Genomic DNA, 114,938 nt, shown 5'->3' with positions numbered 1-114,938 from the left:
ACGGCGAGTACATCTGGCAGGGATCCAGCGAGGCCGAGGAGCACATCCGCATCTACGGCCTGGGTGCCGAGCCCGCGTGCTGGATGCAGATCGGCTACGCCTCCGGCTTCATCAGCCGTTTCATGGGCAAGCCCATCCTGTTCCGCGAAGTCGAGTGCAAGGCCCAGGGCCACGACCACTGCCGCATCGTCGGCAAGCCTGCGGAGGAATGGGTCGATGAAGCCGAGAGCGATCTGCGATTCCTTCGCGCCGACCCGCTCACCGGCGGAATGGCCCCCGTCGCCCGGGTGAAACCCACCGTAGCCCGGACGAAGTCCGGGACACACGCCCCCACCGGAGCCAACAAGGGACCGGACGCGAAGAACAGATCCCCAACCTCCGCATCCGACATTTCGCCGAGCCAGCTCGAGCCGCTACCCGACGCCCCCGTCCTCCCCTTCGGCGCCGAAGACGTCGTCGGCGTCTCCGCCGGCTTCAACGCCGTCTGCCACAAGATCCGGAGAGTGGCCGACACGCGCGCGACGGTCCTGTTCCTCGGCGAGAGCGGCGTCGGCAAGGAAGTGCTCGCACGCAGCCTGCATCGCATCAGCCCCCGAGGCGAAGGCGCGTTCATCGCCATCAACTGCGCCGCCATCCCCGAGAACCTCGTCGAGTCCGAACTGTTCGGTGTGGAGCGCGGCGCCTTCACCGGCGCCACGCACTCGCGCGCCGGCCGCTTCGAGCGCGCCGAGGGCGGCACCCTGTTCCTCGACGAGATCGGAATTCTCAGTAACACCGCCCAGGGCAAGCTGCTGCGTGCGCTGCAGGAACGCGAAGTCGAACGCGTCGGCGGCAGCAAGACCATCAAGGTGGACGTGCGCGTGATTGCCGCCACTAACCTCGACCTCATCGAAGAAGTGAAGCAGGGCCGTTTCCGCGAAGACCTGTTCTTCCGCTTGAACGTGTTCCCCATCAAGGTGCCCGCGCTGCGCGACCGCCTGGAAGACATCCCGGTCTTCATGAACCACTTCCTGCGCAAGTTCTGCCGCATGCACAACCGCAGCGCCGCCGGCTTCACCGGCCGCGCCATCGACCACATGCTCAGCTACCACTGGCCCGGCAACATCCGCGAGCTGGAGAACGTCGTCGAACGCGGCGTGATCCTGGCCCCGGACGGCGGCGCCATCGATTCGGTGCACCTGTTCGCCGGTGGCGAGCAGGTGGAGTCGAGTCATTTGAGCGTGGGGGCGGGAGGGATGTTGCGGCGGGCAGGGGCCGGGTCTTCGTCTTCCGCGGCCGCGAAGTCTTCAGCGGGTCGGAAGGAGAGTGCGGCGATCGCGGCCGAGGTGGACCCGGATCGAATGGGTCGAGTGCGGAGCAAGATCACGCAGCTGCTGGCGGGGGTGGGGGGCGACGAGAACGGCGTGACGTCACTTGAAGAGATCGAGGATGCGTTGGTGCAGAGTGCGGTGCGGAGTGCGAAGGGAAATCTGGCGGCGGCGGCGAGGATGTTGGGGATGACGAGGGCGCAGTTGGTGTATCGGCAGAAGGCAAGATGCAGCTGAAATGGATACCGCAGGCGACCGTCTGGGCCGGGCTCGCGAACCTGCGACTCAGATAAGCCACGCCCTCAAAGGCCGAACCTTCATAACCCGGTTCGCCGTCCACCCCCGCGGAAGCCCCCGACCTCAAGCCTCGATCAAATCGTAATCCGCCTTGCTGGCCCCACACTCCGGGCACTGCCAATCATCTGGAATGTCCTCGAACCGGGTGCCCGGCGCGATGCCGCTATCCGGATCGCCCAGGCGCTCGTCGTAGACGTGCGAGCAGTAACGGCATCGATAACGACGCATGGCGGATTCCCCTTCCGTGCAGGTGGGTCTTTTCTTTATTTTTCTACTTTAAGCCGCGCCTTCGCCGGCCGCGTAGATCACCGGGTGGATGGCGAGTCCGTGCTGGATCGCGAGGTCGCGGCGGCGCAGTTCGGGTTCGATCAGCCGCCAGACCTTGGCGTTGTTGTAGAACGGCGTGCCCGGATACAGGTGATGGATCAGGTGCACGTGGTGGTTCTGCAGCAGCGGCGCCATCAGCCATTCCATGCCGAGGCGGACGGTGGTGGCTTTCGTGAAATTGTCTTCCTGCGTCGTGTCGTGCGGCACGTGCGGCAGCCAGAAGAAGCTGAAGCCGAGCGACAGGAAGATCAGCCGCGACGGAATGAACCACAGCATCAGCACTTCCCATCCGTAACCCATCCAGGTCAGCACGCCGGCCACGGTGAACGTGAGCGCGGCCATCGCCATCGAGCTCTTCAGGTACTTGCCTGAAACCTTGTCGCTGTGACGGATGGCATGGACCAGGTACAGGGCATCGATGGCCATCCAGCGGAACGGAAGCGTCCACCAGGCGCCGTGCAGGATGTAGTCCGGATCCTTCGTGCCGCTGGTGAACCGGTGATGGAGGATGTGGCCCCATCGGAACAGGCGCAGGTCGACGTAGGGCGTGATCATGAACACGGCGCTCTGACCGATGATGTCGTTGAGCCGGATGTTCTGGCTGATGCTGCGATGCAGCGAGTCGTGAACGACGGTGAAAGTCAGGTACCCGATGGACGCGTTGATGAGCATGCCCACCCACATCGGGATATGCCCCTTCACGGCCAGGTAGATCGACGCGATGTAGATCGCCGTCATCAGCGCCGAGGTGAGCACCGTCGGCCAGGCCACCGGCGGCGCCGAGGTCAGCGTCTTCAGCTCGGCCCCGCGCGCCGGGTCCAGGCTCTGCGCGATCTGGGTGGGGACATGGATGGCCATCGGATGCTCCTCGTTCTTTTTCGTCTCGTGACCGGCTGGATCGCGCCGCTGCGGGCGCTTCTTTCTTGCTTGATGCCAGACGGGTGTTCGTTCGGGTGTTGCAGAAGATGGTGATCATGGCGGGGCGCTGGACGGTGTCTTGTCCCAACGCGCCATTGCTCCATCCATGCTGCACGTGACCCCTACTACAACCCAAGGCCCTGGCTTCCGACCCAACCTTTGGACGGGTCCGGGCCCGGGTGTGGGTGGCCGTCCTGCCGCGTGAAAAGCGGATTGGAAACGGCATCGGCGAGGGGGTGAATCCCCCATTTCAGGCGCGTCACGCCGTTCGCGTCATCGACCGGATACCCGCCACCGCGTAGCCCGGACGCAGTCCGGGGTGCTCGCTTTGGGGGTGGAGTTCCCGAGGTTCTACGCGCGTAGCCCGGGTGCAACCCGGGGCTGTCGCCGCATGCCGGGCGCCACGCGGTCCCGGACTTCGTCCGGGCTACGTCGCTACGTCGCGTAGCCCGGACGAAGTCCGGGGCTTTCCCGAGATCGGCGTGCTCTCTTCTTTGGGTGGAGGTCCCGATGTTCACGACCAAAGACCAACTCCGCCACCGTAGTCCAGGTGCAACCCGAGGTTGTTGCCGCATCCCGAGCGCACGCCGTCCCGGGTTTCACCCGGGCTACGTCAGCGCTTGCGAACGCACTTGCGCAGTTCGTCGGCCGCCTTCAGCCCTTCCTTCCACGCCATGCGAAAGACTTCCTTGTCGTCAATGGCGATCGCGAACTCCAGTTCGTCGGTCATCCCCGCAAGAGCCGCCTTCATCGTCGGCACCGCGAACACCAAGGTGCCGAACTTGTGCATCCGGGGATCGCGCGCGTAGTTGTAGACCTGCACTTTGGCGGGCGCGTCGCCGGTCTGCGTGAGCGTGGCTGTGATCTCGCGGAATTTGCGCGGCTGCGGGATCTTCTCGCCGGTGAACATCAGCAGGGCGCCGTCCCAACTCTTGTCGAATCCGCTCAGCGCGATGATGCCATCGCGGTTCTGATACATCGCGGTGCACCACTCGCCGGGTTCCGCTGGTTCACGGCTCTGGAAGAAGTCCCAGCTTCCATTGAGCCAGCGTTGGTACTTGGCGTCCTCTTCCGCCTGTTTTTTCTTCGAATAGTCTTCGAGCTCCTTCAATTCTTCCGGCGACAGCTTGCGCGGCGCCGGACGACTGCTCGAGCCGCGATCGTTGTCGTCGTATCGGCTGCTGTAGCGGGAGTGCGCGTCCGCTGCGTACTGCGCCTGGGCGCTCATGGCGGCATGGGCTTCCAACATGCCGAAGACATCCTGTGCCTGTGCGGAGCCGATGCAAAGGCCACTCATCATCAGCAGCAGCGTCGAGCCCAGTGAGGGAAGCAAGGTTCGAATCGACAGTGGACGCATGAGGGTCTCGATCATGGTGAACGCCTTGAGTCTGGATGATCGCCCGTCGAATCGCAGCAGAGCCGTGCGAGCAAGGCGAGGGTCATTGTCACATGCGTCCCATCGCGCCGCGCCTTGGCTCGAGCCTCGCGATTCATGGCGCGCCGCACGGCTTCCTATTGTGGTGTGCTGTTCTGAAATTCAGCGCGGACGGCCTTGATTTCCCTTCGGTGACGCGTCGCAAGCCGGTACGCTCCGTCTCGACAGACGTACTCCCGCATGACGCAGGCCCATGACAGACCCCGCCCCACGCTCCCTGCTGCGCGACGCATCGGCTTCCGCCATCGCCGCCGGCTTCGTCACGGTCCTCGTCGGCTTCACCAGTTCCGCCGCGATCCTGTTCCAGGGTGCACAGGCGATCGGTGCGACGCCCGCCCAGACCGCCTCGTGGATGCTCGCGCTCGGCGTCGGCCTGGCCTTCACGGCCGTCGGCCTGTCGTTGCGCTATCGCGTGCCCGTGGTCACCGCGTGGTCGACACCGGGCTCCGCGATGCTGATCGGCGCCGCGTCGGCCGGACTGCCGTTGTCGGACTTCATCGGCGCATTCGTGATCTCGGCGCTGATGATCACGGCCGCAGGATTCTCCGGCGTGTTCGAACGCATGATCGGCCGCATCCCGGTGTCACTGGCTTCGGGAATGCTCGCGGGCGTGCTGCTGCGTTTCGGCCTGGAGGCGTTCGCGGCGATGCAGACGCAGCTCGTGCTGGTGCTGGCCATGTTCGTCACCTACCTGTTGTCGCGGCGCTGGCTGCCGCGCTACGCGGTCATCGCGACCTTGGTGGCGGGCATCGTGGTGGCGGCGGGCAAGGGGCTGCTGCACACGGATGCGCTGACCTTGGAACTCGCGCATCCCGTACTCGTGGTGCCGACGTTCTCGTGGGCGGCGCTGGTCGGCGTCGCGGTGCCGCTGTTCATCGTGACCATGGCGTCGCAGAACGTGCCGGGTGTCGCGGCGATCCGCGCGTCGGGCTACTCGGTGCCGGTGTCACAGGTGATCGGCTGGACCGGGTTCGCGAACCTGCTGCTGGCGCCGTTCGGAGGCTTCGCGCTGAACCTGGCCGCGATCACGGCGGCCATCTGCATGGGGCGCGAGGCGCACGAGGATCCGGCGCGGCGCTACGTGGCGGCGATGGCGGCGGGCATCTTCTACCTGCTCGTCGGCCTGTTCGCGGCCACCGTCGTGGCCCTGTTCGCGGCGTTCCCGCAGGAGCTGGTCGTGGCGATCGCCGGCATCGCGTTGCTGGGGACCATCGGCAACAGCCTGGCGGCGGCGTTGCGGGAGGAAGGTGCGGGGCGCGAGGCAGCGCTGGTGACGTTTCTGGTGACGGCGTCGGGGGTTTCGATCGCGGGGGTGGGGTCGGCGTTTTGGGGCTTGGTGGCGGGTGTCGCGACGTTGATCGTCATGAAGCGCCCGTAGCCCGGACGAAGTCCGGGATCCTCGTCCGTATTGCGAGGGGAACCCCGGACTTCGTCCGGGCTACGGGAGCGCCAATTCCCTGAGCGTCGTGATCTCCACCGCCGGCGGCGTCGGCAAGCGCTCGGCCCGCTGCGCATACCGGTTGCACCACACCACCTGGAACCCGAACTGCGCCGCACCCGCGGCATCCCATCCGTTCGACGAGATGAACGCGATGCGTTCGGCCGCGACGCCGAGCCGATCCACCGCGAGCTGGTACACGCGCGGATGCGGCTTGTAGATGCCGACGTCTTCGACCGACAGGATCGCGTCGAACAGCGAAGCGATGCCTGCATGACGACACCCGGCGTCGATCATCTCCTGCGAGCCATTGGTGAGAATGGCGGTTCGCAGTCCCTTGCCGCGCAGCTTCGTCAGCGTGTCGACGACATCGGGAAACGGCGCGAGCTCGCGGTACAGGCCCATCAACCGGTCGCGAAGACCCGGTGTGCGAATGCCCAGCGTATCGAGCGCGAAATCCAGCGCCTCGCCGGTGACCTGCCAGAACGGTACGTAGGCGTCCATCAGCGAGCGCAGCCAGGTGTATTGCACCTGCTTGGCGCGCCACAGCTCCGACAGCGGCGCAGCCCGATCACCGAGAACATCAGCGGCCTGCGCGGCGGCGGAGTTGAAGTCGAGCAGCGTGCCGTAGGCGTCGAAGACGCAGGCGTCGATGTCGTGGAGGGGCATGGAGTGGACGTGTGTTTATTGAGTGAGGACGACCCCGTAGCCCGGACGAAGTCCGGGATTCCCGCTCGTTTTGCGAGGGGAACCCCGGACTTCGTCCGGGCTACGTGAGGAGATAAACCACGCCCGCGATCGCCGCGGCGGCCACTCCCAAAATCACATACGCCCCCATCGCCATCCCGCGCTTGATCTTCTGGAACTGCTCGCGGCTGTTGACGTTGGGGAACGGTGTCTGCGGTTCCAGAATCGCGAGGAACCGGCACAACGGACCCCAGCCCTCGGTCACCCTGAACTCCAACAGTTTGTCGGCCGGCACCTCGCGACGAATCGTCTCGATGTGCTGCTGGTAGTAGGCAACCGCCTTCGCGCGATCCGCCATCGTGCCCTGGTGTCCACGCTGCCAGATCAGCTTGCGCGCCATCTCGCCGAACTTGCGGCCGAACGGCGTCACGGCCTCGAGGACCTTGAACGCCCAGGTGTTCTCGGTGAAGTAGATCGTGTCCATCGTGCTCTCCCACCACGCGTCCGGTCCCTTCGGATGCGTGGTCAGGATCAGCTTGGCGTCGGGATACGCGGCCATCAGTTCGCGCCAGGGCACGCAGGCGGGGTTGTCGACGGCAGCGGCGTAGCGGGAGAAGACCTCGCGTTCCCAATCGAACGGGGTGCCGGGCGCCGCGCGCGCCACCTTCAACCAGAAGTCGAGGTGGGATTTGTTGGCCTTGTTATTCAGCACTTCGTACATGTGGTAGCAGGGCAGCCCCACCTGGTTGAGCGCGGTGTACAGCGACTCCGTGCCGGTGCGGCCGAAGCCGACGCCGATGACTTTGAGCGGCATGAGCGATTTCCCCGTTTCGATGGAACGCGGCGCATCTGCGTGCGCGTGGTTGCGTTGGATCCTAGCAAGAGCGGTTCGCGGAAATGAGAGAAAAGCCCCGGACTGCGTCCGGGTTACGCAGCGCCCGTAGCCCGGACGCAGTCCGGGGTTCCCCTCGCAATACGGGCGAGGGTCCCGGGTTTCACCCGGGCTACGGCCGTCTGCGAAGCTTCCCCGGCGGATGCCCGGTCCAGCGCTTGAATGCACGCTGGAAACTCGCCTCATCCGAGAAACCGAGTTCCTGCGCCAGCGCGAGCGTCGTCACCACGCTGGTCTGCAACCGGTAGATCGCCCAATCACGCCGCAGATGATCGCGAATGCTCTGGAACGAGGCCTGTTCCCTGGCCAGATGCCGCTGCAGCGAACTCGCCGAGCAGTGCAGCGCGCTCGCGGTCTGCTCCAGGTCCTGCCACTGCCCGAGCCGCGTGTGCTCGAGCTGCAGGTGCGCACGCACGCGATCGCCGTACCGCGCGGACGCGACGACGGGAATGACCATGTCGAGCACGGCCTTCTGCAGGTAGTCGGCGAGCGCACTGGTGTCGCGACGGACCGGGCCCTGCATGCGTGCGGACTGGAACCAGAGCGCAGAGTGCGCGGCGCCGAACACCAGCTCGGTCGGAAAGATGTTGAGGTAGAAGTCGCCGTGCGCCGGCTTCGCAAACGCCAGCTCCACGCGCTCGGCGCGCAGCTTGCCGGTGTCGAGCCAGCTCATCAGGCGCCACATCAGTCGCAGCAGCAGGCCGTGCACGAACGGCCGCGCAGCGACCGAGGCCGTGGCGAAGCGCAGGATCACGCGCACGTGACGGCCGTCGTCCTCCAGCATCGGCACGAGGTCGTCCTGCATCAGGCCGAGCGAGCGCAGGAACTGGTCGAGCGCATCGACGAGCGTGCCGCCGCCGTGCAACGCGGCGGATGCCATCAGCGCGAAACTGCCGCCGCGCAGCTTGCGCGAGAACAGGCCCATTGTCTCGTCGTTGAGCGCGGCCATCGCGCGGCGCAGCAGGCGCGCGTACTGCGTGGCGCTGACGTGGTGGTCACGATCCAGCGGCAGGTCCGGGTCGATGCCGGCGGCCACCAGCAGCGCCGCGGTGTCGTGGCCCTGCTCGCGCACGCCGGCCAGGGCCTCGTGCACGAACACGGCGGGGACGGCGACAGGCGCGTCGGGCGAGGGCGTGGACACCGGTCGGGATGATGGATTGTGCAAGTCGAATGAGGTCTGCCGACATGGTGCATGCCGGCCGCGGCGCGGAACATCGTCGACGTCCCCGGGCAGTCTGCCCAAACCCAGAAAAAGGTGGAATCCAGATGGCTGAGAAAGTGATCGTCGCCGGTGTTGGCCTCGTCCCGTTTTCCAAACCCGGCGCGAGCGAACCCTATCCGGTGATGGCCGCGAAGGCGGTGCATGCGGCGCTCGCCGATGCGGGCGGTCTGGCCTACGCGAAGATCGAGCAGGCCTTCGTCGGCTACGTCTACGGTGACTCCACCGCCGGCCAGCGCGCGCTGTACGAAGTGGGCATGACCGGCATCCCGGTCGTGAACGTCAACAACAACTGCTCCACCGGCTCCACGGCGCTGTATCTCGCCAACGCGGCCATCGCCAGCGGCCAGGCCGAGTGCGTGCTGGCGCTGGGCTTCGAGCAGATGAACCGCGGCGCCATCGGCAGCCAGTTCAACGATCGACCGAGCCCGTTCGATCGCTTTGACGAGGCCACGCAGGCGCTGGTCGGTCACAGCGAGGTGCCGCTGGCGCTGCGCTACTTCGGCGGCGCGGGGCAGGCGCACATGCAGCAGTACGGCACGCGGCTGGAGACCTTCGCCAAGATCCGCGCGAAGGCCAGCCGTCACGCGTCGAAGAATCCGGTCGCACTGTTCCGCGACGTGATCACCGCCGAGGACGTCATGAACTCGCCGGCCGTGTGGCCCGGCGTGATGACGCGCCTGATGGCCTGCCCGCCGACTTGTGGCGCGGGTGCGGCGATCCTGTGCACGGAGGCCTTCGCCAAGCGCCATGGCATCAACGCCGGCGTGCGCATCAAGGCGCAGGCGATGACCACCGACACCACGGCGACGTTCGAGGCGCGCGACATGCGCGAGGTCGTCGGCTTCACGATGGCCAAGAACGCCGCGAAGAAAGTCTACGAGGCCGCGGGCGTCGGCCCGAAGGACATCCAGGTGGTCGAGCTGCACGACTGCTTCGCGCAGAACGAGCTGATCAGCTACGAGTCGCTCGGCCTGTGCCCCGAGGGCGGCGCGGAGAAGTTCGTCGAGGACGGCGACAACACCTACGGCGGGCGTTACGTCGTCAATCCGTCGGGCGGCTTGCTGTCGAAGGGCCATCCGCTGGGCGCGACGGGCCTGGCGCAGTGCACCGAGCTGGTCCAGCAGTTGCGCGGGCAGGCGGGTGCACGGCAGGTCGACGGTGCGCGCTTGGCGTTGCAGCACAACCTCGGCTTGGGCGGCGCGTGCGTGGTGACCTTGTACGAAGCGGTGTGACCCGTAGCCCGGACGAAGTCCGGGGCTTTTCTCGCAGACCGGCCGGCATCCCGGACTTCGTCCGGGCTACGTTCTGCGTGCACTGGACCACGATAAGAAAGACGAGGAGCGCGACACACATGATCGATCGCAGCTGGATCGGGCAGGAACTGCCCGCCGTGAGCATGACCCTGGAGCGCGGACGCCTGCGCTTCTTCGCGAAGGCCATCGGCGAGACCGACCCGGTCTACACCGACGTCGAGGCCGCGAAGCGTGCCGGCTACGCGGACCTGCCGGCGCCGCCGACGTTCCTGTTCGGCGCCGAACTCGACGGCGGCATCCTCGACCGGCTGCTCGCCGACCTGAAAGTGCCGATCGCGAAGATCCTGCACGGCGAGCAGGGCTTCACGTACTACCGCCCGGCCTGCGCCGGCGAGACCATCACCGTGCAGTCGCGCATCGCCGACATCTTCGACAAGAAGAACGGCGCGCTGGAATTCATCGTCAAGACCAGCGAAGCGCGCAACGCGGCCGGTGAGCGCGTGGCCGAGCTGCGCAGCGTCATCGTCGTGCGCAATTGAGAGCTAAGGAACGAACGACATGACGACGACGAAGAAATCTTCCGTGAGCGTGGGCGACGCACTGCCCGAGCTGAAGCTGCCGCCGATCGATCGCGCGACGCTCGCGCTGTTCGCCGGCGCCTCCGGCGATCACAACCCGATCCACATCGATCTCGACTTCGCGCGCCGCGCCGGCATGAACGACGTGTTCGCGCACGGCATGCTCGGCATGGCCTGGGTCGGCCGCCTCGTCACCGCGTGGCAGCCGCAATCGAAGCTGCGACGTTTCGACGTGCGCTTCGGCGCCATCACGCACCTGGGCAACGCCCCGGTGCTCAACGGCAAGGTGCTCGAAGTCCTCGAGCAGGACGGCGAGACGCGTGCGCGCGTGCAGATCGAGATGCGCAACCATTACGGCGAATCGAAGATCCAGGGCGAGGCGCTGGTGGCGCTGGATTAGCGTCGGCGGGGTTCGGCCCGGTCGCGCCCAGAGGGTCATTTACCGCAAAGGCGCAAAGGGAAAAGAAAGGTCGCAAAGGTTTTTATTTCTTGTCTTTCCTCTGCGTTCTTTCTTTTCCCTTTGCGCCTTTGCGGTGAAAGCGCCCGGGAATCGAGGCCGCTTTCACACTATCAAACGAAGAAATCAGGAGAACGACATGGGCAAGCTGGACGGAAAAGTAGCGATCGTCAGCGGATCGGGACGCGGCATCGGGCAGGCGGTGGCATTGAAGCTGGTGGCGGAAGGCGCGAGCGTGGTTATCAACGATCTCGACGCCGGCCCGGCCGAAGAGACGGTGGCGCGCATCACTGCTGCGGGCGGCAAGGCGGTGGCCTGCGTCGGTAGCGTGACCGCGCCGGACTTCGCGGAGCGCTTCGTGAAGACCGCCGTCGAGCAGCTCGGCGGGCTGCACATCATCATCAACAACGCCGGCTACACCTGGGACAACGTGCTGCAGAAGATGAGCGACGAGCAGTGGTACGCGATGGTCGACGTGCACATGACGGCGCCGATGCGCATCCTGCGCGCGGCCAGCGAGTACTTCCGCATCATCACGAAGAAGGAAGCCGGTGAAGGCAAGGCCACGCATCGCAAGGTCGTCAACATCTCGTCGATCGCCGGTACCGGCGGCAACGCGGGGCAGGTGAATTATTCCGCGGCCAAGGCCGGCATCATCGGCGTGACGCGCGCGCTGTCGAAGGAATGGGGCCGCTACAAGGTCAACGTCAATTGCGTCGCGTTCGGGCTGATCAATACGCGCCTGACCAGCGCGCCGGCGGATGGCTCGTCGTCCATCGAGATCGAGGGCAACAAGATCAAGACCGGCGTGAATCCGGACCTGCTCAAGATGATGGAAGCGCAGATCCCGCTCGGTCGCGGCGGCACGCCGGAAGAGGCCGCCGGTGCGGTGGCGATGCTGTGCTATCCGGAGTCGGATTACGTGTCGGGTGAAGTGATTGTTTGCGGAGGCGGGTTCCGCGTCTGACGTGGCCCGGGTGAAACCCGGGATTTTTTCCCGGAGTCGAGCGGAACCCCGGGTTGCACCCGGGCTATGGGGGCCACAATCGGCCCGTCGTGCTCCCTCTCCCCGCGCGGCTTCATCGTGTGGGGTGAGGGGCAGGCTTTTTGAAGCCTGAGCCCGTAGCCCGGACGAAGTCCGGGACCCACGCTCGTTGTCGCGAAGCGGTTTCCGCGCGGCGAAGGCGCTGCTTTTTCCCTGGCGGGACCCCGGACTTCGTCCGGGCTACGGGTGTTACGGGGCCGGCCCGACTTCCCATGCGCGGCGTCCCGAAGAAGAATCGGGACCATAAATAGCGAGGAGATTTTGGCCATGTACCTGACGCAGTCGCTGCACCGCGCGGTGCGCATCCACCCGAAGAAGCTCGCGACGATCTTCGGCGCGCGCCGTCACGACTACGCCACGGCGACCGATCGCGTCGCGAGGCTGGCCGGCGCGCTGCGTGCGCTGGGCGTATCGACGGGCGATCGCGTCGGCATCCTGTCGCTCAACTCGGACCGCTACTTCGAGTACTACTACGCGACGTGGTGGGCGGGCGCGGTCGTCAACCCGTGCAACACGCGCTGGAGCGTGGCGGAGATCGCGTACTCGCTGCAGGACTGCGACACGCGCGTGCTGCTGGTGGACGACGCCTTCCTGCCCAGGCTCGCCGAGATCCGCGCGCAGGCGAGCTGCCTGTCGGTGCTGATCCACTGCGGCGACGAGCCGACGCCCGAGGGCCTGCTGCGCTACGACGATCTGATCTCACGCACCGCGCCCGCCGAAGAACACGTGCGCGCGGGCGAGGACCTGGCGGGCATCTTCTATACCGGCGGCACCACCGGTTTTCCGAAGGGCGTGATGCTGCCGCATCGCGCGCTGTATGCGAATGCGCTGGCGCTGAGCGCGGCCTACGTCGGCGACATAGGCCAGCTGGTGGGCCTGCACGCGGCGCCGATGTTCCATCTCGCCGACGGCATGTTCATGGGCGCGCTGGCCGTGGGCGGCGCCACGCACGTGATGCTGCCGGCGTTCAAGCCCGATGAAGTGGCCGCGGTCATCGAGAGCGAGAAAGTCAGCGCCGCGCTGCTGGTGCCCACGATGATCCAGATGCTGGTGGATTCGCCGGCCGCGCGCGAGCGCGATCTCTCCAGCCTGCAGATGCTGATGTACGGCGGCTCGCCGATCGCCGAGGCGGTGATCGATCGCGCGCTCGCGCTGATGCCCAGGCTCAACATGCTGCAGGCCTACGGCATGACCGAGATGGCGCCCGTGGTGACGATCCTGGGCGCCGAGTACCACGCGGGCGAGGGGCGCAAGCTGGGCAAGGTGCGCTCGGCCGGCAGGCCCTGTTCGATCTGCGACGCGAAGATCGTCGACGAGGACGGCCACGAGGTGGCGCGCGGCACGGTCGGCGAGATCGCGACGCGCGGGCCCGGGATGATGCTCGGCTACTGGAACAAGCCCAAGGAGACCGGGAACGCGATCCGCGACGGCTGGTATTTCACCGGTGACGGCGCCTACATGGACGACGACGGGTTCATCTTCATCGCCGATCGCCTGAAGGACATGATCGTCACCGGCGGCGAGAACGTGTACTCGGTGGAAGTCGAGAACGCGGTGGCGCAGCACCCGGCGGTGTTGCAGTGCGCCGTGATCGCGATTCCGGACGATCGCTGGGGCGAACTCGTGCACGCCTGCGTCGTGCTGCGGCCGGGCGCCGCCGTCACGCTCGAAGAGTTGCAGGCCAAGTGCAAGGAGCGCATCGCCAACTACAAGGTGCCGCGCTCGATGCAGGTGGTGGAGGCGCTGCCGATGTCGGGCGCCGGCAAGATTTTGAAGAACAAGCTGCGCGAGCCGCACTGGGCGGGGCGCGAGCGACGCGTCGGCTGAGTAGCCCGGACGAAGTCCGGGATGTCTCTGGAATGACGCGGCCACTCGCGTAGCGAGCGGGAACCCCGGACTTCGTCCGGGCTACGGGCGGGGGCCGTGAATATCGCGTGAGGCAACCGTAGCCCGGGTGAAACCCCGGGGCGCTTCTCGAACATCACGGCCGCTCGCACCCTGCGCAGGAACCCCGGGTTTCACCCGGACTACGGGGTACTGCCTCAGTCGTACGGAAATTCCAGCGGGCTGAATTCCACGGCGCTGCGCTCGGCGAGCGGCAGGTCGTTTTCGTCGAGGACCCCAACGCCCACCAGGCCCCGCGAGATCTCCATCAGCGAGAGCACCGTGGATTTGTGCGTGCCCACCGGGATCTCCGAGGGCGCACCGCGGGCGAGCTGGCGGGCCCGCTTGGATGCGATCGCGCACAGCGAAAAATGGTTGGGAATTCGCTGCAGACAATCTTCGAGGGGATAGCGTGTCATTCGGTGTCCGGTGGAGCGCCGCAAGATCACGGTGACCCACTGTAGCCTCGTCCCGAAAAGCTTGGGTCGGCGCGCTTCGCGAGCGGTAGCAGCGGACCGCGCGGATACGTCCCGATGGAATTGCGCGTATGGTGGTCCTCCGCTCCCGCTTTCGTTCGGTATCTGCCATGACCCCGACCCAGCAAGATGATGTCCCTGCGTCGGTCACCGTTCCGAAGGTGCTCAGGACGCGCAAACAGCTCCAGGCCGCTGCCGTCAGCGAGTTGGCGCTGCTCCATGCGAACTGGAAACGCGCCATTCCGGGCGCCCAGTTGCGCTGGCCGAAACTGGATCCGGTCGAACTCGCCCAGGCGCGCGGAAACATGCACCGGCTCGCGGGTCTCGTGCAGCTTCGCTACCAGCTCACCCGCGAACAGGCGGACCAGCAGGTCGCCGAATTCCTTGCCGTTCCGGTCTGAGCGCGTGCGGGCATTGGCGCTGGATCAACGCATACGGGCCCTGACGCGCCCGGTGCGCTGCATGGAAGCGTGCATTTCGCACGGCGGCTGATCCGCAGATACACCCCGACAATGTTTCACCGCCTGCAGGCAGGTGCTTGCAGGTATTTACGTTTCATTCATCAGATTCAAACTTTCGAGGAAGCAACATGTCAGACGTCTCAACCGGCACCGTGAAGTGGTTCAACGATGCCAAGGGCTTTGGATTCATCACGCCCGCCGCCGGCGGCGAAGATCTCTTCGCGCACTTCAAGGAAATCCAGGGTTCCGGTTTCAAGACCCTCGTTGAAGGCCAGCGCGTCGAGTACAAGGCCGCGCGCGGTCCGAAGGGCATGCAGGCCACGCAGATCAAGCCGCTATAAACGGCGCGGCCGAAGGTCCGCCGCACAAGGAAACGTCCATGAACCGCAGCCCTGCTTCACGGCCGCAGTCCAAGGACGCGGTCCAGCGCGTCCGGACCCGTCCGCTGGCCGTCGATCGCCGCGTACGCGGCGACGACGGTCATATGCACCCCGTCGGGTCGGTACGTGGCGATGATGGCCGCTACTACCCGCCGGGTTATTTTCTGGGTCAGGACGGCGCGTATCACCCGCCCGGTTCTTTCCTGGGCACCGACAAGTGCTATCACCGGCACGACGAGGTGCGCTGTTCCGACGGGGTTTATCGCCATCGCGACCAGTTTCTGGGCACCGACGGCAATTACCACCCGAAGTACTCGTTCCTGGGCGACGACGGTCGTTATCACCCGGCCGGCGCGTACAAGGGATTCGACGGCAAATACCATCCACGCGGCAGTTTTCGCGGCCAGGATGGCAAGTACCACCACGCCGGTTCGTTCCTGGGCGACGACGGTGCGTATCACATTGCCGAAGCACGCCGCGCTGCCAACGGCCGCTATGTCGTGCCCGCGGATTTCACGGACAAGGCAAAGAGCGACCGCAAGGGCGTGGAATGCTGAGCCGCGGCTAGCGTTGGCCCGGACGATGTCCGGGTCTTTCGCGGCAGATTGAGGGTTTCCCGGGCTTCGCCCGGGCTACGGGCGGGTGCGGGCCATCGGCTCCTCCGGCTACGGGCGATTACGGGGGCTGAGGCCTGATCCGCCTTGCGGGCGAAAGTTTCGCTAGGCTGGGGCATGGCTGCCAGCCCGTCCGATGCGTCTTCCGACTCCGGTTTCGACCCGGATGCGACGGTCGTTCTGCGTGCGCCGCGTACCTTCCTTCGCGTCGGTCCCAATCCGACGGGCCGCGATTTCGTCGTCGGCGACGTGCATGGCCAGATCTCGATGCTCGACCGCCTGCTGCGCGCAGTCGGCTTCGATCCGCATCTGGATCGCCTCTTTTCGCTGGGTGATCTGATCGACCGCGGGCCGGGAAGCGAGGAGCTGGTGCGGCGCTTTCACGACGAGCCGAGCCATTTCTGCATCCGCGGCAATCACGAGGAACTGCTGCTGGCCTCGCGCTTCAACCCGGCCTATCGCCGCGTGTGGGAACGCAACGGCGGCGACTGGGCCGACGAGCTGACGGACGAGCGTCTCGAAGAACTCGCGACGATCATCCGCGCGATGCCGCTGGTGATCGAGCTGGATCTGGGCGACGGGCGACAGGTGGGCCTGGTCCACGCCGAAGTGCCGCCGGGGGTGGATTGGGACGCCGTGCGGCGCGTGCGGCCGGGCCCGTCCGACCAGGTGGACGACCAGGACTCCAACCTCGAGTCGAGCCTGCTGTGGGGACGTCGCCGCATCAACGCGCTGATGCAGATGGCGCAGAACCCCGAGGCCGACGATCTCGACGAAGCCGATCGCGCGCGCACGATCCGCGCGGTGACGCCGGTGCAGGGCGTCGACCTGGTGCTGGTGGGTCACACGATCATCCCGGCGCGCCGGCCCGCGCGCTCCGGCAACGTGCTGTTCCTGGATACCGGCGCGTACAAGGTCGACGGCCGTCTCACGCTGGCCGATCCGCGTGCGGACCGCTACTGGCAGTGCGACCGCGAAGGCCGCATGCGCACCGAGCCCGACGGCATGCCCCTGCCCAACGCGGTGTCGCTGCGCGAGGCATATCTGCGTCCGTCGTTGGCGACGGCGTGATGGACAGGCCGGGCCTTCGGCCATTTCGCGGCGCGCTGGCGCTGTGGATCTGTCTGCTCGCGGCCTGCGCATCCAACGCGCCGCAATCCACGAGCAGCAAGAACGTGAGCCTGGCCATGGACGCATGGAAAGGCCACAAGGTCGCCGAAGCCATCGGCATGTGGGGCATGCCGGATTCGATCACGCGCGAGGGAACGCTCGGCGTGCTCGTCTGGAAGGCCGACAACGCTGCTGGGAAACCGCCTCCGACCGCGCTGCCCGCCGGCATGGCCTGGGCCGTGCGCTGCGCACGCGTGCTGTCGGTCGATCCTTCCGAAACCATCGTGCAGGCGCGTGCCTACGGCAGCGAGTGCTCGGACGATCCGGCGGATTACGCGCCGCGCTGATCGCTGCGTGGAGAGCTGATCCCGCTCGTCTCGCCGACGAGTCGTGCTTCAATGCCACGATCATGACCCACAAGAAGACCCGCCTGCGTGCCGGCGCCAGCGGCTACTCCTTCAAGGAGTGGAAGGGCACGTTCTACCCGGACAAGATCAAGCCCGAGGCCATGCTCGCGTTCTATGCGGAGCAGTTGCCGACGGTGGAGATCAACAACACGTTCTACGCGATGCCCAAGGTCACGGTGCTGGAGAACTGGGTGCAGCGCACGCCCGCGGGCTTCTGCTTCGCCATCAAGGCGCCAAAGCTCATCACGCACCAGGCGAAGCTGCGAGTGGATGCCGCGGCGGATGCGGTGACCTATCTGTACAAGACGCTCGCGACGCTCGGCGACAAGCGCGGACCGGTGCTGTTCCAGTTGCCGCCGTACGTGAAGAAGAGCGTGTCGGTGCTGTCCGAATTCCTGGCGCTGCTGCCGGCCGATCATCACGCCGCGTTCGAGTTCCGCGACGAGAGCTGGTTCGACGACGAGGTCTACGCGGTCCTGCGCGCGTCCGGCGCTTCGCTCTGCCTGTCCGAGCGCGAGGACAACGCGCCGCCACCTCTGGTCGAGACCGCGCCCTGGGGCTATGTGCGGCTGCGGCTCGAGGAATACTCGGCGCGTGATCTGCAGCGGTGGGCGGAACGCTTGCTGGAGACCGGCTGGAAGCAGATCCACGTGTACTTCATGCACGAGCCGACCGCGCCGGCCTACGCACAGACCTTGATGAAGTTCGCGAACGAGTAGCCCGGACGAAGTCCGGGGTTGCGCTCCGTATGCGAGAGGAACCCCGGACTTCGTCCGGGCTACGGGTGGGCCGATCCGAGTTCATCGCGAACCCCGCCCCTCACGCCGCTGCCGCAACAACCACCGATAGATCCGCGCATCGGCAAACGCGCGCTGCGCCGTCTCGACGTGATCCTCGCCCTGATCCAGGTGCACACGCGCAACGCCGTCCGGCGCGTCGACCGCATCGGCGGCGAGTTCGGTGGAGCCGAGGCGCTGCACGGAAGTGGAGACGACGAGACGCGCGCGCGAACCCACGGATAGCCATAGCGGCGCCGTCAGATCCGGCTCGGGAATGCGCGTGGGGTCGACCGACCACAGCGCGGACCAGAAACCGGGTTGTCGATGCGCCAGGTCGAACACGCCGTTGCCGCCGAAACTGAAACCGGCCAGGTAACGATGCGCCGGGTCGGTGCCATGGCGGGCTTCGATCTCCTGCACGAGATCGGCGATGCGATCCGCCTGCACATGCCAGTGGTCGCCGGCCACCGGCAACTGCGGCGCCACGACGACGAAGGGCAGCGCGAGACCCTCGGCATCGACGGCGGACTGCGGGTTCAGCGGCCCGTGCATCGTCATCGCACTGACCGCATCCATCGGCTGCGCCTCGCCGTGTCCGTGCAGGAAGCAGAGCAGCGCGGCGCCGGATCGCGGACCAGACGGCAGCGACAGCACACCGGACAGCGGCGCGATGTCGGTGAGTCGCTGCAGCGAAGCGGCAGGGCGATGCGGGTGTTCCATGGCCAGTGGGTTCTCGAGGATCGGGGTTGCGAATTTGGACTCGTGTTCCTGTGCGGCGTTCCCCGCGATGCCGCCGCGCTATTTCCCCTTCGCGGTCTTCGTGCCCTTCGACTTCTTCGTCCTGTTTGCGGGCTTCTTCGCGGTCATCGCCGCCGACATCTTTCCGGAAGCCGCCACGCGCACGAGCCGACGGAACTTCGGGCACTCCGTGTGGCTCGGCGCGGGACACACGGCCGCATGACGCAGGCCATCGCGCATCGCCGTCATGTGGCGGATGCGTACATCGAGTTCGGCGGCCTTGGCGGCGAGCGCATCGCGGTCGATCGCCGGGTGCCCGTTGTGCGTGGCGAACATGCGGGCCATCTCGTCCAGCGAAAATCCGGCAGCCTGCCCGAGCGCGATCAGTGCGACACGCTCCACGACGCTGGCCGGGTATTGCCGCCGCAGGCCATTGCGGCCGTTGGAGCGGATCAGCGCTTTGCGTTCGTAGAAGCGCAGCGCCGACGGATTCACGTGCGTCTGCCGCGCCACCTCGCCGATATCCAGATCGTCCATGGCTCTTGACTTGAAGTGAACTTCAAGTGGCACCTTGCCTCGCCTGACACGGGCTGGCAAGCGCAAGAGGACACACGAACATGGATCAGATCATCGAAGTTTTCGGATACGCATTACTCGTCGGCACGGTCGCGACCGGCGTCATGGATCTTGGGGGCTGGGCACTGAAGCATGCCGCCGGCCTGCCGATGCCGCGCTACGACCTGGTCGGGCGATGGGTCGCGTGGATGGTACGGGGACGTCTGGTCCACAGGCCGATCGCGGCGTCGCCAGCGATGCGCGGCGAGAAGCCACTCGGCTGGTTCGTGCACTACACCATCGGCGTCGTGTTCGCGTTCGCGCTGTTGTGGATCCAGGGCGTGGAGTGGATCGCGGCACCGACGGTGATGCCGGCCTTGATCGTGGGCATCGGGTCGGTCGCCGCGCCGTTCCTGCTGATGCAGCCGTGCATGGGTGCGGGCATCGCGTCGCATCGCGCGCCGGATCCCGCGACGGCCCGCGTGCGCAGCCTGATCAACCACGCGTTGTTCGCAGGCGGGCTCTATATCGCCGGCTGGACGGTGCGATGCCTGGCCGTCTCGCCTTGATGTCGTGCCTTCTTCGATTTTCCTCTTCCCGCTTCACTGGAGGCCATCGTCATGCGTATTCCTTCCCGTTTCGCTCCCTTGCTGTTCGGCGGACTGTTGTCGGCCATCATGGTCGCGCTGGTTTCAGCGTTCGTGCTCGCCATCAATCGCGGCCTGGATCCCGGATTCACCGAGCAGTGGATGCGCAGTTGCGCCACGACATGGCCGATCGCGTTTCCCACCGTGACCTTGGTGACGCCGTGGGTTCGGCGCGTCGTCGCCCGGGTGACGGCGTTGTAAAGATTTCGGGCGATTGGTCGTGCAGGACACTCGCGACAACGCGACGTGCGATGAATCCGGCGCCCGAAACGTAGGGTGCGCTCCGCGCACCTCGCCGATGTTCCGGCCGGGATTCGGTGCGCGGAGCGCACCCTACACGGCCGTCAGGCGCTGGGGATTGGGTAGAACGAGCCGCCCGGTGCGAAAGCCGGGCGGCTTTTTTCAATTGCGCATCGCCTGTGCTGCCGACCTCGGCGCATCGAAACTCAAGCCGAGCTGCTCGAACAACTGCAGGTTGCTGCGCAGGTCGTCGAGAAACGTCTCGGCAACCTTGTGGCTGGACGCCGGGTTCTGTCCGGTGATCAGGCCACCGTCGCGGATCACGTGGGAGGTCATCGGAATCAGTGCGGCGTCGTACTTCGCGCCGCGACGTTTGATCTCGTCCTCGAGCAGGAACGGAACCTTGCCGTGCATGCCGGTCAGGCGTTCCTCCAGGTTGCTGAAGCCGGTCAGGCGGGTGTCGCGGATCAGGTAGTGGCCGTCCGCGCCGCGCACGTTGAGCAGCGCGGCAGGGCCATGACACACGGCGCCGATCAGCTTGCCGTCGGCGTGAAAATTCGCGAGCAGTCGCTGGAGCATCGGGTTGTCCACCAGATCGACGAGCGGACCGTGACCACCGGCAATGAAGACGCCGTCGAAGGCTTCGTCGTCGACGTCGTCCAGTGGGATCGTGTCGTTGAGCGCTTGCAGTGCGCGGAACCACTTGATGCGCTGGCGGTCGTTGGGCTCGGTCTTGGGATCGAGCGGAATCGCGCCGCCGCGCGGCGAGGCAACTGTGACGGTCGCCTCTTCCTCGATGAAATGTTCGTACGGAACGGCGAACTCCTCGAGCCAAAGGCCGGTCGGATGGTCGGGCGGCATGCGCGAGGCACTGGTGGTGATCATCAGGATATTCATCTGGCGCTCCGGTTGGATCGGTACGGTTGAACGATGGATGTGTGAACGATGGATGTGGGACCTCAGCATCCGGCGTGCCCGGGGCGAACGCTGCGGGGATTCGCTGGTCACAGGTGCCCACGATCGCAGGCGAGCGAAAGCTTGCTGACAGCGAGCGCAGATCCTCGCGGCATGACGACGTCAGAGGTTCAAGCCGCTGGTGTTTCCGACCTGGAACGATTCCAGGTCCTTGCCCCTGGAAAGGGGCCGTGGCCGTTTTTTGTTCGGCGACGCAGATGGCAGGAGAAGAGAGAGAAGGTCGATGCCGATTCGCAAAGTGCTATCGCAGGGCCGTGTGCCCGTGAAGATCTACACCGACGAGGTGGCCGACAACGTGCAGGCGCAGCTCGCCAACGTGGCGACGCTGCCGTTCGTTCATCACCACGTTGCTGCGATGCCCGATGTGCACCTGGGCATCGGTGCGACGGTGGGTTCCGTGATTCCCACCCAGGGCGCCATCATTCCGGCTGCCGTGGGCGTGGATATCGGCTGCGGCATGAACGCCGTGCGCCTGTCGCTGAAGGCGCGGGATCTGCCGGACTCCCTGGGGAAACTTCGCGCGCGCATCGAGCAGGCGGTGCCGATCGGATCGGCGGGACACAAGGACACGCACACGCAGCGGCACGCGCTGGCGCGCGTCGCGCCGGGCCTGTCGGTCATCCAGTCGAAATATCCGAATCTGGACGCGAACTGGAAATTGCAGCTCGGGTCGCTGGGTGGAGGCAATCACTTCATCGAGCTGTGCCTGGATGAAAACCAGGATGTGTGGGTGATGCTGCACTCGGGCTCGCGCGGCATCGGCAACCGTATCGGGCAGTTCTTCATCGCGGCTGCACGTCGCGAGATGGAGCGTCATTGCATCCGCCTGCCGGATCGCGATCTTGCGTACTTCAACGAGGGCAGCGTGCTGTTCGACGACTACGTCGAGGCCGTGGGCTGGGCGCAGGACTACGCCATGGAGAACCGCCGGCTGATGCTGGAACTGGTCCTGCGCGTGATGCATGCGGATCTGCGGCCGTTCACGCTGACGAGCGAGGCCATCAACTGTCATCACAACTACGTCGCGCGTGAACATCACTACGGTGCGGACGTCTGGGTGACCCGCAAGGGCGCGATCCGCGCCGGCGCCGGGGATCTCGGCATCATCCCGGGCAGCATGGGTGCGCGCAGCTACATCGTGCGCGGCAAGGGCGACGCGGAATCGCTGTGTTCCTGCGCGCACGGGGCAGGACGCCGCATGTCACGCAACGAGGCCGAGAAGAACTACACGGTCGAGGACCTGCGGCGCCAGACGCTGGGCGTGGAATGCCGCAAGGACAGCGGGATCCTCGACGAGATCCCGGCGGCCTACAAGGACATCGAAGCGGTGATGAAGGACCAGTCGGACCTGGTGGAGGTGGTGCATACCTTGAAGCAGGTGCTGTGCGTGAAGGGGTGATCCGCGCTTCGACGAGCTACCCCGATGCCGCTGTCCACCCGACCTGCCACACTGCATCGCGCCCACGTCGGGCGGGCTTCGGGGACCGGACACCGTGATGCGTGTGCTGCTCACCTTCGTCTCGCTGATCGCGGCCGGCACGGCGCAGGCGCAGGTGTACAAGTGCACGGACGATGCGGGCCGCAAGCATTACCAGGACCAGCCCTGCAACGACAGCCAGCGCGCCACGCCGTACGACCCGCGCGCCGGCAACGTCACGACGATCGATTCGGAGACCTCGCGCCGCGAGACACTCGGCGCCCTCGTGACGCGGGAAGAGACCCGCCGGCAGCACATCGAGGTCACGACACCGAAGGATTCGAACGCGCAGGTGATCCTGAGCCAGCCCGGTCCGGCGTCCTATCCCTATGACGATGGCGTGGCGGCCTACCCGGTCCATCCGTACGAGCGTGGAGGCGACCGTCGCGGACATGACCGGCACGACGACCGCGGGCCGCGTGTTCCGCGACGTCCCGACGAGACGCCGATGATCGACCCGCCGCGAGGCAGCAGCAGCTACGTGCCCAAGCCGCCGACGGTCCGGCAGGTCGCTCCCCGTTCGCCGATGCCCACGCCGTCGTCTTCCTCTGGATCGCGGCGCCCCTCGACGCAGGGGGGCGCGAGCCGCAGCGACGATCGCTGAAGCTCGGCACGAGCCGGCAACTGCCTTTATCGTGCGCGACAACATTCCCCGGACCCGATGCCGATCCCGATGACCTTTCGCCACCCCAGACTGCTCGCCGCTGCTGCCCTGCTGATCGCCTCCATGCCGCTCGCTGCGGCGACGCCCCCGGCCGAACCGGCCTATGCGCCGTATCTCGACTGCGCTGCCTCGCGCGCCAACTACGCGTTCCTGTTGCGCAGTTCCAACTACAAGGACGCGGCGGACCTTCGCAAGGTGGAGGACAACGTGCAGGCCTACCTGCGCATTGCCACCGCGCTGGCCGGCCACGAGCTCCGGACCGAGTTCAAGGCCGCCGCCGAAAAGGTCGGAGCGCGGGAAGAGGAGATCATGAAGACGAAGGGCGCCGAGGCGTACCTGCAGATGTCGGCGGACACGGAGCAGCTGTGCGTGGCGCGCGTCGAGCGGAACAAGGCGGCGCTGCTCAAGGCGATGGACGCGTACGAAACCAAGCCGGCGAAGAAATAGCGCGTAGCCGACCGGAACCGCGCAGCCCGGGCGAAGCCCGGGATCACGCACCGGTCCCGCGGGACGGGTGGGCCGGGCACACCGATTGCGAGTGCGCTCGCCGCCCATCCCCGAGACCTGCAGGCCATGCGTCCCACTTCCCGCGTCCTGCTGTGTGCCCTGGCCCTGTTCGTCATCGGAACCCCCGCCTGGGCGGAGAACGATCCGCCGCTCGATTCCTCGCAGCAGCAGCGCGCGCCGACCGCGTTCGCCGACAACAAGCCGGTGCCGGTCCTCAACTGGGGTGAAGGCAGCGGCAAGAGCTGGTGGGTTCCGGCGGCCAACATCTTCCTGTTCGACTTCCTGCTCAACCAGTACAACCGGGAGTTCTCGGGCGTATCCGATTACGACTCGAACTGGGGATCGATCAAGGACAACCTGAAGGGCGACTGGGTCTACGACAGCGACCGCTTCGACATCAACCAGATCGGCCACCCGTACCAGGGCTCGATGTATCACGGCTTCTCGCGCGCGGCGGGCCTGGACTACTGGGCCGCCTCGGCCTACACCTTCGTCGCCAGCGCGGCCTGGGAGGTCATGGGAGAAACCACCGAGCCCTCGTTCAACGATCAGCTCACCACCGGATTCGGCGGCAGCTTTCTCGGCGAGCCGCTGTTTCGCATGGCCAGCCTTCTGCTCGAGAGCAACAACGGCGGGCCGCCGGGCTTCTGGCGCGAGATCGGCGCGGCCTTCATCTCGCCGTCGACCGGCTTCACTCGTGCTGCCTACGGCAAGCGCTTCGATGGCGTCTTTCGCAGTCATGATCCGGCGGTGTACACGCGCATCGACATCGGCGCGAACGTCGCGTCCGATGTCGATTCCGACGTGAGCGCGCGCGGAGAGGCCGAGGACTTCACGCCGCAGAGTTACCGCAAGGGCGAGGCGATCGCGGACTTCACGATGGCGTACGGCTTGCCAGGAAAACCCGGATACACCTACGACCGCCCGTTCGACTATTTCCACTTCCAGTTCACGGCCGCCACGAGCAACGCGCTGGAGAACGTGATGTCGCGCGGCCTGCTGATCGGCACGAACTACTCGATCGGCGATTCGTATCGCGGCATCTGGGGTCTGTACGGCACCTACGATTACATCGCACCGCAGATCTTCCGCGTGTCGACGACCTCGGCGTCGCTGGGCACGACGGCGCAATGGTGGATGTCGCGCGACGTCGCGTTGCAGGGCACGGTTCTGGGCGGCGTCGGCTACGGCTCCGCGGGCGAGGCGCGCAGCGGCGAGGAGCGCGACTATCGCGCCGGGATTTCTGCGCAAGGGCTGCTCGCCCTGCGATTCATCTTCAGCGACGTCGTGTCGCTGGACATGACGGCGCGGGACTACCGCATCTCGGACACCGCGTCGGATGACGACAACGGCAAGGAGAACATCATCCGTGCCGACGTGTCGCTGACGTGGCGTGTGTACCGGCTGCACGGCCTGACCTTGAAGTACGTGTTCTCGCGTCGCGACGCGAGCTACGACGGACTGCCGGACGCGAACCAGGAAGTGGGCGCGCTCAGCGTGGGCTACACCTATCTGGGACAGACCCGATCGGGCGCGGTCGACTGGCGTCCGCGCAGCGACGGCGGGCCGGGCGCGGGTTACTGAGCGTTCGCGGAAAAGCGCCCGGGTCCGCGATCCCCCGAGCGCCTCCAGCGAAGCCCGCAGCGACGAGCGGGGTCGCCACCTGCGGCCGGACCTGGATCACAGCCCGCGTTGGTCATCGCCCGCAGGTTCGGGCATGGTGCGGATGCAGGCAGACAGGGAGAGCGGCGATGGCGTCGGGACGCATGGATTTCGGCATGGACTTCGGACCCAAGGGCGCAGGCAGTCGCAAGCCACGTGAGCCGGATGCGCCGATGCGACTGTTGCTGCTGGGCGATTTCAGCGGTCGTCCCGCATCCGAACGCACGCCGCTGGCGACGCGCCCGACGCTTCGTGTCGATGTCGACAACTTCGACGCGACGATGGCGCGTCTCGCGCCGCGCGTGAGCACCGGGGTCGGCGATATCGCGTTTGCCAGCCTCGACGATTTCCACCCGGATGCCCTGTTCGCGAAGCTGCCGCTGTTCCAGGCGCTGCGCACGGCACGCACGCAACCGCCGCCAGCATCGACCGTGGCGCCTGCCGCGCCGGCCGGCAGCGCATCGGACGAGGCTTCTCCGCTGTCCGCGCTGCTCGGCGGCACGCCGGCAGGCGTCGCGTCCTCGCGTGCGGCTGCGAAATCCGCCGACGAGGGCTTCGACGCGATGATCCGTCGCATCGTCGCGCCGCACATCGTTCCGGATCGCACGGCGGAGACCAGGAGCTACGTGGCCGCCGTGGATTCGGCCATTGCCGAGCAGATGCGCCAGGTCCTGCACGACCCGGCATTCCAGTCGCGCGAGGCCGCGTGGCGCGGGGTGCAGTGGCTGGTGGCGAATCTCGAACTCGACGAGACCTTGCAGCTGCACCTGTTCGACGTGACGCGCGAAGAGCTGCTGCTCGATTACATCAACGCCGGCGCGGAAGTGGCGAAGACGGGTCTTCACGCCGCGCTGGTGGATCGCTGGCGCAACCAGCCGGGCGGCCTGGGCTGGTCGGCGGTGGTGAGCCTGTATCGGTTCGGCGCGTCGCCGGCCGACATCGGCCTGCTGGCGGAACTGGCGATGGTCGCGGCGAAGGCGCGTGGTCCGGTATTTGCGGAAGGCGATCCGGCGCTGGCGGACGCCGAGGCCCCGGGTCTCGACGACTGGAACGAACTGCGCAAGAGCGACCTCGCGCGCTGGATCGGCCTGGTGGCGCCGCGCCTGCTGATGCGGCGGCCTTACGGCGCGCGCGACGAGCGCATCGACGCCTTCGCGTTCGAGGAACTGGGCAACACCCCGGCGCACGAGCACTACCTCTGGGCTTCCGGTGCGCTGGCCTGCGCGCTGCTGCTCGGGCGCGCGTTCCGTGCGGCGGAAGGCTGGTCGTTCTCGCCCAACGACGAACGCGACATCGGCGATCTTCCCAGCGCCACGCGCATCGATCGCGACGGCGACAAGGAACTGGTGCCCTCGGCGGAGCGCTTCATGGGCGACGCGCAGGCCGAGCGCCTGCTCGGCGCCGGGTTGATGCCGCTGCTCAGCCATCGTCATCTGAATGCCGCGCAGCTGATGCGGTTCCAGTCGATCGCGGAACCGGCGGCGACGCTGGCCGGGCTGCCGGAATAACCCCGTAGCCCGGACGAAGTCCGGGGCATCGCCACGTAGTGCGAGCGCAATCCCGGACTTCGTCCGGGCTACGGTTGCTTATCGCGCTGCGCAGCTGATGCGCTTCCGGTCGATCGCGGAATCGGCGACCACGCTGGCCGGAATAACCTCACGGAGCACCGCCCCGTAGCCCGGGTGAAACCCGGGGTTGCGCTCGGTTTGCGAAAGGAATCCCGGGTTTCACCCGGGCTACGGCTTAGCGAAGCGCCCGCGTCACGCTGACCAAGCCAACCCACAACACCACCAACGAAACCGCCGCGATCAGCGCGCCCCATATCCAATACGGCAACAACAAAGCCTCCGCGATCTGCGCGGTATCCGAAGGCCCCAGGCCCTGCGCCGTCTGCGCGCTCGCCGTGAACAGGTAATCCGCGCGCGAAAACACCGAAAGCGTGAGCTGCATCGCCAGGAACGCGGTGACGAGCTGTGCCACGCGCGCGCTGCCCTTCCACAGCAACAGCACCAGCAGTGCGCACAGCGACGCGATGAAGAACAGGCCGAACAGGTTGCGCACCCACAGCAGCAGGCTGATGGACAACACCAGCGCGAACACGGCGAGCGCTCGTCGCGCACCGATCTCGCTGCGGCTGGCCAGGAACAGGAACATCGCCGCCACCGGCGGCCCGAGCAGGCCGCCGGCCGCGGTGGCGGCGCTCGCGAAGCGGCCGAAATCACCCGAGTACTGGGCCACGCCGGATCCGTCCGACCACACGTAGAGGCGATGCAGGTCGCCGCCGAGCATCAGCGCGACCAGCCCGTGCCCGAGCTCGTGGACGACGGTCGAGAGCAGGCTCAGCGGACGGGCGACGACACCGAGCTGCGGCACGAAGTACAGCGCCAGCGTGAGCGCCGCGGCGCCGCCGAGCGCGGGCAGCGAACTGGCGCGTTGCGTGATCGGCCGCGGCATGTGCTCGTCTCCTCCCCCGTGCGACGACCGCGCGCCGGAGCGTCGCGGAAGATCAAGTCGATGCCGGCGACCACGCTCCGTCCGCCGCGCCGGACCAAGCGGCGCGGCGAACGAACGAAAGGACGCCCGCCTGCTGCGAATCCTGCCCGATCAGCCCAGCGTCTTCATGTCGATGACGAAGCGGTACTTCACGTCGCCCTTCACGGTGCGGTCGAACGCCTCGTTGACCTTCTGCACCGGGACGGTCTCGATGTCCGACAGCAGGCCATGCTGCGCGCAGAAGTCGAGCATCTCCTGCGTCTCGGCGATGCCGCCGATCAGCGAGCCGGCGAGGCTGCGGCGCCGCAGCAGCAGGTTGAACACGTTGGGCGAGGGATGCGGCTGGTCGGGTGCGCCGAGCAGCACCAGCGTGCCGTCGCGACGCAGCAGCTGCAGGAACACATCGAGATCGTGCGAGGCGGCGACCGTGTCCAGGATCAGGTCGAACGTGCCGGCGTGGGGCGCGAGCTGCGCAGGATCCTTCCACAAGACCGCGGCGTCGGCGCCCAGACGCGCACCGTCCGCCACCTTCGACGGCGAGGTCGTGAACAGCACCACCTCGGCGCCCATCGCGTGCGCCAGCTTGATGCCCATGTGTCCCAGACCACCCAGGCCGACGATGCCCACCTTCTTGCCGGGACCGGCCTTCCAGTGCCGCAGCGGCGAGTACGTGGTGATGCCCGCGCACAGCAGCGGCGCGGCGCCCGCCGGGTCGAGGCCGGCGGGAATGCGCAGCACGAAGTTCTCCTTGACGACGATGTGATCGGAATACCCGCCGTAGGTCACGCCGCCGCTGATCTTGTCGGTGCCACCGTAGGTGCCGGTGAAACCGGTTTCGCAGAGCTGTTCTTCGCCGGCCTTGCAGCTCGAGCAGGTCAGGCAGGCATCGACCATGCAGCCGACGCCGACCAGATCGCCGGGGCGGAAGCGCGACACCGAACTCCCGGTCTCCACGACGCGGCCGACGATCTCGTGGCCCGGCACGAGCGGGTAGGTCGTGCCGCCCCACTCGTTGCGGGCGGCGTGCACGTCGGAATGGCAGATGCCGCAGAAGAGGATGTCGATGCGCACGTCGCCGGGGCCGACGCCGCGGCGCTCCAGCGACCAGGGAGCGAGCGGGGCGTTCAACGACGAAGCAGCGTAGGCGCGGGCGGTGGTCATGGGATCGGTCGGTCGTGGGAGCGGAGGGGAAGTCCCGCAGAATACGACTTCGATGCGTCGCTTCCGTTCCGGGCGCCGCAAACGGGATGCCCACCGTAGCCCGGGCGAAGCTCGGGATCCCGTCCGCCGACGATTCCCGCCCTATCGCGAGGCCGCCACTCCGCACCCGCCGAGCATGTCGTCGCCCTGGTGATACTCCCGCGTCTGGATCGAAAACAAACCCAGCAAGGTCGGGAACAGGTTGTCGTGCGAATAGGCGCGCATGCGCCGCGACTGCACGCACTTCAGATCGTGCGAGGGCGACCAGACGACACCCGGCACATGCGTCTGCTCGTCCGGCGCCACCGCGTACGGCAGCCCATGCAGATAGATGCCGTTCTCGCCCAGGCTCTCGCCGTGATCCGACATGTAGACCATCGTCGGCTCGATCTGGTCCTGGTGACGTTGGAGCATGCCGATCAGCTTCGCCAGCACGTGATCGGTGTAGAGCATCGTGTTGTCGTAGGCGTTGACGATGGTCTCGCGCGAGCAGCTCTGCACGTCGTCCTGCGCGCAGTCCGGAACGAATTTCCGGAACGTTGCGGGATAGCGCTTGTAGTACGAGGGTCCGTGGCTGCCGAGCAGATGCAGCACGACGATGCGATCGCCGGTCGTCGAGGCGAGCATCTCGTCCAGGCCTTCGAGCAGGATCTCGTCGTGGCAATCTTTGGCGTCGCACAGGCTAGCGTCCTTGCGCCGACGGAAATCCTCGTAGGGAAGCCGCGAGGCGACGCCCTTGGAATCCGAATTGTTGTCGCGCCACGACACCGCGACGCCGGTGCGATGCAGCACGTCGAGCACGTTCTCTTCCTTGCGCGCCTTCGAGCGGCTGAACGACGTGCGATGCAGCCGCGAGAACATGCAGGGCACCGACACTGCGGTGGCGGTGCCGCAGGACCAGAGCTGGTTGAAGCTGACGACGCCCTCGATCTTCGACAGTTCCGGATTGGTGTCGCGCTCGTAGCCGGCGAGCTGGAAGTTTGCGGCGCGGGCCGTCTCGCCCACGACCATCACGACGACCCGGGGCTTGCCCGAGACGGCCGGCAGGCGCACGGCGTCGGTGGCGATCGGCAACGGCGGTGCATCGGGCGCCTTGAGCAGATTGGCCACCTGCTGGCCGAGCGCGTGCATCGGGAACGTCGGATTCACGTACATGCGCACGTGGCGGTTGGTGCGCGCCCACAGGCTGACGCTCTTGTAGTTGGCGAGTACGCAGGCCAGCAGCACGCTCAGCGCCAGCAGCACGAGCAGGCATCGCTTGCCCAGTTCGCGCAGCCATGTACTGCCGACCCGTTCCACGCGCGCAACCAGAATCGCCGGCGCGACCCCGTACAGCAGCACGTGCAGCAGCAGCGGCAGGCTCAGCAGTTCGCCGGCCTCGCGCACATCGGTCTGCACCGCGTTGACGATCATCGATTCGTCGATCACCACGCCGAAGCTGTCCATGAAGTAGCTGCAGACGGCGGCGGTGAGCAGGAACAGCACCAGCGCCGGCTTGACGATGCGACGCGCGCTGAACGGCGCCATCGCCAGCAGCAGCAGCACGTTGAGCGCGACGAACAGCGAGCCGAGCAGCCCGTACACCGACGTGCCGTGCTCGACCGGCAGCACGCGCGACACCTGGCTCCAGAAAGAGTGGTTCTGGGTCGCCGACAGGTACAGCGCAACGATCAGCAGCAGGCTGTTGGTGCCCAGCCGGCCGCGCGGAATGCGCAGCGCGCCGATCCGCCGCGATGCTCGGGCCTGGCCGACGGACGAGGAAGAAGCCGGCCGGACGGTGCCGACATCGGTAGGGATCGTCGGCATCTCAGAACGCCAGTTCGAACAGCAGGCCGGGGATCGGACGCGGCGCATCGAACGGCGTCACCGCCAGCGGATCGTCCACGGCCAGATGCCCGCCCATGTCCGGCGTGAACGAGGCGAGGCCGATGTTCAACGTGCCGACCGGCGTCTCGATGTCGTCGAAGTCGTAGTTCGAGGCGATGCCCACCGCGGCGCCGCCGAGCACATCGCGCCAGTAGTGGTTGTGCGATTCGACGCGCGTGTAGCCCACCCAGCCGGCGGCGAGATAGGCGGGGACGCCCCAGCCGAATCCGTAGCCCTTGCGGATGAACTCGGCGCCCATGAAGGCGGCCGCCGAATGACCGGACGGAAACGACTGGCCACCGCCGTTGGGGCGCTTGGCATCGATGCTGTACTTCAGCCCGTAAGTCGCCACTTCCATGCGTGCGAACGAGACGAGAAAGTCCTGCCACGGCGAGCGCCGCAGCCGCGGGCCGGGCCAGTTCAATCCCGACCCGTCGGTCGCATCGGACAGCAGCAGGTCGAAGCTGCTTTCAACCTGGCCGGGATGCATCAGGAAGCTCAGCCCCAGGCCGAACAGCGGGATGCCCCACTGCAGCACGTCGCCGCTTTTCTCCCAGCCCGGATGTTCGTTGGCCAGTGGCCCGCCAGTGCCACCGGCCGTGGCCAGCGAAGGAGCGAACACGCAGAGCAGGCCCATCCAGACCCTGCGGATGGAGTGGCGGCGCGCACGGCGCGCCGAGCTCGTGCGTTGCGAATGGAAGCGGGACGCCGTCGCTCTTCGGCGCGCCGAGCGGAGGCGTGTGCATGCGTGTTCGATCATGCACGCAGCATGGAGAGCAGCGCGTGGAGGCGGCGTTGACGGACCGTTAGTTATTCGTCAGCGCGCGAAGAATTCATGCGCACGAAGGCCCGACCGAAGGGTTCAGGTGCTCTTGCGGCCAGTCGTTGCGGGCGATGACGGAAACAGGACTTCGAAGCGGGTGCCCTTTTCGGGAGAACTCTCCACGTTGGTTCGCCATCCAAGCCGATCGCAGATGCGCTTCACCAGATAGAGCCCGAGCCCAAGGCCGCGGCTGTGCGAGCCGCGAAAGCGCCGTTCGAAGACGCGCCCGAGCTCGTCGGGTGCGATGCCGATCCCGGTATCCACGACGACCAGCCGACCCGGTTCCAGCAGCACCTCCACGCGGCCGCGATCGGTGTAGTGGATGGCATTGATCAGCAGATTGCTGATGACGCAGGCCGCCATGCCACGCGGCGCGTTGATCACCGCGGGCGCCGAGTGGATCGACAACTCCAGGTTCTTGGCTGCGGCCATCTCGCTGTAGTTCTCGGCGACGTCCCGCAGCAGCTGGTGCAGATGCAGTTCTTCGGCCGCGTACGCCCCTTCTTCGCGCGCCAGGAACAACAGCGCTTCGATCAGCATCTGCATCTGCTGCGCGGCGCGCAGGATGCGGCGCACGCGTTCGTGCGCCGGGGCCGACAGATCGGGATCTTCCGCAAGGATCTGCGCGGAGCTGTCGATCACCGCCAGCGGCGTGCGCAGCTCGTGGCTCGCGTCCTCGGTGAAGGCCTGTTCGCGCGAGATGAACGCCTCCATGCGTTCCATGAAGCGATCGAGCGCGGTGGCGATGACGCCGATCTCGGCGTCGTCGAAGCGCGGCGCGAGCCGCAACGTCGGATCGCCGGGCTTGAGCGTGCCCACCAGGTGCGCCAGTTCCGTCACTGGCTGCAGTACACGTCGCGCCAGCCACAGCGCGAGCGCCACCGCGGCGCCCCAGGAAATCAGGGCGCAGACCCAGGCCAGGCTGACGAAATGTTCTTCGAGATCTTCGATGCGCTGCATGTCGAGTACGACGTAGAGGCGGGCGCCCTTCACGTCCTGGCGCGCGATCGCCACCTCCTTGCCGTCCATGACGATGTCCTCGTAGGCGCCCGGCGGCAGTGTTCGCAGGATCTCGGGCAAGGTCGAAGGATGTTCACCCGCGGGCAGTACGTAGCTGCTCAGACCCTGGGCGCGCGGGCCGGGGATCTGCGGGTCGTGTTCGTAGGTCCGCACGAACTCGTCGAGCTCGCCCAGCAAGGTGGTGTCGCGCAGTTCGGCTTCGAGAAATTCGATGAACTGCGACACCGCCATGTAATAGCCGGCGGTGCTGAAGCTGACGAGCAGCAGGCAGGCCGCGATGAAGCGCGCCCGCAGTCCCAGCCTAATTGTCGGCATCCGGAACCAGCCGGTAGCCGACGCCGTGCAGCGTGTGCAGCAGCTTCACGCCTTCGCCGTCGTCGATCAGCTTGCGCAGCGCGTGCACGTGACCGCGCAGGCTCGCCTCGCTGTCCGGCGGCGAGTCGCCCCAGATCGCACGCTCCGCGGCTTCGCGCGAGAGCACGCCGGGCGAGGCGCGCATCAGCGCCTCCAGCAGCTTGATGGCGGCGCGCGTGAGTTCCAGGCGGCGGCCGCCGCGCTTGGCGATCAAGCTCAGCGCGTCGAAGCTCAGGTCGGCCACGCGCAGCAGGTTGCTGTTGCCCGAGTTGCGGCGCACCAGCGCACGGATGCGCGCGTGCAACTCGGCCAGCGAGAAGGGCTTGGTGAGGTAGTCGTCGGCGCCGGCTTCGAGGCCCTGCACCTTGTCCTGCTCGGTGTCGCGCGCGGTCAGCATCAGCAGTGGCACCGTGCTGCGGCCGTCCTGGCGCAGGCGCTGGCAGATCGTCATGCCGTCCAGGCCGGGCAGGTTGAGGTCGAGGATCACGGCGTCGTAGCGGTTGACGGCGGCCAGGTGCAGGCCGGTGAGGCCGTCGGCAGCGTAATCCACGACGCTGCCCTGCGCTTGCAGGTATTCGCCGATGTTCGCGGCGAGGTCGGCGTGATCTTCAATGACGAGTAGGTGCATCGATCCTCTCCGGGTCGATACACGCTAGCAAAGGGTCCGTAAAATTTCCGTAAGAGATTTCGTAGGCCGGGTGAAACCCGGGAAGCCTGTCGATCGACGCAGCGGCCCCTGGCTCTTTCGCTTCGCGAAATTCAACGCCCGGGCGACGTTGGCCGACGCCGCGCCTCCCGCGCGGTCGCCAGCGTCTTCTGGAGATCCTTGAGCCCCACCGGCTTGACCAGGTGCAGGTCGAAACCTTCCTGCCGGGTGCGGCGCCGGTCGGCCTCTTCGCCCCAGCCCGTCACCGCGACGATGAAAGGCAGGCGTCCCTGCAGGTCTTCGGCGCCGCGAAGCAGCCGGCAGACCGCGTAGCCGTCGAGTTCGGGCATGCCGATGTCCATCAGCAACACGTCGGGCCGGTACTCGCGCAGCGTGCCGATCACCGCGGTGCTGCGCGTGACGGTGCGGCAATCGTGGCCCAGGCACTGCAAGGTCACGCCCAGGGCTTCCGCGGCATCGACGTTGTCGTCGGCCACCAGGATGCGCAGCGGATCAGCGTGCTCGGGCTCCGTCCGCTTTTGCGGGGTTTCCAGTGGGCGCACCAGCGCAGGCAGTCGCACCGTGAACACGCTGCCGTGGCCACGGCCGGCGCTGTGCACCGCGATGCTGCCGCCGTGCAGGCGGATCAGCTGCGAGCAGATCGACAGCCCGATGCCCAGCCCGCCCGGGTTGACGGACGAGGCCTTGATGCGGGTGAACGACTGGAAGATTCGCGCCTGCATGTCGGCGTCGATGCCCATGCCGGTGTCGCTCACCTCGATCACGGCATCGCCGTCCTCGCGTCTGACGCTCACTTCGATTCGGCCGCCCGGGTCGGTGTAGCTCGCCGCGTTGTTCAGCAGGTTGCAGATGACCTGCACGATGCGCGTCTCGTCGGCTTGCGCGTAGACCGGCGCCGGCGGCAGCTGCAGCACCACGCGGTGCGCGCGCGCATGGATCAGCGGCGTGCTGGCGTCGAGCGCGGATCGCACGGCGACGGCGAGATCGACCTGCCGGCGCTCGAGCGTGATGCGGCCATGGTCGATGCGGCTCAGGTCCATCAGGTCGTCGATCAGCCGCACCATGTGCTGGACCTGCCGGTCCATGCGATCACGGATGTCCAGTTGCACCGCAGGGTCGGTGCTCAGCCGCATCGCGTCGAGACTGGAGCGGATCGGCGCGAGCGGATTGCGCAGCTCGTGCGCGAGGATCGCCAGGAACTCGCTCTTGCGCCGGTCCGCGTCGCGCAACGCGGCTTCCGCCTGCCGGCGCTCGGTGACGTCGACGCAGGCGCCGGTCATGTAGACCGGCATGCCGCGCTCGACGAAGGTCTTGCCGCGCGCCTGCATCCAGCGCTCGGGTTCGCGATCGGCGCGCTGGCCGTAGCGCGCCAGTCGGAACTCCTGGTCGAAGTCGGTTCCGCGCACGCGGCTGTGACGCAGTGCCTCGGCCATCGGCGCGCGGTCGTCGACGTGGATCAGCGGCAGCAGGCTGCGGAAGGAGCGCGTACCCAGCGAGGTCTGCAGCCCGAGCAGCGTCTCCAGCGCAGCGTCGCAGCGGATCCCGTTGCTGGAGAAATCCCAGCGAAAGGTGCCGGCGGCCGCGGCTTCGAGCGCCGCGCCCAGCCGCTCGCTGTTCTCGCGCAGCGCCGATTCGGCGGCAGCGCGATGTGACAGATCGCGCCGCGCTTCGGCCTGCGCCACTTGCAGGATCTCCGCCGTGCGGCGCGCGCTGCTGCGGTCGCGCAACAGCTTGGAGAATCCGATCAGTCGCTGGTCGCCGTCGCGGATGGCGGTCGTCACGATCGACGCGAAGATGCGCTTGCCGCCGGGCGTGATCACCCAGCGATCATCGGCGACGCTGCCGGCCTGCGCCGCCTGCTCCAGGCCGGTCGGCAGGTCGAGCCCTGGATCCGACGCCTCGAAGATCCTCGAGGCGTCCAGCCCGACCAGGCTCGCCGGATCGCAGCCCAGAATCTGCCGCGCCGCGTTGTTGCAGCTGCGGATCTGCCCGCGCCGGTCCAGTCCGATGACGACGTAGTCCTTCAGCGCCGAGATCAGCATCCGGTAATGCGCCTCGGCTTCATACAGCGCGCGCTCGGCGGCGACGCGATGACGGTGCTCGCGCAGCGCGTCCAGCGCGCGGCGGACCACCATCGGCAGCCGGTCCAGACGCTGCTTCGAGACATGGTCGGTGGCGCCGTTACGCAGCAGGTCGAGGGCACTCTCTTCGCCGAGCGCGCCACAGATCAGCACGAACGGAATTCCGGGGGCCAGCTCCTTGGCGATCTCCAGCGCCGCGCGGGCGTCGAATGCCGGCAGGTCGTCGTCGGCCAGGATCAGGTCGAACGCGGTGTCAGAAAGCTGATCGCGGAACGCCTGCTCGTGATCGACGACGGTGAAGAGGCAGCCCGGCAGGGCCTGGTCGATGCGGGCCTGCGTGCGTTCGGCTTCGACCGGATCGCGCTCCAGCTGCAGGACGCGGATGTCGGTTCGGGGAGCGGCGACGTCGCGCGGGACGTCGGCGACGGGCACGCCTGGATACTCGGGCCGCTGGGCGCGCTGCATGTGCCGGAGCCGTTTCGGGAGCGCGCGGGTTTCGAGCGCGAGGGGACTCGCGATCGACGTGCAGGACGACAGGTTCTACACGCTTCGCGAGGTCGCGGGCGTCAGGTTTCGGATTGGGGTTCGAGGGCGCCCGAGGCGAAGTCGTCGGTGTCCGGGCTGTCGCGTGTCACCAGGTAGGCCGCGATGCCCAGCACCGCCAGCGCGTAGATGCCTTTCGCCAGTTGCGCGAAGTCACCGGAAACCTCGATCACGGCGAGGGCACCACCGAAGGTGCAGGCACTCAGAAGTACGGCGATCCAGATGGTGGGCATGTCGACTCTCCTTGCGTGGAGGTCTCCATGCGCCCTTCATGCCAAGTTCAGGAGAGCGATTTGTTTTATACAAATCAACATCTTGCAATTCGTAAATCCGGTGGCCCGCGGAGCGTCCGGGCTGCGGTTTGCAGGATGCAGGTTGAGGGCCGGGCAGCCTGCGAAGCGGTTCCGCCGTCCTCAGCCTGGATGGGACGGACGTCCGCCGTTGAGGTCCATCGAGTCGCGGAACGGCGGCAGTTTCTCCATCGCGTACGCGTAGCCGCGTTCGGCCAGTTCGTCGATGCGCTTCCAGTCGAACATGCCGATGCCGAGCACCGGCATGCGCAGGTACAGGTCGGCGCGCGCGGCGCGTGCCGACACGCCCGACTCGCTGGTCAGCGTCGCCGTGCGGAACAGGATCGACAGCAGGCTCGGCCGCTTCTCGCTGTGCGTCCACTTCAAGAGGCCTTCGGGATCGGGCCCTTCGATGCCGGGCGCGGCGATGCCGCCCTCGGTGCTGACATCGGAGGCGATGATCGGCCCGCGCTCGAGCGCCTGCATGACGTCGGTCGGCAGGCTGTTCACCACCGCGCCGTCGACGTACAGCTCGCCCTTGTAGGCCACCGGCGGCGCCACGCCGGGGATGCACATGCTGGTGCCCAGCCACAGGTGCAGCGGACCACGATCGTGGATGCAGGCGGTGCCGCGCGTCAGATTGGTGGAGACGCAGTAGTACGGCGTCTGCAGTTCTTCGATGCGGCGGTCGCCGAAGATGTCCTCGAGACGGCGCAGGAACTTGCGGCCGCGGATCAGCGAGACGCTGGGAAACAGATAATCGTTGAGCAGGTTGCGGGTCACGAACGTCTCGCGCGTCAGGCGCAGGATCTCCGTGCTGCTGTGGCCGCAGGCGCACAAGGCCGAGATGAAGGCGCCCATGCTCGAGCCGCCGGTGACGTCCACGTCGATCTTCAGTTCTTCGAGCGCGCGCAGGACGCCCAGGTGCGCAAAGCCGCGTGCGCCGCCGCCGCCGAGCACCAGGCCGACGGCGCGGCCGGTGAGGCTGCGCGCCAGACGTCCGATGTCGCGCGGCGTGCCCGGGCGGACGAAATAGTGCGCGCTGGCGCCGGTGGCCTCGCGCCACTCGAGCACGCGTCGCTCTGTGGCGCCCTCGGGGCGCAGCAGCACCAGGTTCACCGGCACGCGCAGGCCGCTGGCGCGCAGATCGGCGATGACGGTGCTGGTGGCCGGATCGTCGGCGGCATTGGCCAGCACCAGCACGCGATCGGCCTGGCGGATGCTGCGTCGCGACCATTGGCCGCGATCCGGCGTGCCGACGTAGACCAGGTGCGAATGCTCGAGCTCGTGCGCCTGCAGCCACTCGATCAGGCGTTCCTCGCCCTCGGCGCCCGGTGCGATCTGCGCGCTGCCGGCGCCGAGCGCCGAATCGACGGTGGCCGCATCGAGTTTCTCGACGCTGCCCGCGGGCGCGAGTTCGCGGCACAACGCGTCGGCGAAGGTCTCGACATCCACCGAGGGGCCCGCGGGCAGCAGCGCGAAGGACCGCGAACGGCGCACGGAAGCAAGCTGCGCCGCGCGCTGGTTCTGGCGCAGGCGCTGGATGATCATCCGGCTCATCGCGAGCAGCGCCGACGGGTGCTGCGCGAAGACCTCGTACAGCGCCAGCCGACTGATCTCCAGCACCGTGGTGTCGCGCACGGCGTAGACGTTGGCGGTGCGCGCTTCACCGGAAAGCAGGCTGATCTCTCCGACCGGTTCGAGCCGGCCGACGTCGTTCACGATCGCGCCGTTCTCCAGCGCCACGCGCAGCCGGCCGACGGCGACGATGTACAAGCTGTCCGCCGGAGTGCCGATGCCCAGCAGTGTTTCGCCGCTGGCCAGATGACGTACGCGGGTGGCGGCCACGAGGTGATCCAGCGCGGGGCTGGACAGCGCGACGAAGAGATGGGTCTGCGCCAGCAGTGAACGGATGTCCAGGGCAGGCGCTCCGGGCTATCGACGCGAAGGGAGCCGTGGAGCGCGCGTGACGGGCACGACCGCTGTCGCCGATATCCGCGTGATGGGCTCCCCGTCCATGCCCGGAGTCTAGCGCCCGTCCCCGTGCCGCGGTTGAGCCGCGTGCGGCACCGGGATAGCGTCTGCGGATGACCGCCGACGAACTCGAACGCTACCTGCACACGCACATCCCGCTCAGCCGCCACATGGACCTGCGGGTGCAGGGCGCCGGGCGCGAACACCTGCTGCTGCACCTGCCGCTGGCGCCCAACGTGAATCCGCATGGCACCGTCTTCGGCGGCGCGCTGGCGGCCGTCGGGCTGGTGGGCGGCTGGATGCTGCTGCACGCGGCGTTCGTGCGGGCCGGGCTGGAGACCAAGCTGGTGGGCAAGGAAGGCCGCACCGAATTCCTGGCGCCGGCGACGGCCGACTGCACGGTGGAAAGCCGGTGCGCCGGTGACGATCTGGATGCGCTGATCCAGTATTTCCGCCAACACGGACGCGCACGCCAGGCCCTGACGACGGTGATCCGCGTGGGCGACGTGGAGGTCGCGCGCCACCACGGCGTCTACACTGCACTCCTCCCCGAAACCCCTGCGACCCGGAAGCCCGCCGCATGAGCCGTCCCTATATCTACTGCCCGCAATGCGGCCAGACCCTCCAGATGGTCCACACCGGCGGCATGCAGCGAAACGCCTGCGTGACCCCGGAATGCGGCTTCGTCCAATGGGACAACCCCGTTCCCGTAGTGGCCGCCATCGTCGAGCACGAGGGCAAGGTGCTGCTGGCGCGCAACATCGCCTGGCCGAAGGACTGGTACGCGCTGATCACCGGCTTCCTGGAGCGCGGTGAGGACCCGGTGACGGGCGTCATGCGCGAGGTCAAGGAAGAGCTGGATCTGGAACCGCAGTGCGCGAACTTCGTCGGCATCTACGAGTTCCGTCGCATGAACCAGCTGATCATCGCGTACCACGTGCCGGCGACCGGCACCGTGAAGCTCAACGAAGAACTCAACGACTACAAGTACGAGACCTTCGAGGAAGCCAGGTACTGGGACGCCGGCACCGGCTACGCGCTGCGTGACTGGTTGCGCGGCAAGGGTTTCGACCCGAAGACGGTGGACTGGGTGCGCGGGGCGGGCTGAACCATCCCGTAGCCCGGACGAAGTCCGGGGTTGCGTTCCGCACTCGAGTGAAACCCGGACTTCGTCCGGGCTACGTTATCCGCCGACGGCGAGCCGGCCGGCGAGGCGCGCGGCCTCCACTTCCTGCCGCGGCGGGGCGCCGAACAGGCGCCGGTATTCGCGGGTGAACTGCGACGGGCTTTCGTAACCCACGCGATGTGCCGCCGACGCGGCCTCGATGTTCTCGATCATCATCAGGCGCCGCGCTTCCTGCAGCCGCAAGTGCTTCTGGAACTGCAGCGGCGACATCGCGGTGACGGCCTTGAAGCGGTGATGCAGCGACGAGCTGCTCATGTGCGCGGCGGCGGCGAGTTCCTCGATGCGCAGCGATTCGTGAAAGCGCCGCTTCAGAAGTTCGATGGCGCGTGCGATGCGCTGCGACTGGCTGTCGATGACGCACAGCTCGCGCAGCCGGTGACCGAGTTCGCCGGCGAGCACGCGGTAGTGGATTTCGCGCAGGGCCAGCGGCGCCAGGATCGCGGCTTCTTCCGGCGTGTCGAGCAGGCGCACGAGGCGCAGCACCGCATCGAGCAGCGGCGCGCTGGTACGGGCCAGGAAGATCGCACGGCCGCTGGCCGCGGCATCCGGTGCCGGCGTGGTGACCTGCTGCTGCAGTTCACCGATCAGCGCCGTGTCGATGTTGATGCGCAGGCACAGGTAGGGCTTTTCGGGCGTGGCCTCGATCACCTGGCCCATCACCGGCAGCGTCATCGACACGACCAGGTAGTTCAGCGGGTCGTACGTGTAGGTCTCGTCGGCGAGATGCGCGATCTTCCGGCCCTGCACGACGATGCACAGGCTCGGTTCGTAGACCGACGGCGTCGGCTGCGAGGGCGAGTTGAAACGCAGCAGGCCAACGCCGGGGATTGCACATTCGTGCATGCCCTCGCCGGGTGCGTTTCGGGCAATGCGGTCGGCGAGTTCGGCCTGCTGTGCTTCGAGACCCGCGCCGAGGCTGATCAGCCTGGAAACCTTGGTATTCATGGCGTTCGCTCCTTGGGGAGACGGATCGATGATACGCGCGGGCCTTGCACGCGGAAGGGGCGCCAGGACGATGTGCAGGATCAGGCAATCATCCGGCAGCAATGGGCTAACTGCGGTCACGGTGCCCCTTCTATTCTGCTTTCACCGCAGCAGGCATTGAAAACGAACAGGAGCTCCAGATGAACCGACAGATCCCGCAACGCACGCTCGGCCGTTCCGAGCTCAAGGTTTCCGCCATCGGCCTCGGCTGCATGGGCATGTCCGACTTCTATGGTCCGGCCGACGACGCCACCAATCTGGCGGTGCTGAACCACGCGATCGACATCGGTGTGAATTTTCTCGACACCGCCGACATGTACGGCCCGTTCACCAACGAGGTGCTGATCGGCCAGGTGCTGAAGACGCGACGCAAGGACGTGGTGATTGCGACCAAGTTCGGCAACGTGCGCGCCGCCGATGGCAGCTTCATCGGCATCAGTGGCAAGCCGGAGTACGTGCGTTCGGCCTGCGACGCGAGCCTCAAGCGGCTCGGCGTCGATCACATCGATCTGTACTACCAGCACCGCGTCGACACGAGCGTGCCGATCGAGGACACCGTGGGCGCGATGTCTCGGCTCGTCGAGGCCGGCAAGGTGCGCTACCTCGGATTGTCCGAAGCTTCCGAAGCCACGCTGCGCCGTGCGGCCAAGGTTCACCGCATCACGGCACTGCAGACCGAGTATTCGCTGTGGACGCGCGACGTCGAGGCCGACGTGCTGCCGGCCTGCCGCGAACTGGGCGTGAGCTTCGTGCCGTACAGCCCGCTCGGCCGGGGCTTTCTGACCGGTGCGATCCAGAAGGCCGGCGATCTCGACGCCAGCGACTGGCGCCTGAGCAATCCGCGATTCCAGGGCGAGGCGCTGGATCACAACCTCAAGCTGGTTCGCGCGGTGCAGGAACTCGCGCGGGCCAAGGGCTGCACGCCGGCACAGCTCGCGCTGGCCTGGCTGCTGCACCAGGCGCCGGACATCGTGCCGATTCCCGGGACGCGCAGCATCGCGCGCCTCGACGAGAACGCAGCGGCCGCGAACGTGCAGCTCACCGCCGGCGACCTCGAGAAGATCGCGGCCGTGCTGTCGTCGAGCGACGTCGTGGGAGCGCGTTATCCCGAGGCCTTCATGAGTCGCCTCAACGTCTGAGGCGTCGTCGCGCGCGCGACGGATCCTCGCCGCGCGTAGCCCGGGTGCAACCCGGGGCCGGTCCCTCATCGTCAGAGCGCGAGTCCCGGGTTGCACCCGGGCTACGCCGGCGCTCGCCCGAACAAGGCTTCATCCACCTCGCGGGAGATTTCCATGTCCAGCATCCAGAACAAGGTTGTCCTCATCACCGGCGCCAGCAGCGGCATCGGCGAAGCCACCGCCCGTCTGCTCGCACAGCGCGGTGCCCACGTCGTGCTGGGCGCGCGTCGCACGGATCGTCTCGAGAAGCTCGCCGCCGAGATCAAGGTCGCAGGTGGATCAGCGCGCTTTCGCCGGCTCGACGTGGCGAACCTCGACGACATGCAGGCCTTCGTCGACGACGCGCACGAGGCCTTCGGCAAGATCGACGTGATCATCAACAACGCCGGCCTGATGCCGCTGTCGCCGCTCGATGCGCTGAAGGTCGGCGAGTGGAACCAGATGATCGACGTCAACATCCGCGGCGTGCTGCACGGCATCGCGGCGGGCCTGCCGATCTTCAAGAAGCAGAAGAGCGGCCAGTTCATCAATGTCTCGTCGATCGGCGGACACGCCGTGTTCGCCGGCGCCGCCGTCTACTGCGCGACGAAGTTCGCCGTGCTGGCGATCTCGGAAGGCCTGCGCCAGGAAGTGGGCGCCGACGTGCGCGTCACGGTGATCTCGCCGGGTGTCACGGAATCCGAGCTCGCGAGCACGATCACGCACGAGGGCATGCAGGAAGGCATGCGCGAATTCCGCAAGATCGCGATCCCGCCCGAAGCGATCGGCCGTGCCATCGCGTTCTCGATCGAGCAGCCGGACGATGTCGATGTGAACGAGATCATCGTGCGTCCGACGGCGAGCCCTTATTGAGGAAACGCCACCGTAGCCCGGACGAAGTCCGGGGCTTTCCGTCGCTGATCGAGGGGGACCCCGGACTGCACCCGGGCTACGACAGGCCCAGATTCCGCCACAAGCGCAACGTCGGTTCGCTCTGATTCAGCGTGTAGAAGTGGATTCCCGGCGCGCCGCCCTTGATCAAGGTCTCGCACAGCCGCGTGACCACCTCGGTGCCGAAATCGAGGATCGCGGCCTTGTCGTCCTTCAGCAGTTCCAGGCGCAGCCGGATCCAGCGCGGGATCTCGGCGCCGCAGGCGGCGGAGAAGCGCGTGAGCTGCGCGTGGTTGGTGATCGGCATGATGCCGGCCACGATCGGAATCTTCAGGTTCGCGCGCGCGCATCGATTCTGGAAATCGAAATACGCATCCGCGTTGAAGAAGTACTGCGTGATCGCCGTATCCGCGCCTGCCTCGGCCTTGCGCTTGAACGCGGCGAAGTCCGCCTCGGGGCTTGCGGCTTGCGGGTGCATCTCGGGATAGGCCGCGACTTCGATCTGGAAGTCGCGGCCGTGCGTGACCCGGATGAACTCGACCAGTTCGTTGGCGTACCCGAACTCGCCCGGCGCTTCGGTTCCATGCGATGTCGCCGGCAGGTCGCCACGCAGCGCGACGATGCGCTTCACGCCCGCGGCCTTGTAGCGACCCAGCAGCTCGGCCACCTTCGCGCGCGTCGAGCCCACGCAGGTCAGATGCGGTGCCGCCTCGATGCCGGTGTCGGTCACGACGCGGCACACGGTTTCGTAGGTGCCGTCCTGGTCCGATCCGCCGGCGCCGTAGGTGACGCTGAAGAACGAGGGCTTGACCGATGCGAGCTTGGCGACGACGGCCGGCAGCTTGGCTGCGCCTTCCGGCGTGCGCGGCGGGAACAGCTCGAAGGAGTACGAAGGACCGGCGGCGCTCACAGGCGTTTCTCGTAGAAGTGACGATCGAAGCCGTCGGTGTAGTTCTGGATGCATCCGAAGCGCGTGTAGCCGAGCTTTTCGTAGAACCTTGGCGCCTGGAACTCGAAGGTGTCGAGGAAGATGCCCTTGTATTGTTTGGCTCGCGCCTCGCGCTCGGCCTCCGCCATCAGCGCCGAACCCAGGCCGCTGCGGCGATAGGGCTCGGTGACGACGAGGATGTCCACGTGCAGCCAGTAGCTGCGCCATTCGCCGAGAAGGCCGCCGATGAGGCGGCCTTCCGTGTCACGTGCTGCAAGACGGAACGTCGAGTACGGCGCGCGACCGATGAACTGCTGGTTGTAGTCCTTCAGCAGTTCGATGATCGCGTCGGCGGTCGCGGATTCTTGTTCCGCGATCGCCGCGATGGACCAGTCCCCCGCCACCCGTTCCTCAGTAGCGGTAGTGGTCAGGCTTGTACGGGCCTTCGATCGGCACGCCGAGGTAATCGGCCTGTGCCTGCGTGAGCTTGGTCAGCTTCACGCCGATCTGATCGAGGTGCAGCGCGGCGACTTCCTCGTCGAGCTTCTTGGGCAGGCGGTAGACGGTCTTCTTGTACGTGTCCTTGTTCTTCCAGAGGTCGATCGACGCGAGCGTCTGGTTGGAGAACGAGTTGGACATCACGAAGCTCGGGTGGCCGTGCGCGCAACCGAGGTTGATCAGGCGGCCTTCGGCGAGCACGTAGATGCTCTTGCCCGTGTCGTTGAACGTGTAGCGATCCGTCTGCGGCTTGATGGTGTCGCGCACCGCGCCCGAGGCGTTGAGGCGATCCATCTGGATCTCGTTGTCGAAGTGGCCGATGTTGCACACCAGGGCGTTGTTCTTCATCGCCTTCATGTGCTCGAGGGTGATGATGTCCTTGTTGCCCGTCGTCGTGACGTAGATGTCGGCGAAGCCGAGCACGTCCTCGATGGGCTTCACTTCGAAGCCTTCCATCGCCGCCTGCAGCGCGTTGATGGGGTCGATCTCGGAGACGATCACGCGAGCACCGAGACCCCGCAGCGAGTGCGACGAACCCTTGCCGACATCGCCGTAGCCGGCCACGAACGCAACCTTGCCCGCGATCATCAGGTCGGTGGCGCGCTTGATGCCGTCGGCAAGCGATTCACGGCAGCCGTAGAGGTTGTCGAACTTCGACTTGGTGACCGAGTCGTTGACGTTGATGGCGGGCACCAGCAGCTTGCCCTGCTCCATCATCTGGTAGAGGCGATGCACGCCGGTGGTGGTTTCTTCCGCCACACCGCGCCAGTCCTTGACCACGCGCGTCCAGAAGCCCGGACGCTCCTTGGCGACCTTCTTGAGCAGGTTCTTGATGACCTGCACTTCGTGGTTGTCGCTCGGCGAATCCACCCACTTGTCGCCCTGCTCCAGCTCGTAGCCCTTGTGAATGAGCAGCGTCACGTCGCCGCCGTCGTCGACCACCAGCTCGGGGCCGGTGAGCGTGCCGTCGGGCAGCGTGTGCGTGACGGCGTCCATCGTCAGGTCCCAGTACTCCTCGAGCGTCTCGCCCTTCCAGGCGAACACCGGCGTGCCGGCGGCGGCCACGGCCGCGGCCGCGTCGTCCTGCGTCGAGAAGATGTTGCACGTGGCCCAGCGCACCGAGGCGCCGATGTGGCCGAGCGTCTCGAGCAGCACGGCCGTTTCCTTGGTCATGTGCAGCGAGCCCGTGAGGCGCACGCCCTTGAGCGGCTTGAGCGGCGCGTACTTCGCGCGGATCGACATCAGGCCGGGCATCTCTTCCTCGGCCATGCGGATGCGCTTGCGGCCGAACTCGGCCAGCGACATGTCGCGAACCTTGTAGTCGGTGAACGTCTGCGGCTTGAGAACGGCATTCATGGCGTGGACTCCGGAAGATGTCGCTTACTTGAGGCCGGCGGCATCGCGCAGCAGCGCGGCCTTGTCGGTCTTTTCCCACGAGAAGGCGGTGTGGGTCGTGGACTTCTTGACCGTCTTGCCGCCAACGCTCTCTTCCCAGTGATACGTGTGCTCGAACGGCTTGCGGCCGAAGTGGCCGTAGGACGCGGTCAGCTCGTACATCGGGTGGATGAGATCCAGCATCTTGATGATGCCGTAGGGGCGCAGGTCGAAATGCTTGCGCACCAGCTTTTCGATGTGGTCGTCGCCGATCTTGCCGGTGCCGAACGTGGTCACCGAGATCGAGGTCGGTTCGGCGACGCCGATGGCGTAGCTGACCTGGATCTCGCACTTGTCGGCGAGGCCCGCGGCGACGATGTTCTTGGCGACGTAGCGGCCCGCGTACGCGGCGCTGCGGTCGACCTTCGACGGATCCTTGCCCGAGAACGCACCGCCGCCGTGACGGGCATAGCCGCCGTACGAGTCGACGATGATCTTGCGGCCGGTCAGGCCGCAGTCGCCCACCGGACCACCGATGACGAAGTTGCCGGTCGGGTTGATGTGGAACTTGGTCTTCTTGTCGATCCACTTCTTCGGCAGGACCGGCAGAATCACCTCTTCCATCACCGCTTCACGCAGCTTCTTGAGGCTGACTTCGGGGCCGTGCTGCGTGGACAGCACCACCGCGTCGATGCCGGCGATCTTGTTGCCGTCGTAACGCAGCGTGACCTGCGACTTCGCGTCCGGGCGCAGCCAGGCCAGCGGCGAATTCTTCTGCTTGCGCACCTTGCTCTGGCGCTCGACGAGGCGATGCGCGTAGTGGATCGGGGCCGGCATGAGTTCCGGCGTCTCGTTGCAGGCGAAGCCGAACATCAGGCCCTGGTCGCCAGCGCCCTGTTCCTCGGGCTTCTTGCGGTCCACGCCCATGTTGATGTCGGGCGACTGCTTGCCGATGAAGTTGAGGACGCCGCAGGTGGCGCCGTCGTAGCCGACCGAGGAATTGTCGTAGCCGATGCCGGTGATGACGCGGCGCGCGATCGTCTCGAAATCGGCCCACGCGGTGGTCGTGATCTCGCCGGCCACGACGGCGACGCCGGTCTTGACCAGGGTTTCGCAGGCCACACGTGCGCGCGGATCCTGCGCCAGGATGGCGTCGAGGATCGCGTCGGAGATCTGGTCGGCGACCTTGTCGGGGTGGCCTTCGGAGACGGATTCGGACGTGAACAGGTAAGAGGACATCGGCAACTCCCGGGAAAGCAGGGCTTTGATAGAAGGAGACTCGGCGAGCATCCGCGTATGCGGATAGGCGAATATCGTAGCTGATGACGGCGGCCACCACATCGCCGCCCATCGGCACGAACCGCAGTTTCGACGGCTGGACGTGACCGCGACGTGACGGCCACGTCGGACTGTCTGGCAGACTCCCAGACTCGCAGAAAATTCAGCTCGTGCCGCCATGACCGCTGCCGAAACTCCCGCCATTCCCCTGATCTACGTGCTGATCCTGCTCGGACTGGTCGTCGTGCTGGCCGGCGTGTTCGTCGTGATGCAGTTCCTGGCTCGCCGCAAGGTCGAAGCCAGCCTCTTGCAGGCGCAGGCGCAGGTGGCGACCGAAAGTCAGCGCGCGGTAGCGGCCGAGACCCGGATCGAGGCGCAGGAAACGCGGTTGCTCGAACTGCGCCAGCGCGCCGAAGAAGATCTCGCCGAGCGCGCTCGGCGCATCACCGAGCTCGAGCAGGGCATGTACCAGGCCCAGCAGGCCAGCGAGGAGCGGCTGCAGTCATCCGCCGCGCTGCGCGAGCGATCGCTTGCCGAAGTGGTCGAGGCCAAGTCGGCCGAGCGCGAAATGACCAAGCAGCTCGAATGGGAGCGCGCCCAGGCTTCCGAGAAGCTTCAGTTGCTGGCCGATGCGCGCGAGCAGATGTCGGCGCAGTTCAAGGAACTGGCCAACGAACTGCTGGAAGAGAAGAGCAAGCGTTTCACCGAGCAGAACCAGACCAACCTGAGCCAGATGCTCAATCCGCTGCAGGAGAAGATCCGCGCGTTCCAGGCCAAGGTCGAAGAGGTCTACGTCAACGAAACCAAGGAACGCAGCGCGCTTGGCGAGCAGGTGCGCATGCTCACGCAGCTCAACAACACGCTCAGCCAGGATGCGCAGAACCTGACGCTCGCGCTGAAGGGGGACCGCAAGGCGGTGGGCAATTTCGGCGAGATCATTCTCGACGACGTGCTGGAGAGGGCCGGCCTGATGCGCGGCCAGCACTACGAACGCCAGAGCGGTGTCGGTAACGCCGAAGGGCAGGGAAATTCGATCCCGGACGTCGTCATCAAGTTGCCGGGCGAGCGTTTTCTCGTCGTCGACTCGAAGATGACGCTCCCGGATTACCGCGCCTTCACCGAAGCTGACAGCGACGGCGAGCGCGCCGGGGCGCTCAAGCGCCATCTGATGTCGATCCGCGCGCACATCAAGGGTCTGTCGGACAAGCAATACCAGACCCTGTACGACCTGAAGTCGCTCGACTTCGTCGTGATGTTCATACCGCTGGAGCCGGCGTTCACGGTGGCCGTGACGCACGACAGCGAGCTGTTCCAGCACGCGTGGGAAAGGAACGTGCTGCTGGTGAGCCCGAGCACCTTGCTGTTCGTCGTGCGCACGGTGGCCAATCTCTGGCGCCAGGAAGACCTGAGCCGCAACGCCAAGGACATCTCCAACCAGGGCGCCAAGCTCTACGAGAAGCTGGTCGGTTTCGTCGCCGATCTCGATGAGGTCGGCAAGCGGCTCGAGCAGGCGCAGCACAGTTTCGGCGATGCACGCCGGAAGTTGCGGGACGGCAGCGGCAACCTCATCGGCCAGGCCGAGAAGCTGCGAAAGCTCGGCGTCAAACCCAGCAAGGTCTTGCCGATGACGTGGGTGGAAGGCGCCTCCGCCGACGACGCGGCGGGTCTTGCGGCGCCCGAAGACCCGCCGGGATCCGATCAGCCGAAGTGACAGACGTAGTGCAGCGGCTCCAGCACTTCGATATCGAACGAGGAGTCGCCCGCCACGCTGAAGGACTGGCCGCCGGCGTAGTCCTTGGCCGCGGATTCGCCCTTGAGCGTGACGCGGCAGCGGCCTTCGATCAGCTCCATGATCTCCGGAGCGCCGGTCGTGAACGTCAGCTTTGAAGGCAGGATCACGCCAATGCTCTTGCGCGTGCCGTCGGCCAGCAGCACGGTGTGGCTGACGCACTTGCCGTCGAAATAGACGTTGGCCTTCTTGAGGACGGAAACCTGATCGAACTGGGACATGGCGGGTGAGGACGCTGGAGAAAGGGGCGCTATTCTGAACCGGGAGAAGGCTGCGCGCCCCGTAGCCCGGACGAAGTCCGGGATCCTGCTCGATCTGCGAGGAAAGCCCCGGGTTTCACCCGGGCTACGGGCAGGGTGTTGCTGGATTGGCGGATAAACTTCTCGCATGACCTCTCCCCCCGCCGGGCGCTGCCCGCAATGCCGCAAGCCCGCCTCGCTGGCCGAGACCAATCGTTTCCGGCCGTTCTGCAGCGAGCGCTGCAAGCTGCTGGACCTCGGCGAGTGGTTCGCCGAAAAGCACACGATCCCGGTCGTGGAATCCGACGCGGACCTCGACGACGCGCCATCCAGCCCTCAGGACCCTGACCGGCTCCAGTAGGCCGAGATGCCGGCCACGCCCTGCGCGTAGGCCGCAAAAGCCCGGCCCTTGTCCGCGGGCGTGACGCCGCCGATGGCGTAGGCCGGCAGATTGGATTGCGCGGCGAGCGCCGCGAATCCGTCCCAGCCCAGAGTCGCGCCGCCCGGATGCGTTGCGGTGGGCGCCACGCTGCCGAGCACGACGCCGTCGATGCCGACGCGTTCTGCGTGACGTAGCGAGTCGACGTCGTGGCAGGAGGCGAATCGCAGCAGCGGTGCGGGCGCGGTGTCGTCCCGCGATGACGGCGCGGACGCAAGACGCGCCTGCGAGTAATGCAATCCGGCAGCGCCGATCCGCCTGGCCATGGCTTCGTCACGATCCAGCACGAGCCGCAGGCCTGCAGCGGCGGCAGGCGCGCACAGCGACGCGGCCAGCGCCTCGTAAGTGTCGTCGCCGAGCCCGGGCAACCGCAGGCGCAGCAGCGCACCACGCGGCAGCTTCGGGATGCCGGCGCGAATCCGGTCGGCATCCGCATCCGGCGGTGTGAACACGTAATCCTCGGGCAGCCGCAGGGCGCGCAGGATCGGGTCGACGGTGGGCAGCACGTCGAGCGTGTGCGGCGCATCGGGCGCCTGCCAGCTGAAGCGTTGCCCTTCGCGCGCATCGAGCTCGCCGTCCCAGCCGGTGATGAGCCAGGTGTGCAGGGTGACGATGCGCTCCTTGTACTCGTGCGTGAACAGGATCAGCGGGCGGCAGGCCTGCGCCACGATGCCGATCTCTTCCTGGAGCTCGCGCACCAGCGCCTCGCGCGGCGTCTCGCCGGGCTCGATCTTCCCGCCCGGGAATTCCCACTTCAGCGCCGCGATCTTGCCGGCCGGACGCTCGACGATCAGCACGCGACCGTCGGCATCGCGCAGTGCGCCGCAGGCGACGTGGATGTGCGGCTTGGGTTGCGCCGACGAACTCACGCGAATGCGCTTTCCATCGGCGCCGTCACATCCAACCTCTCGCTCGCATATCGAGTGACCGCATCGACGCGCCGTTCCGACCGAACAAGATTCAGGTGCGGTACTCCGCGTTGATCTTCACGTAGTCGTAGCTGAAGTCGCAGGTCCACACGCGCGCCGCGGCAGTGCCGCGGCCCAGGCCGATGCGGATGCTGAACTCTTCCTTGGCAACCACGGCAGAACCGAGTTCCTCGCGGTAGGAGGGATGCGGCTGCCCGCGTTCGATCAACTGCACGTCGTCGAGCGCGATGCTCACCGAGCCCTGGTCGAGTCCTTCGACACCGGCCTTGCCGATCGCCATCGCGATGCGGCCCCAGTTGGCGTCCGAGGCGAACATCGCCGTCTTCACCAGCGGGGAATGCGCCACCGAGTACGCGACCTGTCGCGCCTCGGCCTCGGTCTTCGCGCCGCCCACTTCGATGGAGATGAACTTGGTGGCGCCTTCGCCGTCACGCACGACGGCCTGCGCGAGCTGCACGCAGACCTCGGTGATCGCGCCGAGCACGAGCGGGTAATCGGCGTGCTGTTCGTCGATCTCGACCGACCCCGTCTTGCCGCTGGCGACCAGCACGCAGGAGTCGTTCGTCGACGTGTCGCCGTCGACGGTGACGCAGTTGAAGGACTGGCCCGCAGCGTTCACCAGCGCGCGCTGCGTGGCCGCAGGCGTCAGGCGCGCGTCGGTGGCGATGAAGGCCAGCATCGTCGCCATGTCCGGGCAGATCATGCCGACGCCCTTGGCGATGCCGGTGACCGTGATCTCGCCCTGCGAGGTCCGCAGCTTGCGCGTCGCGCCCTTGGGCACGGTGTCGGTGGTCATGATCGCGCGCATGGCATCGAGCCAGCCCGCAGACGTGGCGGCCTTCACGGCCTGAGGCGCGGCAGCGGTCATGCGATCGATCGGCAGGCGCTGGCCGATGACGCCGGTGGAAAACGGCAGCACCGATTCCGGCGCGGCGTCGAGTGCGCGCGCCACTGCCGCAGCGGTGAGCCGAGCATCGTCGATGCCGCCTTGTCCGGTCGCCGCGTTGGCGTTGCCGGAATTGATGACCAACGCGCGGATCTCGTGCGCCGCGGCGAGCCGCTCGCGGCAGACCTGGACCGGCGGCGCGCAGAACGCGTTGCGCGTGAAGATCCCGGCCACGCGGGCACCCGGATCGAGCGCGATGACGAGCAGGTCCTTGCGGCCCGGCTTCTTGATCGCGGCCTCGGCGACGCCCAGGCGCACGCCCGGAACGGGATGCAGGACGTCGGGAACGGAGAGATTCACGGCCATGACACGGACTCTGCGCTGCAGGGCGCGCGAGTTTATCGCGACGAGGCAGGTTTTCTAGCGTCACCGTAGCCCGGGCGAAGCCCGGGGCTGCGCTCCGTGTACGAGGTGAACCCCGGGCTTCGCCCGGGCTACGTCCGCGGTCAGCCGTTGGCGGCGAGCGCGGTACGCCGCACCGATCCCGGCCGGTCCGTGTCGGCCGGCAGTGCATGCAGGAATTCCAGCACGCGCGGCATCAGGCGCTCCGGCTTCGTGCGCAGCTCCATGACCGAGCGTGCCACCAGAATCTCGGCGTTCGGCAGCTGGCGCCTGAGCGCCTTGGCATCCGCCATGTCGTGCAGCGGATCACGCGCGTGGCCGATGACGAGCGTCGGCGACTGGATGTGGCGGCGGCGGCGCACCGAGGGAACGACCGGGCCGACCAGGATGCCGTGCAGGATGGCGCGGATCACTTCGGGTTCCGCGGCCAGCGCGTTGCGCACGCTGTTGAGCACCGCGCGCTTGGGTTCCGGGAGCTTGCGCAGGATGCGCGCGAAGATCCGGTACACCGGCTTGGCGTAGTGCACCGCGATCATCAGCGGCACCAGCATCAGCGCCGCTGCCGGTACGGCGTTTTCCATCACCGGCATTTCGAGGAACAGCGCGCGCACGCGGTGCGGTGCGAGGCAGGCCGCGGTCAGGGTCGTGATGGCGCCGAGCGACACGCCGCCGAGGATGGCGCGCTCGAGGCCCAGGTGATCCATCAGGCCGAGCACCTGCTCGGCATAGAAATCGACGCGATGTTCCGCGGCCTTGGTCGGCTTGTCGCTGCGTCCGTGACCCAGCAGGTCGAGCAGGATCACGCGATAGCCTTCGTTGGCCAGCGTGCCGGCGATGTCGCGGTTGCAGTAGGCGTCCATCAGGATGCCGTGCACCAGCAGCACCGGCGTGCCGCGGGCCGGACCGTAGATCTCGTAGCCCAGGCGGTAGTGACCGTGGAAGAAGTAGCTCTGCTCGACGGGATAAACGGTCGGTTTCATCCCCGGAGCCTGACATCGGCGGGAAGGGCGTGTCATTACGGGGCAACTACCGAGCGGGCTGGGCCGATGGGCGGCTTCAGCGCCATGCGGGGGTGGCGGTGTTCGCATGATCGCCCGCGATCGACCCCGATAGGCTGCGTGCAAATTCAGGGAGTTTCGAAAGATGGGTTCATCCGCAGGTTCGCCGTATCCGCACCTTCTCGCGCCCCTCGATCTGGGCTTCACGACCCTGAAGAACCGCGTCCTGATGGGCTCGATGCACACGGGCCTCGAGGACCGGACCAAGAATTTCCCGCGGCTAGCGGCGTATTTCGCAGAGCGCGCCCGCGGCGGCGTGGGGCTGATGGTGACGGGTGGCTTCGCGCCGAACGTCGCGGGATGGGTCTCTCCGTTCGCCGGCAAGCTGGGGACCAGCGCTGCGGCACGCGACCATCGCGTCATCACCGATGCCGTCCATGCGGACGGCGGCAAGATCGCATTGCAGATCCTGCACGCGGGTCGCTACGGCTATCACCCGCTCGCGGTCAGCGCCTCGCGCGTGAAGAGTCCGATCTCACCGTTCGCGCCGCGCGCGTTGAGCAGCCGCGGCGTCGAGCAGCAGATCCGCGCGTTCGTGCGTTGCGCGCAGCTGTCGCGCGAGGCCGGCTACGACGGCGTCGAAGTGATGGGCTCCGAGGGCTACTTCATCAACCAGTTCCTGGTCACGCACGTGAACCGGCGCACCGATGAGTGGGGCGGCAGCTACGCCAACCGCATGCGCCTGCCGCTGGAGATCGTCTCGCGCATCCGCGAAGCGGTGGGGCGCGACTTCATCATCATCTATCGCATCTCGCTGCTCGACCTGATTCCGGATGGGCAGACCTGGGACGAGATCGTGATGCTGGCCAAGGGTGTCGAGAAGGCCGGCGCGACGATTCTCAACACCGGCATCGGCTGGCACGAGGCGCGCGTGCCGACGATCGCCACCTCGGTGCCGCGCGGCGCCTTCACGTGGATCACGCAGAAGCTCAAGGGCGAAGTCGGCATTCCGCTGTGCACGACCAACCGCATCAACGCGCCGGAAGTGGCCGAGAAGATTCTCGCCGACGGTCACGCCGACATGATCAGCATGGCGCGGCCGTTCCTCGCCGACGCCGATTTCGTCAACAAGGCTGCGGAAGGCCGCGCCAAGGACATCAACACCTGCATCGGCTGCAACCAGGCCTGCCTGGATCACACGTTCAAGCTCAAGATCGCGAGCTGCCTGGTGAATCCACGCGCGTGCCACGAGACCGAGCTGAGTTATGCGCCGGCGGCGCGACGCAAGCGCATCGCAGTGGTCGGCGCGGGACCTGCAGGCCTGGCGGCAGCAACGGTCTGCGCGGAACGCGGGCACGACGTGGACCTGTTCGAGGCGCATTCCGAGATCGGCGGCCAGTTCAACATGGCCAAGCAGATCCCGGGCAAGGAGGAGTTCCACGAAACGCTGCGCTACTTCGACGGCAAGATCCGCAGCACCGGCGTGAAGCTGCACCTCAACACGCCGGTGACGCCGGAGTCGCTGATCGCCGGCGGATACGACGACATCCTGCTCGCCACCGGCGTCACGCCGCGCCGCGTCTCGATGCCCGGGCTCGAGGAACAGCAGAAGATCGGACGCGTGCTCAGTTATGTCGACGTGCTGGCCGGCAAGGCGCAGGTCGGCGCCCGCGTGGCGCTGATCGGAGCGGGCGGCATCGGCTTCGACGTCGCCGAGTATCTCGTCCACGACGGTCACTCGCCCACGCTCGACGCCGTCGAGTGGATGAAGGAGTGGGGCGTCACCGATCCGTCGAAGTCGCGTGGCGGTGTGGTACGCCCGCAGCCTTCGCCGCCGGCGCGCGAGGTGTTCCTGCTGCAGCGAAAGGAAGGCAAGCCGGGAGCGGGACTGGGCAAGACGACGGGGTGGATCCATCGCGCCGCGCTGCAGGCCAAGAAAGTGCAGACGCGCAGCGGCGTGAACTACGAGTCGATGGACGAGCGCGGTCTGCTGGTCAGCTACGGCGGCAAGCGAGAGAAAGCGGAGCTGATCGAGGTGGATCACGTCGTGATCTGCGCCGGACAGGAACCGCAGCGTGCGCTGCACCAGCCGCTGCTGGCGGCGGGCGCGAAGGTCCACCTGATCGGCGGCGCGGACGAGGCGGCGGAACTGGATGCCAAGCGCGCGATCAACCAGGCCAGCCGGCTCGCGGCACGCCTCTGAGCGTGCTGAACTGCGGCCCATGCAACGCCTCGTCGATCCGCCTGGTGAACTTCAGCGCGATGCCAGCGCGGACGCGCCGCGCCGCCCTCAGCGGGTAGCACGCGTGCGCCTTCGCGCCTTCGCGCTGGCGGCCGTCGCCGTGCTCACCTGCACCGCGGCAATGGAAGTCACCACGCAGACGCCGATCGTCAAGACGCTGGAGTGCATGCGCGCCAATACGCCCCGGCAGTTGTCGGTGTCGGAGCTGCACATCGAGGCCGAAGGCGCCGGTGTCACCAACCGCACGCTGACCGGTGCGTTCTACAGCCGTCGTGACGAGCGCGGCCTGCGCGCAGCGCTGCACATCACGGCGCCGGCCGATCTTGCCGGCATGCGCTACCTCCTGGTGGAAGACGATGCGCAGGACGCGCTGTATCTCTACCTGCCGGCGCTGGGCAAGGTGCGCAGGCTCAGCGGTGTGGGACCGGAATCGGAGATCGCGGGCACGACGTTGAACTACGCAGACCTGCGACTGATCAGCCAGGCGCTGGCCGCCTCGTCGATCACGATGGATGCGCCCGCCACCGTCGCAGGCCGGCCTGCCCACCAGCTTCGCTTCGTGCCGGCCGTGGCCGACTCGCCGTATCGCCGCGTGATCGCCGCGGTCGACAAGGAAAGCTGCGCGATCCTTCGCGCCGATTTCCAGAACGCCGATCGCACGGTCAAGCAGTACGAGGTCGACCCGGCCAGCCTGATCCGTGCAGGCGCCTATACCTATGCGTCGCGCGCCACGGTCGTCGACAGCGTGCGCGGGACGCGCGCGGAGCTTTCGCTGCGCGGCGTGAACACGTCGCCGAAGCTGGCCTCGCGCCTGTTCGATCCGAAGACCTTCCAGAAGTAGCACCGGCCGCACCGCGAGCATCAACAGGCGGAGTGCCTTGTCGGCACAAGACGAAACGGCAATCACGAGGGTCAGTGACGCCGCCTAGGACCCGCCCTAGCTTGTCGCGCCCCGGGTCACCGCCGAACCTCGGGATTGAACGATCCGGCCATGGACCGGGCGTCGCGTTTCACACGACAACAAGATCCCAGGAGACCCTACGTGAAGAGCTATCCCCTCAGCAGATGGACTGCGGGCCTCGGCCTGTGCGGCGCCAGCCTTGTTGCCCCTGTCGCGCTGGCCGCGACGACCGGGCATGTCGGCGTATTCAGCGAGTACGTGTTTCGCGGCATCGTCGCCAACGGCGGCGTGGCAGTGCAGGGCGGTATCGATCATGTCGGCGACAGCGGTCTGCTGGCGGGCGTCTGGGCGACCAACACGGCCGCGTTCGGCGGCTCGGAGCTGGATCTCTACGCCGGCTATCTGCACAAGTTCAGCGACACCGTGATGGCCGACGTCGGTGCGCTGTACTACGTCCTGTCGGAAGACAAGGAGAGCCCGCTGTACGACGTCGATGGTGACGGAACGATCGATCAGACGGATCTCGACACGCTGGAATTTTTCGCCACGCTGTTCGCAGGGCCGGTGAAGCTGCAGGCCTACTACTCGGACGACTACGTCGGCACCGACGAAGAAGCCTTCTATTACACGGCCACGTACACGCACAAGGTCAACGACACGATCTCGGTGGCGGGGCAGGTCGGGTACACACACGGCGATGGCGCCGAGTATTTCTACGGCGACAAGTACATCGACTACAGCGTGATGCTCAACAAGACCATCCGCGAAGGCCTGGTGTTCTCGCTGGGATTCGTCGATACCAACCTGAAGGACGAGGGCGCGTTCGTCGCCACCGAGGACGAGCCCAAGGTGATGATCAGCGCCAAGCAGACGTTCACCTTCTGACCGCATCACTCGTAGCCCGGGTGAAACCCGGGGTTGCGCTCGCAGATCGAAAGGCAACCCCGGGTTTCACCCGGGCTACGGTCAGCGCAGTCTTGCCAACGAATCCCACAAGGATTCGAGGCGATCGAGAACGCCGAGCCGGCCGGCTTCCTGCGCGATGAAGCGTGCGCTCTCCGGCGAAAGCTTCTGGACCAGTGGCGCGATCCGCGCCCGCACGTCTTCGCGCATGCGCAGCAACAGCACGAGCAGCGGCGCCCAGGTCCGGCCCACCTGCACGGCGTCGAACACGCGGCCGAAGGCGCCGTCGCTGAGTTTCTCCGCGGCCAGCGCCAGCTTCTGCTGCGCGTCTTCGTCCATCAGCCCCACCAGCGGCAGCAGTTGATTCCACAAGCCGTTCACGTCCGTCGCCTTGAGCACCGCCTCGAGCACACGCGATTCGCGCAGGCGCGGCAGGTTGGCGAGGCGCCGCTGCTGCTCGGGCTGCATCATCGGCACCAGGGGGATCAACTCGTTCCACAGGTGATCCACGTCCACGGTCTTGACGATCGAGTCGAGCACCGTCTCGTCGCCGAGGATGGGCAGCTTGAGCAGTCGCTGCTGATGAGCGCTGCTCATGACGCCGACGATCGGCAGCACCGCACTCCAGAGATTCTGCGCCTGCGCCGAGCGGGCCATGCTGCTGACGATGCCGTCGTCGAGCGTGGCCGCCAGTTCACCGAGCCGCTTGCGCCACTCGGGGCTGACGTAGTTCATCAGTGCCAGCGCTTCAGCCCAGAGATCCTGGCTCTCGTCGGCGGCGAGAAAAATGATCTCGCGCAGTCGCGTCTCGGGTAGAAACCCGACCAGCTCGTTGAGCCGCGTCTTGTCCTCGACGAAGAACGCGATGTGCAGCAAGGCCGCGTTGTCGGTGAGCTTCTCCATCACCGCCTTGATCGCGTCGCTGCTGACGTAATCGACGAAGCGCGCGAGCGTGACGAACTCGCCGCGGCGTGCCAGCTCCAGCCCGACCTCGACGATGCGCGCCACCGGGATGCGCTTGATCACCTCGCGCACGTGGCGCGGATCGATCTCGAGCGTGACATCCGCGAGAAAACCGACGCGCAGGCGCTGGGCGAGATCGGCTGCACGGTCCGGTGCGATCAGGCCGGCCACGCGCGCGCACAGCACGTCGCCGAACACGTGCTCGGCGATCAGTGCGATCAGCGGAATCGGCAGCAGCTTGCTGGCGGCGGCCACGCGCTTGAGGCGCGCCTCGTCGGCATCGAACAGTCGTGCGCTGGCCTGTTCGCGGAAGCTGCGAATGCTCTCGGCATCCGAGCCGTGCAGATAGGCCAGATCGGCCTCACCGACGCCGAGCACGCGCGCGAGCTTGAGGATCTCGGCCTTGCGGGCGAGGCGGCTCACCGGCGCGCGCCGGTGTGCGGCAGCGGACAGTGCAGAGCACTCACAGTCCCAGCACTTTGCGCACCGGCAGACGCATCAGCGCCGGCACATGCTCCAGGGCCTTGGTGAGCGCCTCGTCGAGTTGCTTCTTCTGGCGCGCGCGAGCCGCGCGCAATGCCGCGGTCAGCGATGCGAGGCCGTCCTGGGGCAGGGCGTGGAACGTCTCGGGCGGATCGCCGCCCAGTTCGCGCGCGAGCAGCTCGAAATCGGAGCGGGCCATCAGCGCGTTGCTCCGGCACCAGGCTTTCGTTCCAGGCGCAACGTCGACAGGTCGAGATTCAGATCGGATTCCACGATCGTCGCTCTCACCGGATGCTGCGGGAGATCCAGCCGCAGCGGCACGCTGGTCGTGATCGGGATGTTGAACTCCTGGTCCACCTTGAGCGCCGTCTTGAGCGTGGTGTTCACCGGCGCGCGGATGACATGGTCGATCGCCACGCGCAGCGGCCCGTGGTACTTCAGCGGGATGTCCTGCTTGACCGGTACGACGAGCTTCACCGGCAGCCGCAGCTTGAGCGGCAGCTTGGCCTTGAAGTGAAGATTCTTGTACTTCTTCACGTTCTGGAAATTCACCGGCGCCTTGGCTTCGATCTCGGCGATGCTGTCCACCGGGATGATGCCTTCGTAGGTGATCACGGTCTCCAGCGGCACCTTGGTGTCGATGTTCACGATCGTGTCGTAGGTGCCCTTCACCGGCAGGTCCAGCGTCTGCACCAGCGGCACCTGCGCGTAGATCGTGCCCTTCATCAGCACGTCGATCTTGTGGTCGGTCTGCATCGTGACGTCGGCGTGCGGCGGCAGCTGGATCGTCAGCGGCTGATCGCTGATCAGCAGTCGCGCCGCGACGTTCATGAAGACCCAGTAGCCGAGCAGGCCGCCGATGATGATCACGCCCACGACGCCGACGCCGAAGACGGGCCAGAGCCAGAGTCGCGGGGGCTTTCTGCTCGCGCCGGGCGGTGGAAGGTTCGGCGGCAGGGGCGGCGGCGGTGCGCTCAGCCCAGAAGCAGGCGCGACCTGCGGCGCCGCAGTTTCCGCCAGTGCGCTCGCGACGGGACGCTCTGCTGGCGCTGACGGGGCGGGTGCCTCGACCTCCGGCGCCTTGCGCGGCGGCGGCCGCCCCTTCGGCAGCTCGAAGAAATCGTCGTCGTTGGTCACCGCGAGGCGCCTGCCGACGAATCCGTGGTGGCGGAGGCCGCGTTCTGGCTGTCCTTGGTTTCGAGCCGCAGCGTGCGCAAGGGCAGGCGCAGGTCGGCCTCGACGATGGTCGCCGCCAGCGGGCCGGGCCTGAGCGTCGCTTCAGCAGGAATGTCGGACTTCACCGGCACCGAGAGGTCGGCTTGGATCGGGATGTCGGCTTCGATGACCGTCTTCAGCGGCACGGTGAGCGCCTGCTGCACGCGCACGCCCACCGGCGCGCTGAACTTGAGCCTCACCATCTGATCCACCGGGATGTCGAGCGACACCGGCACGATCGCCTTGACCGGCACCTTGCCGCGGATCGGCAGCTTGAGCTTGTCGCCGAGAATCTCGGCGTCGATCACCGCGTTGAGGTCGAGCACCTGGTCCAGCACGATCTTGTCGCGAACCGCCACGTTCATGCGGATCGGAACCGATCCGTCGAAGTCGGCGATGACGTTGAGCTGTTCCTTCACCGGCACGGTGATGATCTGGTCGACCGGCACTTTGGTGTGAATGGTGTCGTCCAGCCGGATGTTGAGGTTGTCCAGCGCGCGTGCGTTGACCTTCAGCGTTTCATCGATCGTGATCTTCGCGGGCTGGTTGCTCAGCAACAGGCGCGCATCGACGTTCTTGAACACCCAGTAGCCGACCAGCGCGCCGCCGATGGCAGCGCCGACGAGAATCGCGAGCAGCACCATCCAGATCAGCCAGCCGCCGTGCTGGCGCTGCGGGGTTGCGTTCATGGATCGTGGTCCCGTTCTGTCTCAGAACTCGTAGCTGATCGAAATGCCCATCGCGTCGCGATCACGCAGGACGTGCGCATCGCCACCGCCGGTGAACCAGGAGTAGATGAGATCCGCGCGCCAGTTGCGGTACTGGCCCTGCAGGTTGCCGATGATCACCTTGCGGCCTTCGAGGAAGTTCTCGGCAAGGCCCGGCGCCACGCCGTGAACGTCGTGCGCGAAGATCACCAGTGGCCGCAACGCGAAGCCGGGAATGACGACATCGGTGTAGCGCAGGAAGCTGGCGAAGCGATATCCGAACGCGGTCTCGGTGACGTAGCCCTTCTTGCCGTTCGAGATCGGGTTGATCTTCAGGGCATCACCGGTGTCGGCGATGCCGGGGCTGTAGTGCGTGTGCGTGCCGGGTCCTTCGAGCTGCAACTCGTCGAGGTCCGGCAGCTGGGGAATGAAGTTCCCGCTGATCTCCAGCAGGTAGACCGCCTCGTTGGCACCGAACCAGGAACTCGCGCCGGTGATCTTCGTGAAGCCGATCGTGCCGTGGATCGTCTTGAACCGCTCGTAGCCGCGCACGTAGCTGTTGGGTGCCACTTCGCCCGGCGTGCCGCCGCGATACGCGGTCAGGTAGGTCGGGATCGCGCGCGTCGACGCCGCCAGGGTGGCGACGCCGGGTGCGATGACCACGTCCGTGCGCGGGAAGATCGGCTGGAACGCCGTGAACAGCACGTCCTCGAGGTCCACCTGCACCGGCTGGTTCTCGCGATAGACCAGCTCGCCCTGGATCGCGAGCTTGTGCGCCTCCGCATCGAACGACAGCCCCCACAGGCGGATGTTCTTGGCGTAGTCGAGGAAGTAGGTGCCGGTGTCGAGCGGCAAGGCGTCGAAGCCGCCGTTCGGGCTGTTGTTGGTGCCCGGCACGCCGCAGTCGAGCAGGAAGTCGACGAGGTTGGTCGAGTCGTGGTTGCGCGCGTTGCCTTCTCGCCGCGTGCACGCGGCGTTGGCCGCGTATGCACTCACCGCCGGCAGGCGCGAGTGGTAGTTGGCGTGGAAGAAATTGATCGACACCGGGCTTTCGAAGTACTCGTCGAGCAGCCAGTACAAGGCGATGCCGTACTGCCCGTGATCGCCCGGTTCGTTGTTGGCCTCGCGCCGCAGCGAGAAGCTGGTCGAGGTCACGGTCTGCGCCAGCGGCAGCGCCGGCACACCGAGTTGCAGCGGATCCTCCGGCGTCTTGCCGAACGGTCCGACGACGTACTCGTTGGGCGTGACTTCGTTGCCGCCGTCGAAGAACGAGAAGAACGAACCACGCGCGGGGAAGCCGTAGGGCCGCCATTCGAGCTGGTAGAACGCCTCGAAGGACAGCGTGCCGCGCACCGGCCCGCGCACGACGATCATGTTCTCCGGAAAGTAGATGTCCTGCAGTTCCAGTCCCGGTCGCGCCAGCGAATTCGCATCCGGCGGGTTCACGAAGTTCAGCGTGCCCTGCACGTTCACCGCCGCCTCGCCCCAGGTCAGGATCTGGCGGCCGACGCGGAACTCCAGGGGCTGTTCGTCCCAGGAATCCATGAAGTAGTAGAAGTTCGCCTCACGCAGTTCGAGGTCGAAGCCCAGTTGGTGCTCGGCCTCGGTCGGCCGGTCTGTCTTCGTGCGCACGCCGGGACCAGGGCCGGGCTCGACGATGCGGTTGAAATGCGTCTCGCGAAAATCGGTGTTGACCGGGTCGTAGTAGAACAGCGCGCCAATTTCCACGCCGTAGTCGGTCGTGCCGAAGTCGAGCTTCGAGCTGTACTTCGTGCCCGACGAGATGAGGTCGCCCTTGTTGTAGTTGAGATCGCCGTCGTCGGTGTTGGACGACATCGCGCCGCGCGCCGCCAGGAACCGTTCGTTGGGTTCGGTGTTGTCGGGTGTCAGCGCGATGCAGTTGTCCGGCGCGCAGAGTTGCGGGTTCAGGCTCGCCTTGCCGATCAGGCGATCCTGCCGCTCCTGCATGCGCCAGGCCATGCCCAGCGAGGCGCGGTTGCGCCACTGCATCAGCCAGCCGTCGAACAAGCCGCCGTCGAACTCCTTCTCGTACGCCGCAACCGGAGTGGCGAGCGTGGAGAGCGTCAGGACGGCCAGCGCGGCGAAACCCGCGCGCTTCATCCGCCCGTTGCGGCGAAGTGCAGCATGACCTGCACCTGGAACTCGCCGACGATGAAGCCCAGGGCCGCACCGACCGCGATCAGGATCCATTCGTCCTGCTCGAACGCGGGACGCAGCAGGCCCTCGAACTGCTCGGGCGTGAGTTCCTGCATGCGCGAGACCAGCGTGTTCTCGATGTCGATCGCGTCAGCCGCGTAGGCCTCCATGCTCTTCATGGCCGCGGGCAGTCGTTCCATCACCTTTTCGGCGATGACCTTCTTCATCTCCTGGTACTGGCGGCTGCCGACGGCGAACACCACGATCGGCTTGGCCAGACCTGCCTGCTCGTCGACCAGTCGCTGAACCTGCTTCTGCACCATGCCGAACATGCGATCCGACAGCGGTCCGCGGAGGATCGCGTCGATGATGCGATCCGGTGTGATGATCTCCTTGGCGATCAGGCGCCCGTACTCGGCCGCCACTTGCTTGCGCCGTTTCAGGAACAGGCCCTGCCACTCGAAGATGCCCAGGTAGCGCGTGGGGTGCTTGGGGTTGAACACCATCTTCAGCGCCAGCCAGTCGGTGAACCAGCCGGTGAAGCCGCCGAACGCCGGCATGATCCAGTGCGACCAGGAGTACTGGTGCGTCAGCGCCCACGTGGTGGCCTGCACCAGACCGATGATGAACCCGAAGTAGATGCCCGAATTGCGGATGAAGCGGAACTCGCCCTCGCCCGCCTCGAGGAAGATGCGGTTGAGCAGCGGGACGTCGCGCAGCAGGTTGGTGACGACCATGTCCTTGAGGTCGAACACCGTGTCGATGTTGTTCTGGATGTCGAGCATGATCTGCTCGACCAGCTTGGGCGCCTCGGCCTTGATGCGGCTGACGATCAGGTTCTTCACCGCGTCCGGCGCCACTTCCCACAGGCCCGGCTGGTAGTGAGAGGCGACGTCGCGCGTGATGTCCTCGATGGCGGCCAGCAACGGAACTTCGATCTCCTGCGCGACCCGCTTGGGATCGAGCTTCATGAAGATGTCTTTGGGCTTGATCAGATGCTCGGTCATCGTGTCGCACGCGATCGAGGCCATGATCGCGGCCTTGCGCGGCACGATGCCCTGCCAGCCCAGGTACGGCGGGATGCCGATGAACTTGATCGGCAGGAACATCATCTTGATCGCCACGATCTTCGTGACGAAGCCGATCGTGGCGGCAACCAGAGGCATGGACGCATACAGGATCCAGTTTTCCTGTACGTCCCGAAGTGCTTCAGCAAAATCCATGTTCGATTCTCCCGCCGTGTTGCCCGGCTATTGGTTTGACGACCGGCGCCCGCGCGCCGCTCCCCCGTCTGCTACCAGCTCTGATTGCCCACTCCCTCGCAGGCATTCCAGAACGCTTTCCCCGCTTCCGAAATCCGGATCGTGCGGCGGAAGAACTTGACCCGCAGGCCTGCCTTCTCGATCTCGCCGCAGGTCTTGCGCACCAGCGTGTCCGCTTCGATGAGCTGGTACTTCAGGTGTAGCGCCTTGTCCTCGTCGCCGGACTCGAGCAATCCCAGGTTGCGCAGGTTCGCCAGATACGTGGGGATCTGGTCGAGCAGACGCACGCCGCATTCGCGTCCCACGGGGCTCAGGTTCTCCAGCCAGCGCTGCGAGGCGGGGCCCACCAGCGGACCGGCGCCGACATGAACGAGCGCGGCGCTGTGTCCGTCGACGAGGGCCGCCAGGATGCGCGCCTCGTCGGGCACCAGCTGGCGCACGGTCCGCAGCGCCAGGCGCTCGAGGGCCTGCTCGGCGGTCTGCTCGAGCGATTCCTCCATCAGGCGGGCCATCGCAGCGGCCGCAGTCAGGCGTCCCGAGGCGGCCGCCATACCCGAGGGGGTCGCTGCGGCTGGGCGGCTGGGCGGCTGGGGCGCATCGTCCTCGTCGTGGGGGGCTTCGTCGTCGGCAACCGCGTCCATGCGCTTGCGCAGCGTCGTCAACGCCAGCTTCTCGGCCTCGGACAGGCCTTTCTGGGCGAGGTCCATGGCCCGGCGGGGTGCGCCGGTGGCGAGCTTCCACGCGCCGGACGCGACGAAGCCGATGAACGAGCCAGGACCCTCTGCGGGGCCGTCGGCGTCAGCCGGCGTCTGATCCGCCTCGTGCTTCGACATTCCTCTCCTCTCCACGACGGTCCACGCCGCCAAGAATTCTCGTAGTGGGCAGCGCAGCACCGGTCAGTTTCCGACGCGGCGCTTGCCCAGGCTGAACTTCCAGAACTGGATCCTGGGCAGATCCTGAACCACTTCTTCCGTGTGCCCCTCGATCTTCGAGGTCCGCCGGTCCAGGATTTCAATGTAGACCAGCATCCGGAAGACGGCCATCACGAACTCGAGGAAGACGCGGACCACGACGACCAGCATCAGGAAAACCACGGGCCCGAATAGCAGCCACACCAGCCCGGCCCACAGCGACTGGATAAAAGCCGTGATCACGCCCAGCACCGTGAGCGCTGCCATGGCGATGACGGCGAAGCGGTAGATGATCGGCAGCATGCGCGTGGTGATGATTTCGCGCATCTCGAAGTCGAACAGGCTGCGCAGCAGATCGCCGAGCGCGCGCTCGCGGGCCCCGGTGCCTGTTGCTCCTCCTGCTTCCTCACCAGTCTCGGTGGGCGCGTTTTCGTTCTTTTCCTGGTCCGCCACGGTGCTCTTTCCGGGTCTCTCGCGCGGGAACGCGACATTACGCCTGCGCCTTTGAAAAGAACACCGGCCACTGAGACAGTCGAATCATGGCGGACGAGCCGAGCCTGTGACACGCTTGCTGCGACGTCGGGCACACTAGCCCGGCGCGCCGGTCGGGACCGGCGCTTCAGGGCCTTCCCCCGGCTTCCACGCGACCCATAACCACAAGAAGCCCATGCGCGATTCGGGACAATTGCTGGAGATCGTTCACCAGGCCCTGGTCAAGGGGGGCTATGACGTCGAGGCGATCTACCGGCGCCTCGGCTACAACGCCGAAGCGCTTCCGCTGCGCCAGATGCGCACGCCGCACGAGCTGCAGGCGTTCTTCTGGGAGACGGTCGAGGCGGTGACGCAGGATCCCGACGTGGGCCTGCACCTGTGTCCGCACGCCCCGGTGTTCCGCGGAGAAGTCATCGAATACCTGATGCTCTCCAGCGGCACTTTCGGCGAGGGCATGCAGCGTGCGGTGAAGTATCTGCGTCTGGTCAGCGACGCCCTGAACATGCGCCTGGAGCAGGACGACCAGGGATCTCGCGTGGTGGTCAAGGGCAGCACCATCGAGGCGCCCCAGCTTCGTCACACCGAGATCCTGGTGGCGCATCAGGTCATCCGCTTCGGGCAGACCGTCACCGAGGGCAAGTACGCCCCGCGACGGGTGCGGCTGCGGGCCAGCCGGCGCTCGCCGCAGGCCGAGTACGACGCGATCTTTGGCTGCCCAGTGGAATTCGAGGGCAAGGAGAGCGAACTCTGGTTCGACGCCAAGCTGCTCGACTACCGTTCGCCGCGCTCCAGCCCGGAATTGCTGCAGTTGCACGAGGAGCACGCCGAGAAGCGCTTGACCACGCTCAAGCGTGAAGACCTGATCGAGCGAATTCGCGCCGTGTTCGCGCAGCGGCTCGAACTGGACCGCTGCGATCTGGAAGAAGTGTCGCGCGAACTGGGCATCGCGCCGCGCAGGCTGCGTTTCGAACTGGCTCGCGCCGGCACCAGCTTCTCGCAGGTGCTCGCGGATTTCCGCTTCGCGCTGGCGCGCAAGCTTCTTGCCCGGACCACCGAGCCCGTCGAGGACATCGTCTACCTGACCGGATTTTCCGAGCCGAGCACGTTCTATCGGGCGTTCAAGCGCTGGTCGGGGATGACGCCGGTGCAGTACCGCGATTCCCGGCGAAATCGACCGGCGCGCGCCATCGATCCCACCGATTGAGTTGGCCTGTCCGACACGCGGCGCTGACGCCGCGAATCATGGCGGGTTCATTTGGGCAGGCCTATGATCGACTCGCGGCTGGCATAAGAGCGACAGCGCGCGGATTCCAGACAACAACGCTCCAAGCCTTGAGGAGACAAGCATGAGTGCATTCAACGCGCGCCGCTGGGCGCTCGCCGCTGTGGTTGCGGCGGTTCCTACCCTTACATGGACCAGCGCGCAGGCCGATGCGCCCAGCGATCTCGGAGGCAAGCTCACCGCGATCGGCGCCATCAAGGCGGCCAACGCGGATGGCTCGGTCCCGGAGTACACCGGCGAGAAGAACTTCCCGGCGGACATGAAGACCTGGACGCCGCAGTACCTCGAGGGTCTGCGCACCAAGGACGTCAAGAAGCTCGAGGCCGAATTCAAGAAGGCCATCAAGCCCGACCTGCTCAAGCCGTTCGACACGGTGACCAAGGCCAACATGGCCAAGTACCAGGACAAGCTCACGGACGGCCACAAGGCGCTGTTCGCGAAGTACCCCACGTACAAGATGCAGCTGTACAAGGGTGTGCGCACCGGCTTCTTCCCGAAGGAAATCGAAGACGCCACGATCAAGAACGCCAGCAGCGCCAAGCTCACGGGCACGGACCTGGTCACCGGTGCCTCGTTGGGCTTCCCGTTCCCGATTCCCAAGAGCGGCGCGGAAGTCATCTGGAACCACCGCATGAAGTACCGCGGCAACGCGGTGACCCGGTTCAACAACCAGGCCATCGTCAAGCCGGACGGCAGCTTCCAGATCACCAAGCTCACGGAGAACGTGAAGTTCAAGTACGCGAACTTCAAGAATCCGCCGGCTGCCGACAACAAGTACCTGCTGATGTATCTGTCGGAGACGATCTCGCCGCCGCGCGTCGCCGGCCAGCTCACGCTCGCGCATGAACTGATCGGACCGGACGCCGGCTCGGGCCGCGCCGCCTGGATCTTCTCGCCGGGCCTGGGTCGCGTGAACCGCGCACCGGACGTCGGCTACGACAACCCGGCCGTGGGCACGGACAACGAGCAGTACTTCGACCAGATCGACGTGTTCAACGGCTCGCTCGATCGCTACGACTGGAAGCTGGTCGGCCGCAAGGAAATGTACATCCCGTACAACTCCTACCAGATCAACTCGCCGCTGGTGAAGTACAAGGACCTGCTCAAGCCCTTCCACGTCAACCAGGACGAGGCCCGCTACGAGCTGCATCGCGTCTGGGTCGTCGAGGCCAACGTGAAGGCCGGCGTGCGCCACAACTTTGCCAAGCGCACGTTCTATGTCGACGAGGACTCCTGGTCCATCGCCGGCGTGGACAACTACGACGCACGCGGCCAGCTGTGGAAGGTGCAGGAAGCGCATCTGATCACCGCACCGTTCATCCCGACCGTCACGGGCTCGCCGGAAATCATCTATGACCTGCAGAGCACGCGTTACTTCGTGACCGCGCTGGCCAACGAGGACAAGATCACGGACTACAGCGTGAACTTCGACGACAAGGATTTCGATCCTTCCTCGCTCAAGAAGAAGGCGCGCACGAAGTAAATCTTCGTAGCAGCGTTCCAGCATCGAGGCGCCGGGATTCGTCCCGGCGCCTTTTTTTGTGCGGCAGACAGACCGCTAGCAGACGGCGCCGCTTGACGGCACGTGGAAGCGGCGTCGAATCTGCGGGACCGAACAGAATCGCGTCCCATGAGGGCGCGCCGAGGAGAGAGCGTGCAGACCGTCACCACCGTACCGCGGGGCTACCCGCGTCAGGCCTATGCATGGTTCGTGGTCGGGCTGCTCACGTTGGCTTACATGCTGTCGTTCATCGACCGGCAGATCCTGAGCCTGCTGGTCGCGCCCATCCGCCGCGACCTCGACATCTCCGATACGCAGATGAGCCTGCTGATGGGCTTCTCGTTCGCGCTCTTCTACACGTTCTTCGGCATTCCGCTGGGACGACTCGCGGACACGGCGAGCCGGCGCTGGATCGTGACCCTGGGTGTGGCGGTATGGAGCGCGGCCACGGCGTTCTGCGGATTCGCCCACCACTACTGGCAGCTTTTCGCCGGACGCATGGGCGTGGGGGTGGGCGAGGCGGCGCTGTCGCCGGCGGCGTATTCGCTGATCGCCGACAGCTTTCCGCCGGAGCGACGGTCCATCGCGATGAGCGTGTACGGGATGGGCATCTTCCTGGGCGCCGGCACGGCGATGCTCGTCGGCGGGCTGATCGTGGGTTTTGCGTCGAAGCAGGGCGAACTCGTGCTGCCCCTCGTCGGCACGACGCGGCCGTGGCAGCTCGTGTTCTACGTGCTGGGCGGCGTGGGCCTGATCTTCGCGTGGTTCATGCTGCTGATTCGTGAACCGGCGCGGCAGGGCGCGACCGTCGCCTCGATTCCGCTGCGCGAGGTCATCCGCACGCTGATGCAGCATCGCCGCGCGGTGCTGATGCACAACCTCGGCTTCGCCTGCGTGGCCTTGGCGTCGTATTCCGCGCAAGCCTGGTTGCCGAGCGTCTGGCAGCGCGTGCACGGATGGCCGATCCGCGACATCGGCGTGATCTACGGCAGCGTCATCGCGGTCTCCGGCTGCCTGGGCATCGTCTTCGCCGGATGGCTCGCGGATCGCTGGCGCGCGCGGGGCATCAGCGATGCGACCCTGCGCGTGGGGGCGATCGCCGCCGGCTGCGGCGCGCCGCTCGCACTGCTGATTCCGGTGATGCCGAGTCCAGGCTGGCTCGCGGCGCTGGTGTTTCCGCTGACGTTCTGCTTCAGCATGCCGTTCGGCGTGTCGGCGGCCGCGATCCAGGACCTCGTACCCAACCGGATGCGCGGGCAGACGTCGGCGATCTACCTGTTCGTCGTCACCCTGATCGGCCTGGGCATCGGACCCACGGCGGTCGCGATGTGCACCGACTACGTCTTCGTCGACGATCGCAAGGTGGGCGTGTCGCTGGCGATCGTCGCGTTCGCCGCGCAGCTGCTGGCCTGCCTGCTGCTCGCCGGCGGCTGCCGGCATTTCCGCAAGAGTCTTTCGGAGATCGAAGGACGAAGCTGAGCGCGACGTAGCAATGTAGCCCGGACGAAGTCCGGGACTCTCGCCCCCTTGAGGGTGAAACCCCGGACTTCGTCCGGGCTACATTGTTACGTTGAGTGCCGGCGGCGCTTCAGGGCGCCGTCACCGTAACGCTTCCGGCCGCCGATCGTGCGTTGAACTCGCGGTCGTACATGCCTTCGCCGTAAGCGGGGGGCACCGTGAACGTACCGGTGTTGGTCGCCTTGATGCGATAGACGATCTCGGACAGATCCGGCGTGACGCCGACGTAGAACACGCTGCGGTCTTCGCGAAAATCGGCGAAGGACAGACTGGCGGTCGTGCCGGCCTGGCAGATCGGGCAACCCCAGGTGGTCTGCTCTTCCGAGCTTCCGTCGCCTTCGCCCTCGTCGCCTTCGCTGGTCGAGGCCTCGTCGTCGCCAGCCTGCGCCACCGTCGTCTGCGCCTCGGTCGGCGGTACCACCATCTCGAAGCCACCGGGCAGCAGATCGACCAGCGCCACGCTCCAGCTAGAGGCCTGCGTGATGGAGCGGAACTTCAGGCGCACCGTGACTTCCTCGCCCTGCTTCACGGACGTGATCGCCTTGCCGTCCTTGTCCGTGTACTCGCGCAGGATCTCGAAGCCCTCGCGCAACGGCTCCTTCGGCGGCGTGCGCTCGAAGCCTGCCTGCGAGACGAACGAGAAGGCGGGCAGATCGGCTTCGTTGCCGAATTGAAGCTTCGCGGCAGCGGAGCTGAAGCCGATCTTCGGGAACAGGCCGGCGGGCAGCACGAGATCCTTCGACTTGCCGTCCGCCAGCAGCTCGGAGAGCTTGAGCTTGCCCGCGGTCTGCGTCGTTGCGACGTTGGCGTACGCATCCAGGGCCAGCAAGGTCGTGGCTGCCGACAGCGAGTGGTATTGATGCTTGGTGATGCGATCGGCCAGCGTGTCCACGTAGCCGGCGGGCAGTTTTTCGAGGCGCTTCGGGAAGTGCTTCGCCGCGAGATACAGCAACTCGGCGTCCGCCGTCATGTCGCCGTGCCAGCGATCCACCGGCCGCTTGCCCGAGAGTTCGATCTTCGAGAACAGCGTGTCGGCTTCGCGATCCTGCTTCATCAGTTTCATCGCCGCCGCGAGATACGCGGTCGCGATGTCGCCGCGCCACTGCTCCGCGTAGCGCGACTCCAGACGTCCACGCAGGCGGCTCGCCTCGGCGCCCAGCGTCTCGCCCTGGCGCGTCAGCAGGTACAGCGCGTAGGCGCCGTTGCGCTCTTCGTCGAGCGTGTCGCCGTCACGCGTGGCGAGGAAGCGCAGGTACTGGTTGCCCTGGTCGATCAGGTCGCGTGGAACGGACTGGCCGCGTTCGCCCGCTTCGATCAGCACATGCTGCGCGTAGACCGACACGAACTCGTGCTGCTCGAAGCTGCCGGGCCAGTAGCGATAGGCGCCGTCCGGATTCTGGCGCGAACGCAACTCCGCGATCAGGCCGTTGAAGTCGGCCTTCGCGTACTTCTCGATGCGGCCGAAGTCCGGGCGCTTGAGCATCACCAGCACCGGCATCGCCTGGCTGACGAGCTGTTCGGTGCAGGAGTACGGGTAGTTGCCGAGGTAGGACACGAAGCCGCCCGCCAGCCCCATCGGCAGCGCGGACATTCCCGCTTCCTGTTCGCGGAATTGCGGATACAGGTCGCGCGTTACCGGCTGGTCGAGCTTGGCGCCGGCCTTGACCACCGATGCGCTGACCTGCGTGCGGTACGGCGTGGCTGGTCGCACCGACAGGCCGATGCTGCGCTTCGCGGTCCTGGTGCCGAGTGCCGACGTGAACACCAGGCTCGCGTCGCCCAGATCGTCGGTCGCGCGGAGCTTGAAGCGGATCGAGGATTCGCGACCCTCCGCTACGGCCAGGGTCTGCTCTGCACCGCTGACCACCTCCAGGCCCTTGCCGGTGACGAGCTTGAGCGCGAGTTTCGCGTCGACGCCCGAGCCCTCGGCCTGATTGGAGACCCCCAGGCTCACGTCGAACGTGTCGCCGGGCGCCACGAACGTCGGCGCGTTCGGCGACAGGATGAAGTCGCCACGCACGAGCGTCGCGCCCTCGTAGACGCCGATGGCGCCGTCGGAGACCGCGACCGCGATCACGCGCAGCTTGCCGTTGAAGTGATCGGGCACGACGTACTCGAGCGTGCGCTCGGTGTCGTCGGCATCGACGATGCCCGACCAGTACGCCACCGGGATGTCCGTCTTGCGCTTGAATGGATTCAGGTGCTGTGCGAGCAGACCATCGGCGTCGCCGCCGGGAGCGGCCTGCATCAGCGCCGCGCGGAACTCCGGAAGGATGAGATCCAGGATCTGCAGCGTGCCCACATCGAGGCTGCGCTTCTGGAACAGGAAGCCGAGCGGATCGGGCGACGTGTAGCGCGCGACCTGCAGGATGCCCTCGTCGACGGCGAACAAAACTATCTTCGACGGACGGCTCGCCTTGTAACGGAAGCTGGCGGTCTCGCCCGGCTTCACGCGCGTCGGCAGCGCGACGTCCACCTTGCTGCGTCGCGCATCGACGTTGATCGAGAACGGCGCCACGCCGTAGCTCAACGGGCTCGTGTAGATCTCGGCAGAGCCGGGATCGCGCACGAAGCTGACGCTGACGTAGGCGTTTCCTTCCAGTCCTTCGGCGGGCAGCGTGATGCGCTGCGTGCTCGCGGTGGTGTCGGCGGAGAACCACTTCCACGCGTACACCTTGTCGCGCTCGACGGTGATCAGGCCGGCGCCGGTGTACGGCGCGGTCACCTGGAATTCGATCTCCTCGCCCGGCGCGTAGTCTTTCTTCGACAGCGCGATCTGCAGCTCCGCGTTCTTCTCGAGACGCGCGGAGAGATTGGCTTCGCCCGCCACCGTGTAGTCGAGACGCGCGAGCTGCTGGCCGCTGGCATCGAACACCAGGTAGGCGAAGCTGCCGGGTGTCGAGGCATCCAGTGCGAGCTTGTGACCTGCGGCAGGCAGCGTGAGCGCCGTATCCGACAGGCCGATCTCGCGGCGCCGCGACTCGTACTTGAACGTGCCGTTGTTCTGCTTGACCAAGGTCGAGACGTACTTGATCTCGATGCGCTTGAGCTTCAGGTCCTTGGCCTCGGTCTTCGCGAGCTTCGGATCCACCGCGATAAGGCTCGCGCTGCGATCGGCATTCTTGCCGACGTACGACAGGTCACCGTCGGTCTTCACGCCCACCAGGAAGGGCATGTTCGAAACCAGTTGCGTGACTTCGGCCGCCACACCGCGGCCGCCCTCGGCCTCGAAGCCCTGTGTCACGAGCTGCAGGCGATATGTGGCCTTAGCGAAGCGATCCAGCCGCAGCTCGAACTCGGCCGCGCCCTTGTCGTCGGTCTGCGTCTCCGTGAGGTCTTCGGTGAAACCTTCGCGCGCCGCCTGCGGGTCGGAGAATTCGTAGCCGGGGTACTGCGGGAACGTCGGCACCGTGGGCGACAGCCGCAGCGTGCCGGTCACGCGACGATTCTCGGCGGGCGCACCGAACAGGTTCTGCAGATCGATGCGCGCGCTCAACTGGTCGGGCGAGACCCAGCCCTGCGCAACTTCGTTCGACAGGTGCGCCGTCATCTTCAGACGGTCCGGCTCGAACTCGCGCACCAGCACCGTCACCGATCCGATCAGATCGTTGCGGTGCTGGTCCTTGACGATCGACAGGCTGAACGTCCACGTACCGGTCGGCGACGCCAGCTTCGTCGTGTGGCGGATTTCCTCGAGCCCCATCGCCGTCAGCGGCAGGCGTTCCTTGCGCACCAGCTGGCCGCGCGGGTCGGTGACTTCCAGCAGCAGCGGCAAGCCCGGTGGCAGCGGACTCCAGTCCTGCGTGCGCACGATCGCGCCCAGGCGGATCTCTTCGCCGGGGCGGTACACGCCGCGATCGGAGAACAGGTAGGCGCTCAGCGCGTTCTTGTCCGAACTGTTGCCGACGCCGCCGATGTCGAAGCGCGACATGTCGAGTTCGCGCACGCGATAGTCCAGCGGCAGGAAGCTGGTGTCGCCGTCCTTGCGCGCCAGCACCATCACCGGCTGCTGCTCGCGCTGGAAATCCTTCAGCGACGTGAAGCGCACGTGGCCTTCCGCGTCGGTGACGCGGTCCAGCACCGGAAGGCCGTTGCGGCCGATGATCTCGACGCGTGCATCGGCCACCGGCTTGCCCGAGTGCACCGACTGCACGAACACGTCCTGCGAGCCATCGAGGTTGCGCTTGATCAGGATGCCCAGATCGGTGACGACGATCAGCCGCGTGTCGGTCACCGGCGCGTCGACCATGTCACCCCACGCGTCGACCTGAGAGGTGCTGATGGCGCGGTTGTTCGCCTCGTCCCAGGCCTGCAGCTTGAGCAGGAAGATGCCGCGGCGATCTTCGCCGTCGTTCTTCAGATACGGAGCCAGATCCAGCGCTGTGTAGGCCGGCTTGCCCGGCGGCATCTTCGCCAGCGTCTCGGTCTTCGAGAATTTCTCGGTGAGATTGTCTTCGCCGAAGCCGTAGTTGTTGAATTCGGGCGTGGAGAAATCTCCGCGCGTCTGCGTGACCAGGTGCTGGAGCTGGCGCGGCAACAGGCGCGACACCTCGATCTTCATCGCCGGCACGTCGCGCGAGATCAGGTTCAGGCGCTTGGGGCCGGACATCGCCAGCAGCGAGCCTTGCGAGACCACGCGCAACTCGCGCGGATATTCGGGCACGCGCAGCAGGCGCTCCTGCGTCTCGCCGAGGCGATAGCCGCCGAACGCGGTCAGACCTTTTTCGAGCCGGACATAGATGAAACGGCCGGGTTCGGTGGCGTACGAGAAGGATTGCAGCTCGCTGTTGTCGCGCTCGCCGAGAATCTGCTTGAGCTCGATGGGCTGCGACTTCTGCAGGATGCGGTTGTCCGCACCGTTGCCGCTCCAGTTGTAGGGCTGGCCTTTGTTGCTCTCCTCGAATTCCGCCTGGATCTTCGGATCGGGATGCTTCTCGGGCAGCAGCCAGGCCTTGAGCTTGGCGCCGGTGTCCTTTTCAGGGACCGGGAAGTTGAACTCCAGCACCGCGACCTGCTGTGGATCATTGTTCTCGTCGCGTGCGAGGTCGAGCTTGACCTCGTTGACCGCCAGCGAGTTGATGCCCGGGACCTTCACCTCGGACTTCAGATCGCCCGTCGTCGTGTTGCCGCCGCGTGCCGAGCGAACTCCCTCTTCGACGACGAACTCGAGCCGGCCTTCCTTCTGCGGAACCTGCAGCTGCCCGGACGCGATGTAGGCCTCGAGCTTGAGCTTGTCGTAGGTGACGGTGTACGCCACCGGCCCGAGATCCTTCTCCTGGCCGTCGGCGATCTTGTCGAGCAGCTTCAGGCCGATGCGCTTCTCCAGGTCCGCGGCGTCGACCGGGTGGCTGAAGCTCAAGGTCAGCACCGCCTTCTTGTCGGTGGCGATCAGCGGGTCCTGGTAGAACTCGGTGTTCTTCACCTTGGCCTCGAACGCGGGCGAGGTGAATTCGAAGCCGTACTTGTCCAGCTTCTGGTGGCCGGCGACGAACTTCTTGTTCGCGAAGGCCACCTTGAACACCCGCCCGACCGGCCAGTCCTCGGCGGGCTCGAAGCTCAGGGACTTGTCGTCGATCCATTGCCACTTGCCCGGATGCGCCGGCGACAGCGTCACCAGCTTGAGCGCCTCGTCGATCGGCTTGCCGGCGACTTCGATGGGCGCCACCGATTCGGAGAAGCGCACGCGCAGCGGGTTGGGCGCACCGACCGGATCGCACTCGTAGCAGGTGCGGCCGGGTGCGTTGACCTCGAAGCTGACGAGCTGGGGCTTGGGCAGCGACTGATACCAGCGCCAGCCGCCGTAGCTGCCGGCGATCAGGGCCACCACGACGCCGACGATGCCGGCCATGCGCGCAGGCCGTGCGCGGGCGCTGGCCATCAATGCGTTCCAGCCCGCACGGACGCGCTGGCCGAGGAAGCGCATCCAGTCGGGCGCATACCAGTCCACCGACCCGAACACCGCGGAGAAGAGGGTGGCGATCACGCCACCGAGCACACGCAACGTCTGCCGGATTCCCGCCAGCAGCTTCTTCAGCCCCGCCATGTTTCGCCCCTGCGATGAAGACGACCGTGAGTCGCCGTCCACATTCTAGGGAGCGACCGTGGCGGTTTGCCGGAAATCCTGTGCAAACCGTGTGGCGAGCCCACAACCCGTAGCCCGGACGAAGTCCGGGGTTCCTCTCGCATAGGGAACGCAACCCCGGGCTTCGCCCGGGCTACGTGCTCACTCGAAGACGAAGCTCTCCACCGGCAACTTGGTCATCGACTGGCTGGGTTTGACCATCGACGCCGCGTGGCCACGCGCGCGCGGCAGGATGTGGTCGAAGTAGAAGCGCGCCGTCGCGATCTTGGCCTTGTAGAACTCCGCGCTCTCGCTGCCGTTTTCCTGCGCCAACTTCTGCGAGGCCACCGACGCGATCCGGGCCCAGAAGTAGCCCATCGTCACGTAGCCCGAATACATCAGGAAGTGGTGGCTCGCGCTGGACACGACTTCGCGATCCTTGCGCGCCGACAACATGATGCGCACCGCCAGCACGTTCCATTCGGCCGCGAGCTTGGCCAGCTCCGTGGCGTAGCGGCGCATCTTGGAATGCGTCATGTGATCCATCGCGAAGCGGGCGAGCAGCCCGGTGAATTCGCGCACGGCCTTGCCGCGCGTCTGCAGCAGCACCTTGCGGCCGAGCAGGTCCAGCGCCTGGATGCCCGTGGTGCCTTCGTACAGCGTGGCGATGCGCGCGTCGCGCGCGATCTGCTCCATGCCGTGTTCCTTGATGTAGCCGTGACCGCCGAACACCTGCATGCCGTGGTTCGCGGCTTCCAGGCCCATCTCGGTCAGGAAGCCCTTCAGGATCGGCGTGAAGAAGCCGAGCTTGTTGTCCCACTCCTTGTACTTGGCGTCGTCGTTCTCGAGGATGCCGTTGACCATGTGGTCGGCGTACTGCGCAGCGAAGTACAGCATCGCGCGGCCGCCTTCGGCGATTGCCTTCTGCGTGAGCAGCATGCGGCGCACATCGGCGTGGTGGATGATCGCGTCAGCCACCTTGTCCGGCTCCTTCTTGCCGGACAGCGCGCGCATCGAGCGGCGATCCTTGGCATAGGCCAGCGCGCCCTGGAACGAGAGTTCCGCATGCGCCACGCCCTGCACCGCCGTGCCGATGCGCGCGGTGTTCATGAACGTGAACATCGCCTCGAGGCCCTTGTTGGGCTCGCCGAGCATCCAGCCCGTGCTGTTCTCGAAGTTGATCGTGCAGGTGGCCGAGGCCTTGATGCCCATCTTGTGTTCGATGGACGAGCACACCACCGCGTTCGCGTCGCCGACGCTGCCGTCGGCGGCCGGAAGGTACTTGGGCACGACGAACAGCGAGATGCCGCGGGTGCCGTTGGGCGCGTCGGGCAGGCGCGCGAGCACGACATGGATGATGTTCTCGGCCAGATCATGTTCGCCGGCCGAGATGAAGATCTTGGTGCCGGTGATGCGATACGAGCCATCGCCGACCGGTTCGGCCTTGCTCTTCACCTGGCCCAGGTCCGTACCGCACTGCGGTTCGGTGAGGCACATCGTGCCGGTCCAGCGGCCCTCGACCAGCGGCGGCATGTAGACCTTGAGCAGTTCGGGCGTGGCGTACTGCATGATCGTGTTCATCGCGCCCAGCGACAGCCCGGGATACATCGTGAACGACCAGTTCGCCGTGCCCATCATCTCGGACTTGAACAGGCCCATCGACATCGGCAGACCCTGGCCGCCGAACTCGGGCGGATGCGACAAGCCCTGCCAGCCACCGGCGACGTACTGGTCGTAGGCCTCCTTGAAGCCCTTGGGCGTGCGCACCGCGCCGTTCTCGAAGTGGCAGCCTTCCTCGTCACCCGGAAGATTGATCGGCGAGAGCACTTCTTCGCAGAACTTGGCGCACTCGTCGAGGATGCTGGAGACCGTCTCCGCGTCCGCATCCTTGCCGTTCGCCAGGCCGGCGTAGTGCGTTGGAAAGTCGAAGACCTCGTTGATGAGGAAGCGCATGTCGCGCAGGGGCGCCTTGTAAGCCGGCATCGATGAAAGCTCCTGGTTCGGATCGCAGGCGCCAGGCCTTGCGAGAGGGTTCGCGTGAGGCCGCGGATTCTTCGCGTGCGCGTCGATGCTGCCTATGGCCGAGCCGTTGCGGTCGATGGCGCTCCGGCACAAAACACCGGCGTCTCAGTCGTCTTCGCGCTGGCCGAACGGAATCTCCAGGCTGATGCCGGCCTGCGCCGAACCCTCGCGCTTTTCGGCCGGATCGTCGCGAGGCCAGCTGTAGCCGACCAGGAATTCTACATACAGGCGCTTGGGCATGAACGGATGCCGGTAGACCACGCGGCCGCCGTACTCGTACAGCGGCTCGGGCTCGTCGGTCTGGCCACGGATCAGCAGTTCGTAGGCCATCGCGCGTTCCTCGCGAAGGTTGTGGTACAGGATGATTCCGGAGAACCAGTCCAGTCCGACGGTCTTTTCGCTGACGGTGCCCACGTCGGTCACCCGCAGCAGCAGCGTTTTGGTCAGCACGTGGCTGTAGTCGACGCCGGCCGTGACGCCGAAGCCCTGCCGGCTGGTCCAGAAGCCGGTGCCGCGCAGGTAGAACAGGTCTTCATCGTCGGCATAGGCGATGTAGCGCGCGCGCTGCTGGACGTAGACGCGCGGGTGAGCCACGCCGGCCGCGCCGATCCGGAAGTCGGTCTTGAAACGCTCGGTTCCGGGGAAGGAATAACCCAGACCAGCAAGCCAGGAATCATCCTCCGCGATCTGCGGCAACGCGGAGCGGACGGCGAATCCTTCCGCGCGATCCCGGACGACGTCGTTCTCGTTGTCGCGGCCGAACACGGCGGACACGCGGTTCTTCAGGTTGGGTACCTTGAAGCGGACCCGGAAGCGCGTGCGCTGGTCCCAGTCCTTGAACTCGGACCAGTTCACCGAGGACTCGAGGAAGCCGCTGGTCTTGCGCGCGGTATCGAGGTTGCGCGGCTCGCCGAACAGTCCGTCGAGCCATAGCGCCGCAGTGCAGGTGGTTTCTTCCATGGTCACCTGCATGCCGTCGACCACGGTGCCGCCCCGATCGTCCGGCTTGGCGCAGAGCTGTCGGCGTGTCGGCGGCCCGGGGACCTGCGGCGCGTCATCGGGTACCGCCTCCGCACCGGGAACCGGCACCGGGCCTGGCGCTTCGCGCGGAGGCTCGGTGAAGTCGACGACCGGGGGCACCTCATCGGAGGCGGGCAGGCTGTCGGCAGGGGGCGGGCTGTCTGCCGTGGCGGGAGCCGCATCAGCACCGGGGACGGGCGGCGGCTCCGTGGCGGGGGCGTCGTCGAATTGCAGGTCCGCGGAGATTCCGCCTTCGGCCGGGTCCGTGCGTTCGCGCGCGTCGTCCTGCGGTGCAGGAGACGTCTCCGGGCGCGTGGAGCCCACGTCCGGCGCGCTTTCGGGCGAAATCGGTATCGCTTCGGCAGCAGCCGCACCCTCGGCCCGCAGGCCGACGGGCGCGCACAAGCCAAAGCCGAGCAGCAGGACGAAAAGCCCGCGGGCGCCATTGCACGCTGTCTTCGCCCGGAATTCTGTCCGCATGAACATTCCCGGTGTTATTCCCTGCGCCCGCACAATGTCGGCTGGCCGCGGGGGTCGCGTCAACGTGCGACGCGCGTGTGCCCCGATTGGATAGAATCCCGGCCTCAAAAAAATGCCGATGTAGCTCAGTTGGTAGAGCACTCGCCTTGTAAGCGAGCGGTCGCGAGTTCGAGTCCCGCCATCGGCACCATTGCGAAGTCCGTAGACGTCCACTGAGGTCCACGAATCCCCAAAAGCCCCGCTAAATGCGAGGATTTTCATTTACATCACCGTCCGCTGGCCTCCACTGGCATCCACGTCATCTTGTGAGTGGCATGGTGAGTAAGGGGCTGTATCGCAGCCTTCGAGGATGCAGTTACTCGCAATGGCCGGCTTGTCGGAAATCAGGGTGAAAAACCTCGCTTCGCGCGCGAAGGTGTACCGCGTCGCTGATGCAGAAGGCCTATGCGTGGAAGTGAACCCGTCAGGGGCTCGCTATTGGAGATACCGGTATCGATTCGCGGGGACGGCCAAGATGCTTTCCGTCGGCACCTACCCCGAGATCTCGCTCAAGGAAGCCAGGATCAACCGGGACAAAGCCCGTGCGCTCCTCCGAGATGGAGTCGATCCCAGCGCCCATCGCCGGCTCGCCGAGGTTGCGCGTCGGCACGGTGCTGCGACGACGGTTGAGCCCATCGCCCGAGAGTGGTTGGAGAAGCAGCGGCATGTCCTGGCTGACATCACCTACGACAAGGCGAAGTGGATGCTCGAGTCATTCGCCTTCCCGTGGATCGGGGCTCGACCCATCGGCGAGATCGAGGCCACCGAGATGCTTTCCGTTCTCCGAAGGGTAGAGGAGCAAGGCAAGCTGGAGACCGCTCATAGGTTGAAGCAGCGGTGCTCCCAGATTTTTCGGTACGCCATCGCGACGGGCAGGGCCAAGCGGGATCCGTGCCCTCACCTGAGAGGGGCCCTTGCCGCTCCCAAGGCGAAGAATCGGGCTGCCATCACGGATCCCCAGGCGTTCGGCGGTCTGCTTCGAGCGATCGACGGGTACAGCGGCGGACTGATCGCCTCCAGCGCGCTCAAGCTGGCTCCGCTCGTCTTCGTTCGTCCAGGCGAACTGCGGCGTGCGGAGTGGGCGGAAATCGACCTGGACAACTCCGAGTGGCGGCTGCCGGCCGAGAAAATGAAGATGCGGTCGGCGCACATCGTGCCGCTCAGCAAACAGGCGGTCGCGATCCTCAAGGACCTGCAGCCATTAACTGGCCGGGGCCGTTACGTGTTCCCGGGCGTGAGGTCGCTGCGCTCGCCGATGAGCGAAAACACGATCACGGCCGCCCTGCGGCGCATGGGCTTCTCTGGAACAGAGATGAGCGGCCATGGCTTCCGCGGCACGGCGTCCACTCTCCTGCACGAGATGGATGGTCCAGCCTCGTCATCGAGCGTCAGCTCGCCCACATGGAGCGAAACAAGGTGAAGGCGGCGTACAACCACGCCGAATACCTGCCCGAGCGCAGAAAGATGATGCAGTGGTGGGCCGACTACCTGGATGGATTGAAGGCCGGGAACGTCGTTGTGGGCGACTTAGGCAAGGCGGCGTGATCTATGGCCAGCGGCGGAAATGACCCGACAGACAAGACGAGCCGAGCGTCCACGTTCGGGGCGTCGTTGCTCAACAAACTTCCTTCGGCGAGCCGGAAGCAGCGGAAGCGGCTGACCGACAAGAAGCGTCGGCAGGCGATGAAGAAAGAGGTCTCGGCTAGCGAGACGGGATGATTCCCCCCGTGCCTCTCGGGGACCATTGAGAGGCAGGCGGCGCAACCGGGAGCGGCAACTCCCCGCCACGCCTAACCAGTACGACCTATACAGGAGTCATCATGGCTGTCGGGAAGCCTGTCTGATGATCTGGAGTTGGCAGCAAAGGCTGCTGGGCGCGACGCAGAGACGGCCTATCGCCGAGCGAACGACTTCACGCGGGCGGGGCATGAGCGGATCGACGTCCTCGACTCGGTTGTAGGCAAGGCCCGAGGTCCTGAGAAGGTCTTGCAGGCCGTCCTGTCAGGAACGGAAGCGGGCGCCACGGTTCTGCGCAAAGTGACGCAGTCGCTGCCTGTGGAGGCAAAGCGCGCCTTGAGCGCGAGCGTCGTACGCCGGTTGGGCAGAGCGACGAACTCCCAGCAGAACGACGACGGCGATGCGTTCAGCAGCCAGACTTTCCTGACGAACTGGAGCAAGTTGAGCCCAGAGGCCAAGCGAGTCCTATTCGACAGCCACGGTCCTGAATTTCGTCGGGACATGGATGCACTGGCTCGAGTCGCCAGCAATCTGCGCGATGGCTCAAAGGTCTTCGCGAATCCGAGTGGAACGGCCGGTGCAACGGCAGGAGTAGGACTTCTCTCGGCGGTGGGTACCACAGTGGGGACGGGCAACTTCCCTCTGGCTGCGAAGATTGTCGCGGGCGCGATGGCAACGAACGGTGCAGCGCGGTTCCTCACCAATCCGAACGTCGTTAAGTGGCTGGCACGCACTACGGAGACTCCGGATGCCACGCTGCCGGCGCAGCTGGCGAACCTCGCAGCGATCGCCGATCGAACGGGCGATCCAGAAGTGGAAGAGCTTCAGGCGGAACTCGTCAAGCGCTTCGGTTCCGGCCGTCAATCGCTCTTGAGGAACTGACGATCGATCTTCGACATCACGACGAGGCACGCGATGGAATAGACCGCGACCACGGCTACCCTCGGGATTGCCTTCCGAGACGTAGAGGGAGATGAAGTCTCTCTGCAACTCCAGGATGGAAGCCGGGTGCAAGGAAGGGAGATGAAAATTTCTCACACCGTTGAAGTTGCTGACGGCACCAATCTTGCGGCCAACGTGTGGGCCGAAATGATCGATTGGCTGAACCATCTCACCTCAAGCGCCATCGTGCCAGTGGACTAAATGTTTCGCGTAGCCCGATACCTTCCTCCGTTTCTTCTTCCGGGCGTTTTCGCTATTGGGTGGTTGCGCTTCCCGGATCTGCTGCAAATGGATTCGCTCAAGCTCATGTCTAGCATTCTGACGCTCGCTTGGGCGCTCGAACTATTGCTCTATCGAAAAGCTTGGGACATGACGGGCATGGCAGGGCTATCGTCTCGTGAACAGGATAGACTAGCCGTCAAAGTGCGAGAGGTGCGTCGGAGGCTTTGGATTACTGGGGCAGGCTGTCTCGCCTGCGTAGCTGTTGTATGGCTTATTACAGCTATGGACGAACGTCTGTCACTCCTGTCCGCTATTGTGATCGGGCTACTGGCTGGGCTGAGCCTTTCGTCACTTGCATTGATCGCGATGTGGTTTGACGAGACCAGCGCATTCATGGACCAGATCCGCCTGAAAGAAGCCAACGCAAAAAAGCGAGCCGAGTACGCAAAGACGATGGCTGGACTCGCGAAAGACCCTAAGTAACTTCAGCCCGCCATTGGAAGCACATGGGGCATCTTTCTCCCATGGTTCGCCTATTGGCTGTGGGCCCCCCGATTAGCGTGTGCGCAAAGCGGGTCGAGAGAGGGGCCCGGAGCAGCCAGTTTCAGAAGCCTTGGGAGTGAGCTCGGCAGAGCTCCGTGACATCGCCCGTTTACGCAGCAGCGCGAACCTTGGACGTGCGCGGCTTCGACGTTTGTACAAGCACCTTCCCGTCCGTTTCAGGGAGCAGCTTGCTCAGCGGATCAGGTGCGCGCCATTGCACGGTCAGCACAACGCCGAGCGCCTGCGCTACTTTCATGACGGTGCTGAATTCAGGGTTGCCGCCCTCGCCCAGCGCCTTGTAAAGGCTCTCCCGGCCAACTCCAGCCAGCTTGGCCACTTCGGTCATACCGCGCGCGCGCGCCGCGATTCCGAGCGCGTGCACGATCTCCTCGGGCGCTCCGGTTTCGAATGCGTCGTTGAGGAAAGAAGCGACATCCTCCGGCGTCTTGAGGTACTCCGCTGCGTCGAACTTCGTCGTTTTGAGGGGCATGTCTAAATCTCCTTGACCATCTGTTTCGCCTTGGCAATGTCACGCTTCTGCGAGCCCTTGTCGCCGCCGCAGAGCAGGATCACAACAACCGAGCCGCGGACCGTGAAGTACACGCGGTAGCCGGGTCCGAAGGCCACCCGCAGCTCGCTCACTTCGCCGCCAACCGACTTCGAATCGCCGAAGTTGCCGAGTTCCATCCGCGCGATGCGGCCGACGATGATCGAACGGCCTTTCCCGTCCTTCAGGCCGTTCAGCCATCCCGCGAACTCTTCCGATTGGCGCACTTCGATCACGTGCGTAATGTATCCTATGGGATACGATTAGGAAAGAACGGAAGGACTATGTCTGTTCGACTTGCGGGCCCGCTCCGCCGGGGTGAGATCCTAAATCTCAGATGAAAAGGTCGGCGAGCTAGGGGATGTGCTGTAGATGGCCACGGCTAAAGCCACCGTAACCGATAGGCCGATGAGGGGCTCGACTAGGCCAGAGTCGCGTCGTCCAGTGAGTAACTACGTGAGTAACAAGGGGTAGTTCCACCGGGAAAGCGATGCGATATCAATCGCATGGATTCGCCTTTCGATTCCCGACATCGCACCACATCTGAGGCACGCTCGATCTGCCGCGGCACGCGGACTCTCTTGCCCGTTCAGGGTGCCTCGGCGTCGATCCACTGGCCGATCAGATTCACACCCCGCGCATCGATCACGTGGGTGGACAGCGGAGGCATGCGCTGTATCGACGGTCGTGCGGCGCGCTGGTGGCCGCTGGTGATGCTTGCGCCCCGGGATCGGCCGTAGCAGAAGACGGGCGCGATCGCGCTGGGAATCGCGGGGTCATTGGAGAAGTTGGGGCGGGTCGCCTCGAACCGAATGCCGAAGCGTCCTCACCTGAACGCCGCAGCAGGTCTTCGATAGACTCCGGGGTCTCGTTCGGGGAACGTGTTCATGATTCGTACTGCGGTCGTGGCCGGCTACACCGGCCTGGTGGGGCGGCATCTGCTCACGCGGCTGCTGGACGATTCGCGTTACCCCAAGGTCATCGCGGTGGGCCGCCGATCACCGGCTGTGACTCGCGCGCAGCTCGAGGCGGTCAAATCCGATCTGACCGATCTGGGAAAGATCACCGCGAGGCTGGCGGCGGACGACGCGTTCTGCTGTCTGGGCACGACGCTGCGGGCCGCGGGTTCGAAGGCCGCATTCGAGGCGGTGGACTACCACATGGTCGTGAATTTCGCGCGCGCCGCGCACGCAGCGGGCGCACGACGTCTATTCGTGGTGTCGTCCTTGTCTGCCGATCCGCGCTCGCCGATCTACTACAGCCGGGTCAAGGGACGCGCCGAGCAGGCGCTGCGCGAAACGGCATTCGACACGCTGCACATCGTCCAGCCTTCGTTGCTGCTGGGTGATCGCTCCGAGAAGCGGCTAGGCGAAGCGATTGCCCAGAAGTTGGCGCCGGCCATCAACCCGCTGATGCTGGGTCGACTGGCGAAATACCGCGCGATTCGCGCCGAGGATGTCGCGGCAGCGCTCGTGGAGCTGTCCCGCCGCGAGGATCGCGGCGTGTTCGTTCACACGCTGCCGCTTCCGCGCTGAAGCATCAGGACTTGTGCCGCGCCCTGAGCTCGGCCATGGCGCGTTGCTGCGCCGGCGAGGCGTTCACCGGCTCCGAGCGGCCCGCCACCAGATCCTCCACGAACTTGCTGGCGCGGATCGACAGCGTCTTCTTGGCATCGAAGCCGTTGAAGCCGACGGTGTCGTGTTCCGGGTAATAGCGCGAAACCTTCAGCCAGAGCGTCTGTCCGTTGCTGGCGTCGTACACGCGGAACCAGCTCTCGGCGGTCAGGCAAAGCGCCAGCAGATCGGCGTTCGACGCGTCGCGCTCGAGTTGGCCGTCGGTGGGGGAGGGCGCAGCCGCCGCAGGCATCGTGGCGGGGCTGCCGATATCGTCTTTGCGATCGGCAGGAGCGGTGGACGGTTCGATCGCTCGGGTCGAACCTGATCGCGGGGCCGCATCAAGTGGTTTGGCGGCCGGAGGCGTGACGCTCTGCGTCCTGGCCTCCATGGGCGCCGGGGGCGTTGCCTGGCTCGGAAGAGTGTCGATGACGCGAGGTGCGTCGGCGACCGGCGGGGGTGTCGCGGATTGTCTGGAGGTCGGCGTTGGTTGCGTCGCTTCCGGCAGCGTGAGGACGAAGTCCAGCAGCGCATCGCGTGCCGGTTCCTGGCGAAGCGGCTCGCGCAGGGCTTCCAATGCCGGCGCGCGCGACTCCGTGCTGCCGGGAGCCGGGAAGTCGGCCATGACGGCCGCGGTTTCCATCGGCGTGAGCAGCTCGAGCTCGTTGGCCTTCATCTCGCGTTCTTCGGGCGAGAGCCGGGCGGCCCGGGCGTCGACTTCGGCGTAGGTCTTCTCGAGGAAGCCCTTGGCGGCGGCGACCTTGTCCTCGCGCATCCCGATCCCGGCGAGTTCTACGCCAACCGAGTTCAGGATTTCGCCCCGCATCGCGAGGTGGTCGCTGCTGACGTCGATGACGTCCATGCTCGCCAGGATCTGCACCAGGCGATTGATCGCGTCGATCCAGCTCCGGCTGTTCATGCCATGACGCAGCAGGCGCGCCGCCATCAGCGGGCCCCAGCCCATGCGCAGGAAGTTGACCAGCGGCATCGGCGGTTTGCGGCCGAGCGTGTGCACTTCGAGCTCTTGCGCGACCGTGCGGCGCACCTTGTTGAGTACGCTCTCCCGGCGGATTTCCGATTCTTCGCGCTGCTGGTCGAGGAAGGACGCGATCTGCGGCATCGTCAGCGGCAGCAGATGCGAAAGCTGCGGGCGGACGAACGTGGCCGACAGGTCGATCTGCTCTGCAATGTGCCGCAGGCGTTCTTCGAGCCGGCGCACCACGGCCGACGTCGCCACGCGCGACGACGCGGCCGTTTCCGCTGCCTCGGCCACCAGCCGGCGAACCGGATGCGCGCGATTGGCGAAAAACGTGCCGTCGGCGAGCGCGATCTTGATCAGCGGGAAGCGCAGCCGCTCGAACAGCGGCCGCATCGTGGGTGGCAAGTGCGGATCGGACAGGATCTCGTTGCACATCTGTCCGACCAGCGACATGCGCTGTGCGGGCGCGACACGGCCGACGCTCGGGTGTTCTTCCTCGATGTCCGCGAAGCTCAGAAGCTCCTCGGCGAACTCCGCGTCCTGCTGGCGATAGCCGCTCACCACGCTGCCGATGTCGCGCAGCGCACCGCGCGTGGAGCTGTCGAGAATGGGCGGTTCGAGCCGATCCTCGCCCTGCACCGGCACCGGAGGGGAGCCGTATGGAGACCACGAGGCCGCGACGGCCTTTTCCGGCTCCGGCGCCCTGATCTTGTGGGCGTCGAGAACCTTGATGGCCGCCTCGAGCGGCTCGTTCAGGCGGGCGGCGCAGGAACGATCGAACAGCTTGTAGAGAAGGATGCGAACCGGCAGCGGCAGATCCAGGCCGGCGATGCTGTTCTTGAAGGCGTTGCAGACGACGGTGGGCGTCAGCGTATGGCGCGAGATCGGAATGCCGAGGTCGCGGATCATGTGCGTGACCCGGGCGGCGAGCTCGGTGAGCAGGATCTGGTGGAGGTTCTCGGCCTTTGTCACCAGGTTGCCGACGGCGATGCGCTCTTCCAGCTCTTCGGTCGGAGCGATCGAGAGGCGATCGAGGTCGAACTCCTCGTACAGGATTTCCGCGGACCCCTGGAAACTGGCCGCGAGCACGTTGCCGAACTCGGTCTCGATGTTGCGCCGCTCGAGGCGCAGCATGCGCATGATGTCGAACGACGATCGCTGGTCTTCAAGCGCCGAGGCGCGCTCGCTCATGCCGAACAGCGCGTCGTCCGCACCTTCGAACATGGCGCGCAACTGCTTGAGGAGCACGGGCGTCGTGGCGTTCCGCAGCGCCTCGATCAGCGGATTCACGGCTGCGGGACCGAGCGGACCGGCCGAGGCAGACGAGGAGTGCGGCTTGTTCCCGTTGTTGGGGAACAGGCGATGCACGGTAGCGCTCATCGGTATGGTTCTCTCAAGATTCGGACCTGGTTTCGGCCCCACATCCCCCGATGTGGGGCCCCCGGCCGGGGACGAACATTAACCCTGTACTCAGTATGTTGTGCAAGACGGCTGCATCCGGGGGCGATCATCGGACGCCGGGGGCGGGGCTGCCGATGAACGGCCTGCGGATCGGATCATCACGAAAGCCGGCCACGATCATCCATCGAAGTGATATCCGCTTATCCGCATAAGAGGATACGAGGCGTATAATTCGACCATGTACGACGCCGCTCCGACCCTGCCTGCCGATTGCACTGCCCAGCTACGGAGCCTGCTTGCCCAGCGGATCCTCGTCATCGACGGCGCCATGGGCACCATGGTTCAGGGCTACAAGCTCGAAGAGGCGGACTACCGGGGCGAGCGGTTCAAGGACTGGGCGCACGACCTCAAGGGCAACAATGACCTCTTGGTCCTGACCCAGCCGGCGATCATCCGCGAGATCCACGCCAAGTACCTTGCGGCCGGCGCGGACATCATCGAGACGAACAGCTTCAACGCTCAGCGCATCTCGATGGCCGACTACAAGATGGAGTCGCTGTCGTACGAGATGAACGTAGCCGCTGCGCGCGTGGCGCGAGCGGCAGTGGACGCGGTCTCGACACCCGAACATCCGCGCTTCGTCGCCGGCGCCATCGGCCCGACCAACCGCACCTGCAGCATCAGCCCGGACGTCAACGATCCGGCCAAGCGCAACGTCACGTACGACGAACTGGTGGAGGCCTACCTCGAGCAGGCGCGCGGGCTCGTGGACGGCGGCTCGGACCTGTTCCTGATCGAGACGATCTTCGACACGCTCAACGCCAAGGCCGCGATCTTCGCGTGCCTGACCTTGTTCGAAGAACGCGGCCGAAAGTGGCCGATCATCATCTCGGGAACGATTACCGACGCCTCGGGCCGCACCTTGTCCGGCCAGGTTGCGGAGGCGTTCTGGAATTCGGTGCGCCACGCGCGTCCGCTGGCCATTGGCCTGAACTGCGCGCTGGGCGGCAAGGACATGCGGCCGTACATCGCCGAGCTCTCGCAGCTCGCCGACTGCTATGTGTCCTGCTATCCGAATGCGGGTTTGCCGAACGCGTTCGGCGAGTACGACGAGCTGCCGCAGGACACCGCTGCGATCATTCGCGAGTTCGCGCAGAGCGGCCTGGTGAACATCGTCGGCGGCTGCTGCGGCACGACGCCGCCGCACATCGGCGCCATCGCGAAAGCGGTTTCCGACGTGACGCCGCGGCTGCCTTCCGAAGTGCGCCGCGTGTGCAGGCTCGCCGGCCTCGAGCCCTTGAGTCTCACCCCTGAACGCGGCTTCATCAACGTCGGCGAGCGTACGAACATCACGGGTTCGGCGGCGTTCAAGAAGCTGATCAAGGAGGGTGACTACAACGCGGCGCTCGCGGTTGCCCGCCAGCAGGTCGAGGCTGGCGCGCCGGTGATCGACGTGAACATGGACGAGGGGATGATCGACGGCGTCGCCGCGATGACCCGCTTCCTGAATCTGATCGCCGGCGAACCCGACATCTCGCGCGTGCCGATCATGATCGACTCCTCCAAATGGGAGGTGATCGAGGCGGGCCTCAAGTGCGTGCAGGGCAAGCCGATCGTCAACTCGATCTCCATGAAGGAGGGCGAGGAGAAGTTCATCCGCGAGGCGACGCTGTGCCTGAAGTACGGCGCGGCCGTGGTCGTGATGGCCTTCGACGAACAAGGGCAGGCGGACAACCTCGAACGCCGCAAGGTGATCTGCTCGCGTGCCTACAAGATCCTCACCGAACAGGTGGGCTTTCCGCCCGAAGACATCATCTTCGACCCGAACATCTTCGCGGTCGCGACCGGCATCGCCGAGCACAATCTGTACGGCCTCGACTTCATCGAAGCCACGCACTGGATTCGCCAGAACCTGCCGCACGTCCATATCTCGGGCGGTGTCAGCAACGTCAGCTTCAGCTTCCGCGGCAACAACCCCGTACGCGAAGCGATCCACGCGGTGTTCCTGTACCACGCGATCGCGGCGGGCATGGACATGGGTATCGTCAACGCGGGCGTTCTGCCGGTGTACGCCGACCTCGATCCGGAGCTGCGGGAACGTATCGAGGACGTGATCCTGAACCGGCGTCCGGCCGACGGCGCCGAGCGCCTGGTCGAGATCGCGGGACGCTTCAAGGGTGACGGTGCAAAGCAGGAAGTCGCGGATGAAGCCTGGCGTTCGTTGCCGGTGCGAGAACGCATCACCCATGCATTGGTGAAGGGGCTGGATGCCAACGTCGAGAGCGACGTCGAGGAATTGCGCGCGTCGTTGTCGGCGGAGGGCAAGCGCCCGATCGAAGTGATCGAAGGCCCGCTGATGGACGGCATGAACGTCGTCGGTGACCTGTTTGGCGCTGGCAAGATGTTCCTGCCGCAGGTCGTGAAGTCCGCGCGCGTGATGAAGAAGGCGGTGGCCTACCTGATCCCGTTCATCGAGGCCGAGAAGAAGCCGGGTGACGTGCAGAAGGCCAAGGGCAAGATCGTGATGGCCACGGTCAAGGGCGACGTGCACGACATCGGCAAGAACATCGTCGGTGTCGTGCTCCAGTGCAACAACTACGACGTCGTCGATCTTGGCGTGATGGTGCCCGCGCAGAAGATCCTCGACGCAGCCCGAGCCGAGAAGGCCGACGTGATCGGCTTGTCCGGCCTGATCACGCCCTCGCTCGACGAGATGGCCCACTTCGCCAAGGAGATGGAGCGCCAGGGCTTCGACATCCCGCTGCTGATCGGTGGCGCGACGACCTCGCGTGCGCATACGGCGGTGAAGATCGATCGCAGCTACCACGGCCCGGTCGTTTGGGTGAAGGACGCCTCGCGTTCGGTGCCGGTGGTCTCCGCGCTGCTGTCTGCAGAGCAGAAGCCGAAGCTGGTCGCGGAACTCGAGAAGGATTACGCGAGCATCCGCGAGCGGCACGCCAACAAGGACCGGCAGGAGAAGTTTCTGACGCTCGAAGCGGCGCGCGCGAATCGCACGCCGATCGACTGGGCGAAATCGCGCCCGTTCCGCCCGCGCATGCTGCTGCAGCAGGCCATGGATGTCTGCGAGGGACCCGCCTGCGATCATCACCACGAACATGCGAAGCAGTTCGTGAAGGTGTTTCGCGACTACAACCTGGCGGAGTTGCGCGAATACATCGACTGGCAGCCGTTCTTCATCTCTTGGGAGATGAAAGGCAAATTCCCGGAACTGCTCAACAACCCGTCCACCAGCGAGGTCGCACGAAAGCTGTGGTCGGACGCCCAGGTGATGCTCGACCAGATCATCGCGGAAAAATGGCTCACGGCCAGCGGTGTGATCGGCCTGTTCCCGGCACATCAGGTCGATGGCGACGACGTCGCGGTCTACGCCGACGAGACCTACACCACCGAGATCGCACGGCTGCGCAACTTGCGCCAGCAGGGGCAGCATCGCGAGGGCGTGCCGAACCGCTGCCTCGCCGATTTCGTGGCGCCCAAGGAGTCGGGTCTTCACGATTACGTCGGCGCGTTCGCGGTGACGACAGGCCTGGGTTGCCACGAGCGCGTGATGGCCTTCAAGAAAGCCAATGACGATTTCAGCGCGATCCTGCTCGAGTCGCTGGCCGATCGCCTGGCCGAGGCGTTCGCCGAGCGCATGCACCAGCGCGTGCGCAAGGAGTTCTGGGGATACATCCCCGATGAGCACCTGGATAACGAGGCGCTGATCGAAGAGAAGTACCTCGGCATTCGTCCGGCGCCGGGGTATGCGGCCTGCCCCGAACACACCGAGAAAGCCACGCTGTTCAAGCTGCTCGACGTCGAGAAGAACATCGGCATGACGCTGACAGAGAGCATGGCGATGTGGCCTGCCGCGGCGGTCAGCGGCTGGTACTACGCGCATCCCGATTCGCAGTACTTCGTGCTCGGCCGCATCAACAAGGAACAGGTCGAGGATTACGCGCGTCGAAAGGACTGGGATCTGCGTACGGCCGAGAAATGGCTGGCGCCCAACCTGGGATACGAACCGGAGGATTGAGCGCCGGCGCAAGAATCCGTGCAGGATGCGGGCTGCCCGGCTGGCGGACGTACAATTCAGACCAGCCATCAGGATCGAGCGCGAGGGAGCGTCGCACTCTATGACCAACGCCGGTAAACCCGAGTCCTCGCATTGGCTCGATCCACCGACCTGGTGGCGCAAGCTGAAGCCGCTGCGGTGGCTGGTGATCGGCGTGGTGGCGGTGTGGGGGCTGAATGCGCTCGATCTGATGCGCTTCGCCAAGCTTCCGGAAAAGGCCATTCCTGCGTTCCTGAAGCCGGAGCCCCATCCGGATTCGACGCAGTACACGCGCGTCGCCGTGGGCGTCACGCTCTGTGATCGCTTCCGCAGCTACGAGGACCTGCAATCGGTCACGTCCTCGCTGTCGGCATCGGGCTACGAGCAGTGGACCACCAACAGCCGCCGTGCCGTAGAGTCGTCAAGCTATCCGCCGTACGGTTTCGACACCGTGAAAGTGCAGGATTACGTGCACCTCGACTCGAAGGGGCGGTTGACCCTCCAGTTTTTTAACAACCGGCTTTACCAGGTCGAGTTCGTGCCGACCGACGCGGAGGCTTACGCCCGCAAGTTGCGCGCGCTGGACCTTCCGCGCGATGCCAACGCGCGTGCGGAGAAGACCACCGGGAACCTGCGCGTGGCCAGCACCGTGGATCTTGCGGTCAGCCCGGTAGGCCGTCAGTTGAGAACCGAGCCCTTCGTGATCTGGCAGGACCTGCGGCTGGTCCGCGAGCGCGATCAGTGGGACGAGAAGTTCGGATCCATTCCCAAGCAGATCGTCGGCGGCTGATCGCGCGTCGCGCGATCAGCCGCCATGCGCTTGCCGCTTAGTGGTGATGGCCGCCGGGTCCGTGCACGTGGCCGTGCTCGAGCTCTTCGGCGCTCGCCTCGCGGACGTCGGCGATTTCCACCGCGAAGTTCAGGTGCTGCCCTGCGAGCGGATGATTGCCGTCGATCGTGACCATGTCGCCGGCGACGCGCGTGATGACGACGCTGGTGGGTCCGTTGGGACCCTGGGTCTGGAAGCGCATGCCGGCCTTGACGTCCTTGACGCCCTGGAAGGCGCGGCGCGGCACTTGCTGGATCAGGCTCTGATCGTGATCGCCGTAGCCCTCGGAGGGCTCGACGCGGACATCGAGACGGTCACCGGTCTGCTTCCCGACCAGCGCTTTCTCGAGTCCCGGGATGATGTTGCCGGCGCCCTGCAGATAGGTGAGCGGTTCGCCGCCCTCTGACGAATCGAGTACTTCGCCCGCGTCGTCGGTGAGCTTGTAGTGGATGCTGACGACAGCGCGTTCGGCGATTTGCATGGCACGATCCGGGGACGGAAAAAGGCCGCAGAGGTTAACGCAACACGCTCCGTCTGGGACATCGGGACGGATTCGGACATCGGGTTCAAGGCATCAGCACCAGGTCAAGGAGACGCACATGGCAGAGGGAAAAGGCGATGGCTCGATCATGGGCGGAGCGATCTGGATGATCGTGATCTCCGTCCTGCTGTTCTGGATTCCCGGAGTGGGTGGCTTCATCGGCGGCGTGGTGGGCGGCAAGGTTTCGGGCGGGGTCGGCTCGGCACTGGTGGCCTGGGTGATGTCCTCGGTCCTGATTGCCGTCCTGTTCGCGGTGCTGGGCACGATGCTCAGCGGGATGATCCTGATCGGCGCCGTCGCAGGCCTGGGCGGACTCGTTCTCGGGTTCATCGACGCCGGAACGCGCCTGTTGGGCGCGGTGATTGGCGGGTTCCTGGCTTCGTGAAGCACGGCCGGTAAAGCCCTGAACCCGGCGCTTGTGTCAGGCCCCGAGGGCCCTTTCGATGATGAGCCTGCTCAGCGCGGGGATTCGAAGAACAGGTACGGGGTGCTGTAGTCGCTGAGCTCGAAATAGACTTTTCGCTCCCCTTCGTCCTTCTGGCCGTTCAGGTTCTCGTCCATGACGCCGTAGCCGAAGCGATAGGGTCGGGACTCGGCGTCGGTGGTGCCGTACGCCGTCGATAGTTTGTCGACGTGGATGAATCGCCGGACGACCTGTGCGCCGGCGTAAATCTCGAGAACGCCGTTCGTGCCTGTCCAGTTCTGGACCGAGCGCCCGATCTGGTTCTGCGTTTCCTGGGTGCACGCCGCGAGCAGGCCGGTGACGATCAAGGGAGCGATGAGAGTGGGTCGCATGAGTGGCCGTCGTAGGCTGCTGAAGTAACCGATCATGGCTTGGTCGGGATTCCCTGTCAGCCCATCCAGAACAGCCGCGCACCTGGGCGGGTTGTCGGACAATTGGTTTGCAGGTACCGACGAGCGGATGAGATCATGCGCCGCCGCCCTTCCTTCAGAGCCGGAGACGCCGTGCGCGCCTTTTTCACAAGCTTTCTGTGTGCGGTTGCTGTCGTTCTAACCTCGGCATGCAGCGGCGGGGGTGGCTCATCGGGTTCTGATGATCCTGGCTCAGGAGGACCGGGCACGGGCAATCCTCCGCCGGTGGATACCCGGAACTGCCAGACGGATTTCACGCCGGAACGCGTGATCGCCGGCGAAAATTGCAGTCCCGCGTTGAACCGCTATGCGTTTTGCTCCGCGATTCCCGAGTCCCAGTATCTGCAGAGCCGCGTTGCGGTCATCCCCTGCGTCGGCGTAACGGTGAGCAGCCACACCGCCAGCGGCGGTGGATTCAACAACGTCAAGTACCTGGCGATCCGCCCGAGCACCGGGCAGCCGGAGGCGGTCTATCTGGCGCTCCATTACCTCGATGCCCCGATCGAGTACTACGCCAATCTCACGCGGCTGGAAGAACTCGCGAAGGCGCGCAACGTACTGGTGCTCGTGCCGCAGGCGCCATCGGCGATCACCTCGCTTCCGATCGCGGGACTTCCCCTGCCGGAGGACATCAGGATCCTGTCGCGGTGGCCTACCCAGGCGAGCCAGCCGGTCGAAAGCTACCTGCGACTTCTCGATGCGGTGGTGGCCAGCGCCCGTGGCCTGTTCAACGCGCAAAACATTCCGCTTTACGCATCAGGCCTTTCGAACGGCGCGCCGATGGCCTACTTCTACGCCTGCAACCGACCTCAGAACGTGGACGCGATCCTGGCCGTGGCGGGCAACCAGCAGGCCGCCAATATCGCGGCCTGCCACCCCTCGCAGCCGGTCGGAGTGGTCATCGTTCACGGGACGGCCGATGTGATTGCGTCCTACAGTGGCCTTCCGGGCGACCTCTCCATGCCGGTTCCGCAAATTTACGCCGCCTTCCGAAGGCTGAACCAGTGCGCGACAGGGAGTGATCGGCAAGCCACGCTGACGCGGACGAGCGGGACCACCCGGATCGACTTCACCGGTCCCTGCCTGAACGCGCGCCGGGTCATATTGGCCGCCACCCTCGGGGACGGTCATAACTGGCCGGGCGACGATCAGGCGCCGCTGGCCGGGCTCCCGATCGATCTGTTCGGGGCGACCAAGGACGTCATCGACGCCACGATCCAGGGGTACGACCTGATGCGCTACGCCGCCGGAAATTGAGGCAGCTTGGACCGGCGAAAGCCGGTCCATCAGGCTTTTCAGCGCGTTGACACTCCCGGGGCTCACACCTATCATGCGCGCCCCCGAATCCCGGGGCCCCCGACGGCTGGGTACTCAATCCCTGTCGTCGTTTCTTTTCTCCGAAGCCGGAAAATCTGCAGTGCCAACGATCAATCAACTCGTCCGTAGCGGCCGCTCCGTGGCCAGCTACAAGAGCAAGGCCCCGGCTTTGACCTCTTGCCCCCAGAAGCGTGGCGTTTGCACGCGCGTCTACACCACGACCCCGAAGAAGCCGAACTCGGCGCTGCGCAAGGTCTGTCGTGTTCGCCTCACCAACGGCTTTGAAGTCACCAGCTACATCGGCGGTGAAGGTCACAATCTCCAGGAACACTCGGTCGTGATGATTCGCGGCGGCCGCGTCAAGGATCTTCCCGGTGTGCGCTATCACACCGTGCGCGGTGCGCTGGATTGCGCCGGCATCGACAAGCGTCGCCAGAGCCGTTCGAAGTACGGCGCGAAGCGTCCCAAGGAAGGCGGCGGTGCCGCTGCAGCCGCCAAGAAGAAGTAAGCGAGAAAAGACATGTCACGTCGCCGCAAGCCTGTAATCCGCACCATCCTGCCGGATCCGAAGTACAAGAACCTCGTCGTCACCAAGTTCATGAACATGGTGATGGAAGATGGGAAGAAGTCGATCGCCGAGAAGATCGTGTACGGCGCCCTCGGCCAGATCGCGACCAAGAAGAAGGTCGAAGATCCCGCCGCGGTGCTGCAGACCGCCTTCGACAACGTCGCTCCTGCCGTCGAGGTGAAGTCCCGCCGTGTCGGTGGTGCCACCTATCAGGTGCCCGTCGAAGTCCGCGCCGTGCGTCGTGTGACCCTGGCCATGCGCTGGGTGATCGATGCCGCCTCCAAGCGCGGCGAGAAGTCGATGGCTGACCGTATCGCCGGCGAACTGATGGATGCTTCCGAGCACCGCGGTGCCGCCGTCAAGAAGCGCGAAGACACGCATAAGATGGCCGAAGCCAACAAGGCATTCGCCCACTTCCGCTGGTAAGTCTTTTTTCGCTTCGTCACCCGGTCTGGAAAGGGGGGCCAGCCGGCCCCATGTAGCAGACCCGCAACGCAATCGAGTTTCGCCATGCCCCGCACTACGCCCATCGAGCGCTACCGCAACATCGGTATTTCCGCTCACATCGACGCCGGTAAGACCACGACCACCGAGCGCGTGTTGTTCTACACGGGCGTGAACCACAAGCTCGGCGAGGTCCACAACGGTGCGGCCACGACCGACTGGATGGAGCAGGAGCAGGAGCGCGGCATCACGATCACGTCGGCTGCCGTGACGACGTTCTGGAAGGGCATGGGTAACCAGTTCGACCAGCACCGCATCAACATCATCGACACCCCGGGCCACGTCGACTTCACGATCGAAGTCGAGCGCTCCATGCGCGTGCTCGACGGCGCCTGCATGCTGTACTGCGCCGTCGGCGGCGTGCAGCCGCAGTCCGAGACCGTGTGGCGCCAGGCCACCAAGTACAAGGTCCCCCGTCTCGCGTTCGTCAACAAGATGGACCGCACGGGCGCGGATTTCTTCAAGGTCGTCAAGCAGATGAAGGACAAGCTCCGGGCCAACCCGGTGCCGATCCAGATTCCCATCGGCGCCGAGGAGAAGTTTCAGGGCGTGGTCGATCTCGTGAAGATGAAGGCCATCATCTGGAGCGACGCCGACAAGGGCATCACCTTCACCTATGGCGAGATCCCGGCTGACCTGGTCGAGACCGCCAAGAAGTGGCGTGAGAATCTCGTCGAGGCCGCTGCGGAAGCCTCCGAAGACCTGATGAACAAGTACCTCGAGAACGGTGATCTCGAGGAAGCAGAGCTCAAGGCGGCGATCCGTCAGCGCACCCTCGCGCTCGAGATTTTCCCGATGCTCTGCGGCTCGGCCTTCAAGAACAAGGGTGTGCAGGCCATGCTCGACGCTGTCGTCGAGTACCTGCCTGCGCCCACGGACGTGCCTGCGCTGGCGGCACACGACGTCGACGACTACGAAAAGCTGATCGAGCGCAAGGCCGCGGACAACGAGCCGTTCTCCGCGCTGGCGTTCAAGATCATGACCGACAAGTACGTCGGTGCCCTGACGTTCATCCGCGTGTATTCCGGCACCCTCAAGCAGGGCGACTCGGTCTACAACTCGCGCAACGGCAAGAACGAGCGCATCGGTCGCCTCGTGCAGATGCACGCCAACGAGCAGCAGGCGATCACCGAGGTGCACGCCGGCGACATCGCGGCCTGTGTCGGCCTCAAGGACGTGTATACCGGTACGACGCTGGCCGACCTGGCAAAGCCTGTCGTGCTCGAGCGCATGGTGTTCCCCGAGCCGGTCATCAGCCAGGCGGTGGAGCCCAAGACCAAGGTCGACCAGGAAAAGATGGGCATCGCGCTGTCGCGTCTGGCCCAGGAAGATCCGTCGTTCCGCGTCCACACCGACGAAGAAACTGCCCAGACGATCATGTCGGGCATGGGCGAGCTGCATCTCGAAATTCTCGTCGACCGCATGAAGCGCGAGTACGGCGTGGAAGCCAACGTCGGTGCTCCGCAGGTTGCCTACCGCGAGACGATCCGCAAGAGCGTCGAGCAGGAAGGCAAGTACGCCAAGCAGTCGGGCGGTAAGGGTCAGTTCGGCCATGTCTGGCTGCGCATCGAGCCGAACGAGACCGGCAAGGGCTACGAGTTCCTCAACGAGATCGTGGGCGGTGCCGTCCCCAAGGAATTCATCCCGGCCGTGGACAAGGGCCTGCGCGACGCCATCAAGAATGGCGTGCTCGCCGGCTACCCCGTCGTGGACATCAAGATCGCGCTGACCGACGGCTCGTACCACGAAGTCGACTCATCCGAAATCGCGTTCCGCGTGGCGGCCTCGATGGCCTTCAAGGAAGGCTGCCAGAAGGCCAGCCCCGTCATTCTCGAGCCGATCATGGCCGTGGAAGTCGAAACGCCGGAGGACTACACCGGTGACGTCATCGGCGACTTGAACCGTCGTCGTGGTGTGATCCTCGGCATGGATGACAATTTCGGCGCCAAGGCCGTCAATGCCGAGGTCCCGCTCGCCGAAATGTTCGGTTACTCCACGACGCTGCGCTCGATGAGCCAGGGCCGTGCGACGTACACCATGGAATTCAAGAAGTATCAGGAAGCGCCGCGTAACGTCACCGAAACGCTGGTCAAGAAGAAGTAAGGCAAACAGAACAGGAACTGAGGTTTAAGACATGGCCAAGGAAAAATTCGAGCGCGTCAAGCCGCATGTGAATGTGGGGACGATCGGGCATGTGGATCATGGCAAGACGACGACGACGGCGGCGTTGACGAAGATTTCGTCGGACAAGTTTGGCAAGACGAAGTATGTGGCGTACGACGAAGTGGCGAAGGCGTCGGAGTCGCAGGGTCGTCGTGACAGCACGAAGATTCTGACGATTGCGACGAGCCACGTGGAGTATGAAACCGACGCGCGCCATTACGCGCATGTCGACTGCCCGGGCCACGCGGATTACGTGAAGAACATGATCACGGGTGCGGCGCAGATGGACGGCGCGATCCTGGTGGTGTCGGCGGTGGACGGCCCGATGCCGCAGACGCGCGAGCACGTGCTTCTGGCCAAGCAGGTCAATGTGCCGAAGATCGTGGTTTGGCTGAACAAGTGCGATCTGGTGGAAGACGCCGAACTGCTCGACCTGGTCGAGATGGAAGTGCGCGATCTGCTGAGCAAGTACGGTTTTCCGGGCGACGACACCCCGGTTATTCGCGGATCGGCCACCAAGGCGATCGCGGGTGAGAAGGAGTGGGTTGCCAAGGTCGAGGAGCTGTACGCGGCGCTGGACAGCTTCATTCCGGAACCGCAGCGCGAGACGGACAAGCCGTTCCTGTTGCCGGTGGAAGACGTGTTTTCGATTTCGGGTCGCGGCACGGTGGCCACGGGCCGTATCGAGCGCGGCATCGTGAAGGTGGGCGAGAACGTCGAGATCGTGGGTATTCGTCCGACGGCGGTCAGCACGATCACGGGCGTGGAAATGTTCCGCAAGCTGCTGGATCAGGGGCAGGCGGGTGACAACGTGGGTCTTCTGCTTCGTGGTACGAAGAAGGAAGACATCGAGCGTGGTCAGGTTCTGTGCAAGCCGGGCAGCATCAAGCCGCACAGCAAGTTTGAGGGTGAGGTGTACGTGTTGACCAAGGAAGAGGGCGGTCGTCACACGCCGTTCTTCAAGGGTTACCGTCCGCAGTTTTATTTCCGTACGACCGACGTGACCGGCAATGTTCAGCTGGGCGAGGGCACGGAGATGGTGATGCCGGGCGACAACGTGAAGGTGACGGTGGAACTGATCAACCCGATCGCGATGGAGGAGCAGGTCCGCTTCGCCATCCGTGAGGGTGGCCGTACCGTCGGCGCCGGCGTCGTCACCAAGATCCTGGCTTAAATATTCAGGCCCCGTCGCGGCTCCACCGCGGCGGGGTTTGATCGTAACCGGAGACGCGCGTACAATCCGCGCCCTTTTGTTACGCGTAGTCCAGCTACATCGCTAGGGGCGTAGCTCAACTGGTAGAGCGTCGGTCTCCAAAACCGAAGGCTGGGGGTTCGAAACCCTCCGCCCCTGCCACGAAGCTGGTCCCCCGAAGTGTTGCCGCGCGTTGGCCGTATCGATGGAATCACAGACCGAAGTCTCTACAGCGCCGCGATACGACAGCCTGTTGCTTGCCGCAGCAGTCGCCCTGCTGGTTGGCGCACTGGGCTCGTTTTATTACTTCTCCGGCGAAGTAAATGCCCTTGTCCGCACGCTCGGACTGCTGGCCGCGACTGCGGTCGCGCTGGCCCTGGCCTACAAGACCGAACTCGGTCGATCAGTCTGGGGCTACATCATCGGGGCCCGTACCGAGCTCCGAAAGGTCGTTTGGCCCAGCCGGCAGGAAACCCTGCAGGCCACGCTGATGATCGCTGTCGTCGTGCTGATCACCGCCCTGCTCCTCTGGGGCTTGGATTCGTTGCTGCTCTGGGGCGTCAAGCTCCTCACTGGTCAGGGCTAAACAGAACATGACGATGCGCTGGTACGTGGTGCACGCCTACTCGCAGTACGAGAACAGCGTCAAGAAGGCGCTGGTCGAGCGCATTTCCCGCGCCGGCCTGCAAGACCTGTTTGGCGAGATCCTGGTGCCGACCGAAGAAGTGGTCGAGATTCGGGACGGCGTCAAGCGCATGACCGAGCGGAAGTTTTTCCCCGGCTACGTGCTGGTGAACATGGAGATGAACGAGGACACCTGGCACTTGGTGAAGTCCACGCCCAAGGTGCTCGGTTTCATCGGCGGCACGCCGGACAAGCCGGCGCCGATCTCCGAGAAGGAAGCCAATTCGATCCTCAATCGCGTCGAAGAGGCGGTCGAGAAGCCGAAGCCCAAGACGCTGTACGAGCCGGGCGAGGGTATTCGCGTCATCGACGGTCCGTTCGCGGATTTCTCGGGTGTCGTGGAAGAAGTGAATTACGAAAAGAATCGCTTGCGCGTGGCGGTTCTGATCTTCGGCCGGTCTACGCCGGTCGAGTTGGAGTTCTCACAGGTCGAGAAGGCGTGAGACGGGGTTTTGCGAACAGTCCAGTGGACTGCTCGCCCGGCTTGCGGCCCGGACCTCTGGTCCGGGCGGTAGAAGGTTTGAGTCAGTAGCCGCAGCACACAGAACGCAACCGCGTTCTTGTTCAACCGGGGAGCCGAAAGGCGCTTGTACCCAACAGGAGTAAACGATGGCCAAGAAAGTACAGGGCTACGTCAAGCTGCAGATTCCTGCAGCGAAGGCCAATCCCTCACCTCCGATCGGGCCTGCGCTCGGTCAGCAGGGCGTGAACATCATGGGTTTCTGCAAGGAGTTCAACGCAGCCACCCAGAAGATGGAGCCCGGCATGCCGATTCCCGTGGTCATCACGGTGTACTCGGACAAGAGTTTCACCTTCATCATGAAGACGCCGCCGGCGACTTACCTGATCAAGAAGGCAGTGGGCATCGAATCCGGGTCCAAGAACCCGAACACGGTCAAGGTCGGCAAGATCAAGCGCGCGCAGCTCGAGGAGATCGCCAAGATCAAGATGGCGGACCTCAATGCTGCGGACATGGACTCCGCCGTGCGCATCATCGCCGGCAGCGCCCGCTCGATGGGCATCGACGTGGAAGGGGTGAAGTAACGTGGCCCAGAACACCAAAATCAAGCTGACCAAGCGCCAGAAGGCCTTCACTTCGAAGGTTCAGGAAGGCAAGACCTATCCGCTGGACGCCGCGATCGACATTCTCAAGGCCTGCTCGACCGCCAAGTTCAAGGAATCGGTCGATATGTCGATCAACCTTGGCATCGACGCCAAGAAGTCCGACCAGAACGTTCGCGGCTCCACCGTGCTGCCGCACGGCAACGGCAAGTCTGTGAAGGTCGCCGTGTTCACCCAGGGCGCGAAGGCTGCTGAAGCCACCGCCGCCGGCGCCGACGCCGTCGGTATGGACGATCTGGCCGCGAAGATGAAGGCCGGTGACATGGATTACCAGGTCGTCATCGCCTCGCCGGACGCGATGCGCGTCGTCGGCCAGCTGGGTCAGCTGCTCGGCCCTCGCGGCCTGATGCCCAACCCGAAGACCGGCACCGTCACGCCGGACGTTGCCACCGCGGTGAAGAACGCGAAGGCCGGTATGGCCAAGTTCCGTACCGACAAGGCCGGCATCGTGCATTGCTCGATCGGCTCCGCCACGTTCGAGAAGGACAAGATTCTCGAGAACATGCTCGCCGTGGTGCGTGACATCCGTAAGCAGAAGCCGGCGTCGTCGAAGGGCGTTTTCATCAAGAAGGTGACGCTCTCGACCACGATGGGCCCCGGCATCCGCATCGACGTGGGTTCATTGCCGGAATGATTTGACGGGACGCCGGAGGCGGGGACGCGGGTGTGCAAGTAATGCACCTCGCGCGACCCGCTTCCCACGTCCCCGCAAGATTTGATGTGTGGTGAATGTCGAAGGCAGGGCCTGCTCTGCTTCCGGCGCGAACCGCATCGTCAGAGACCGTAAGTACCGCAAGGGTTAAAGGGCCGCCACGGCCGCTTACGCAGACGGTGTAACCGAAAGCAGAAGGATCGCTGTCGGCGAAGCCGTGAGGTGGAGGAGGTTCTGCAAGGGACCTTCCGTTCGTCAACAGCAGCACCAGGAGCAGGTCTTATGGCACTCAGGTTGGAAGACAAGAAAGCCCTGGTTGCGGAAGTCAACGAAGTTGCGTCCAAGGCGCTCTCGGCGGTTGCCGCCGAGTACCGCGGTCTGACCGCCGGCAAGTTCGACATCCTGCGTCAGAGGGCTCGTGCAAACGGGATCTATCTGCACGTGGTGAAGAACACGCTGGCGAAGCGGGCCGTTGCAGGCACGGAGTTCGAGTGCCTGGGTCCTGCGCTGACCGGCCCGCTCGTGATCGGATTCTCTCTCGAGGATCCGGGTGCGGTGGGTCGTGTCATCAAGGATTTCGCCAAGGAAAACGACAAGCTGGTGGTCAAGGCGGTCGCGGTCGGCGGGACGCTGTACGGTCCCAAGGACATCGAACGTCTCGCCTCGCTGCCGACCAAGGATCAGGCCATCAGCCTGCTCATGGGCGTCATGAAGGCCCCCATCGGCAAGTTCGTTCGCACGCTCGCCGAGCCCACTGCCAAGTTCGTGCGCACGGTCCAGGCCGTCGCCGACAAGCAGACGGAAGCGGCGTAAGCCTCGTTCGAAGACATCCGCATTCAGCGTTCGTAATCACACACACTTTTACGTTTCAGGAGTCATCACATGTCGCTCAGCAATCAGGAAATTCTTGACGCGATCGCCGCCAAGTCCGTCATGGACATCGTCGAGCTGGTCAAGATGATGGAAGAGAAGTTCGGCGTTTCCGCCGCCGCCGCTGTCGCCGCTGGCCCGGCTGCCGCCGCTGGCCCGGCTGCCGCCGCCGTCGAGGAGAAGACCGAGTTCACGGTCGTTCTCGCTGCGTTCGGCGAGAAGAAGGTCGAAGTCATCAAGGTCGTGCGCGAACTGACGGGCCTCGGCCTGAAGGAAGCCAAGGACCTGGTCGAAGGCGCGCCCAAGGAAGTGAAGGATGGCGTGAACAAGGCCGATGCCGAAGCCATGAAGAAGAAGCTGGAAGCCGCTGGCGCCAAGGTCGAGATCAAGTAAGCCTTGCCGTTCAAGCAGCCGCAGTGAGGCGAAGGCTGGGGGCCCGAAAGGGCCCCCGGCCTGTCGCCGTTGTACCGGTAGACGACAAGCAGTACGCATCGGCCTGGCTCCTCGCCAGCCCCATGGGTTCTGCGGTGTCTAGCCAACGCCGCCGTTTCACGTTGTATGACTGAGAGGTCAAGAATGTCTTACTCGTTCACCGAGAAGAAGCGCATCCGCAAGGATTTCTCCAAGCTGCCGGAGACCCGCGAAATCCCGTATCTCCTCGCCACGCAGATCGACTCGTACCGCGAGTTCCTGCAGGCGGACATGCTGCAGTCCAAGCGGCGTGAAACCGGCTTGCAGGCCGCTTTCAAGTCCGTTTTCCCGATGGTGTCGTACAACGGCGCCGCCGCACTCGAGTTCGTGAAGTACCGCCTCGACGAGCCGGTCTTCGAAGAAGTGGAATGCCGTGTGCGCGGCATGACCTACGCCGCGCCGCTCAAGGTGACCGTGCGCCTGGTGATCTTCGACCGCGAGTCGAAGGAGAAGAAGGTCAAGGACGTCCGCGAGCAGGAGGTCTATCTCGGCGAAATTCCGCTGATGACCGACCACGGCACCTTCGTCATCAACGGCACCGAGCGTGTCGTCGTGTCGCAGCTGCATCGTTCGCCTGGCGTGTTCTTCGATCACGACAAGGGCAAGACGCACAGCTCGGGCAAGCTGCTGTACAGCGCTCGCATCATCCCGTATCGCGGCTCCTGGCTGGACTTCGAGTTCGACCCGAAGGACAACCTGTTCGTCCGTATCGATCGCCGCCGCAAGCTACCGGCCACGATCCTGCTCCGCGCGTTGAACTACAACAACGAGCAGATGCTGGAGATGTTCCACGAGATCAACTCGTTCCAGCTCCAGACCGAAGGCGCGCTGCTGGACCTCGTGCCGGAACGTCTGCGCGGCGAGAAGGCGCTGTTCGACATCAAGGCCGGCACCAAGACCATCGTCGATGCAGGCCGCCCGATCACGGCGCGCCACATCAAGCAGATCCGCGAAGCAGGGCTCAAGACGCTCGAAGTGCCCGATGAGTACCTGATCGGCCGCATCGTGGCTCGCGACGTGATCAACAAGGGCACGGGCGAAGTCCTGGCCGCTGCCAACTCCGAGATCAAGGAAGTCGACCTGCCGAAGTTCCGCGCAGCCGGCATCAAGGATCTGCCCACGCTCTACGTCAACGACGTGGACAAGGGACCGTACGTTTCGACCACGCTAAACATCGACCCGACGCGCACGCGCCTCGAGGCCCTGGTCGAGATCTACCGCATGATGCGCCCGGGCGAGCCGCCCACGAAGGATGCTGCGGAGACGCTGTTTGCCGGCCTGTTTTTCGCCCCCGAGAAGTACGATCTGTCGGGCGTCGGCCGCATGAAGTTCAACCGTCGTCTGCGCCGTGACGCGACCACTGGTCCCGGCGTGCTGAACAACGACGACATCACGGCCGTCATGAAGCAGATCATCGCCATCCGCAACGGCGAAGACCAGACCGACGATATCGACCACCTCGGCAATCGCCGCATTCGTGCGGTCGGTGAAATGACCGAGAACGTGTTCCGCACGGGCCTGGTCCGTGTCGAGCGCGCCGTGCGCGAGCGCCTGGCGCTGGCCGAGGCCGAGAACCTCACGCCGCAGGATCTGATCAATGCGAAGCCGGTTGGCGCCGCGATCAAGGAATTCTTCGGTTCGTCGCAGCTGTCGCAGTTCATGGATCAGAACAACCCGCTCTCGGAAGTCACGCACAAGCGTCGCGTGTCGGCCCTCGGACCGGGTGGCCTGACGCGTGAGCGCGCCGGCTTCGAAGTGCGCGACGTGCATCCGACGCATTACGGTCGCGTCTGCCCGATTGAAACGCCGGAAGGCCCGAACATCGGTCTGATCAACTCGCTGGCGTGCTACGCGCGCACCAACGACTACGGCTTCCTCGAGACGCCGTACCGCAAGGTCGCAAATGGCGTCGTGTCCAACGACATCGAGTACCTGTCGGCGATCGAAGAAGGCCGCTACGTCATCGCGCAGGCCAACTCGGAGCTCGATGCCAAGAACAAGTTCAAGAGCGACCTGATCTCGGCGCGCTTCCAGAACGAGTTCACGATGATGACGCCCGACCGCATCCAGTTCATGGACGTGTCGCCGCGCCAGATCGTGTCGGTTGCCGCCGCGCTGATTCCGTTCCTCGAGCACGACGACGCCAACCGCGCGTTGATGGGTTCGAACATGCAGCGCCAGGCCGTTCCGACGCTGCGCGCCGAGAAGCCGCTGGTCGGCACCGGCATCGAGCGCCGCGTGGCGATCGACTCCGGCAATGCGATCACCGCACGCCGCGGCGGCGTGGTCGACAAGGTCGACGCCTCGCGCGTCGTGGTCCGCGTCAACGACGACGAGACCATCGCCGGTGAAGCGGGCGTGGACATCTACAACCTCGTCAAGTACACCCGTTCCAATCAGAACACCTGCATCAACCAGAAGCCGCTGGTGCAGCCCGGCAACAAGGTGGAGCGCGGCGACGTGCTGGCCGACGGTCCGTCGACCGACCTGGGCGAGCTCGCCCTGGGCCAGAACATGCTGATCTCGTTCATGCCCTGGAACGGCTACAACTTCGAGGACTCGATCCTGATCTCGGAGCGTGTCGTCGAGGAAGATCGTTTCACGACGATCCACATCGAAGAACTCACCTGTGTCGCGCGCGAAACCAAGCTCGGCCCCGAGGAAATCACGGCGGACATCCCGAACGTGAACGAGACGGCGCTGCGCAAGCTCGACGAGAGCGGCATCGTCTTCATTGGCGCCGAGGTCAAGGCGGGCGATCTGCTCTGCGGCAAGGTCACGCCGAAGGGCGAGACCCAGCTCACGCCGGAAGAGAAGCTGCTGCGCGCGATCTTCGGCGAGAAGGCCAGCGACGTGAAGGACACATCGCTGCGCGTTCCGGCCGGCATGGACGGCACCGTCATCGACGTGCGCGTGTTCACGCGTGAAGGCGTCAAGAAGGACAAGCGCGCGTTGTCGATCGAAGAGAGCGAACTGGCCGCGGTCCGCAAGGACTTGAACGACCAGCAGCGCATCTTCGAGGACGACATCTACTCGCGTCTGCGCCGCCTGCTGGCTGGCAAGCTCGCCGATGGCGGCCCCAACAAGCTCAAGAAGGGTTCGAAGCTTGAAGGCGAGTACCTGGATTCGGTCGAGCGCGAGAAGTGGTTTGAAATCCGCCTGCAGGACGAGGACGCTCAGAGCCAGCTCGAAGCGGCCGCCAAGCAGCTCAAGGATCAGCGCGCCTACTTCGACCAGCGTTTCGAGTCCAAGAAGCGGAAGATCACCGCGGGTGACGAGCTGTCCCCCGGCGTGCTGAAGATGACCAAGGTGTACCTGGCCGTTAAGCGCCGCATCCAGCCGGGCGACAAGATGGCCGGCCGCCACGGCAACAAGGGCGTCATCTCGCAGATCGTCCCAGTCGAGGACATGCCGCACATGGATGACGGCACCCCCGTCGACATCGTGCTCAACCCGCTGGGCGTGCCGTCCCGTATGAACATCGGGCAGTTGCTCGAAGTGCATCTCGGCTGGGCTGCCAAGGGCATCGGCAACAAGATCGACGAGATGCTCAAGCAGCAGAAGGCGATTGCCGAACTGCGCAAGTTCCTCGACAAGATCTATGTCGGCAAGAGCGTGAAGAAGGAAAAGCTGGCGGAGTTCTCCGACCAGGAAATCCTGACGCTCGCGCGCAACCTGACCGCCGGTCTCCCGATCGCGACGCCGGTGTTCGACGGCGCCGCCGAGGAAGAGATCAAGGATCTGCTCGAGCTGGCGGGCCTGCCCCGCAGCGGCCAGGCCATCCTCACGGACGGCCGTACGGGCGAGCAGTTCTCGCGTCCCGTCACGGTGGGCTACATGTACATGCTCAAGCTCAACCATCTCGTCGACGACAAGATGCACGCGCGTTCGACCGGTCCTTACTCGCTGGTCACGCAGCAGCCGCTGGGTGGCAAGGCGCAGTTCGGTGGCCAGCGCTTCGGCGAAATGGAAGTCTGGGCGCTGGAGGCCTACGGCGCGGCCTACACGCTGCAGGAAATGCTGACCGTGAAGTCCGACGACACCAACGGCCGCACGCGCATGTACAAGTCCATCGTCGATGGCGACCACCGCATGTCTGCCGGCATGCCCGAGTCGTTCAACGTGCTGGTCAAGGAAATTCGATCCATCGGTCTGAACATCGAGCTGGAGCAGAACCCCTGACGCCTAGCCGCCAGGGTTACTGAGCCAGACACGACGCAACCGAATTTGGAGTCACCATGAAAGAGCTATTCAACCTTCTCCGTCCGACCGAAGAGTACGAAGATTTCGACGCGATCAAGATCGGGCTGTCCTCGCCCGAAGTGATCCGTAGCTGGTCCTTCGGTGAAGTCCGCAAGCCCGAGACGATCAACTACCGCACGTTCAAGCCGGAACGCGATGGCCTGTTCTGCGCGAAGATTTTCGGGCCGATCAAGGACTACGAGTGCCTGTGCGGCAAGTACAAGCGCCTCAAGCACCGCGGCGTCGTGTGCGAGAAGTGCGGCGTCGAAGTCACCGTCGCCAAGGTGCGTCGCGAGCGCATGGGCCACATCGACCTGGCCTCGCCGGTCGCGCACATCTGGTTCCTGAAGTCGCTGCCGAGCCGTATCGGCCTGTTGCTCGACATGCCGCTGCGCGCCATCGAGCGCGTGCTGTATTTCGAAGCGCACATCGTCGTCGACCCGGGCCTGACCCCGCTCGAGAAGGGCAAGCTGCTCACGGAAGAGGACTACCTCGACGCCGTCGAGAAGTATGGTGACGAGTTCGATGCCCGCATGGGCGCCGAGGCCGTGCACGATCTTCTGAAGGCGATCGACCTGCACAAGGAGACGATCCGTCTGCGCGAGGAGCTCGCCGGCACGTCGTCCGAGACCAAGATCAAGAAGCTCGGCAAGCGCCTCAAGCTGATCGAATACTTCATCAGCTCGAAGAACAAGCCCGAGTGGATGGTGATGACGGTGCTGCCGGTGCTGCCGCCGGATCTGCGTCCGCTCGTCCCGCTCGACGGTGGCCGCTTCGCGACGTCGGATCTGAACGATCTGTATCGCCGCGTCATCAACCGCAACAACCGCCTCAAGCGCCTGCTCGAGCTGACCGCGCCCGACATCATCGTGCGCAACGAAAAGCGCATGCTGCAGGAGTCGGTGGACGCGCTGATCGACAACGGCCGCCGCGGCCGTGCGATCACCGGCACCAACAAGCGCCCGCTCAAGTCGCTCGCCGACATGATCAAGGGCAAGCAGGGTCGTTTCCGCCAGAACCTGCTCGGCAAGCGCGTCGACTACTCCGGCCGTTCGGTCATCGTGGTCGGCCCGACGCTCAAGCTGCACCAGTGCGGTCTGCCCAAGAAGATGGCGCTGGAGCTGTTCAAGCCCTTCGTCTTCTCGCTGCTGCAGCGCAAGGGTCACGCCACCACCATCAAGGCTGCAAAGAAGATGGTGGAGCGCGAGGAAGGCGTGGTCTGGGACTGCCTGGAAGAGTGCATCAAGGAGCATCCGGTGATGTTGAACCGCGCTCCGACGCTGCATCGCCTCGGCATCCAGGCTTTCGAACCGCTGCTGATCGAAGGCAAGGCCATCAATCTTCACCCGCTCGTCTGCACGGCCTTCAACGCCGACTTCGACGGTGACCAGATGGCCGTACACGTGCCGCTCTCGCTGGAAGCCCAGCTCGAAGCGCGCGTGCTGATGATGGCGTCGAACAACATCCTGTCGCCCGCGTCGGGCGACCCGATCATCGTGCCGTCGCAGGACGTCGTGCTCGGTCTGTACTGGATGACGCGTGAGCGCGTCGCCGCCAAGGGCGAGGGCATGGTCCTCTCCGACGTGGCTGAAGTGCATCGCGCCTACGAGTCGGGCGCGCTCGACCTGCAGGCCAAGATCAAGGTCCGCCTGAAGGATTACGACGACGCCGGCAAGGAGATCTACCACCTCGTCGACACGACCACCGGTCGTGCGCTGATGTCGGAAATCCTGCCGGACAAGATCCCGTTCTCGGTGATCAACCGCACGCTGACGAAGAAGGAAGTCAGCCGCGTGCTGAACCGCGTTTACCGCGTCTGCGGCACCAAGGACACCGTCGTGTTCGCGGACCAGATCATGTACACGGGCTTCCGCATGTCGACCAAGTCGGGCATCAGCTTCTGCCTCGACGACATCGTCATTCCCGATGAGAAGGTCACCATCCTCGCCGCGGCCGAAGCCAAGGTGAAGGAAGTGGCGCGCGAATACACCGAAGGTCTCACCACGCAGCAGGAACGCTACAACCGCGTGGTCGATCATTGGTCGCGTGCCAACGACGACATCTCCAAGGCGATGATGAAGCGCATCGGCAAGGAGAAGGTCACGACGCTCAAGGGCGTGGAAACCGAACAGCCGAGCTTCAACTCGGTGTTCATGATGGCCGACTCCGGCGCGCGTGGTTCGCAGGCGCAGATCCGTCAGCTCGCCGGCATGCGCGGCCTGATGGCCAAGCCCGACGGCTCGATCATCGAGACGCCGATCACCGCGAACTTCCGCGAAGGCCTCAACGTTCTGCAGTACTTCATCTCGACGCACGGCGCCCGTAAGGGTCTGGCCGATACCGCGCTGAAGACGGCGAACTCGGGCTATCTGACGCGTCGTCTGGTCGACGTGGCGCAGGACGTGGTCGTGACCGCGCAGGACTGCGGCACCGACCAGGGCCTGCTGATCATGCCGATCGTGGAAGGCGGTGACATTCTCGAAGCGCTGCGCGACCGCGTGCTGGGTCGTGTGACGCTGCGTGACGTGCACGCCCCCGGCACCGACGAAGTCATCATCCCGGGCACGACGATCATCGACGAGCGCCTCGCCGATGAGCTCGAAAAGAACAGCGTCGACGAGGTCTGGGTGCGTTCGCCCATCACCTGCGAACTGCCGTTCGGTATCTGCGCCAACTGCTACGGACGCGATCTGGCCCGTGGTCATCGCGTGAACATCGGCGAAGCCGTCGGCGTCATCGCGGCGCAGTCGATCGGCGAACCGGGCACGCAGCTGACCATGCGTACCTTCCACGTCGGTGGCGCCGCCAACCGCGGCGTCTCGACCGATGGCGTCGATGCGCGTGCGGCCGGTACGGCCCGCGTGCACAACCTCAAGACGGTGCGCAACAAGGAAAATCTCCTCGTTGCCGTGTCGCGTTCGGGTGAAATCGGCGTGCTGGCGGCCGACGGCCGTGAGCGCGAGCGTTACAAGATCCCTTACGGCGCCGTGATCCTGGTCAAGGACGGCGACGCCGTTCCAGCCGGCTTCCGCATGGCCAAGTGGGATCCGCACACGCACCCGATCGTCACCGAGCTGGCCGGCTTCGTGAAGTTCCAGGACTTCGAAGAAGGCGTCACGGTCACCAAGGAAAACGATCCGATCACCGGCGTGACCAACCTGGTCATCACCGAACCGAAGTCGCGTGGTTCGGCCGGCAAGGACCTGCGCCCGCAGCTGATGCTGCTCGATGCCAAGGGCAAGCAGCTCAACTTCCCCGGCACCGACATTCCGGCCCAGTACTCGCTGCCCCCCAGGGCGGTCATCAGCGTCGAGGACGAGGCCGAGGTGAAGGTGGGCGACATCATCGCGCGCATCCCGCAGGAATCGTCCAAGACCCGCGACATCACGGGCGGTCTGCCGCGCGTCGCGGATCTGTTCGAAGCCCGCAAGCCGAAGGAACCGGCGGTTCTCGCCGAAGCCAGCGGCACGATCAAGTTCGGCACCGCGACCAAGGGCAAGCAGCGCATCAAGATCGTCGAGCCGGATGGCAACGAGGTCGAGACGCTGGTGCACAAGTGGGTGCAGATCCGCGTGTTCGAAGGTGAGCACGTGGAGAAGGGCGAAATCATCTCGGATGGTGAGCCCAGCCCGCACGACATCCTGCGCCTGCAGGGTGTGACCGCGCTGGCCAACCACATGGTCAAGGAAATCCAGGACGTCTATCGTCTGCAGGGCGTGAAGATCAACGACAAGCACATCGAAACGATCATTCGTCAGATGCTGCGCAAGGTCGAGATCAGCGAGACCGGCGATTCCCGCTTCCTGCAGGGTGAGCAGGCGGAAATCTTCCACGTGCTGGCCGAGAACCGGAAGCTCAAGGCGCAGAAGCATCGTGCCGCGAACTACGACCGTCAGCTGCTCGGCATCACGAAGGCCTCGCTGTCGACCGAGTCGTTCATCTCGGCGGCCTCGTTCCAGGAAACCACGCGCGTCCTCACGGAAGCCTCGGTGCGCGGTTCGCGCGACGAGCTGCGCGGCCTCAAGGAAAACGTCATCGTCGGTCGTCTGATCCCGGCAGGTACGGGTCTGGCGCACCACGAACAGCGTCGCAAGTCGCGTGGCGGTTCGCTGCTCGCCGACCTCCAGGCGTCGGCGCTCTCGGGCGGCGGCAGCTTCGATGCAACCGGCAATGAGCGCGTGCTTCGCACGACGATCAGCGAAGGCGGCGACGACGTTGAAGAAGAAGCGACGGACGAGGGTGCGGAGGAGTAGACAGTACTGCGAAGCCCGGTACTGCGACGCTGTATGGCTGTACGACGAAGCCCCGCTGATGCGGGGCTTCGCCGTTATGGAGGGCGCGCAAGCCGCGCAACCACGACCGTTCGCTGCTCACGCCGGGCGTCGTCGCGCGACGGGCGCCGCGTCCCGGATAGCGATCCCTCGCGACCCCTGGACGAGGTCGTCCGCACGTCCGGATCTTCGCGGGGTCGACCGCGAGTCCGCCCCGATTGTCGGACAATTTTTCGCGTGATACGGTCCAAATGATTCGCTCGAGCGCATCTGCGCCGCGATCCATAACGACAACGAGGAGAACGAAATGGCAGGGAAGGTTCTGATTGCGGGAGCCAGCGGCGTCGTCGGCGCGGCGGCCGTCGAGGAATTTCTCGCGCAGGGCTGGGAGGTCGTCGCCCTGTCGCGTCGCAAGCCCGAGATCGCGAGCGCCCGAGCCTTCCAGCATCTGGCGGTCGATCTGCAGGACGCGGCCAGTGCGAAGGCCGCGCTGTCGAAGCTGGGCGACGTGACGCACGTCGTTTACACAGCCTTGTTCGAGAAGCCCGGTCTGATCGCCGGCTGGTCTGAAAAGGACCAGATGGAAACCAACCTGGCGATGCTCAAGAACTGCCTGGAGCCGCTGCTGAGCAACGCGAAAGGCCTGAAGCACTTCAGCCTGCTGCAGGGCACCAAGGCGTACGGCATCCATCTGCACCCGATGCCGATCCCGGCGCGCGAGGGTGCTGCCCGCGATCAACACGCCAACTTCTACTGGCTGCAGGAGGACTATCTGCGGGCGACTGCGCAGAAGGCGGGTTTCGGCTTCACGATTCTGCGGCCGCAGCTCATCATCGGCTCGGCTTACGGTGTGGCGATGAATCTGGCGCCGATCATCGGCGCCTACGCGGCGATCTGCCGCGAGCAGGGTGAACCCTTCGGGTTTCCCGGTGGAATCTCGTATGTCTGGGAGGCTGTGGACTCGCGGTTGCTGGCGCGTGTCTTCACCTGGGCGGCGACGTCGCCTGCAGCGGCGGGCCAGCACTTCAACGTCACCAACGGCGACGTCTTCGAGTGGCGCAACCTGTGGCCGGCGATGGCCAAGGTCCTGGGCGTGCAGGTGGGGCCGGACAAGCCTCGCTCGATGGCGGAATACCTGCCGGCCAAGGCCGGAGTCTGGGACGGCATCGTCAAGAAGCACGGACTGCGCCCCGTGAAGATGTCCGAACTGGTCGGCGAATCGCACCACTACGCCGATTTCTGCTTCGCCTACGGCGCGACCACGCCTCCGCCGCCGGCCTTCGTCAGCGCCATCAAGTTGCGCCAGGCCGGCTTCACCGAAGTCTGCGATACCGAGGACATGTTCTGCTACTGGCTGCGCAACTTCATCGAGCGCGGGATCCTGCCGGCGCCCTAGATGCAGGCTTGATCGCTTCGTCGAGCAGGAAAATGAAAAGCTAACGCGAAGGCGCAAAGGGAAAAGAGAGAACGCAGAGAAAAGCGATGCGCGCAAAATCTTTGCGCCCTCTCTTTTCCCTTTGCGCCTTCGCGTTGGCCTTGGTTGGCGTCTCTACGTAGGCGAACTCCGGCGTTCGAAGGCGTAAAATCCCGCGATGCAGGACATCGCCGATATCACGCCTCTCGTCGCCTCGCTCAATCCTGCGCAGAAGGAAGCCGTCACCGCTCCGCCCGAGCACCGGCTGGTGCTGGCGGGCGCGGGTTCGGGCAAGACCCGCGTGCTGGTGCATCGCATCGCGTGGCTGATCACGGTCGAAAACGTTTCGCCGTTGTCCGTGCTGGCGGTGACGTTCACGAACAAGGCCGCGAGCGAGATGCGCGGGCGCATCGAGCAGCTCATCACCGTGCCGATCCGCTCGATGTGGGTGGGCACGTTCCACGGCATCGCGCATCGCATGCTGCGTCTGCACTGGAAGGAAGCGGGCCTGGTGCAGAACTTCCAGATCCTGGACGCCGACGACCAGGTGCGCTTGGTCAAACGCGTGCTCAAGGCGCTGGACATGTCGGACGAGCAGTGGCCACCCAAGGCCGTCACGCACTGGATCAACGCGCAGAAGGAAGAGGCGCGTCGTCCGCAGCACATGTCGGATCTGGGCGATTACACGCAGCGACAGTACGTGCGCGTCTACACCGCGTACGAGGAGGCCTGCACGAAATCGGGCGTCGTCGATTTCGCTGAGCTGCTGCTGCGCGCCTTCGAGATCACGCGCGACAACCCGGAGATCCAGGCGCATTACCGCCGACGCTTCCGGCACGTGCTCGTCGACGAATTCCAGGACACCAACACACTGCAGTACGCGTGGCTCAAGGTGCTGGCCGGCGATACCGGCACGATGTTCGCGGTCGGCGACGACGATCAGAGCATCTACTCCTGGCGCGGCGCGCGCGTGGAGAACATGGTCCGCCTGGAGAAGGATTTTCCGGGCACCGAGGTCATCCGCCTCGAACAGAACTACCGATCGACCGGCACGATCCTGAAAGCCGCCAACGGCCTGATCTCGAAGAACACCAACCGGCTGGGCAAGAATCTCTGGACCGACGGTGGCGACGGCGAACAAATCCAGCTCTACGCGTCGTACAACGAGTACGACGAGGCCGAGTTCGTGGCCAACCGCGCGCGCGAACTCCTCGATGGCCGCTGCCGCTACTCCGATCTGGCCATCCTGTACCGCTCGAACGCGCAGTCGCGCGTGCTCGAAGAAATCCTGATCCGCGCGCGGATTCCGTACCGCATCTACGGTGGTCTTCGGTTCTTCGAGCGCCAGGAAATCAAGGATGCGCTCGCCTATCTGCGCCTGCTGCACAACCGCGACGACGACACCAGTTTCGAGCGCACGGTGAACACACCGGCGCGCGGCATCGGTGCGACGACGATGGAGAAACTGCGCGAGATCTCGCGCGCCAGCGGCGTGTCCTTGTGGATGGCCGCGAAGAACGCGAGCAGCCAGCTCGGCCGTTCGGCCGGCAACATGGGCCAGTTCCTGAAGCTGATCGACGACCTGCATGCCGAGACGCGCGACCTGCCGTTGTCGAAGGCCACCGAGTTGCTGATCGCGCGCACCGGCCTGCGTGACCATTACCGCAAGGAAAAAGGCGAGCAGGCCGAGGCGCGCCTCGAGAATCTGGACGAGCTGATCAGCGCGGCGCGTTCGTTCGAGGTCGATCCCGGCGCCGCGAGCGCGGCGGAGAATCCCGACGAGCCGGTGCTCGATCCCCTGACCGCGTTCCTGACCCACGCCGCGCTCGAATCCGGCGAAGAGCAGGCGGGACCCGGCGAGGATTGCGTGCAGCTGATGACCCTGCACGCCGCCAAGGGACTTGAGTTCCCGGTGGTGTTCATCGTCGGCGTCGAGAACGGATTGTTCCCGTCGGCGCGCGCCATCGACGAGGGCAATCTCGAGGAAGAACGGCGCCTGTTCTACGTGGGCATCACGCGTGCGCGCCGCAAGCTGTATCTGTCGTACGCGGAAGTCCGGCGCGTGCACGGTGTGGAACAGATCGGGGCGCCGTCGATGTTCCTGAAGGAAGTGCCGGCCGAGTGCGTGTCCGAGACACGTCCCCGCGCCGGCATCCTGCGTCCGGGCTTCGGTGCGCGTGAACCCCAGTCCGGATACGGCGGCGGCTACCGCGGCGCCGGATCGGGTGGCGGCTACGGCGGCAGTGCGGCCGGGCGTCCGCTGCCGCGCACCGTGGTGGCCGGGTCCAGTGGACTCGGACCCGGAGG

99 protein-coding genes and 2 tRNA genes (2 of these 101 running past the window's edge) are annotated in these 114,938 nt (G+C 65.6%); 57 read left to right on the top strand and 44 right to left on the bottom strand.

The window, feature by feature from the left end; all coding sequences use genetic code 11:
* Nucleotides 1-1,544: the 3' portion of a sigma-54-dependent Fis family transcriptional regulator gene (locus DFR24_RS24960; RefSeq protein WP_246051663.1), read on the top strand. It extends 424 nt beyond the left edge of the window; 1,544 of the gene's 1,968 nt are visible here — the last part of the coding sequence; its start codon lies beyond the left edge, outside the window; its stop codon occupies nt 1,542-1,544.
* A 123-nt stretch (nt 1,545-1,667) separates the two neighbouring features.
* Here DFR24_RS24960 and DFR24_RS14240 read toward each other — a convergent pair whose 3' ends face one another.
* The 3 genes from DFR24_RS14240 to DFR24_RS14230 form a co-directional block, all read right to left on the bottom strand.
* Nucleotides 1,668-1,832, bottom strand: coding sequence for a rubredoxin (locus tag DFR24_RS14240; protein ID WP_133882062.1), 165 nt, complete (start codon nt 1,830-1,832; stop codon nt 1,668-1,670).
* A gap of 48 nt (nt 1,833-1,880) precedes the next feature.
* Nucleotides 1,881-2,789 (bottom strand): fatty acid desaturase, encoded by a 909-nt coding sequence (locus tag DFR24_RS14235; RefSeq protein WP_133882061.1) that lies wholly within the window; start codon nt 2,787-2,789, stop codon nt 1,881-1,883.
* A 673-nt stretch (nt 2,790-3,462) separates the two neighbouring features.
* On the bottom strand, nt 3,463-4,221 hold the full coding sequence (locus DFR24_RS14230) for a hypothetical protein (protein WP_133882060.1): 759 nt from the start codon (nt 4,219-4,221) through the stop codon (nt 3,463-3,465).
* 256 nt (nt 4,222-4,477) lie between these two features.
* On the opposite strand from DFR24_RS14230, the gene DFR24_RS14225 reads away from it, so the two are divergent.
* Entirely contained in the window at nt 4,478-5,662 is a 1,185-nt protein-coding gene (locus tag DFR24_RS14225; protein ID WP_133882059.1) for a benzoate/H(+) symporter BenE family transporter, read from the top strand.
* Nucleotides 5,663-5,722: 60 nt separating this feature from the next.
* Here DFR24_RS14225 and DFR24_RS14220 read toward each other — a convergent pair whose 3' ends face one another.
* The 3 genes from DFR24_RS14220 to DFR24_RS14210 form a co-directional block, all read right to left on the bottom strand.
* Nucleotides 5,723-6,391, bottom strand: coding sequence for a haloacid dehalogenase type II (locus DFR24_RS14220; RefSeq protein ID WP_133882058.1), 669 nt, complete (start codon nt 6,389-6,391; stop codon nt 5,723-5,725).
* Nucleotides 6,392-6,491: 100 nt separating this feature from the next.
* Nucleotides 6,492-7,223: a sulfotransferase family protein gene (locus DFR24_RS14215; protein ID WP_133882057.1), complete on the bottom strand. Its 732-nt coding sequence runs from the start codon at nt 7,221-7,223 to the stop codon at nt 6,492-6,494.
* A 190-nt stretch (nt 7,224-7,413) separates the two neighbouring features.
* On the bottom strand, nt 7,414-8,442 hold the full coding sequence (locus DFR24_RS14210; protein ID WP_133882056.1) for an AraC family transcriptional regulator: 1,029 nt from the start codon (nt 8,440-8,442) through the stop codon (nt 7,414-7,416).
* A gap of 125 nt (nt 8,443-8,567) precedes the next feature.
* Here DFR24_RS14210 and DFR24_RS14205 point away from each other — a divergent pair, with 125 nt between their 5' ends.
* The 5 genes from DFR24_RS14205 (at nt 8,568) to DFR24_RS14185 (ending at nt 13,683) form a co-directional block, all read left to right on the top strand.
* Entirely contained in the window at nt 8,568-9,755 is a 1,188-nt protein-coding gene (locus DFR24_RS14205; RefSeq protein WP_133882055.1) for a lipid-transfer protein, read from the top strand.
* A 119-nt stretch (nt 9,756-9,874) separates the two neighbouring features.
* Nucleotides 9,875-10,315, top strand: a complete 441-nt coding sequence (locus DFR24_RS14200) for a MaoC family dehydratase N-terminal domain-containing protein (RefSeq protein ID WP_133882054.1) — start codon at nt 9,875-9,877, stop codon at nt 10,313-10,315.
* A 19-nt stretch (nt 10,316-10,334) separates the two neighbouring features.
* Complete coding sequence (locus tag DFR24_RS14195; protein WP_133882053.1) at nt 10,335-10,754, top strand: MaoC/PaaZ C-terminal domain-containing protein; 420 nt, start codon at nt 10,335-10,337, stop codon at nt 10,752-10,754.
* A gap of 196 nt (nt 10,755-10,950) precedes the next feature.
* Nucleotides 10,951-11,778 (top strand): SDR family NAD(P)-dependent oxidoreductase, encoded by an 828-nt coding sequence (locus DFR24_RS14190; protein ID WP_133882052.1) that lies wholly within the window; start codon nt 10,951-10,953, stop codon nt 11,776-11,778.
* A gap of 345 nt (nt 11,779-12,123) precedes the next feature.
* A complete protein-coding gene (locus DFR24_RS14185) occupies nt 12,124-13,683 on the top strand; it encodes an acyl-CoA synthetase (RefSeq protein WP_133882051.1) in 1,560 nt (519 codons plus the stop codon).
* 215 nt (nt 13,684-13,898) lie between these two features.
* Here DFR24_RS14185 and rpoZ read toward each other — a convergent pair whose 3' ends face one another.
* Nucleotides 13,899-14,159: a DNA-directed RNA polymerase subunit omega gene (gene rpoZ, locus DFR24_RS14180; RefSeq protein WP_133882050.1), complete on the bottom strand. Its 261-nt coding sequence runs from the start codon at nt 14,157-14,159 to the stop codon at nt 13,899-13,901.
* A 167-nt stretch (nt 14,160-14,326) separates the two neighbouring features.
* Between rpoZ and DFR24_RS14175 the strand changes: the two genes are divergently transcribed.
* From DFR24_RS14175 to DFR24_RS14150, 6 genes are all read left to right on the top strand, one after another.
* Nucleotides 14,327-14,617 (top strand): CsbD family protein, encoded by a 291-nt coding sequence (locus tag DFR24_RS14175; protein WP_210772636.1) that lies wholly within the window; start codon nt 14,327-14,329, stop codon nt 14,615-14,617.
* 188 nt (nt 14,618-14,805) lie between these two features.
* On the top strand, nt 14,806-15,018 hold the full coding sequence (locus DFR24_RS14170) for a cold-shock protein (RefSeq protein WP_133882049.1): 213 nt from the start codon (nt 14,806-14,808) through the stop codon (nt 15,016-15,018).
* A gap of 38 nt (nt 15,019-15,056) precedes the next feature.
* Nucleotides 15,057-15,614: a hypothetical protein gene (locus DFR24_RS14165; protein WP_133882048.1), complete on the top strand. Its 558-nt coding sequence runs from the start codon at nt 15,057-15,059 to the stop codon at nt 15,612-15,614.
* A gap of 174 nt (nt 15,615-15,788) precedes the next feature.
* Nucleotides 15,789-16,742: a metallophosphoesterase gene (locus tag DFR24_RS14160; RefSeq protein WP_133882047.1), complete on the top strand. Its 954-nt coding sequence runs from the start codon at nt 15,789-15,791 to the stop codon at nt 16,740-16,742.
* On the top strand, nt 16,742-17,128 hold the full coding sequence (locus DFR24_RS14155) for a hypothetical protein (RefSeq protein ID WP_133882046.1): 387 nt from the start codon (nt 16,742-16,744) through the stop codon (nt 17,126-17,128). Before DFR24_RS14160 ends, DFR24_RS14155 begins: the two co-directional genes overlap by 1 nt.
* A gap of 62 nt (nt 17,129-17,190) precedes the next feature.
* A complete protein-coding gene (locus DFR24_RS14150) occupies nt 17,191-17,907 on the top strand; it encodes a DUF72 domain-containing protein (RefSeq protein WP_133882045.1) in 717 nt (238 codons plus the stop codon).
* Between the two features lie 81 nt (nt 17,908-17,988).
* On the opposite strand, the gene DFR24_RS14145 is transcribed toward DFR24_RS14150, so the two are convergent.
* Nucleotides 17,989-18,687, bottom strand: coding sequence for a hypothetical protein (locus tag DFR24_RS14145; protein ID WP_133882044.1), 699 nt, complete (start codon nt 18,685-18,687; stop codon nt 17,989-17,991).
* Between the two features lie 78 nt (nt 18,688-18,765).
* Nucleotides 18,766-19,242: a helix-turn-helix domain-containing protein gene (locus DFR24_RS14140; protein ID WP_133882043.1), complete on the bottom strand. Its 477-nt coding sequence runs from the start codon at nt 19,240-19,242 to the stop codon at nt 18,766-18,768.
* An 80-nt stretch (nt 19,243-19,322) separates the two neighbouring features.
* On the opposite strand from DFR24_RS14140, the gene DFR24_RS14135 reads away from it, so the two are divergent.
* Entirely contained in the window at nt 19,323-19,829 is a 507-nt protein-coding gene (locus DFR24_RS14135; RefSeq protein ID WP_133882042.1) for a DUF2938 domain-containing protein, read from the top strand.
* A 51-nt stretch (nt 19,830-19,880) separates the two neighbouring features.
* Nucleotides 19,881-20,108, top strand: coding sequence for a DUF2798 domain-containing protein (locus tag DFR24_RS14130; protein ID WP_162851215.1), 228 nt, complete (start codon nt 19,881-19,883; stop codon nt 20,106-20,108).
* A 201-nt stretch (nt 20,109-20,309) separates the two neighbouring features.
* Here DFR24_RS14130 and DFR24_RS14125 read toward each other — a convergent pair whose 3' ends face one another.
* Nucleotides 20,310-21,044 (bottom strand): type 1 glutamine amidotransferase domain-containing protein, encoded by a 735-nt coding sequence (locus DFR24_RS14125; protein ID WP_133882041.1) that lies wholly within the window; start codon nt 21,042-21,044, stop codon nt 20,310-20,312.
* Between the two features lie 301 nt (nt 21,045-21,345).
* Here DFR24_RS14125 and DFR24_RS14120 point away from each other — a divergent pair, with 301 nt between their 5' ends.
* The 5 genes from DFR24_RS14120 (at nt 21,346) to DFR24_RS14100 (ending at nt 26,940) form a co-directional block, all read left to right on the top strand.
* Nucleotides 21,346-22,521 carry an RtcB family protein gene (locus DFR24_RS14120; protein WP_133882040.1) on the top strand — a complete coding sequence of 392 codons (1,176 nt, stop codon included), beginning with the start codon at nt 21,346-21,348 and terminating at the stop codon, nt 22,519-22,521.
* Nucleotides 22,522-22,618: 97 nt separating this feature from the next.
* Nucleotides 22,619-23,203, top strand: a complete 585-nt coding sequence (locus DFR24_RS14115; RefSeq protein ID WP_133882039.1) for a DUF4124 domain-containing protein — start codon at nt 22,619-22,621, stop codon at nt 23,201-23,203.
* 69 nt (nt 23,204-23,272) lie between these two features.
* On the top strand, nt 23,273-23,710 hold the full coding sequence (locus DFR24_RS14110; RefSeq protein ID WP_133882038.1) for a hypothetical protein: 438 nt from the start codon (nt 23,273-23,275) through the stop codon (nt 23,708-23,710).
* A gap of 126 nt (nt 23,711-23,836) precedes the next feature.
* Nucleotides 23,837-25,354, top strand: a complete 1,518-nt coding sequence (locus DFR24_RS14105; protein ID WP_133882037.1) for a DUF3943 domain-containing protein — start codon at nt 23,837-23,839, stop codon at nt 25,352-25,354.
* A 167-nt stretch (nt 25,355-25,521) separates the two neighbouring features.
* A complete protein-coding gene (locus tag DFR24_RS14100; RefSeq protein ID WP_133882036.1) occupies nt 25,522-26,940 on the top strand; it encodes a type VI secretion system contractile sheath domain-containing protein in 1,419 nt (472 codons plus the stop codon).
* A 235-nt stretch (nt 26,941-27,175) separates the two neighbouring features.
* Here the strand turns inward: DFR24_RS14100 and DFR24_RS14095 are convergent, their stop codons facing one another.
* The 9 genes from DFR24_RS14095 to DFR24_RS14055 all read right to left on the bottom strand — a co-directional run bounded on the left by DFR24_RS14095 (nt 27,176) and on the right by DFR24_RS14055 (nt 38,617).
* The gene (locus tag DFR24_RS14095) at nt 27,176-27,886 is read right to left on the bottom strand and encodes a M50 family metallopeptidase (protein WP_133882035.1); all 711 of its coding nucleotides are present in this window, start codon (nt 27,884-27,886) and stop codon (nt 27,176-27,178) included.
* A 150-nt stretch (nt 27,887-28,036) separates the two neighbouring features.
* Nucleotides 28,037-29,086 (bottom strand): NAD(P)-dependent alcohol dehydrogenase, encoded by a 1,050-nt coding sequence (locus DFR24_RS14090; protein WP_133882034.1) that lies wholly within the window; start codon nt 29,084-29,086, stop codon nt 28,037-28,039.
* 141 nt (nt 29,087-29,227) lie between these two features.
* Nucleotides 29,228-30,931: a phosphoethanolamine transferase gene (locus DFR24_RS14085; RefSeq protein ID WP_162851214.1), complete on the bottom strand. Its 1,704-nt coding sequence runs from the start codon at nt 30,929-30,931 to the stop codon at nt 29,228-29,230.
* A gap of 1 nt (nt 30,932) precedes the next feature.
* A complete protein-coding gene (locus tag DFR24_RS14080) occupies nt 30,933-31,628 on the bottom strand; it encodes a phosphatase PAP2 family protein (RefSeq protein ID WP_210772635.1) in 696 nt (231 codons plus the stop codon).
* Between the two features lie 225 nt (nt 31,629-31,853).
* On the bottom strand, nt 31,854-33,149 hold the full coding sequence (locus DFR24_RS14075; protein ID WP_133882032.1) for a sensor histidine kinase: 1,296 nt from the start codon (nt 33,147-33,149) through the stop codon (nt 31,854-31,856).
* The gene (locus tag DFR24_RS14070; RefSeq protein WP_133882031.1) at nt 33,136-33,816 is read right to left on the bottom strand and encodes a response regulator transcription factor; all 681 of its coding nucleotides are present in this window, start codon (nt 33,814-33,816) and stop codon (nt 33,136-33,138) included. The genes DFR24_RS14075 and DFR24_RS14070 overlap by 14 nt, the downstream gene beginning before the upstream one ends.
* 131 nt (nt 33,817-33,947) lie before the next feature.
* On the bottom strand, nt 33,948-36,401 hold the full coding sequence (locus DFR24_RS14065; RefSeq protein ID WP_133882030.1) for an ATP-binding protein: 2,454 nt from the start codon (nt 36,399-36,401) through the stop codon (nt 33,948-33,950).
* Nucleotides 36,402-36,502: 101 nt separating this feature from the next.
* Nucleotides 36,503-36,712, bottom strand: coding sequence for a hypothetical protein (locus DFR24_RS14060; RefSeq protein ID WP_133882029.1), 210 nt, complete (start codon nt 36,710-36,712; stop codon nt 36,503-36,505).
* Nucleotides 36,713-36,892: 180 nt separating this feature from the next.
* Nucleotides 36,893-38,617 (bottom strand): patatin-like phospholipase family protein, encoded by a 1,725-nt coding sequence (locus DFR24_RS14055; RefSeq protein ID WP_133882028.1) that lies wholly within the window; start codon nt 38,615-38,617, stop codon nt 36,893-36,895.
* A gap of 239 nt (nt 38,618-38,856) precedes the next feature.
* Here DFR24_RS14055 and DFR24_RS14050 point away from each other — a divergent pair, with 239 nt between their 5' ends.
* Nucleotides 38,857-39,327, top strand: a complete 471-nt coding sequence (locus tag DFR24_RS14050; protein WP_133882027.1) for a YiiD C-terminal domain-containing protein — start codon at nt 38,857-38,859, stop codon at nt 39,325-39,327.
* Nucleotides 39,324-39,851, top strand: coding sequence for an NUDIX domain-containing protein (locus DFR24_RS14045; protein WP_133882026.1), 528 nt, complete (start codon nt 39,324-39,326; stop codon nt 39,849-39,851). Before DFR24_RS14050 ends, DFR24_RS14045 begins: the two co-directional genes overlap by 4 nt.
* Nucleotides 39,852-39,926: 75 nt before the next feature.
* Here DFR24_RS14045 and DFR24_RS14040 read toward each other — a convergent pair whose 3' ends face one another.
* Nucleotides 39,927-40,874: an AraC family transcriptional regulator gene (locus tag DFR24_RS14040; protein ID WP_133882025.1), complete on the bottom strand. Its 948-nt coding sequence runs from the start codon at nt 40,872-40,874 to the stop codon at nt 39,927-39,929.
* A gap of 179 nt (nt 40,875-41,053) precedes the next feature.
* Here DFR24_RS14040 and DFR24_RS14035 point away from each other — a divergent pair, with 179 nt between their 5' ends.
* Both DFR24_RS14035 and DFR24_RS14030 read left to right on the top strand, forming a co-directional pair.
* A complete protein-coding gene (locus tag DFR24_RS14035) occupies nt 41,054-42,052 on the top strand; it encodes an aldo/keto reductase (RefSeq protein ID WP_246051662.1) in 999 nt (332 codons plus the stop codon).
* Between the two features lie 153 nt (nt 42,053-42,205).
* Nucleotides 42,206-42,943 (top strand): SDR family oxidoreductase, encoded by a 738-nt coding sequence (locus DFR24_RS14030; RefSeq protein ID WP_133882024.1) that lies wholly within the window; start codon nt 42,206-42,208, stop codon nt 42,941-42,943.
* A 76-nt stretch (nt 42,944-43,019) separates the two neighbouring features.
* Here DFR24_RS14030 and metF read toward each other — a convergent pair whose 3' ends face one another.
* Genes metF through metK form a run of 4 tightly spaced genes read right to left on the bottom strand, consistent with a single transcriptional unit; the run spans nt 43,020 to nt 47,000 of the window.
* Entirely contained in the window at nt 43,020-43,871 is an 852-nt protein-coding gene (metF, locus tag DFR24_RS14025) for a methylenetetrahydrofolate reductase [NAD(P)H] (RefSeq protein WP_246051661.1), read from the bottom strand.
* Nucleotides 43,868-44,293, bottom strand: coding sequence for a GNAT family N-acetyltransferase (locus DFR24_RS14020; RefSeq protein ID WP_162851213.1), 426 nt, complete (start codon nt 44,291-44,293; stop codon nt 43,868-43,870). Before DFR24_RS14020 ends, metF begins: the two co-directional genes overlap by 4 nt.
* Nucleotides 44,294-44,300: 7 nt before the next feature.
* On the bottom strand, nt 44,301-45,743 hold the full coding sequence (gene ahcY / locus DFR24_RS14015) for an adenosylhomocysteinase (RefSeq protein WP_133882021.1): 1,443 nt from the start codon (nt 45,741-45,743) through the stop codon (nt 44,301-44,303).
* Nucleotides 45,744-45,767: 24 nt separating this feature from the next.
* Complete coding sequence (gene metK / locus DFR24_RS14010) at nt 45,768-47,000, bottom strand: methionine adenosyltransferase (RefSeq protein WP_133882020.1); 1,233 nt, start codon at nt 46,998-47,000, stop codon at nt 45,768-45,770.
* 217 nt (nt 47,001-47,217) lie between these two features.
* On the opposite strand from metK, the gene rmuC reads away from it, so the two are divergent.
* A complete protein-coding gene (gene rmuC / locus DFR24_RS14005; protein WP_133882019.1) occupies nt 47,218-48,750 on the top strand; it encodes a DNA recombination protein RmuC in 1,533 nt (510 codons plus the stop codon).
* Here the strand turns inward: rmuC and ppnP are convergent.
* On the bottom strand, nt 48,738-49,049 hold the full coding sequence (gene ppnP, locus DFR24_RS14000) for a pyrimidine/purine nucleoside phosphorylase (protein WP_133882018.1): 312 nt from the start codon (nt 49,047-49,049) through the stop codon (nt 48,738-48,740). The genes rmuC and ppnP overlap by 13 nt on opposite strands.
* A gap of 166 nt (nt 49,050-49,215) precedes the next feature.
* Here ppnP and DFR24_RS13995 point away from each other — a divergent pair, with 166 nt between their 5' ends.
* Complete coding sequence (locus DFR24_RS13995) at nt 49,216-49,428, top strand: DNA gyrase inhibitor YacG (protein ID WP_133882017.1); 213 nt, start codon at nt 49,216-49,218, stop codon at nt 49,426-49,428.
* Here DFR24_RS13995 and DFR24_RS13990 read toward each other — a convergent pair.
* From DFR24_RS13990 to DFR24_RS13980, 3 genes are all read right to left on the bottom strand, one after another.
* Nucleotides 49,404-50,375: a Nudix family hydrolase gene (locus DFR24_RS13990; RefSeq protein ID WP_162851212.1), complete on the bottom strand. Its 972-nt coding sequence runs from the start codon at nt 50,373-50,375 to the stop codon at nt 49,404-49,406. The two genes, DFR24_RS13995 and DFR24_RS13990, sit on opposite strands and share 25 nt — an antisense overlap.
* Nucleotides 50,376-50,466: 91 nt before the next feature.
* Complete coding sequence (argJ, locus tag DFR24_RS13985; RefSeq protein WP_133882015.1) at nt 50,467-51,687, bottom strand: bifunctional glutamate N-acetyltransferase/amino-acid acetyltransferase ArgJ; 1,221 nt, start codon at nt 51,685-51,687, stop codon at nt 50,467-50,469.
* Nucleotides 51,688-51,827: 140 nt separating this feature from the next.
* Nucleotides 51,828-52,703, bottom strand: coding sequence for an alpha/beta fold hydrolase (locus DFR24_RS13980; RefSeq protein WP_162851211.1), 876 nt, complete (start codon nt 52,701-52,703; stop codon nt 51,828-51,830).
* Nucleotides 52,704-52,866: 163 nt separating this feature from the next.
* Here DFR24_RS13980 and DFR24_RS13975 point away from each other — a divergent pair, with 163 nt between their 5' ends.
* From DFR24_RS13975 to DFR24_RS13965, 3 genes are all read left to right on the top strand, one after another.
* Complete coding sequence (locus DFR24_RS13975) at nt 52,867-54,924, top strand: NADPH-dependent 2,4-dienoyl-CoA reductase (RefSeq protein WP_133882013.1); 2,058 nt, start codon at nt 52,867-52,869, stop codon at nt 54,922-54,924.
* Between the two features lie 19 nt (nt 54,925-54,943).
* Complete coding sequence (locus tag DFR24_RS13970; protein WP_162851210.1) at nt 54,944-55,804, top strand: outer membrane lipoprotein-sorting protein; 861 nt, start codon at nt 54,944-54,946, stop codon at nt 55,802-55,804.
* A gap of 201 nt (nt 55,805-56,005) precedes the next feature.
* The gene (locus tag DFR24_RS13965) at nt 56,006-56,749 is read left to right on the top strand and encodes a TorF family putative porin (RefSeq protein ID WP_162851209.1); all 744 of its coding nucleotides are present in this window, start codon (nt 56,006-56,008) and stop codon (nt 56,747-56,749) included.
* 81 nt (nt 56,750-56,830) lie between these two features.
* Here the strand turns inward: DFR24_RS13965 and DFR24_RS13960 are convergent, their stop codons facing one another.
* From DFR24_RS13960 to DFR24_RS13925, 8 genes are all read right to left on the bottom strand, one after another.
* A complete protein-coding gene (locus DFR24_RS13960; protein WP_133882010.1) occupies nt 56,831-58,153 on the bottom strand; it encodes a hypothetical protein in 1,323 nt (440 codons plus the stop codon).
* A 40-nt stretch (nt 58,154-58,193) separates the two neighbouring features.
* Entirely contained in the window at nt 58,194-58,412 is a 219-nt protein-coding gene (locus tag DFR24_RS13955; protein WP_133882009.1) for a hypothetical protein, read from the bottom strand.
* Nucleotides 58,412-59,350, bottom strand: coding sequence for a hypothetical protein (locus DFR24_RS13950; protein WP_133882008.1), 939 nt, complete (start codon nt 59,348-59,350; stop codon nt 58,412-58,414). The genes DFR24_RS13955 and DFR24_RS13950 overlap by 1 nt, the downstream gene beginning before the upstream one ends.
* The gene (locus DFR24_RS13945) at nt 59,347-60,117 is read right to left on the bottom strand and encodes a hypothetical protein (protein ID WP_133882007.1); all 771 of its coding nucleotides are present in this window, start codon (nt 60,115-60,117) and stop codon (nt 59,347-59,349) included. The genes DFR24_RS13950 and DFR24_RS13945 overlap by 4 nt, the downstream gene beginning before the upstream one ends.
* Nucleotides 60,118-60,138: 21 nt before the next feature.
* A complete protein-coding gene (locus DFR24_RS13940; RefSeq protein WP_162851208.1) occupies nt 60,139-62,256 on the bottom strand; it encodes a DUF1302 domain-containing protein in 2,118 nt (705 codons plus the stop codon).
* Nucleotides 62,253-63,515, bottom strand: coding sequence for a DUF445 domain-containing protein (locus tag DFR24_RS13935; RefSeq protein ID WP_133882005.1), 1,263 nt, complete (start codon nt 63,513-63,515; stop codon nt 62,253-62,255). The genes DFR24_RS13940 and DFR24_RS13935 overlap by 4 nt, the downstream gene beginning before the upstream one ends.
* A 71-nt stretch (nt 63,516-63,586) precedes the next feature.
* Nucleotides 63,587-64,387, bottom strand: a complete 801-nt coding sequence (locus DFR24_RS13930) for an Abi-alpha family protein (RefSeq protein ID WP_133882004.1) — start codon at nt 64,385-64,387, stop codon at nt 63,587-63,589.
* 63 nt (nt 64,388-64,450) lie between these two features.
* Nucleotides 64,451-64,918, bottom strand: a complete 468-nt coding sequence (locus DFR24_RS13925; RefSeq protein ID WP_133882003.1) for a DUF4282 domain-containing protein — start codon at nt 64,916-64,918, stop codon at nt 64,451-64,453.
* A 214-nt stretch (nt 64,919-65,132) separates the two neighbouring features.
* Between DFR24_RS13925 and DFR24_RS13920 the strand changes: the two genes are divergently transcribed.
* The 3 genes from DFR24_RS13920 (at nt 65,133) to DFR24_RS13910 (ending at nt 69,219) form a co-directional block, all read left to right on the top strand.
* Entirely contained in the window at nt 65,133-66,161 is a 1,029-nt protein-coding gene (locus DFR24_RS13920) for an AraC family transcriptional regulator (RefSeq protein ID WP_133882002.1), read from the top strand.
* A gap of 142 nt (nt 66,162-66,303) precedes the next feature.
* A complete protein-coding gene (locus DFR24_RS13915; protein WP_133882001.1) occupies nt 66,304-67,722 on the top strand; it encodes a DUF1329 domain-containing protein in 1,419 nt (472 codons plus the stop codon).
* Between the two features lie 171 nt (nt 67,723-67,893).
* On the top strand, nt 67,894-69,219 hold the full coding sequence (locus DFR24_RS13910; RefSeq protein ID WP_246051660.1) for a spinster family MFS transporter: 1,326 nt from the start codon (nt 67,894-67,896) through the stop codon (nt 69,217-69,219).
* Nucleotides 69,220-69,328: 109 nt separating this feature from the next.
* Here the strand turns inward: DFR24_RS13910 and DFR24_RS13905 are convergent, their stop codons facing one another.
* The 3 genes from DFR24_RS13905 to DFR24_RS13895 all read right to left on the bottom strand — a co-directional run bounded on the left by DFR24_RS13905 (nt 69,329) and on the right by DFR24_RS13895 (nt 78,841).
* On the bottom strand, nt 69,329-75,301 hold the full coding sequence (locus DFR24_RS13905; RefSeq protein ID WP_133881999.1) for an alpha-2-macroglobulin: 5,973 nt from the start codon (nt 75,299-75,301) through the stop codon (nt 69,329-69,331).
* Between the two features lie 180 nt (nt 75,302-75,481).
* Nucleotides 75,482-77,302 (bottom strand): acyl-CoA dehydrogenase C-terminal domain-containing protein, encoded by a 1,821-nt coding sequence (locus DFR24_RS13900; RefSeq protein WP_133881998.1) that lies wholly within the window; start codon nt 77,300-77,302, stop codon nt 75,482-75,484.
* A gap of 144 nt (nt 77,303-77,446) precedes the next feature.
* On the bottom strand, nt 77,447-78,841 hold the full coding sequence (locus DFR24_RS13895; RefSeq protein WP_133881997.1) for a hypothetical protein: 1,395 nt from the start codon (nt 78,839-78,841) through the stop codon (nt 77,447-77,449).
* Nucleotides 78,842-78,955: 114 nt separating this feature from the next.
* On the opposite strand from DFR24_RS13895, the gene DFR24_RS13890 reads away from it, so the two are divergent.
* The 5 genes from DFR24_RS13890 (at nt 78,956) to DFR24_RS13875 (ending at nt 82,264) form a co-directional block, all read left to right on the top strand.
* Nucleotides 78,956-79,031 (top strand) — tRNA-Thr (locus DFR24_RS13890).
* A 159-nt stretch (nt 79,032-79,190) separates the two neighbouring features.
* Nucleotides 79,191-80,300 (top strand): tyrosine-type recombinase/integrase, encoded by a 1,110-nt coding sequence (locus DFR24_RS13885; protein ID WP_246051659.1) that lies wholly within the window; start codon nt 79,191-79,193, stop codon nt 80,298-80,300.
* Complete coding sequence (locus DFR24_RS24955; RefSeq protein ID WP_246051658.1) at nt 80,282-80,425, top strand: hypothetical protein; 144 nt, start codon at nt 80,282-80,284, stop codon at nt 80,423-80,425. Before DFR24_RS13885 ends, DFR24_RS24955 begins: the two co-directional genes overlap by 19 nt.
* A gap of 309 nt (nt 80,426-80,734) precedes the next feature.
* On the top strand, nt 80,735-81,499 hold the full coding sequence (locus DFR24_RS13880; protein WP_133881996.1) for a hypothetical protein: 765 nt from the start codon (nt 80,735-80,737) through the stop codon (nt 81,497-81,499).
* A 348-nt stretch (nt 81,500-81,847) separates the two neighbouring features.
* Nucleotides 81,848-82,264, top strand: coding sequence for a hypothetical protein (locus tag DFR24_RS13875; protein WP_133881995.1), 417 nt, complete (start codon nt 81,848-81,850; stop codon nt 82,262-82,264).
* Nucleotides 82,265-82,433: 169 nt separating this feature from the next.
* On the opposite strand, the gene DFR24_RS13870 is transcribed toward DFR24_RS13875, so the two are convergent.
* Both DFR24_RS13870 and DFR24_RS13865 read right to left on the bottom strand, forming a co-directional pair.
* On the bottom strand, nt 82,434-82,814 hold the full coding sequence (locus DFR24_RS13870) for an addiction module antidote protein (protein ID WP_133881994.1): 381 nt from the start codon (nt 82,812-82,814) through the stop codon (nt 82,434-82,436).
* A 2-nt stretch (nt 82,815-82,816) separates the two neighbouring features.
* Nucleotides 82,817-83,107 carry a type II toxin-antitoxin system RelE/ParE family toxin gene (locus tag DFR24_RS13865; RefSeq protein WP_133881993.1) on the bottom strand — a complete coding sequence of 97 codons (291 nt, stop codon included), beginning with the start codon at nt 83,105-83,107 and terminating at the stop codon, nt 82,817-82,819.
* A gap of 651 nt (nt 83,108-83,758) precedes the next feature.
* Between DFR24_RS13865 and DFR24_RS13860 the strand changes: the two genes are divergently transcribed.
* On the top strand, nt 83,759-84,406 hold the full coding sequence (locus DFR24_RS13860; protein ID WP_133881992.1) for an NAD(P)H-binding protein: 648 nt from the start codon (nt 83,759-83,761) through the stop codon (nt 84,404-84,406).
* Nucleotides 84,407-84,410: 4 nt separating this feature from the next.
* Here the strand turns inward: DFR24_RS13860 and DFR24_RS13855 are convergent, their stop codons facing one another.
* Nucleotides 84,411-86,843, bottom strand: a complete 2,433-nt coding sequence (locus tag DFR24_RS13855) for a DUF1631 family protein (RefSeq protein ID WP_133881991.1) — start codon at nt 86,841-86,843, stop codon at nt 84,411-84,413.
* Between the two features lie 259 nt (nt 86,844-87,102).
* Between DFR24_RS13855 and metH the strand changes: the two genes are divergently transcribed.
* Nucleotides 87,103-90,900 carry a methionine synthase gene (gene metH / locus DFR24_RS13850; RefSeq protein WP_133881990.1) on the top strand — a complete coding sequence of 1,266 codons (3,798 nt, stop codon included), beginning with the start codon at nt 87,103-87,105 and terminating at the stop codon, nt 90,898-90,900.
* A 100-nt stretch (nt 90,901-91,000) separates the two neighbouring features.
* Complete coding sequence (locus tag DFR24_RS13845; protein WP_133881989.1) at nt 91,001-91,708, top strand: hypothetical protein; 708 nt, start codon at nt 91,001-91,003, stop codon at nt 91,706-91,708.
* 37 nt (nt 91,709-91,745) lie between these two features.
* Here the strand turns inward: DFR24_RS13845 and DFR24_RS13840 are convergent, their stop codons facing one another.
* Entirely contained in the window at nt 91,746-92,228 is a 483-nt protein-coding gene (locus DFR24_RS13840) for an FKBP-type peptidyl-prolyl cis-trans isomerase (RefSeq protein ID WP_133881988.1), read from the bottom strand.
* A 118-nt stretch (nt 92,229-92,346) separates the two neighbouring features.
* Here DFR24_RS13840 and DFR24_RS13835 point away from each other — a divergent pair, with 118 nt between their 5' ends.
* The gene (locus tag DFR24_RS13835) at nt 92,347-92,673 is read left to right on the top strand and encodes a hypothetical protein (RefSeq protein ID WP_133881987.1); all 327 of its coding nucleotides are present in this window, start codon (nt 92,347-92,349) and stop codon (nt 92,671-92,673) included.
* A 71-nt stretch (nt 92,674-92,744) separates the two neighbouring features.
* Here DFR24_RS13835 and DFR24_RS13830 read toward each other — a convergent pair whose 3' ends face one another.
* Entirely contained in the window at nt 92,745-93,083 is a 339-nt protein-coding gene (locus DFR24_RS13830) for a hypothetical protein (RefSeq protein WP_133881986.1), read from the bottom strand.
* A gap of 303 nt (nt 93,084-93,386) precedes the next feature.
* Between DFR24_RS13830 and DFR24_RS13825 the strand changes: the two genes are divergently transcribed.
* The 16 genes from DFR24_RS13825 to uvrD all read left to right on the top strand — a co-directional run.
* Nucleotides 93,387-94,418 (top strand): alpha/beta hydrolase family esterase, encoded by a 1,032-nt coding sequence (locus tag DFR24_RS13825; RefSeq protein WP_133881985.1) that lies wholly within the window; start codon nt 93,387-93,389, stop codon nt 94,416-94,418.
* A gap of 160 nt (nt 94,419-94,578) precedes the next feature.
* Entirely contained in the window at nt 94,579-94,986 is a 408-nt protein-coding gene (gene rpsL, locus DFR24_RS13820; protein ID WP_133881984.1) for a 30S ribosomal protein S12, read from the top strand.
* 12 nt (nt 94,987-94,998) lie between these two features.
* Nucleotides 94,999-95,472 (top strand): 30S ribosomal protein S7, encoded by a 474-nt coding sequence (gene rpsG, locus DFR24_RS13815; protein ID WP_133881983.1) that lies wholly within the window; start codon nt 94,999-95,001, stop codon nt 95,470-95,472.
* An 84-nt stretch (nt 95,473-95,556) separates the two neighbouring features.
* Nucleotides 95,557-97,653, top strand: a complete 2,097-nt coding sequence (fusA, locus tag DFR24_RS13810; protein ID WP_133881982.1) for an elongation factor G — start codon at nt 95,557-95,559, stop codon at nt 97,651-97,653.
* Nucleotides 97,654-97,684: 31 nt separating this feature from the next.
* Entirely contained in the window at nt 97,685-98,887 is a 1,203-nt protein-coding gene (gene tuf / locus DFR24_RS13805; RefSeq protein WP_133881981.1) for an elongation factor Tu, read from the top strand.
* Nucleotides 98,888-98,991: 104 nt separating this feature from the next.
* Nucleotides 98,992-99,067 (top strand) — tRNA-Trp (locus tag DFR24_RS13800).
* A 43-nt stretch (nt 99,068-99,110) separates the two neighbouring features.
* Nucleotides 99,111-99,491 (top strand): preprotein translocase subunit SecE, encoded by a 381-nt coding sequence (secE, locus tag DFR24_RS13795; RefSeq protein WP_133881980.1) that lies wholly within the window; start codon nt 99,111-99,113, stop codon nt 99,489-99,491.
* A gap of 7 nt (nt 99,492-99,498) precedes the next feature.
* On the top strand, nt 99,499-100,032 hold the full coding sequence (gene nusG, locus DFR24_RS13790) for a transcription termination/antitermination protein NusG (RefSeq protein WP_133881979.1): 534 nt from the start codon (nt 99,499-99,501) through the stop codon (nt 100,030-100,032).
* A 166-nt stretch (nt 100,033-100,198) separates the two neighbouring features.
* Entirely contained in the window at nt 100,199-100,633 is a 435-nt protein-coding gene (gene rplK, locus DFR24_RS13785) for a 50S ribosomal protein L11 (RefSeq protein WP_133881978.1), read from the top strand.
* 1 nt (nt 100,634) lies between these two features.
* The gene (gene rplA / locus DFR24_RS13780) at nt 100,635-101,345 is read left to right on the top strand and encodes a 50S ribosomal protein L1 (RefSeq protein ID WP_366518922.1); all 711 of its coding nucleotides are present in this window, start codon (nt 100,635-100,637) and stop codon (nt 101,343-101,345) included.
* Between the two features lie 300 nt (nt 101,346-101,645).
* Nucleotides 101,646-102,176 (top strand): 50S ribosomal protein L10, encoded by a 531-nt coding sequence (gene rplJ, locus DFR24_RS13775; RefSeq protein WP_133881977.1) that lies wholly within the window; start codon nt 101,646-101,648, stop codon nt 102,174-102,176.
* 69 nt (nt 102,177-102,245) lie between these two features.
* A complete protein-coding gene (rplL, locus tag DFR24_RS13770) occupies nt 102,246-102,626 on the top strand; it encodes a 50S ribosomal protein L7/L12 (RefSeq protein WP_133881976.1) in 381 nt (126 codons plus the stop codon).
* Nucleotides 102,627-102,809: 183 nt separating this feature from the next.
* Nucleotides 102,810-106,886 (top strand): DNA-directed RNA polymerase subunit beta, encoded by a 4,077-nt coding sequence (rpoB, locus tag DFR24_RS13765; protein ID WP_133881975.1) that lies wholly within the window; start codon nt 102,810-102,812, stop codon nt 106,884-106,886.
* Between the two features lie 56 nt (nt 106,887-106,942).
* Nucleotides 106,943-111,199: a DNA-directed RNA polymerase subunit beta' gene (rpoC, locus tag DFR24_RS13760; RefSeq protein WP_133881974.1), complete on the top strand. Its 4,257-nt coding sequence runs from the start codon at nt 106,943-106,945 to the stop codon at nt 111,197-111,199.
* A 325-nt stretch (nt 111,200-111,524) separates the two neighbouring features.
* Nucleotides 111,525-112,613, top strand: coding sequence for an SDR family oxidoreductase (locus DFR24_RS13755; protein WP_133881973.1), 1,089 nt, complete (start codon nt 111,525-111,527; stop codon nt 112,611-112,613).
* Between the two features lie 196 nt (nt 112,614-112,809).
* Nucleotides 112,810-114,938, top strand: partial view of a DNA helicase II gene (uvrD, locus tag DFR24_RS13750; protein WP_133881972.1) — the 5' portion only. It continues 157 nt past the right edge of the window; only the first 2,129 of its 2,286 coding nucleotides appear in the window; it begins with the start codon at nt 112,810-112,812; the stop codon falls past the right edge of the window.

The organism is Panacagrimonas perspica (assembly GCF_004364935.1).
GTDB lineage: Bacteria > Pseudomonadota > Gammaproteobacteria > Nevskiales > Nevskiaceae > Panacagrimonas > Panacagrimonas perspica.
The sequence above is the reverse complement of the archived record's forward strand: the minus strand, read 5'-3'. Positions and strand labels throughout refer to the sequence as shown.

Coding starts and splice junctions, on each gene's coding strand:
- secE (WP_133881980.1), top strand. CDS start 99,111: ATGGAATCACAGACCGAAGTCTCTACAGCGCCGCGATACGACAGCCTG.
- ahcY (WP_133882021.1), bottom strand. CDS start 45,743: ATGAATGCCGTTCTCAAGCCGCAGACGTTCACCGACTACAAGGTTCGC.
- DFR24_RS14115 (WP_133882039.1), top strand. CDS start 22,619: ATGCGTGTGCTGCTCACCTTCGTCTCGCTGATCGCGGCCGGCACGGCG.
- argJ (WP_133882015.1), bottom strand. CDS start 51,687: ATGGCCGTGAATCTCTCCGTTCCCGACGTCCTGCATCCCGTTCCGGGC.
- DFR24_RS14065 (WP_133882030.1), bottom strand. CDS start 36,401: ATGCAGCGCGCCCAGCGGCCCGAGTATCCAGGCGTGCCCGTCGCCGAC.
- DFR24_RS14200 (WP_133882054.1), top strand. CDS start 9,875: ATGATCGATCGCAGCTGGATCGGGCAGGAACTGCCCGCCGTGAGCATG.
- DFR24_RS14185 (WP_133882051.1), top strand. CDS start 12,124: ATGTACCTGACGCAGTCGCTGCACCGCGCGGTGCGCATCCACCCGAAG.
- DFR24_RS14120 (WP_133882040.1), top strand. CDS start 21,346: ATGCCGATTCGCAAAGTGCTATCGCAGGGCCGTGTGCCCGTGAAGATC.
- DFR24_RS14220 (WP_133882058.1), bottom strand. CDS start 6,391: ATGCCCCTCCACGACATCGACGCCTGCGTCTTCGACGCCTACGGCACG.
- DFR24_RS14140 (WP_133882043.1), bottom strand. CDS start 19,242: ATGGACGATCTGGATATCGGCGAGGTGGCGCGGCAGACGCACGTGAAT.
- DFR24_RS13840 (WP_133881988.1), bottom strand. CDS start 92,228: ATGCAAATCGCCGAACGCGCTGTCGTCAGCATCCACTACAAGCTCACC.
- rpoC (WP_133881974.1), top strand. CDS start 106,943: ATGAAAGAGCTATTCAACCTTCTCCGTCCGACCGAAGAGTACGAAGAT.
- DFR24_RS14235 (WP_133882061.1), bottom strand. CDS start 2,789: ATGGCCATCCATGTCCCCACCCAGATCGCGCAGAGCCTGGACCCGGCG.
- DFR24_RS14075 (WP_133882032.1), bottom strand. CDS start 33,149: ATGCCGACAATTAGGCTGGGACTGCGGGCGCGCTTCATCGCGGCCTGC.
- rplK (WP_133881978.1), top strand. CDS start 100,199: ATGGCCAAGAAAGTACAGGGCTACGTCAAGCTGCAGATTCCTGCAGCG.
- DFR24_RS13875 (WP_133881995.1), top strand. CDS start 81,848: ATGGATTCGCTCAAGCTCATGTCTAGCATTCTGACGCTCGCTTGGGCG.
- DFR24_RS14130 (WP_162851215.1), top strand. CDS start 19,881: ATGCGTATTCCTTCCCGTTTCGCTCCCTTGCTGTTCGGCGGACTGTTG.
- DFR24_RS13935 (WP_133882005.1), bottom strand. CDS start 63,515: ATGGATTTTGCTGAAGCACTTCGGGACGTACAGGAAAACTGGATCCTG.
- DFR24_RS14070 (WP_133882031.1), bottom strand. CDS start 33,816: ATGCACCTACTCGTCATTGAAGATCACGCCGACCTCGCCGCGAACATC.
- DFR24_RS13930 (WP_133882004.1), bottom strand. CDS start 64,387: ATGTCGAAGCACGAGGCGGATCAGACGCCGGCTGACGCCGACGGCCCC.
- DFR24_RS13905 (WP_133881999.1), bottom strand. CDS start 75,301: ATGGCGGGGCTGAAGAAGCTGCTGGCGGGAATCCGGCAGACGTTGCGT.
- DFR24_RS13870 (WP_133881994.1), bottom strand. CDS start 82,814: ATGCCCCTCAAAACGACGAAGTTCGACGCAGCGGAGTACCTCAAGACG.
- DFR24_RS13975 (WP_133882013.1), top strand. CDS start 52,867: ATGGGTTCATCCGCAGGTTCGCCGTATCCGCACCTTCTCGCGCCCCTC.
- tuf (WP_133881981.1), top strand. CDS start 97,685: ATGGCCAAGGAAAAATTCGAGCGCGTCAAGCCGCATGTGAATGTGGGG.
- ppnP (WP_133882018.1), bottom strand. CDS start 49,049: ATGTCCCAGTTCGATCAGGTTTCCGTCCTCAAGAAGGCCAACGTCTAT.
- DFR24_RS14125 (WP_133882041.1), bottom strand. CDS start 21,044: ATGAATATCCTGATGATCACCACCAGTGCCTCGCGCATGCCGCCCGAC.
- nusG (WP_133881979.1), top strand. CDS start 99,499: ATGACGATGCGCTGGTACGTGGTGCACGCCTACTCGCAGTACGAGAAC.
- DFR24_RS13900 (WP_133881998.1), bottom strand. CDS start 77,302: ATGCCGGCTTACAAGGCGCCCCTGCGCGACATGCGCTTCCTCATCAAC.
- rmuC (WP_133882019.1), top strand. CDS start 47,218: ATGACCGCTGCCGAAACTCCCGCCATTCCCCTGATCTACGTGCTGATC.
- metK (WP_133882020.1), bottom strand. CDS start 47,000: ATGTCCTCTTACCTGTTCACGTCCGAATCCGTCTCCGAAGGCCACCCC.
- DFR24_RS13940 (WP_162851208.1), bottom strand. CDS start 62,256: ATGAAGCGCGCGGGTTTCGCCGCGCTGGCCGTCCTGACGCTCTCCACG.
- DFR24_RS13755 (WP_133881973.1), top strand. CDS start 111,525: ATGGCAGGGAAGGTTCTGATTGCGGGAGCCAGCGGCGTCGTCGGCGCG.
- rpoZ (WP_133882050.1), bottom strand. CDS start 14,159: ATGACACGCTATCCCCTCGAAGATTGTCTGCAGCGAATTCCCAACCAT.
- DFR24_RS13860 (WP_133881992.1), top strand. CDS start 83,759: ATGATTCGTACTGCGGTCGTGGCCGGCTACACCGGCCTGGTGGGGCGG.
- DFR24_RS14170 (WP_133882049.1), top strand. CDS start 14,806: ATGTCAGACGTCTCAACCGGCACCGTGAAGTGGTTCAACGATGCCAAG.
- DFR24_RS14090 (WP_133882034.1), bottom strand. CDS start 29,086: ATGACCACCGCCCGCGCCTACGCTGCTTCGTCGTTGAACGCCCCGCTC.
- DFR24_RS13995 (WP_133882017.1), top strand. CDS start 49,216: ATGACCTCTCCCCCCGCCGGGCGCTGCCCGCAATGCCGCAAGCCCGCC.
- DFR24_RS14155 (WP_133882046.1), top strand. CDS start 16,742: ATGGACAGGCCGGGCCTTCGGCCATTTCGCGGCGCGCTGGCGCTGTGG.
- DFR24_RS14040 (WP_133882025.1), bottom strand. CDS start 40,874: ATGAATACCAAGGTTTCCAGGCTGATCAGCCTCGGCGCGGGTCTCGAA.
- DFR24_RS14195 (WP_133882053.1), top strand. CDS start 10,335: ATGACGACGACGAAGAAATCTTCCGTGAGCGTGGGCGACGCACTGCCC.
- DFR24_RS14100 (WP_133882036.1), top strand. CDS start 25,522: ATGGCGTCGGGACGCATGGATTTCGGCATGGACTTCGGACCCAAGGGC.
- DFR24_RS14110 (WP_133882038.1), top strand. CDS start 23,273: ATGACCTTTCGCCACCCCAGACTGCTCGCCGCTGCTGCCCTGCTGATC.
- DFR24_RS13895 (WP_133881997.1), bottom strand. CDS start 78,841: ATGCGGACAGAATTCCGGGCGAAGACAGCGTGCAATGGCGCCCGCGGG.
- DFR24_RS13830 (WP_133881986.1), bottom strand. CDS start 93,083: ATGCGACCCACTCTCATCGCTCCCTTGATCGTCACCGGCCTGCTCGCG.
- DFR24_RS13835 (WP_133881987.1), top strand. CDS start 92,347: ATGGCAGAGGGAAAAGGCGATGGCTCGATCATGGGCGGAGCGATCTGG.
- DFR24_RS14175 (WP_210772636.1), top strand. CDS start 14,327: ATGACCCCGACCCAGCAAGATGATGTCCCTGCGTCGGTCACCGTTCCG.
- DFR24_RS14190 (WP_133882052.1), top strand. CDS start 10,951: ATGGGCAAGCTGGACGGAAAAGTAGCGATCGTCAGCGGATCGGGACGC.
- DFR24_RS14050 (WP_133882027.1), top strand. CDS start 38,857: ATGACCGCCGACGAACTCGAACGCTACCTGCACACGCACATCCCGCTC.
- rplJ (WP_133881977.1), top strand. CDS start 101,646: ATGGCACTCAGGTTGGAAGACAAGAAAGCCCTGGTTGCGGAAGTCAAC.
- DFR24_RS14150 (WP_133882045.1), top strand. CDS start 17,191: ATGACCCACAAGAAGACCCGCCTGCGTGCCGGCGCCAGCGGCTACTCC.
- DFR24_RS14160 (WP_133882047.1), top strand. CDS start 15,789: ATGGCTGCCAGCCCGTCCGATGCGTCTTCCGACTCCGGTTTCGACCCG.
- DFR24_RS14145 (WP_133882044.1), bottom strand. CDS start 18,687: ATGGAACACCCGCATCGCCCTGCCGCTTCGCTGCAGCGACTCACCGAC.
- DFR24_RS14080 (WP_210772635.1), bottom strand. CDS start 31,628: ATGGGCCTGCTCTGCGTGTTCGCTCCTTCGCTGGCCACGGCCGGTGGC.
- DFR24_RS14060 (WP_133882029.1), bottom strand. CDS start 36,712: ATGCCCACCATCTGGATCGCCGTACTTCTGAGTGCCTGCACCTTCGGT.
- DFR24_RS14225 (WP_133882059.1), top strand. CDS start 4,478: ATGACAGACCCCGCCCCACGCTCCCTGCTGCGCGACGCATCGGCTTCC.
- DFR24_RS13980 (WP_162851211.1), bottom strand. CDS start 52,703: ATGAAACCGACCGTTTATCCCGTCGAGCAGAGCTACTTCTTCCACGGT.
- DFR24_RS13945 (WP_133882007.1), bottom strand. CDS start 60,117: ATGAACGCAACCCCGCAGCGCCAGCACGGCGGCTGGCTGATCTGGATG.
- DFR24_RS14045 (WP_133882026.1), top strand. CDS start 39,324: ATGAGCCGTCCCTATATCTACTGCCCGCAATGCGGCCAGACCCTCCAG.
- DFR24_RS14105 (WP_133882037.1), top strand. CDS start 23,837: ATGCGTCCCACTTCCCGCGTCCTGCTGTGTGCCCTGGCCCTGTTCGTC.
- DFR24_RS13955 (WP_133882009.1), bottom strand. CDS start 58,412: ATGGCCCGCTCCGATTTCGAGCTGCTCGCGCGCGAACTGGGCGGCGAT.
- DFR24_RS14240 (WP_133882062.1), bottom strand. CDS start 1,832: ATGCGTCGTTATCGATGCCGTTACTGCTCGCACGTCTACGACGAGCGC.
- DFR24_RS13970 (WP_162851210.1), top strand. CDS start 54,944: ATGCAACGCCTCGTCGATCCGCCTGGTGAACTTCAGCGCGATGCCAGC.
- DFR24_RS14215 (WP_133882057.1), bottom strand. CDS start 7,223: ATGCCGCTCAAAGTCATCGGCGTCGGCTTCGGCCGCACCGGCACGGAG.
- DFR24_RS14205 (WP_133882055.1), top strand. CDS start 8,568: ATGGCTGAGAAAGTGATCGTCGCCGGTGTTGGCCTCGTCCCGTTTTCC.
- rplL (WP_133881976.1), top strand. CDS start 102,246: ATGTCGCTCAGCAATCAGGAAATTCTTGACGCGATCGCCGCCAAGTCC.
- DFR24_RS14165 (WP_133882048.1), top strand. CDS start 15,057: ATGAACCGCAGCCCTGCTTCACGGCCGCAGTCCAAGGACGCGGTCCAG.
- DFR24_RS14135 (WP_133882042.1), top strand. CDS start 19,323: ATGGATCAGATCATCGAAGTTTTCGGATACGCATTACTCGTCGGCACG.
- DFR24_RS13915 (WP_133882001.1), top strand. CDS start 66,304: ATGAGTGCATTCAACGCGCGCCGCTGGGCGCTCGCCGCTGTGGTTGCG.
- DFR24_RS13885 (WP_246051659.1), top strand. CDS start 79,191: ATGCAGTTACTCGCAATGGCCGGCTTGTCGGAAATCAGGGTGAAAAAC.
- DFR24_RS13855 (WP_133881991.1), bottom strand. CDS start 86,843: ATGAGCGCTACCGTGCATCGCCTGTTCCCCAACAACGGGAACAAGCCG.
- DFR24_RS14035 (WP_246051662.1), top strand. CDS start 41,054: ATGAACCGACAGATCCCGCAACGCACGCTCGGCCGTTCCGAGCTCAAG.
- fusA (WP_133881982.1), top strand. CDS start 95,557: ATGCCCCGCACTACGCCCATCGAGCGCTACCGCAACATCGGTATTTCC.
- rpoB (WP_133881975.1), top strand. CDS start 102,810: ATGTCTTACTCGTTCACCGAGAAGAAGCGCATCCGCAAGGATTTCTCC.
- DFR24_RS14230 (WP_133882060.1), bottom strand. CDS start 4,221: ATGATCGAGACCCTCATGCGTCCACTGTCGATTCGAACCTTGCTTCCC.
- DFR24_RS24955 (WP_246051658.1), top strand. CDS start 80,282: ATGGAGCGAAACAAGGTGAAGGCGGCGTACAACCACGCCGAATACCTG.
- metH (WP_133881990.1), top strand. CDS start 87,103: ATGTACGACGCCGCTCCGACCCTGCCTGCCGATTGCACTGCCCAGCTA.
- DFR24_RS13845 (WP_133881989.1), top strand. CDS start 91,001: ATGACCAACGCCGGTAAACCCGAGTCCTCGCATTGGCTCGATCCACCG.
- DFR24_RS14030 (WP_133882024.1), top strand. CDS start 42,206: ATGTCCAGCATCCAGAACAAGGTTGTCCTCATCACCGGCGCCAGCAGC.
- DFR24_RS13920 (WP_133882002.1), top strand. CDS start 65,133: ATGCGCGATTCGGGACAATTGCTGGAGATCGTTCACCAGGCCCTGGTC.
- DFR24_RS14085 (WP_162851214.1), bottom strand. CDS start 30,931: ATGCCGACGATCCCTACCGATGTCGGCACCGTCCGGCCGGCTTCTTCC.
- rpsG (WP_133881983.1), top strand. CDS start 94,999: ATGTCACGTCGCCGCAAGCCTGTAATCCGCACCATCCTGCCGGATCCG.
- DFR24_RS14095 (WP_133882035.1), bottom strand. CDS start 27,886: ATGCCGCGGCCGATCACGCAACGCGCCAGTTCGCTGCCCGCGCTCGGC.